The 112164-nt window shown below is 70.0% G+C and carries 105 protein-coding genes, 1 tRNA gene and 1 other RNA gene (1 of these 107 only partly in view); 43 read left to right on the top strand and 64 right to left on the bottom strand.

The features are described from left to right. The 4 genes in view from LRA98_RS06505 to LRA98_RS06490 are tightly spaced (at most 44 nt apart) and all read left to right on the top strand, a layout consistent with a single transcriptional unit that may run on beyond the window. Positions 1 to 1709, top strand: partial view of a tetratricopeptide repeat protein gene (locus LRA98_RS06505; RefSeq protein ID WP_238633097.1) — the 3' portion only. It extends 718 nt beyond the left edge of the window; 1709 of the gene's 2427 nt are visible here — the last part of the coding sequence; its start codon lies off the left edge, out of view; it ends in the stop codon at positions 1707 to 1709. Positions 1710 to 1753: 44 nt separating this feature from the next. Next, positions 1754 to 3451: a glycosyltransferase family 2 protein gene (locus tag LRA98_RS06500; RefSeq protein WP_238633096.1), complete on the top strand. Its 1698-nt coding sequence runs from the start codon at positions 1754 to 1756 to the stop codon at positions 3449 to 3451. Then, the gene (locus LRA98_RS06495; protein WP_238633095.1) at positions 3448 to 4503 is read left to right on the top strand and encodes a glycoside hydrolase family 26 protein; all 1056 of its coding nucleotides are present in this window, start codon (positions 3448 to 3450) and stop codon (positions 4501 to 4503) included. Before LRA98_RS06500 ends, LRA98_RS06495 begins: the two co-directional genes overlap by 4 nt. Continuing rightward, the gene (locus LRA98_RS06490; protein ID WP_238633094.1) at positions 4493 to 5350 is read left to right on the top strand and encodes a PilZ domain-containing protein; all 858 of its coding nucleotides are present in this window, start codon (positions 4493 to 4495) and stop codon (positions 5348 to 5350) included. The genes LRA98_RS06495 and LRA98_RS06490 overlap by 11 nt, the downstream gene beginning before the upstream one ends. Here LRA98_RS06490 and LRA98_RS06485 read toward each other — a convergent pair. Then, positions 5347 to 6375 carry a quinone-dependent dihydroorotate dehydrogenase gene (locus LRA98_RS06485; protein ID WP_238633093.1) on the bottom strand — a complete coding sequence of 343 codons (1029 nt, stop codon included), beginning with the start codon at positions 6373 to 6375 and terminating at the stop codon, positions 5347 to 5349. The two genes, LRA98_RS06490 and LRA98_RS06485, sit on opposite strands and share 4 nt — an antisense overlap. A gap of 99 nt (positions 6376 to 6474) precedes the next feature. Between LRA98_RS06485 and LRA98_RS06480 the strand changes: the two genes are divergently transcribed. Then, a complete protein-coding gene (locus LRA98_RS06480) occupies positions 6475 to 7662 on the top strand; it encodes a lytic murein transglycosylase (RefSeq protein ID WP_201167935.1) in 1188 nt (395 codons plus the stop codon). Positions 7663 to 7669: 7 nt separating this feature from the next. Here the strand turns inward: LRA98_RS06480 and LRA98_RS06475 are convergent, their stop codons facing one another. Continuing rightward, the gene (locus tag LRA98_RS06475) at positions 7670 to 8026 is read right to left on the bottom strand and encodes a glutaredoxin family protein (protein WP_201167938.1); all 357 of its coding nucleotides are present in this window, start codon (positions 8024 to 8026) and stop codon (positions 7670 to 7672) included. A gap of 95 nt (positions 8027 to 8121) precedes the next feature. On the opposite strand from LRA98_RS06475, the gene ppk1 reads away from it, so the two are divergent. Beyond that, on the top strand, positions 8122 to 10209 hold the full coding sequence (ppk1, locus tag LRA98_RS06470) for a polyphosphate kinase 1 (RefSeq protein WP_201167941.1): 2088 nt from the start codon (positions 8122 to 8124) through the stop codon (positions 10207 to 10209). A 25-nt stretch (positions 10210 to 10234) separates the two neighbouring features. Here ppk1 and LRA98_RS06465 read toward each other — a convergent pair whose 3' ends face one another. Genes LRA98_RS06465 through ppsR form a run of 5 tightly spaced genes read right to left on the bottom strand, consistent with a single transcriptional unit; the run spans position 10235 to position 14156 of the window. Then, a complete protein-coding gene (locus tag LRA98_RS06465; RefSeq protein ID WP_238633092.1) occupies positions 10235 to 11764 on the bottom strand; it encodes a Ppx/GppA phosphatase family protein in 1530 nt (509 codons plus the stop codon). Then, on the bottom strand, positions 11764 to 12276 hold the full coding sequence (locus tag LRA98_RS06460; RefSeq protein WP_238633091.1) for a SixA phosphatase family protein: 513 nt from the start codon (positions 12274 to 12276) through the stop codon (positions 11764 to 11766). Before LRA98_RS06460 ends, LRA98_RS06465 begins: the two co-directional genes overlap by 1 nt. A gap of 17 nt (positions 12277 to 12293) precedes the next feature. Beyond that, a complete protein-coding gene (locus LRA98_RS06455; RefSeq protein ID WP_201167950.1) occupies positions 12294 to 12770 on the bottom strand; it encodes an Rrf2 family transcriptional regulator in 477 nt (158 codons plus the stop codon). A 59-nt stretch (positions 12771 to 12829) separates the two neighbouring features. Beyond that, positions 12830 to 13303 (bottom strand): DUF1249 domain-containing protein, encoded by a 474-nt coding sequence (locus LRA98_RS06450; RefSeq protein ID WP_201167952.1) that lies wholly within the window; start codon positions 13301 to 13303, stop codon positions 12830 to 12832. Positions 13304 to 13334: 31 nt separating this feature from the next. Beyond that, positions 13335 to 14156, bottom strand: coding sequence for a posphoenolpyruvate synthetase regulatory kinase/phosphorylase PpsR (gene ppsR, locus LRA98_RS06445; protein ID WP_201167954.1), 822 nt, complete (start codon positions 14154 to 14156; stop codon positions 13335 to 13337). Positions 14157 to 14272: 116 nt separating this feature from the next. Between ppsR and ppsA the strand changes: the two genes are divergently transcribed. Next, the gene (ppsA, locus tag LRA98_RS06440) at positions 14273 to 16645 is read left to right on the top strand and encodes a phosphoenolpyruvate synthase (RefSeq protein ID WP_238633090.1); all 2373 of its coding nucleotides are present in this window, start codon (positions 14273 to 14275) and stop codon (positions 16643 to 16645) included. A gap of 73 nt (positions 16646 to 16718) precedes the next feature. On the opposite strand, the gene LRA98_RS06435 is transcribed toward ppsA, so the two are convergent. The 4 genes from LRA98_RS06435 to motA are packed head-to-tail and all read right to left on the bottom strand — an operon-like array spanning position 16719 to position 20104. Next, positions 16719 to 17537, bottom strand: a complete 819-nt coding sequence (locus LRA98_RS06435) for a sulfurtransferase (RefSeq protein WP_238633089.1) — start codon at positions 17535 to 17537, stop codon at positions 16719 to 16721. A gap of 18 nt (positions 17538 to 17555) precedes the next feature. Next, positions 17556 to 18107, bottom strand: coding sequence for an oligoribonuclease (gene orn, locus LRA98_RS06430; RefSeq protein WP_201242885.1), 552 nt, complete (start codon positions 18105 to 18107; stop codon positions 17556 to 17558). Positions 18108 to 18166: 59 nt separating this feature from the next. After that, positions 18167 to 19216: a flagellar motor protein MotB gene (locus LRA98_RS06425; RefSeq protein WP_238633088.1), complete on the bottom strand. Its 1050-nt coding sequence runs from the start codon at positions 19214 to 19216 to the stop codon at positions 18167 to 18169. Between the two features lie 15 nt (positions 19217 to 19231). Then, on the bottom strand, positions 19232 to 20104 hold the full coding sequence (motA, locus tag LRA98_RS06420) for a flagellar motor stator protein MotA (RefSeq protein ID WP_201242883.1): 873 nt from the start codon (positions 20102 to 20104) through the stop codon (positions 19232 to 19234). 126 nt (positions 20105 to 20230) lie between these two features. On the opposite strand from motA, the gene LRA98_RS06415 reads away from it, so the two are divergent. Continuing rightward, positions 20231 to 21733, top strand: coding sequence for an HDOD domain-containing protein (locus tag LRA98_RS06415; protein WP_238633087.1), 1503 nt, complete (start codon positions 20231 to 20233; stop codon positions 21731 to 21733). Positions 21734 to 21762: 29 nt separating this feature from the next. Here the strand turns inward: LRA98_RS06415 and LRA98_RS06410 are convergent, their stop codons facing one another. The 6 genes from LRA98_RS06410 to LRA98_RS06385 form a co-directional block, all read right to left on the bottom strand. Beyond that, positions 21763 to 22107, bottom strand: coding sequence for a histidine triad nucleotide-binding protein (locus LRA98_RS06410; protein ID WP_238633086.1), 345 nt, complete (start codon positions 22105 to 22107; stop codon positions 21763 to 21765). A gap of 25 nt (positions 22108 to 22132) precedes the next feature. Beyond that, positions 22133 to 22738 (bottom strand): recombination mediator RecR, encoded by a 606-nt coding sequence (gene recR, locus LRA98_RS06405; protein WP_238633085.1) that lies wholly within the window; start codon positions 22736 to 22738, stop codon positions 22133 to 22135. Positions 22739 to 22748: 10 nt separating this feature from the next. Continuing rightward, positions 22749 to 23072 carry a YbaB/EbfC family nucleoid-associated protein gene (locus tag LRA98_RS06400; protein ID WP_201167975.1) on the bottom strand — a complete coding sequence of 108 codons (324 nt, stop codon included), beginning with the start codon at positions 23070 to 23072 and terminating at the stop codon, positions 22749 to 22751. 24 nt (positions 23073 to 23096) lie between these two features. Then, complete coding sequence (dnaX, locus tag LRA98_RS06395; RefSeq protein ID WP_238633084.1) at positions 23097 to 24764, bottom strand: DNA polymerase III subunit gamma/tau; 1668 nt, start codon at positions 24762 to 24764, stop codon at positions 23097 to 23099. Positions 24765 to 24795: 31 nt separating this feature from the next. Beyond that, positions 24796 to 24893: signal recognition particle sRNA small type (gene ffs / locus LRA98_RS06390), an RNA gene on the bottom strand. A 14-nt stretch (positions 24894 to 24907) separates the two neighbouring features. Further along, positions 24908 to 24995: transfer RNA gene (locus LRA98_RS06385), tRNA-Ser, on the bottom strand. A gap of 316 nt (positions 24996 to 25311) precedes the next feature. Here LRA98_RS06385 and proV point away from each other — a divergent pair. From proV to LRA98_RS06355, 6 genes are all read left to right on the top strand, one after another. Then, complete coding sequence (gene proV / locus LRA98_RS06380; RefSeq protein ID WP_201167981.1) at positions 25312 to 26511, top strand: glycine betaine/L-proline ABC transporter ATP-binding protein ProV; 1200 nt, start codon at positions 25312 to 25314, stop codon at positions 26509 to 26511. Between the two features lie 9 nt (positions 26512 to 26520). Next, positions 26521 to 27645 carry an ABC transporter permease gene (locus tag LRA98_RS06375; protein WP_238633083.1) on the top strand — a complete coding sequence of 375 codons (1125 nt, stop codon included), beginning with the start codon at positions 26521 to 26523 and terminating at the stop codon, positions 27643 to 27645. A gap of 78 nt (positions 27646 to 27723) precedes the next feature. Continuing rightward, complete coding sequence (locus LRA98_RS06370) at positions 27724 to 28587, top strand: glycine betaine ABC transporter substrate-binding protein (RefSeq protein WP_238633082.1); 864 nt, start codon at positions 27724 to 27726, stop codon at positions 28585 to 28587. A gap of 105 nt (positions 28588 to 28692) precedes the next feature. After that, on the top strand, positions 28693 to 29865 hold the full coding sequence (locus tag LRA98_RS06365) for a hypothetical protein (RefSeq protein ID WP_238633081.1): 1173 nt from the start codon (positions 28693 to 28695) through the stop codon (positions 29863 to 29865). Positions 29866 to 30071: 206 nt separating this feature from the next. After that, on the top strand, positions 30072 to 31724 hold the full coding sequence (locus LRA98_RS06360) for a BCCT family transporter (protein ID WP_238633080.1): 1653 nt from the start codon (positions 30072 to 30074) through the stop codon (positions 31722 to 31724). Positions 31725 to 31853: 129 nt separating this feature from the next. Next, a complete protein-coding gene (locus LRA98_RS06355) occupies positions 31854 to 33095 on the top strand; it encodes a hypothetical protein (protein WP_238633079.1) in 1242 nt (413 codons plus the stop codon). A gap of 21 nt (positions 33096 to 33116) precedes the next feature. Here LRA98_RS06355 and LRA98_RS06350 read toward each other — a convergent pair whose 3' ends face one another. The 8 genes from LRA98_RS06350 to LRA98_RS06315 all read right to left on the bottom strand — a co-directional run bounded on the left by LRA98_RS06350 (position 33117) and on the right by LRA98_RS06315 (position 40099). Then, entirely contained in the window at positions 33117 to 33950 is an 834-nt protein-coding gene (locus LRA98_RS06350) for an ABC transporter permease (RefSeq protein ID WP_238633078.1), read from the bottom strand. Positions 33951 to 33953: 3 nt separating this feature from the next. Beyond that, complete coding sequence (locus LRA98_RS06345; RefSeq protein ID WP_238633077.1) at positions 33954 to 34886, bottom strand: ATP-binding cassette domain-containing protein; 933 nt, start codon at positions 34884 to 34886, stop codon at positions 33954 to 33956. A 72-nt stretch (positions 34887 to 34958) separates the two neighbouring features. Beyond that, entirely contained in the window at positions 34959 to 35573 is a 615-nt protein-coding gene (mobA, locus tag LRA98_RS06340) for a molybdenum cofactor guanylyltransferase MobA (RefSeq protein ID WP_238633076.1), read from the bottom strand. Positions 35574 to 35588: 15 nt separating this feature from the next. Beyond that, on the bottom strand, positions 35589 to 36854 hold the full coding sequence (gene moeA, locus LRA98_RS06335; protein WP_238633075.1) for a molybdopterin molybdotransferase MoeA: 1266 nt from the start codon (positions 36852 to 36854) through the stop codon (positions 35589 to 35591). 33 nt (positions 36855 to 36887) lie between these two features. Further along, the gene (locus LRA98_RS06330) at positions 36888 to 37922 is read right to left on the bottom strand and encodes a succinylglutamate desuccinylase/aspartoacylase family protein (protein WP_238633074.1); all 1035 of its coding nucleotides are present in this window, start codon (positions 37920 to 37922) and stop codon (positions 36888 to 36890) included. Beyond that, entirely contained in the window at positions 37922 to 38830 is a 909-nt protein-coding gene (gene rimK / locus LRA98_RS06325) for a 30S ribosomal protein S6--L-glutamate ligase (protein ID WP_238633073.1), read from the bottom strand. Before rimK ends, LRA98_RS06330 begins: the two co-directional genes overlap by 1 nt. A 17-nt stretch (positions 38831 to 38847) precedes the next feature. Then, positions 38848 to 39309, bottom strand: coding sequence for an ATP-dependent zinc protease family protein (locus LRA98_RS06320; RefSeq protein ID WP_238633072.1), 462 nt, complete (start codon positions 39307 to 39309; stop codon positions 38848 to 38850). Then, the gene (locus LRA98_RS06315; RefSeq protein ID WP_238633071.1) at positions 39302 to 40099 is read right to left on the bottom strand and encodes a DUF1295 domain-containing protein; all 798 of its coding nucleotides are present in this window, start codon (positions 40097 to 40099) and stop codon (positions 39302 to 39304) included. Before LRA98_RS06315 ends, LRA98_RS06320 begins: the two co-directional genes overlap by 8 nt. A gap of 165 nt (positions 40100 to 40264) precedes the next feature. On the opposite strand from LRA98_RS06315, the gene LRA98_RS06310 reads away from it, so the two are divergent. Beyond that, entirely contained in the window at positions 40265 to 40783 is a 519-nt protein-coding gene (locus LRA98_RS06310; RefSeq protein ID WP_201242858.1) for a hypothetical protein, read from the top strand. Here the strand turns inward: LRA98_RS06310 and LRA98_RS06305 are convergent. The 5 genes from LRA98_RS06305 to LRA98_RS06285 all read right to left on the bottom strand — a co-directional run bounded on the left by LRA98_RS06305 (position 40758) and on the right by LRA98_RS06285 (position 47954). Then, positions 40758 to 42113 carry a vWA domain-containing protein gene (locus tag LRA98_RS06305; RefSeq protein WP_238633070.1) on the bottom strand — a complete coding sequence of 452 codons (1356 nt, stop codon included), beginning with the start codon at positions 42111 to 42113 and terminating at the stop codon, positions 40758 to 40760. The genes LRA98_RS06310 and LRA98_RS06305 overlap by 26 nt on opposite strands. Further along, positions 42103 to 43206 carry an AAA family ATPase gene (locus LRA98_RS06300; protein ID WP_238633069.1) on the bottom strand — a complete coding sequence of 368 codons (1104 nt, stop codon included), beginning with the start codon at positions 43204 to 43206 and terminating at the stop codon, positions 42103 to 42105. The genes LRA98_RS06305 and LRA98_RS06300 overlap by 11 nt, the downstream gene beginning before the upstream one ends. Next, positions 43196 to 44164 carry a hypothetical protein gene (locus tag LRA98_RS06295; protein ID WP_238633068.1) on the bottom strand — a complete coding sequence of 323 codons (969 nt, stop codon included), beginning with the start codon at positions 44162 to 44164 and terminating at the stop codon, positions 43196 to 43198. The genes LRA98_RS06300 and LRA98_RS06295 overlap by 11 nt, the downstream gene beginning before the upstream one ends. 111 nt (positions 44165 to 44275) lie before the next feature. After that, positions 44276 to 45238, bottom strand: coding sequence for an SLAC1 anion channel family protein (locus tag LRA98_RS06290; RefSeq protein WP_238633067.1), 963 nt, complete (start codon positions 45236 to 45238; stop codon positions 44276 to 44278). A 67-nt stretch (positions 45239 to 45305) separates the two neighbouring features. Continuing rightward, complete coding sequence (locus tag LRA98_RS06285) at positions 45306 to 47954, bottom strand: bifunctional acetate--CoA ligase family protein/GNAT family N-acetyltransferase (RefSeq protein WP_238633066.1); 2649 nt, start codon at positions 47952 to 47954, stop codon at positions 45306 to 45308. Positions 47955 to 48082: 128 nt separating this feature from the next. Here LRA98_RS06285 and LRA98_RS06280 point away from each other — a divergent pair, with 128 nt between their 5' ends. Then, the gene (locus LRA98_RS06280; protein ID WP_201242846.1) at positions 48083 to 48343 is read left to right on the top strand and encodes a phosphopantetheine-binding protein; all 261 of its coding nucleotides are present in this window, start codon (positions 48083 to 48085) and stop codon (positions 48341 to 48343) included. Here LRA98_RS06280 and LRA98_RS06275 read toward each other — a convergent pair. Beyond that, entirely contained in the window at positions 48340 to 49095 is a 756-nt protein-coding gene (locus LRA98_RS06275) for a pseudouridine synthase (RefSeq protein ID WP_238633065.1), read from the bottom strand. The genes LRA98_RS06280 and LRA98_RS06275 overlap by 4 nt on opposite strands. Positions 49096 to 49181: 86 nt before the next feature. On the opposite strand from LRA98_RS06275, the gene LRA98_RS06270 reads away from it, so the two are divergent. After that, a complete protein-coding gene (locus LRA98_RS06270) occupies positions 49182 to 50528 on the top strand; it encodes an MFS transporter (protein WP_238633064.1) in 1347 nt (448 codons plus the stop codon). A 21-nt stretch (positions 50529 to 50549) separates the two neighbouring features. Here LRA98_RS06270 and nadA read toward each other — a convergent pair whose 3' ends face one another. The 7 genes from nadA to dnaQ are packed head-to-tail and all read right to left on the bottom strand — an operon-like array spanning position 50550 to position 59414. Continuing rightward, entirely contained in the window at positions 50550 to 51623 is a 1074-nt protein-coding gene (gene nadA, locus LRA98_RS06265; protein ID WP_238633063.1) for a quinolinate synthase NadA, read from the bottom strand. A 32-nt stretch (positions 51624 to 51655) separates the two neighbouring features. Next, on the bottom strand, positions 51656 to 52462 hold the full coding sequence (locus LRA98_RS06260; protein ID WP_201168048.1) for a competence/damage-inducible protein A: 807 nt from the start codon (positions 52460 to 52462) through the stop codon (positions 51656 to 51658). After that, a complete protein-coding gene (locus LRA98_RS06255) occupies positions 52459 to 55581 on the bottom strand; it encodes an efflux RND transporter permease subunit (protein ID WP_238633062.1) in 3123 nt (1040 codons plus the stop codon). Before LRA98_RS06255 ends, LRA98_RS06260 begins: the two co-directional genes overlap by 4 nt. Positions 55582 to 55584: 3 nt before the next feature. Next, positions 55585 to 56862, bottom strand: a complete 1278-nt coding sequence (locus tag LRA98_RS06250) for an HlyD family efflux transporter periplasmic adaptor subunit (RefSeq protein WP_238633061.1) — start codon at positions 56860 to 56862, stop codon at positions 55585 to 55587. Positions 56863 to 56913: 51 nt separating this feature from the next. Beyond that, on the bottom strand, positions 56914 to 57912 hold the full coding sequence (locus LRA98_RS06245) for a YbgA family protein (protein ID WP_238633060.1): 999 nt from the start codon (positions 57910 to 57912) through the stop codon (positions 56914 to 56916). Positions 57913 to 57948: 36 nt separating this feature from the next. Next, positions 57949 to 58686, bottom strand: a complete 738-nt coding sequence (locus LRA98_RS06240; protein WP_238633059.1) for an HAD family hydrolase — start codon at positions 58684 to 58686, stop codon at positions 57949 to 57951. Continuing rightward, complete coding sequence (dnaQ, locus tag LRA98_RS06235; protein ID WP_238633058.1) at positions 58683 to 59414, bottom strand: DNA polymerase III subunit epsilon; 732 nt, start codon at positions 59412 to 59414, stop codon at positions 58683 to 58685. Before dnaQ ends, LRA98_RS06240 begins: the two co-directional genes overlap by 4 nt. Positions 59415 to 59652: 238 nt before the next feature. Here dnaQ and nifE point away from each other — a divergent pair, with 238 nt between their 5' ends. The 5 genes from nifE to LRA98_RS06210 all read left to right on the top strand — a co-directional run bounded on the left by nifE (position 59653) and on the right by LRA98_RS06210 (position 64382). Further along, the gene (nifE, locus tag LRA98_RS06230; RefSeq protein WP_238633057.1) at positions 59653 to 61050 is read left to right on the top strand and encodes a nitrogenase iron-molybdenum cofactor biosynthesis protein NifE; all 1398 of its coding nucleotides are present in this window, start codon (positions 59653 to 59655) and stop codon (positions 61048 to 61050) included. Next, positions 61047 to 62414 (top strand): nitrogenase iron-molybdenum cofactor biosynthesis protein NifN, encoded by a 1368-nt coding sequence (gene nifN, locus LRA98_RS06225; RefSeq protein WP_201168055.1) that lies wholly within the window; start codon positions 61047 to 61049, stop codon positions 62412 to 62414. The genes nifE and nifN overlap by 4 nt, the downstream gene beginning before the upstream one ends. Positions 62415 to 62423: 9 nt before the next feature. Continuing rightward, positions 62424 to 62909, top strand: coding sequence for a NifB/NifX family molybdenum-iron cluster-binding protein (locus tag LRA98_RS06220; RefSeq protein WP_238633056.1), 486 nt, complete (start codon positions 62424 to 62426; stop codon positions 62907 to 62909). 30 nt (positions 62910 to 62939) lie between these two features. After that, positions 62940 to 63449, top strand: coding sequence for a NifX-associated nitrogen fixation protein (locus LRA98_RS06215; RefSeq protein ID WP_201168057.1), 510 nt, complete (start codon positions 62940 to 62942; stop codon positions 63447 to 63449). Positions 63450 to 63518: 69 nt separating this feature from the next. After that, positions 63519 to 64382, top strand: coding sequence for a glycine betaine ABC transporter substrate-binding protein (locus LRA98_RS06210; protein ID WP_201168058.1), 864 nt, complete (start codon positions 63519 to 63521; stop codon positions 64380 to 64382). A 58-nt stretch (positions 64383 to 64440) separates the two neighbouring features. On the opposite strand, the gene LRA98_RS06205 is transcribed toward LRA98_RS06210, so the two are convergent. Next, on the bottom strand, positions 64441 to 65325 hold the full coding sequence (locus tag LRA98_RS06205) for a universal stress protein (protein WP_238633055.1): 885 nt from the start codon (positions 65323 to 65325) through the stop codon (positions 64441 to 64443). A gap of 184 nt (positions 65326 to 65509) precedes the next feature. Here LRA98_RS06205 and LRA98_RS06200 point away from each other — a divergent pair, with 184 nt between their 5' ends. Beyond that, a complete protein-coding gene (locus LRA98_RS06200) occupies positions 65510 to 65875 on the top strand; it encodes a hypothetical protein (protein ID WP_238633054.1) in 366 nt (121 codons plus the stop codon). Positions 65876 to 65947: 72 nt separating this feature from the next. On the opposite strand, the gene LRA98_RS06195 is transcribed toward LRA98_RS06200, so the two are convergent. From LRA98_RS06195 to nifA, 13 genes are all read right to left on the bottom strand, one after another. Continuing rightward, the gene (locus LRA98_RS06195) at positions 65948 to 66232 is read right to left on the bottom strand and encodes a 2Fe-2S iron-sulfur cluster-binding protein (RefSeq protein ID WP_201168061.1); all 285 of its coding nucleotides are present in this window, start codon (positions 66230 to 66232) and stop codon (positions 65948 to 65950) included. Positions 66233 to 66293: 61 nt separating this feature from the next. Beyond that, positions 66294 to 66998 carry a dinitrogenase iron-molybdenum cofactor biosynthesis protein gene (locus LRA98_RS06190; protein WP_238633053.1) on the bottom strand — a complete coding sequence of 235 codons (705 nt, stop codon included), beginning with the start codon at positions 66996 to 66998 and terminating at the stop codon, positions 66294 to 66296. A gap of 14 nt (positions 66999 to 67012) precedes the next feature. Beyond that, entirely contained in the window at positions 67013 to 67213 is a 201-nt protein-coding gene (locus tag LRA98_RS06185; protein WP_201168064.1) for a 4Fe-4S binding protein, read from the bottom strand. 16 nt (positions 67214 to 67229) lie between these two features. Further along, positions 67230 to 68801, bottom strand: coding sequence for a nitrogenase molybdenum-iron protein subunit beta (nifK, locus tag LRA98_RS06180; RefSeq protein WP_238633052.1), 1572 nt, complete (start codon positions 68799 to 68801; stop codon positions 67230 to 67232). Between the two features lie 90 nt (positions 68802 to 68891). Beyond that, positions 68892 to 70358 carry a nitrogenase molybdenum-iron protein alpha chain gene (nifD, locus tag LRA98_RS06175; protein ID WP_201168069.1) on the bottom strand — a complete coding sequence of 489 codons (1467 nt, stop codon included), beginning with the start codon at positions 70356 to 70358 and terminating at the stop codon, positions 68892 to 68894. Between the two features lie 13 nt (positions 70359 to 70371). Further along, complete coding sequence (gene nifH / locus LRA98_RS06170; protein WP_201168071.1) at positions 70372 to 71247, bottom strand: nitrogenase iron protein; 876 nt, start codon at positions 71245 to 71247, stop codon at positions 70372 to 70374. 510 nt (positions 71248 to 71757) lie between these two features. Continuing rightward, positions 71758 to 72645, bottom strand: a complete 888-nt coding sequence (locus tag LRA98_RS06165) for an SIR2 family protein (protein ID WP_238633051.1) — start codon at positions 72643 to 72645, stop codon at positions 71758 to 71760. Further along, positions 72623 to 73588 (bottom strand): nitrogen fixation protein NifZ, encoded by a 966-nt coding sequence (locus LRA98_RS13145; protein WP_338018551.1) that lies wholly within the window; start codon positions 73586 to 73588, stop codon positions 72623 to 72625. The genes LRA98_RS06165 and LRA98_RS13145 overlap by 23 nt, the downstream gene beginning before the upstream one ends. Then, a complete protein-coding gene (nifW, locus tag LRA98_RS06150; protein WP_201168080.1) occupies positions 73588 to 73923 on the bottom strand; it encodes a nitrogenase-stabilizing/protective protein NifW in 336 nt (111 codons plus the stop codon). The genes LRA98_RS13145 and nifW overlap by 1 nt, the downstream gene beginning before the upstream one ends. Before the next feature lie 11 nt (positions 73924 to 73934). Further along, a complete protein-coding gene (nifV, locus tag LRA98_RS06145; protein WP_238633050.1) occupies positions 73935 to 75080 on the bottom strand; it encodes a homocitrate synthase in 1146 nt (381 codons plus the stop codon). Beyond that, positions 75080 to 75673, bottom strand: coding sequence for a nitrogen fixation protein NifQ (locus LRA98_RS06140; RefSeq protein WP_201168087.1), 594 nt, complete (start codon positions 75671 to 75673; stop codon positions 75080 to 75082). The genes nifV and LRA98_RS06140 overlap by 1 nt, the downstream gene beginning before the upstream one ends. Then, complete coding sequence (nifB, locus tag LRA98_RS06135) at positions 75670 to 76725, bottom strand: nitrogenase cofactor biosynthesis protein NifB (protein WP_201168090.1); 1056 nt, start codon at positions 76723 to 76725, stop codon at positions 75670 to 75672. The genes LRA98_RS06140 and nifB overlap by 4 nt, the downstream gene beginning before the upstream one ends. A gap of 187 nt (positions 76726 to 76912) precedes the next feature. Further along, entirely contained in the window at positions 76913 to 78490 is a 1578-nt protein-coding gene (gene nifA, locus LRA98_RS06130) for a nif-specific transcriptional activator NifA (protein WP_238633049.1), read from the bottom strand. A 333-nt stretch (positions 78491 to 78823) separates the two neighbouring features. On the opposite strand from nifA, the gene rsxA reads away from it, so the two are divergent. From rsxA to LRA98_RS06090, 8 genes are read left to right on the top strand one after another with little or no spacing between them, the layout of a single operon-like run. Next, positions 78824 to 79408 carry an electron transport complex subunit RsxA gene (gene rsxA, locus LRA98_RS06125; RefSeq protein WP_201168095.1) on the top strand — a complete coding sequence of 195 codons (585 nt, stop codon included), beginning with the start codon at positions 78824 to 78826 and terminating at the stop codon, positions 79406 to 79408. 4 nt (positions 79409 to 79412) lie between these two features. After that, entirely contained in the window at positions 79413 to 79958 is a 546-nt protein-coding gene (locus tag LRA98_RS06120; protein WP_238633048.1) for an RnfABCDGE type electron transport complex subunit B, read from the top strand. Beyond that, positions 79948 to 81468 carry an electron transport complex subunit RsxC gene (rsxC, locus tag LRA98_RS06115; protein WP_238633047.1) on the top strand — a complete coding sequence of 507 codons (1521 nt, stop codon included), beginning with the start codon at positions 79948 to 79950 and terminating at the stop codon, positions 81466 to 81468. The genes LRA98_RS06120 and rsxC overlap by 11 nt, the downstream gene beginning before the upstream one ends. Then, entirely contained in the window at positions 81465 to 82538 is a 1074-nt protein-coding gene (locus LRA98_RS06110) for an RnfABCDGE type electron transport complex subunit D (protein WP_201242815.1), read from the top strand. The genes rsxC and LRA98_RS06110 overlap by 4 nt, the downstream gene beginning before the upstream one ends. Further along, positions 82535 to 83206, top strand: a complete 672-nt coding sequence (locus LRA98_RS06105) for an RnfABCDGE type electron transport complex subunit G (RefSeq protein WP_238633046.1) — start codon at positions 82535 to 82537, stop codon at positions 83204 to 83206. The genes LRA98_RS06110 and LRA98_RS06105 overlap by 4 nt, the downstream gene beginning before the upstream one ends. Continuing rightward, positions 83199 to 83894, top strand: a complete 696-nt coding sequence (locus tag LRA98_RS06100) for an electron transport complex subunit E (protein ID WP_238633045.1) — start codon at positions 83199 to 83201, stop codon at positions 83892 to 83894. The genes LRA98_RS06105 and LRA98_RS06100 overlap by 8 nt, the downstream gene beginning before the upstream one ends. Then, positions 83891 to 84187, top strand: coding sequence for an RnfH family protein (locus tag LRA98_RS06095; protein ID WP_201168104.1), 297 nt, complete (start codon positions 83891 to 83893; stop codon positions 84185 to 84187). Before LRA98_RS06100 ends, LRA98_RS06095 begins: the two co-directional genes overlap by 4 nt. Next, positions 84184 to 84621 carry a SoxR reducing system RseC family protein gene (locus LRA98_RS06090; RefSeq protein WP_201168106.1) on the top strand — a complete coding sequence of 146 codons (438 nt, stop codon included), beginning with the start codon at positions 84184 to 84186 and terminating at the stop codon, positions 84619 to 84621. The genes LRA98_RS06095 and LRA98_RS06090 overlap by 4 nt, the downstream gene beginning before the upstream one ends. Here the strand turns inward: LRA98_RS06090 and LRA98_RS06085 are convergent. The 3 genes from LRA98_RS06085 to LRA98_RS06075 all read right to left on the bottom strand — a co-directional run bounded on the left by LRA98_RS06085 (position 84618) and on the right by LRA98_RS06075 (position 87017). Continuing rightward, the gene (locus LRA98_RS06085) at positions 84618 to 85358 is read right to left on the bottom strand and encodes an outer membrane beta-barrel protein (RefSeq protein WP_238633044.1); all 741 of its coding nucleotides are present in this window, start codon (positions 85356 to 85358) and stop codon (positions 84618 to 84620) included. The genes LRA98_RS06090 and LRA98_RS06085 overlap by 4 nt on opposite strands. Before the next feature lie 71 nt (positions 85359 to 85429). Then, positions 85430 to 86206 (bottom strand): MBL fold metallo-hydrolase, encoded by a 777-nt coding sequence (locus LRA98_RS06080; RefSeq protein WP_238633043.1) that lies wholly within the window; start codon positions 86204 to 86206, stop codon positions 85430 to 85432. A 49-nt stretch (positions 86207 to 86255) separates the two neighbouring features. Continuing rightward, positions 86256 to 87017 (bottom strand): class I SAM-dependent methyltransferase, encoded by a 762-nt coding sequence (locus LRA98_RS06075; RefSeq protein WP_238633042.1) that lies wholly within the window; start codon positions 87015 to 87017, stop codon positions 86256 to 86258. A 162-nt stretch (positions 87018 to 87179) separates the two neighbouring features. On the opposite strand from LRA98_RS06075, the gene LRA98_RS06070 reads away from it, so the two are divergent. The 8 genes from LRA98_RS06070 (at position 87180) to LRA98_RS06035 (ending at position 96379) form a co-directional block, all read left to right on the top strand. Further along, positions 87180 to 87374, top strand: coding sequence for a hypothetical protein (locus LRA98_RS06070; RefSeq protein WP_238633041.1), 195 nt, complete (start codon positions 87180 to 87182; stop codon positions 87372 to 87374). 43 nt (positions 87375 to 87417) lie between these two features. Next, the gene (locus LRA98_RS06065) at positions 87418 to 89034 is read left to right on the top strand and encodes an HD domain-containing phosphohydrolase (RefSeq protein WP_238633040.1); all 1617 of its coding nucleotides are present in this window, start codon (positions 87418 to 87420) and stop codon (positions 89032 to 89034) included. A gap of 2 nt (positions 89035 to 89036) precedes the next feature. Then, positions 89037 to 91091, top strand: coding sequence for a CHASE2 domain-containing protein (locus tag LRA98_RS06060; RefSeq protein WP_238633039.1), 2055 nt, complete (start codon positions 89037 to 89039; stop codon positions 91089 to 91091). Positions 91092 to 91147: 56 nt separating this feature from the next. Then, positions 91148 to 92716: a tetratricopeptide repeat protein gene (locus tag LRA98_RS06055; RefSeq protein WP_238633038.1), complete on the top strand. Its 1569-nt coding sequence runs from the start codon at positions 91148 to 91150 to the stop codon at positions 92714 to 92716. After that, positions 92706 to 94304, top strand: coding sequence for a FecR family protein (locus LRA98_RS06050; protein WP_238633037.1), 1599 nt, complete (start codon positions 92706 to 92708; stop codon positions 94302 to 94304). The genes LRA98_RS06055 and LRA98_RS06050 overlap by 11 nt, the downstream gene beginning before the upstream one ends. Positions 94305 to 94423: 119 nt before the next feature. After that, positions 94424 to 95176 carry a proteasome-type protease gene (locus tag LRA98_RS06045; protein ID WP_238633036.1) on the top strand — a complete coding sequence of 251 codons (753 nt, stop codon included), beginning with the start codon at positions 94424 to 94426 and terminating at the stop codon, positions 95174 to 95176. 122 nt (positions 95177 to 95298) lie between these two features. Then, positions 95299 to 95481 carry a hypothetical protein gene (locus LRA98_RS06040; RefSeq protein ID WP_238633035.1) on the top strand — a complete coding sequence of 61 codons (183 nt, stop codon included), beginning with the start codon at positions 95299 to 95301 and terminating at the stop codon, positions 95479 to 95481. Between the two features lie 25 nt (positions 95482 to 95506). Next, positions 95507 to 96379, top strand: coding sequence for a hypothetical protein (locus tag LRA98_RS06035; protein WP_238633034.1), 873 nt, complete (start codon positions 95507 to 95509; stop codon positions 96377 to 96379). 125 nt (positions 96380 to 96504) lie between these two features. Here LRA98_RS06035 and LRA98_RS06030 read toward each other — a convergent pair whose 3' ends face one another. The 4 genes from LRA98_RS06030 to LRA98_RS06015 all read right to left on the bottom strand — a co-directional run bounded on the left by LRA98_RS06030 (position 96505) and on the right by LRA98_RS06015 (position 101510). After that, positions 96505 to 97542 carry a zinc-binding metallopeptidase family protein gene (locus tag LRA98_RS06030; RefSeq protein ID WP_238633033.1) on the bottom strand — a complete coding sequence of 346 codons (1038 nt, stop codon included), beginning with the start codon at positions 97540 to 97542 and terminating at the stop codon, positions 96505 to 96507. Positions 97543 to 97545: 3 nt separating this feature from the next. Continuing rightward, on the bottom strand, positions 97546 to 98478 hold the full coding sequence (locus LRA98_RS06025; protein ID WP_238633032.1) for an alpha-E domain-containing protein: 933 nt from the start codon (positions 98476 to 98478) through the stop codon (positions 97546 to 97548). Then, entirely contained in the window at positions 98478 to 99944 is a 1467-nt protein-coding gene (locus LRA98_RS06020) for a circularly permuted type 2 ATP-grasp protein (RefSeq protein WP_238633031.1), read from the bottom strand. Before LRA98_RS06020 ends, LRA98_RS06025 begins: the two co-directional genes overlap by 1 nt. A 66-nt stretch (positions 99945 to 100010) precedes the next feature. Next, complete coding sequence (locus LRA98_RS06015; protein ID WP_238633030.1) at positions 100011 to 101510, bottom strand: protein adenylyltransferase SelO; 1500 nt, start codon at positions 101508 to 101510, stop codon at positions 100011 to 100013. A gap of 370 nt (positions 101511 to 101880) precedes the next feature. On the opposite strand from LRA98_RS06015, the gene LRA98_RS06010 reads away from it, so the two are divergent. Together LRA98_RS06010 and LRA98_RS06005 are read left to right on the top strand one after the other, a co-directional pair. Then, on the top strand, positions 101881 to 103287 hold the full coding sequence (locus tag LRA98_RS06010) for a sensor domain-containing diguanylate cyclase (protein WP_238633029.1): 1407 nt from the start codon (positions 101881 to 101883) through the stop codon (positions 103285 to 103287). Then, entirely contained in the window at positions 103259 to 104377 is a 1119-nt protein-coding gene (locus LRA98_RS06005) for a PilT/PilU family type 4a pilus ATPase (RefSeq protein WP_443134941.1), read from the top strand. Before LRA98_RS06010 ends, LRA98_RS06005 begins: the two co-directional genes overlap by 29 nt. Before the next feature lie 36 nt (positions 104378 to 104413). On the opposite strand, the gene LRA98_RS06000 is transcribed toward LRA98_RS06005, so the two are convergent. The 5 genes from LRA98_RS06000 to LRA98_RS05980 all read right to left on the bottom strand — a co-directional run bounded on the left by LRA98_RS06000 (position 104414) and on the right by LRA98_RS05980 (position 109619). After that, positions 104414 to 105808: a malonyl-CoA decarboxylase gene (locus tag LRA98_RS06000; protein ID WP_238633028.1), complete on the bottom strand. Its 1395-nt coding sequence runs from the start codon at positions 105806 to 105808 to the stop codon at positions 104414 to 104416. A 4-nt stretch (positions 105809 to 105812) separates the two neighbouring features. Then, on the bottom strand, positions 105813 to 107123 hold the full coding sequence (locus LRA98_RS05995; protein WP_201168135.1) for a TRAP transporter large permease: 1311 nt from the start codon (positions 107121 to 107123) through the stop codon (positions 105813 to 105815). Positions 107124 to 107153: 30 nt separating this feature from the next. Then, positions 107154 to 107681: a TRAP transporter small permease gene (locus tag LRA98_RS05990; protein ID WP_201168138.1), complete on the bottom strand. Its 528-nt coding sequence runs from the start codon at positions 107679 to 107681 to the stop codon at positions 107154 to 107156. Between the two features lie 92 nt (positions 107682 to 107773). After that, the gene (gene dctP / locus LRA98_RS05985; protein ID WP_201168141.1) at positions 107774 to 108799 is read right to left on the bottom strand and encodes a TRAP transporter substrate-binding protein DctP; all 1026 of its coding nucleotides are present in this window, start codon (positions 108797 to 108799) and stop codon (positions 107774 to 107776) included. Positions 108800 to 108962: 163 nt separating this feature from the next. Further along, entirely contained in the window at positions 108963 to 109619 is a 657-nt protein-coding gene (locus LRA98_RS05980; protein ID WP_201168143.1) for a GntR family transcriptional regulator, read from the bottom strand. 148 nt (positions 109620 to 109767) lie between these two features. On the opposite strand from LRA98_RS05980, the gene LRA98_RS05975 reads away from it, so the two are divergent. Beyond that, the gene (locus tag LRA98_RS05975) at positions 109768 to 111306 is read left to right on the top strand and encodes an AMP-binding protein (protein ID WP_238633027.1); all 1539 of its coding nucleotides are present in this window, start codon (positions 109768 to 109770) and stop codon (positions 111304 to 111306) included. Positions 111307 to 111465: 159 nt separating this feature from the next. Further along, positions 111466 to 112164: type IV pilus twitching motility protein PilT (locus LRA98_RS05970; protein WP_238633026.1), on the top strand; the 699-nt coding region annotated here is incomplete at its 3' end.

The following is a 112164-nucleotide window of genomic DNA, read 5'->3' as shown; positions in this document are numbered from 1 at the left end:
CCGAAGACACCGAACCAACGCCCTCGACTGCGGAACCGCCAGCGGATCCGCGCAGCGGCCGGGATTACCTCAAGGTCGCCGAACACGCCGCAGCCCGCGGCAAACGCGAGGCCGCCGAGGCAGCCGCGCGCCGGGCCCTGGCACTGGACCCAGAACTGACCCGGGCGAGCTACCTTCTTGCCGATCAGCTCATCGCCCGCGGCGCCCTGGCCGAGGCCGAGGAGCCCCTAGCCGCCATCCTGCAGCGCTTCCCCGATGCCACCCAGGCCGGCCTGACCCGGGCCCGGCTGGCGTCCTGGCAGGGCGACTACGAGCGCGCCCTGGAAATCTACGACACCCTCGCCGAGGCCAACCCGACGGATCCGACCTTCGCCGTAGAGGCCGCGCGCGTGGCGGGCTGGGCCGGGGATCGAAAGCAGTCCAAGGAGCGCTACGCCGCCTTGCTGAACCAACTACATAGCACCGCGGACGCCGAGGACGAGGCCTCGGCCCGTCCCGTGCTGATTACGCCCGCGCCCGAGAAGGCGCCGCTGCCAGCACCGGCCCACCCGGACTATCCGGCCCTCGCCGAGCACCGGGCCGTCCACCAGGAGGCCCACGCCAAGGCCCTGGTCCAGGACCGCCAGCCGCGGGCCGCCCTCGCCGTCCTCCAGCGTGCCGCACGCTTCCAGCCCCACAACCTGGAGACCGCCTTCGATCAGTCCGAGATCGAGTGCACCCTCGGCCTATGTGACGCCGAACGGGCCACCTACCGGCGCGTGCTCGAGATGGCACCGGGGCACGCCCAGGCCGGGCAGCGCCTGGCGCACCTGGAGCGCCGGCGCGGCCCGCGCGCCGGCGTCCACGCCGAGTACCGGGATGAATCCGGGCGCGACGCCGAACTGGAGATCCTCGGTCTCGGGGTTCATGGCAGCCTGCCAGTGGCCGCACGCGGGCGCGGCTACGTCTCGGTGGACCGGCTGCGGTACCGCTTTGATCCGGATGCCAACCCCGAACTCGAGCAGGTCCGGGGCAACCGGGTCCACGCCAGGCTACGCAACGTGGTCAGCGCGCATCTGAGCTGGCGCGCCGAACTGGCGCACACCCGCTTCGACGACGCCGACGTAGACGACGCCACCGAAGGCCGCGCCGAGGCCGAGTACCACCCCGGTGACCGGGTCCGCACCCGCGTCGCGGTCGCCCAGGAACGGGTCCTGCGCAACCCGGCCACCGCCCTGGAACGCCTCGACCGCCGCCTGGTCGAGACTGAGCTGGACTACTACGCTGATCGCCATGTCGATCTGACCGCCACCGCGCGCGCGGCCCGCTACACGGACAGCAACCGCGGTGTCCTGCTGCAGTTCCAGCCACGGGTACGCCTGACCGAGCACCCGCACCAGCTCACCGGTGGGGCGACCTTCCAGTACCGCGACACACGGAAGAACGAAGGGGATTACTGGACGCCCCAGGACTACCTCGCCGCCGGCCCGTTCCTGGAATGGCAACACGACCTGGCCGAAGTCTTCGGCTGCCGGGCGCTGAATCACGAGTACCGGATCCGCCTCTCCGGGCATCGGGACAGCGAGCAGGATTCCGGGACGCGCCTGGCCGGCGCCTACCTCTGGGACGCCGGTGAGCACCTGCAGCTGGCCACCGACGCCTTCATCGAGCGCTCCAGCGAGTGGGATGCCGAGGGCGTCCGCCTGAGCGCCACCTGGCATTTCCATTGACTACCGCCCCCGGGCGGCTCGCCACAGGCCGGAGTCGATAACCCATGGGTCCACGCCGCCGCTTCCTGAACCGAAGCCTGCTGATCACCCTCACCGGCGCTGCCATCCTCAGCGTCTTCACCTATCTGATCGGCCGCACGGCGCTGTTCCTCTTCGCCGACTACCTCTGGTACGAGAAGATCGCCGCGGCGCTGCTGCTCTTCGCCGAGGCGTTCATCATGCTCCACGCCCTTGGCTACTTCCTGAACATCTACCACGCCAACCGCACCCGGGCCGTGGAGCCGGCGGCTGCCGACACCGAGGGCCACATCCCGGCGGCCACGGCGCCGCGATTCACCTCAGATCAGGCACAGAAGGCGCTGGCCAGCGACGACCCGCCCGAGCTTGCGGTGATCGTCGCCGCCCACAACGAGCCCCTGTGGCTGATCGAAGAGACGCTGACCTGCTTCTACAACCTGACCTACCCCAACAAGCGGATCTTCCTGCTTGATGACACCCGGTACGCCCCGCCCGAACAGCGTACCGCGGAGATGATCGAGTATCGCCAGCAGATCGAGGCGCTGTGCCAGCGCATCGGTGTGCACCTCTTCCGCCGCCCCTGGCGGGGTGCCAAGGCGGGGATGATCAACGACTTTCTCGCCTTTCTGAACGACCAGCCACCGGCCGGCTTCGAGTTCACACGCAGCCCGCTGGACGACGCCCCCTTCGACGTCGACTACGTGGCCGTTTTCGACGCCGACATGAACCCGCTGCCCGAGTTCGCCGAGCCGCTGATCGCCCAGCTCGAGAGCGAACCGGATCTGGCCTTCATCCAGACCCCGCAGTACTACTCGAATTTCGAGGGCAACCGCGTGGCACGGGCCGCCGGCATGCAACAGGCGATCTTCTACGAGTACATCTGCGAGGGGAAAAGCACCCAGGACGCCATGTTCTGCTGCGGCACCAACGTCATCTTCCGCCGCGCGGCACTCGACGACGTCGGCGGCTTCGACGAAAGCTCAGTAACCGAGGACTTCGCCACCTCGCTGCGCTTCCACGCCCGCGGCTGGCGTTCGGCGTACATCAATCGGCTGAGCGCCTTCGGGCAGGGCCCGCAGGATCTGGGCGGTTATTTCAAACAGCAGTTTCGCTGGGCGTTGGGGACCGTAGGGCTGTTCCGCACCATCCTCGGAACCATGATCCGTGCACCGCGCCAGCTCTCCGCGGCCAAGTGGTGGGAGTACACCCTCTCCGGCACCCACTACTTCGTCGGCTGGGTGTTCCTGATCCTGGTCCTCAGCCCGGCGCTCTTCCTGCTACTCGGTGTGCCGAGCTTCCTCGCCCGGGCCGACCTCTATCTACTGTTCTTCTTCCCCTACATCGTGCTCACGGTGACCCTGTTCTCCTTTGCCATGAGCCAGCGCAAGTACCGGCTGCGGGAGCTGGTCGGCGGCATCGTACTCCAGGCCACCGCCTTCCCGGTCTACATGAAGGCCAGCCTGCTGGGCATCCTGGGGGTGCGCGGTTCGTTCACCATCACCCCGAAGACCGGCAGCAGCGCGATTGCGCTGCGCTCGCTGTGGCCGCATCTGGTGCTGATCACCCTGTGCACGGCGGCCATCACCTGGGGCGTGATGCGTGCGGTCTTCGAGCAGGATCCTCTGTGGGCGCTGACCATCAACACCCTCTGGTGCGGCTACCACCTGGCGCTGCTGCTCGCCGTCTTTTACTTCAATCACCAGCCCGAGGAGCTGACGGCATGATCCACCGCCGACTGATCCGCTGGGCCGGCGGCACCCTGCTCGGCGCCCACTGCCTGCTACCGGCGGCACTGCCCGCGGGTAGCGCGCCGCCGCCCGCACAGCCCGTAGGCTTCGGCGTGGCCCTGGACGGGGCCGCCACCGGTGAGCGGCTGGCCGAACTCGAAAAAGAACTGGCCCTGGGGCTCGATCTGGTGGTGATCTTCATCCAGTTCCCGCAGGACCCCGGATACGACAACTTCCCGGCGGAGCAGCTTGAGGCCATCCGCGAGGCCGGGGCGCGCCCGGCCCTGACCTGGGAGCCGATGTACATCCGCGATGGCGAGGAGCACGTCATCCCCGCCGAGGCCCTCACCGACGGCGGCTACGACGCCTACCTGCGCCGCTTCGCCCGGGGCATCCGGGAGTTCCCCGAGCCGGTGATCGTCCGCTTCGCCCACGAGATGAACCTCGAGCGCTACCACTGGGGCAGCGCCTCCGCCGAGGGCTTCGGCCCGTCGACACCGGCGCGCTACCGGGCCATGTTCCGGCATGTGGTGGAGGTCTTCCGTGACGAGGGGGCCGCGGACAACGCCCGCTTCGCCTTCAACCCCAACGCCGAGTCGGTCCCGTCGCCGGAACACGACCCGGACGCCGACTGGAACCGCCCCGAGGCGTACTACCCCGGGGACGACTACGTCGATCTGCTGGGGATGGACGGCTACAACTGGGGCACCACCCGCACCCGCGAGGAGCACGGCTGGGACAGCCGCTTCCTCCCCTTCGAGACGATCTTCGAGCCCCTTTACCAGACCCTGCGCGAACTCGCCCCGGGCAAGCCGATCTACGTCTTTGAGACCGCCAGCGTCACCGACGGCGGCGACAAGGCCGCCTGGATCGAGACGGCCGCCGCCACCGCCGTAGACTGGGAGCTGGCCGGGCTGGTCTGGTTCCACAACGACAAGGAGGAGGACTGGCGGCTCGATGCCGGGGTGCCACCCGAGGCCCTGGATCCGCTGCGACGGATGCGCAGCGAGCCCGCCGCCCTGTTGGAGGGACGATCCCATGGTGACTGAAAGCGCCCGAGCGGCCATGGACGCCCGGCGCGAACTGCGCCGCCCGGTCGAGTCTATCGCCCTGCCGTTCCTCGGCTCGCGCGGCGAGGCCCTACAGCCTTTCCAGTACCTGCTACAGGATGTCAGCAGCAGCGGGCTGGGGATCTTCCTCCCCGACTGGTTGGCGAGCCGGGAGCGGCTCCGGGAAGGGGATCGGATCTTCTTCCACGTCCCCTTTCGTTTCGGCGAGCGCATCCTCAACCGCGGCTACGTCGCCTGGCAGCGCTGGTCCGCCGAGGAGGGCGGCCAGTGGGCCGGGGCCACCCTGACCAGCGGCGCGCCGCTGCCCTATCCGCTCTACATCGCCCTGGACGCCCGCGAGATTCGCATCGACCTGGGCCGCTTCGAGACCTCCGAGGCGCTGGCCCAGCGGATCATCCACGACTCCGTGCTGCTCAAGCGCGGGGTCCTGATCTACCTGCGCCACCTTGAGGCCCTCTTCTCCCGGGTCAGTGAGCTGCGCGGTGACGACTACCGCCTTTTCCGCGAGCAGATCATAGGCGACGTCCGCGAGCGGATTCAGCGCAACCTCGCCTACCTGGAGCCGTTCGATCCGCAGGGCAACGGGGCGGCGCAGGCGAGCGAGACGATCATGGAGGACATCGACCTCGATGAGTTCCGCGCCGCCATGGAGCCGGAGCTACCGCTGGAGCTGTTCAACTACGCCCTCGGCGCCGAGAGCACGCGGCTTTACCTCGACTCCATCAAGAAGCTCGAGCACCGGCTCTATCTCAACCACAACGCCTACGTGATGCTCTACATCGCCGGCCTGCAGCCGCAGAGCGGTCGGCCCGACGACGCCCCCTAGCCGGGCTGACCGGCGTGCCGGGCGGCGGCACGTACGGCCTCCTGCACCAGACCCGGTCCGCGGTAGATCATGCCGGTATAAAGCTGGACCAGATCGGCGCCCAGATCCAGGCGCCGGCTCACGTCCTCGCCGGAGCAGATCCCCCCGGCGGCGATCAGGGCCGTACGCCGCTCGCGCCGGGCCGCCACCTGCTCAAGGACGCGCTCAGACTGCTCGCGCAACGGCGCCCCGCTGAGCCCGCCGCTCTCGCGGCCCCGGGGATCCCGGCCCACCCCGGGGCGCCCCAGCGTGGTATTGGTGGCCACGATGCCGTCCACCCGGCGCTCGAGCAGGATATCCAAGGTGGCATCCAGCTCCCCGGCATCCCAATCCGGGGCGATCTTGACCACCAGGGGCACCCGCTTGTCGTGGAATTCGGCCAGGCGCTTGCGCTCGGTCTGGAGGCGATCGAGGAGGTTGCGAAGCGCGCCCTCATGCTGCAGATCGCGCAGCCCCGGGGTGTTCGGCGAGCTGAGGTTGATTGCCACGTAGTCGGCCACCCCGTAGACCATTCCCAGCGCCAGGGCGTAGTCCTCTACGGCCCGCTCGGGGGGCGTATCCCGGTTCTTGCCGATATTGATACCGATCACACCACGGTGCTGCGAGACTTCGAGCCGGCGGGCGAGCGGCTCGGCGCCCTGATTATTGAAACCCATGCGGTTGATCAGGGCCTCGTGCTCGGGGATCCGGAAGACCCGGGGACGCGGATTGCCCGGCTGCGCGCGCGGGGTAACCGTCCCCAGCTCCAGGAAGCCAAAACCGAGCTTCTCGAGTACGTCCATGTACTCGCCGTCCTTGTCGAAGCCGGCGGCCAGACCGACCGGATTGGGGAAATCGATCCCCATCACCCGTCGGGGCACCGCGGGCAGGCCCCGCACCCCGGGCACAGCGGCGATACGCAGACCCAGGCGGGCGAGTCGCATGCTCACGCGGTGGGCTTGCTCGGGTTCGAGCCGGAATAGCAGACGGCGGATCAGGGCGTACATCGGACTCCTCGCAGCAGCGGTCGACCGGTTGGCGGCGCTATCTTACACTGCACGCAACGCCCTGTGAGGGGCCCCGTTCAGCCTGGAAGAATCGAGACCATGCCGCGCCCCCCCCGCTGGCCGATGCTCATGGCGGTGTGCCTGACCGCCCCCGTCCTCGCCGACGACTTCGAGCAGTGCGTCACCAACCTGCGCGCCGATCTCAAGGAGCAGGGCCGCGACGCCGCGGTGGTCGAGGAGACCTTCGCCGACGTCGAGCAGCTCGAGCGCATCCTCGAGCTCGACCGCGAGCAGCCGGAGTTCGTGCAGACCTTCCGCGAGTACCTGGACGCCCGGCTAACGGATCAGCGCATCGACCGCGGGGAGGCGATGATGGACGAGCACCGGGAACTGCTCTGGCGGATCCACGCCGACTTCGGCGTACCGCCGCGCTACCTCGTGGCGCTGTGGGGCATGGAGACCCACTACGGCAGCTACTTCGGTGAGGTGCCCATCATCGACGCCATGACCACCCTCGCCTGCGAGGGCCGCCGGGCGCGTTTCTTCTTCCACCAGCTCGACGCTACGCTGGCGCTCCTGGAGGATGGCAAGCTCGCGCGTGACGGCCTGCGCGGCTCCTGGGCCGGCGCCCTGGGGCACACGCAGTTCATGCCCACCACGCTGCGCGAGCACGCCGTGGACTACGACGGCTCCGGGCGCATCGATCTACGCGACAGCGTGGCCGATGCCCTCGCCTCCGGCGCCAACTACCTGCGGTCCATGGGCTGGCGCCCCGGCCTACGCTGGGGCCGCGAGGTCAGGCTGGCCGACGGCTTCGGCTTCGAGCACCTGGGCCTGGACGACCCCCAACCACTGGACGAATGGCAGCAGCTGGGCGTGCGTCGGGCCGACGGGTCCGACCTGCCGGAAAGCGACATCCCGGCCGCGCTGCTCCTGCCCATGGGGCGCAACGGCCCGGCGTTCCTGGTCTACGAGAACTTCCGCCGCATCATGGGCTGGAACGCCTCGGTCTCCTACGCCCTGTCTGTCGGCCTGCTCGCCGACCGGCTCGACGGCGCCCCGCCGCTGCGCGCGGACTTCCCCGATGAGCCGCCGCCGCGGCACAACGAACTGCGCCAGATCCAGGAAGTCCTCAACGAGCTGGGCTTCGACGCCGGCCCCGTCGACGGGCTCCTTGGCCCGCAGACCCGCGCGGCGCTGCGTGCCTATCAGCAGGATCGGGGGCTGCCGGCCGACGGCTACCCGGACCAGGCGATCCGCGACCGGCTCCTGGAAAAGGCGGATTGACCCCCGCTCACCCGTCGCGCCCGTCGGGGCCGAGCTCCTCGACCAGTGCGCGCAGGTAGGCGGCGATATCCCCCGACTCGTAAAGCCACTGTCCGTCGCCGCCGTCGGGGATGTAGAGGCAGGGCACCATGCGCTTGCCACCGTGCTCCTCGAGCTCGCGAGCGGCCTGGGGATCCTGGCCGATATCGCGGCGTTCCAGCTCGATGCCGAGGCTGCGCAGGGTCATGTTGACCCGCATGCAGAACGGGCACCATGACCGCTCATAGAGCACCAGCCCCGCCACCGCGCGGTCGATCCGACGCTGCAGGCGGCGCTGCTCGCCGGGGTCCTCGCTGGGGTCCGCTGCGGGGCGCTCGTCGCTCATGATCGTCGCTCCTCGATGGTTGTCGGGCTTCACATTCGCAGGATGTCATAGAATCGAAAAACCGCCCAGAGGCGGATTCTGCTAGCGTAGAAGGCATGCAAGAACCGACCGACCTCAAACAGCCCGAGCTCTACAACAACCGCCTGCTCAGCCTCCTCGAGTTCAACCGCCGGGTCCTGGAACAGGCCAGGGATCCGAGCGTACCGCTTCTCGAGCGGCTCAAGTTCCTGTGCATCCTCAGCACCAACATGGACGAGTTCTTCGAGATCCGCTTGGCCGGCGTCAAGCAGCGGGCGGAGCTCGGCTCGGTGCAGACCGAGGCCGACGGCCGCAGCCCCCAGGAGGTGCTGCGCGCCACCGGCTCAGTGGCCCACGAGATCGTCCACGAGCAGTACCGGGTGCTCAACGAGCAGCTGATCCCCGCGCTAGCCGAGCAGTCGATCCACTTCGTGCGCCGCCAGGACTGGAGCGAGGCACAGCGCGACTGGCTGCGCCACTACTTCGAGACCGAGCTGCTGCCCATCCTCAGCCCCCTCGGCCTGGACCCGGCGCATCCGTTCCCCAAGGTGCTCAACAAGAGCCTCAACTTCATCGTCTCGCTCGAGGGCAAGGACGCCTTCGGTCGCAACACCGGCTACGCCATCGTTCAGGCGCCCCGCGCCCTGCCCCGGATCATCCAGCTGCCGGCGGCGGAGATCGACGGCGGCGGCCCGAATGACTTCGTTTTCCTCTCCTCGGTCATCCACGCCTTCGTCAACGACCTGTTCCCGGGCATGACGGTGCGCGGCTGCTACCAGTTCCGCGTCACCCGCAACGGCGATCTCTTCGTCGACGAGGAGGAGGTCGACGACCTGATGCGCGCGCTGGAGGGCGAGCTGCCGCAGCGCCGTTACGGCCAGGGCGTGCGCCTGGAGGTGGCAGCCAACTGCCCGGACGCCATGGCCGACTTCCTCCTCGAGGAGTTCGAACTCGGCCGCGACGACCTCTACCAGGTGGACGGCCCGGTGAACCTCAACCGCTTGATGGCCGTCTACGACCTGGTCGACCGCACCGACCTCAAGTACCCATCGTTCACACCGGGGCTGCCCGCGGTGCTGAGCACCGGGACCGACCTGTTCAAGGCCATCCGGCAGCGGGACATCCTCCTCCACCACCCCTTCCAATCCTTCCTGCCGGTGGTCGACCTGGTCCGCCAGGCCGCCCAGGACCCCAACGTCCTGGCCATCAAACAGACGCTCTACCGAACCGGCCCCGATTCGGCCATCGTCGACAATCTGGTCCGCGCTGCCCGCGCCGGCAAGGAGGTCACGGTGGTGGTGGAGCTGCGCGCGCGTTTCGACGAGCAGGACAACATCCGCCTGGCCAACCGCCTCCAGGAGGCCGGCGCGCACGTGGTCTACGGAGTAGTGGGCTACAAGACCCACGGCAAGATGATGCTCATCGTCCGGCGCGAGGGCGGCCGCCTGTGCAACTACGTGCACCTCGGCACCGGCAACTACCACTCGCGCACCGCACGGCTCTACACCGACTACGGCCTGCTGACCGCCGACCGGCGCATCGGCGAGGACGTGCGCAGCGTCTTCCTGCAACTGACCAGCCTGGGTCGGTTCAAGGATCTGCACCGCCTGCTCCAGGCCCCGTTCACCCTGCACGACGGCGTGCTCGCCCGCATCGAGCGCGAAGCCGAGCACGCCGCCGCAGGTCGCGGCGGACGGATCATCGCCAAGCTCAATGCCCTGACCGAGCCGCGCGCCATCCAGGCCCTTTACCGGGCCTCGCAAGCCGGGGTGGAGATCGACCTGATCGTCCGCGGCATGTGCGTCCTGCGCCCCGGGCTGCCCGGGGTCTCGGAGAACATCCGCGTGCGCTCGATCGTCGGCCGCTTCCTCGAGCACACCCGGGTCTTCTACTTCGAGAACGCCGGAACCCCGGAGATGTACGGCGCCAGCGCCGACTGGATGGATCGCAACTTCTTCCGCCGGGTGGAGACCGCCTTCCCCATCGACGACCGGGAGGCGCGTGAGCGCATCGGCAAGGACCTGGCCTACTACCTGGCGGATACCCAGCAGGCGTGGCTGCTCCAGGCGGACGGCTCCTACGTGCGCGCCCGGCCGGAGGGCGATGAAGAGACCCCGTTCAGTGCCCAACAGGCCCTGCTCGCCCACCTCGCCGAGGACGCCTAAACCTGGCCCGCGCGCCGGCGCCGCCCTAGCCGGCCGACTCGGCCAGCTCCAGGGTCATGCCGGCGCGCTCCAGGTAGCGCTGCTCCTGGGCCAGATCGGCCTGCAGCAGAGGATTGTCGGCCAACCACCCCGCCGGGAACCACAGGCGCATGCCGTCGCCCAGCGGCTCGACCCGTGGCTCGAGCACGCTGCCGTCGGCCCGGCCGCGGTGAAGCAGCACGGCCAGGCGCAGCACCACCGCCAGCCGCTTGCCGGTATCCAACCACCGCTGCGGCAGGGCCTTCAGCTGCCCGCGGGCGAGCTTGCGGCGGTGGACCCGCACCAACAGGGCCAGCAGCTGCTGCTCCTGGCGGGAGAAGCCGGCCATGTCCGCATTGCGCAGGATGTAGGCGCCGTGCTTGTGGTACTGGGCGTGGGAGATGTCCAGGCCGATCTCGTGGAGCTGCGCGGCCCAGTCCAGGATGTCATGGTAGAAGCGATCGAGCAGCCCCCAGCTAGGCGCCACCTGCTCCAGCAGCGTGGCCGCCGTCGCCGCCACCCGGTCGGCCTGTCCCGACTCCACCGAGTAGCGCCGGCGCAGCGCCGCCACCGTGTTGGCCCGGGCGTCTTCGCTGTGCTGAAGCATGCCCAGCCGGCCCGCCAGGTCGTGCATCACCCCCTCGCGCATGGCGCCGTCGGCAACCTCCATGCGCTCGATGCCCAGCGCCTCGAAGACGGCGCACAGCGCCGCCAGCCCAGCCGGGAAGACCTGCCGGCGGTCGCCGGACAGGCCCAGCCACTCGCCCAGGACTTCCGCATCGCCGGCCTCCACCGCCAGCCGGCGCAGTCGGCCCAGCGCCTCGGCGGTGATCCACCCCGGCGGCGACCAGTCCCGGCTGGCGCAGGCGTCCGCCGCGGCGCGCACGGTCCCGGAGGCGCCTACCGCACCCTGCCAGGCCGGCGCCCGAAAGGCCCCCTCCACCGGCCCGAGTTCGAGGCGGGCCAGAACCCCCGCCTCCCGGAACCGCCGCTCGGTGATGCCACCGTCGGCGAAACAGCGCCCGGTCAGTGACACACAGCCGAGATGGACGCTCTCCATCTGCTCGGCCCGGGGACCGCGGCCCAGGATCAGCTCGGTGCTGCCCCCGCCGATGTCCACCACCAATCGGCGGTGCTCATCGAAACCGAGGCTGTGGGCCACCCCGAGGTAGATCAGGCGCGCCTCCTCGTAGCCCGAGACCACCTCGATGGGGTGGCCCAGGGCGTGCTCGGCCTCCTGCATGAAATCGGCGGCATCGCGCGCGCGGCGCAGGGTGTTGGTACCCACCGCCCGCACCTGCTGCGCCTGCAGGCGGCGCAGCCGGTCCCCGAAGCGGGCCAGACACGCCAGGGCACGCTCCCGGGCGGCCTCGCTCAGACGCTTCTGCCCCTGCTCCAGCCCGGAGCCCAGGCGAACCGTCTCGCGCAGCCGGTCGATGACGCGCAGGGTACGGGTGGCCGGATCGATGCGCGCGACCACCATGTGGAAGCTGTTCGAACCCAGATCAACCGCCGCGATCACCTGCTCATCGTGCATCACTGCGCCACCTCCGACAGGTCGCTGAGCACCCGGGGAGGATAGTGACCGATCAACCGCGCCGCACCGGGGGCCGCCCCCTCGGGGAAGTCAAGCAGACAGACGGACGCCTTGGGGAAGGCGAGGAAGGAGACCGGCGAGCCGAACAGGGCGTGCCCGACCCAGCAGCCGAGATCGGGCTCGTGGCCCACCAGGGCCACCGGCGTCTCATCGATCCCGGCCAGCCACTGGAAGATGGCCGCGGGATCCCCGCCGGGGGCCAGCGCTGCCAGCTCGCGCCGGGCAGTAGACTCGGGGAAGGCGGCATCCAGGATGGCTGCGGTCTGCACGGCACGGGTCAGGGGGCTGTGCGCCACCAGCGGCAGGTGTTCGACCACCCGCCGCAGCCCCAGCGCCGCCCGACGCATGACCCGCTGCCCCTGATCCGAGACGCGGCGGGTCCGATCCCTGCCGTCGGGGGCCTGGTCGCGGGGTTCGGCAATGGCATGCCGAACCACCAGGACCGGACCCATGGAGACTCCCGTACGACTCAGGCCACCGACGAGGAGCGGTCGCCGCGCCCCACGTCGCGATCACCGGAGCCGACGCGCTCCGCCACCTCGCGCACGCCGGCGTCGCGGGCCATTTGCTCGAGGGTGATGCCGTTGAGGAAGTCGTAGATCTGCCGGCTCAGGTCGACCCACAGGTCGTGGGTCAGGCAGCGGTCGTCGTCGGCGCCTCCCTCACCAACGCTCTGCCCCTGGGCCGTGCCTTCATCCACTGCGGTGATGATCTGCGCCACCGAGATCTCGCCCGCCGGACGCGCCAGGCGGTAGCCGCCGCCGGGGCCGCGCACCCCGACGACCAGCCCGTCGCGACGCATGCGCGCGAACAGCTGCTCCAGGTACGACAGCGAGATGCCCTGGGTGTGGGAGATTTCCGCGAGGGTCACCGGCCCCTTCTCGCTGTTGAGGGCCAGCTCCATCATCGCAGTGACCGCGTAACGCCCTTTCGTCGACAAGCGCATAGCCAATTCCTTAACAAGATGGGGGGTATCTCTGGTTATAGCGGCCGGATTGCGTCCGGTCAAGGTCGATCCGTCGAACTCCCGGACTGCAGGCGAAATCCGTGCCCCTCGCCCAGGCTGAACCGCAGCCAGCGACTCAGGAACCGATTGCTGACCCAGCGCTGTTCCAGGCTGCCGGCCGGATCGCGCACCGTACGCCCGCCGGTGGCCATCACCTCGGCCACCCGGGCGTCGTGGTAGACCCGCACGGTCAGCTCCGGCAGCGATTCGGCCCCGCAGCCGGATGCGAAGCGGTGGGTCAGGAGGACGGTGGTGGTGTAGCGACTGCGTTCGAGCACCTCGAGACGAAGCGCCACGCCGTCCCGCGAGAAGGAAATCTCGCGCTCGGCATCCGCCCGTTCCAGATCGGGCACCAGGCGGCGCATGTAGATGTAGTTCGTCTCGTAGAGCTCCATGAGCGCCGCGAAGGTGCGCGGTTTCGCCTCAAGGGCTCGGTGCGTGGCGGAGGCTTCCTGAACCATGCGCGCGAGCATAACATGCCCCGCCGCGCAGCAAACCCATGGCCTAGACGCGCCGGGTCAGCGCGTGCTGATGGATCACCGTCGAAGAGATCTCCTCGATGGACATGGTGGTGATGTCCAGATAGGGGATCCCCTCGCGGCGGAACATCGCCTCGGCGCGCGCCACCTCGTACTCGCACTGGCGCAGCTCGGCGTAGCGGCTGTTGGGGCGACGCTCACTGCGGATCTGGTGCAGCCGGTCCGGGTCGATGGTCAGCCCGAAGAGCTTCTCGCGGTGCGAGACCAGCGCCCGGGGCAGCCGAGTGGCGATCAGGTCGTCGTCGGTGAGCGGGTAGTTGGCGGCGTAGACGCCGAACTGCAGCGCCAAATAGAGCGATGCCGGGGTCTTCCCGCTGCGCGAGACCCCCACCAGGATGACGTCGGCGCGGCCGTAGTGCTGATGGGTGGCGCCGTCGTCATGGTGCAGTGCGAAATTCATGGCATCGATCCGCACATCGTACGTGCTATCATCCGCGATTCCGTGCGACCGGCCGATGACATGGTTCGACGGCACCTCCAGCTCGCGTTCGAGCGGCGCGATGAAGGTGTCGAAGAAATCGAAGAGGACAATGTGCTCGCTCCCGCGCAGGACGGCGAGCACCTCCGGGTCGATGATGGTGGAGAAGACAATGGGCGGATGGTCATCCTCGGTGGATGCCGCCGTGATCCGGCGTAACGCCGCCCGTGCCCGCTCCACCGTTTCGACGAAGGGGATCGTGGCCTGCTCGGTGGTGACCGAGAACTGGGTCATCAGCGAGTGGCCGAGGGCCTCGGCCGTGATCCCGGTACGATCGGAGACAAAGAAAACCCTGCGCACATCAGTCATCGGTGGGTCGGTCCCGTTGCGGCCATGTGTCGGCGGGCCATCTTAGACCAAGACCGCCGGCCGCGGCACGCAGCACCGCGAGCACGGCCATTGTGACGCTTCAGGGGAGCACAGCCTTGCAAGATTACGTAGTGGAGTTCGACGCCCTTGGCATGGGCGATGTTGACCAGGTAGGCGGCAAGAACGCCTCCCTCGGCGAGATGATCAGCAACCTCGCCAAGGCGGGCGTCCGTGTCCCGGGCGGGTTCGCCACCACGGCGAAGGCGTACTGGGAGTTCCTCGACGCCAACAACCTGCGCTCGGGGATCCGTAACGCGCTGGCGGGGCTGGATGTCGACGACGTCGAGCAGCTCGCCGCCACCGGCGCGAAGATCCGCCAGATGATCCTCGACGCGCCCCTGCCCGAGAGCCTCGACGCCGCCATCCGCGCCGGCTACGAGAAGCTCGAGTCGCAGCACCCGGGCGAGGCCTCCTTCGCCGTGCGCTCCTCGGCCACCGCCGAGGACCTGCCGGATGCCTCCTTCGCCGGTCAGCAGGAGACCTTCCTCAACGTCCGCGGCCTGGACGGCATCCGCGAGGCCATCCACCACGTCTTCGCCTCTCTATTCACCGACCGCGCCATCGCCTATCGCGTCCACCACGGCTTCGACCACGAGCAGGTGGCCCTTTCGGCGGGCATCCAGCGCATGGTGCGCTCCGATATCGGCGCCTCCGGCGTGATGTTCACCATGGACACCGAGTCCGGCTTCCGTGAGGCCGTCTTCGTCACCGCCTCCTGGGGCCTGGGCGAGACGGTGGTCCAGGGCGCGGTCAACCCCGACGAGTTCTACGTCTACAAGCCCAACCTCGAGCAGAACCGCCCGGCCATCCTGCGCCGCAACCTCGGCGGCAAGGCGATCAAGATGGTCTACTCGGGCAGCACCGAGCACGGCAAGACCGTCGAGACCGTCGACGTCCCCGAGTCCGACCGCATGCGCTTCTGCCTCAACGACGCCGACATCGAGGATCTCGCCCGCCAGGCGGTGATCATCGAGAAGCACTACGGCCGCCCCATGGACATCGAATGGGGCAAGGACGGCGAGGACGGGCAGCTCTACATCCTCCAGGCCCGCCCGGAGACGGTGAAAAGCCGGGACGGCGGCCAGGTGCTCGAGCGCTACCACCTCAAGGATCGCGGCCAGGTGCTGACCGAGGGTCGTGCCATCGGCCAGCGCATCGGCGCCGGCCCCACCCGCGTCGTCCAGGATGTCAGTGAGATCAACCGCGTCCAGGAAGGCGACGTGCTGGTCACCGACATGACCGACCCGGACTGGGAGCCGATCATGAAGCGCGCGGCGGCGATCGTCACCAACCGCGGTGGCCGCACCTGCCACGCCGCGATCATCGCCCGCGAGCTCGGCATCCCGGCAATCGTCGGCTGCGGCAATGCCACCGAGACCATTCCGGATAGCATCGACGCCACCGTCTCCTGCGCCGAGGGCGACACCGGCTACGTCTACGAGGGCAAGCAGGACTTCGAGGTCCGCGAGGTCTCCCTGTCCGACATGCCGGATCTGCCGTTCAAGATCATGATGAACGTCGGCAACCCGGACCGCGCCTTCGACTTCCAGTTCCTGCCCAACGAGGGCGTCGGCCTCGCCCGCGTGGAGTTCATCATCAACCGGATGATCGGCATCCACCCCCGGGCGCTGCTCGAGTTCGATCAGCAGGAGGAGTCGATCAAGCGGGTCATCCGCTCGCAGACGGCCGGCTACGAGAACCCCGAGGAGTTCTACGTGGACAAGCTCGCCGAGGGGGTCTCCATGCTCGGCGCCGCCTTCCACCCGAAGCCGGTGATCGTGCGCATGTCGGACTTCAAGTCCAACGAGTACGCCAACCTCATCGGTGGCGAGAAGTACGAGCCGCACGAAGAGAACCCGATGATCGGCTTCCGGGGCGCCTCGCGCTACATCAGCCCCGACTTCCAGGAGTGCTTCAAGCTCGAGTGCCGCGCCCTGCGCCGGGTCCGAGACGAGATGGGCCTGGACAACGTCTGGCTGATGGTGCCCTTCGTGCGCACCACCGCCGAGGCCGAGCAGGTCATCCGCCTGCTTGCCGAGAACGGCCTGGAGCGCGGCAAGGACGGCCTGAAGGTCATGATGATGTGCGAGCTGCCCTCCAACGCCGTGCTCGCCGACGAGTTCCTGGAGCACTTCGACGGCTTCTCGATCGGCTCCAACGACCTGACTCAGTTGACCCTTGGACTGGATCGTGACTCGGGTGTCATCGCCGATCAGTTCGACGAGCGCAACGAGGCGGTCAAGCGCATGCTCTCCATGGCCATCCAGGCCTGCCGCCGCCACGGCAAGTACGTCGGCATTTGCGGCCAGGGCCCGTCGGACTACCCCGACCTGGCCCGGTGGCTGATGGACGAGGGCATCGAGAGCGTCTCCCTGAACCCGGATACGGTCGTCGAGACCTGGCTGTATCTGGCGGGCAAGGAGCAGTAAGGCGCTGCTCCCACGGACCGGGGGGCCCCTCCCCGGTCCGCCCTTCCCCACGGTTACCCGCTGCGATGCACTGCTACGGGCCGCCCTCGCGGACCGGCAGCTCCGGATCGTTGCCCCACTCCGACCAGGAGCCGGCGTAGGCGCGCACCCGCTGGTAGCCCAGCGCGCGCAGCACCACGTAGGTCAGGGATGAGCGGTGGTGGGTCTGGCAGTGCACCACCAGCTCCTGCTGCGGGTCGTCGATGCCGCGCTCGTGCAGCAGCTGCTGCACCTGCGGCGCCGGGCGCAGTAGCGGCGGATCCTCGGGATCCATCAGCGCCTGCCAGTCCAGGTGCACCGCCCCCGGGATGTGACCACCCCGGCGGGCGCGGACGTCGGTACCGGTGTATTCCCCCCGGGACCGGGCGTCGATGAGCGTCACCGATGGGTCGTCCAGGTGCGCCAGCACCCAGTCGCGGTCGACCAGGCACTCGGGATGGCGAATCTGCGCCGGGTAGCTGCACGGCTGCGGTGCCACCGCGCCGCCTTCCACCGGCCCCTCCTCGGCGAGCCACCCCTGAAGACCACCGTTGAGCAACCCATGGCGGGGATGACCGAGTAGATCCAGCGTCCATAGCAGGCGGCTCGCCCGCCCCCCGCCGTCGGAGTCATAGGCAATGACCGTGACCGAGTCGTCAATCCCCACCGCGCCCAGGCGTTTGCCCAGGACCGCGGCGTCGGGGACCAGCCCCATCGCCGGCGGCTCGGCGCGCGTCAGGTGGCCGTAGGGCAGGTGCACCGCCCCCGGGATGTGCGTCTGCCGGTAGCGGCCGTCGTCGTCCCCGACATCCACCACGAGCACCGGTTCGCGCTCGCGCAGGGTCTGCAGATCGCCCGGATCGAGCAGCAGCATCCTCCCCTCCCGCCGGCGTCAGGCCGGCATGCGCAGGAACTCGCGCCGGTAGTGGCGCAGCTCGTTGATGGAGTCGCGTATATCGTCCAGGGCCAGGTGGTTGCCGGACTTGCGCACCCCGTCGGCCACCTCCGGCGCCCAGCGCCGGGCCAGTTCCTTGAGGGTGCTGACATCGATGTGGCGGTAGTGGAAGTAGGCCTCCAGATCCGGCATCCAGCGCGCCAGGAAACGGCGGTCCTGGCAGATGCTGTTACCGCACATCGGCGAGGTGCGCGGCGGCACGTGCTGCTTGAGGAATGCCAGCACCTGCGCCTCGGCCTCCGCCTCGGTCACCGTGCTGGCCCGCACCCGCTCGGTCAGCCCCGAGCGGCCGTGCTGTCGGGTGTTCCACTCGTCCATGCCATCGAGCAGGGATCGATCCTGGTGGATGGCCAGCACCGGCCCCTCGGCCAGCGTGTCGAGGTTGCTGTCGGTGACCACCACCGCGATCTCGATGATCCGGTCGCGACTCGGATCCAGACCGGTCATCTCAAGATCGATCCAGATCAGATTCCATTCAGAGAAACCCATACGTGTGCTCTCGCCTGCGCGTGAGTGGTTCAGTCTAGCATCGGCGCCGAGCCCGGGCGTCACCAGGTCTCCGGCTCGGCCGGGGGCTCCAGGTCGGGCATCTCCACCTCGGGGCCCGCCTCCTCCCCGTCGTCGTCCGGCGCCTCCTCGGCCTCGCCGTCGGCCTCCGCCGCCTCATCCTCATCGACCTCCGGGACCGTCTCCTCGACGTCGTCGAGCCCCTGCTCGATCCGCCGCTCCTCCGGGGTCAGCAGCTCCCGCGGCCGGCGCGGCAGGGCATCCAGGGCGTGCTCATCGGGGTCCATGCGCCGCTCGCGCTCGGCGATGCTCGCCACCGCCGCGCGGCTGAGCAGGACGACGGAGATGCGGCGGTTGATGTCGGCCCGGGGGTCGTCCGGGTCGGCGGGGATGGTATCGGCGTAGCCGACCACCTGGCCGATGCGCCCCGCGGGCAGCCCCCCGTCCACCAGCGTCTGCCGAGCGGAATGGGCCCGGTCGGTGGACAGCGACCAGTTGTCGTAGTCGTCCCGGGCAAACGGCCGGGCGTCGGTGTGACCGGAGAGCGAGACCGGATTGGGCACCTCCTCGAGCACACCGGCCAGGGCACGGAGGATCTCCTCGGTGTGGTCCTTGGGGTCGGCGCTGCCGAGTTCGAACATCGGCCGACCGTCGTGGTCGACCAGCTGGATGCGCAGACCGTCGTCGGTGATATCGAGCATGATCTGATCGGCGTACTCGGCCAGGTCCGGGTCGTCCATCACCGCATCCTGGAAGCGCTCGGCCAGATCCTGCATCTCCTCGGCCCGAATGAACCCGCCCTCGCCCAGGGGCATGCCCTCCAGGTCAATGGGCGCGCGGCGCTCGCCCTCGAAGTCGATCACGTCGCGGGCCGCCGGCGGATGGGCCGCCTGCGGATCCCGGAAGTACTGGCCGATGCCCTTGCGCTGATCATCGTCCAGGGCGAGCAGCAGCCAAAGGACCAGGAAGATGGCGAACATCGCCGTCATGAAGTCGGCGAAGGCGATCTTCCACGAGCCGCCGTGGTGCTCGTCGCCGTGCTTCGCCACCTTCTTGATGACGACCGGGCGGGTCTTGTTCTCCTCGACCATGCCCCGGGGCTGCCCTTAAGCGTCCTGACTGCGGGCGGCCTGCATCTTCACATGCTCCTCGAGCTCGAAGAAGGTCGGTCGCTCCGCCTCGAACATCGCCTTGCGGCCGAACTCCACCGCCACCACCGGCTTGTAGCCGTTGAGCACGGCCAAAAGGGTCAGCTTGATGGTCTCCAGGAACTTGGTCTGCTCCTGCGCCCGGTGCTCCATGGCCTGGCCCAGCGGGCCGACGAAGGCGTAACCGGCGAAGATGCCGGTGAAGGTGCCGACCAGCGCCGAGGCCACCAACCCGCCGATGGTCATCACGTCCTCGTCCAAAGAACCGAGGGCGATGACCACGCCGAGCAGCGCGGCGATGATGCCGAACCCGGGCATGGCGTCGGCCACCTTGTTCACCGCGGCCGCCGGGTGCGACGCCTCCTTGTGGTGGGACTCGATCTCCACGTCCATGAGGTTCTCCATCTCGAAGGGGTTCATGTTGCCCCCCACCATGAGACGGAGGTAGTCGCAGAGGAACTCCAGGGCCACGTGGTCGTTGAGGATGCGCGGGTAGGACTTGAACAACTCGCTCTCGTGGGGGTTGTCCACATCGTCCTCGATGGAGAGCAGCCCGTCGCGCTGGGCGCGCTGGAAGATCTCGTAGAGCAGCGCGAGCAGATCCATGTAGTGCTCGCGCCCGTAGGGCGCTCCGCCGGGGATCTTGGGGATGGTGCTCAACACCCGCTTGATGACCTTCAGCGGATTGGCGATCAGGAAGCCGCCGATGGCCGCGCCGAAGATGATCAGGAATTCGTACGGCTGCCAGAGGATGGCCAGCGGGCCGCCGTGGGCGGCGTAGCCGACGATCACCGAGAAGAATGCGATGGCAGCGCCAATGATAACCAGCATGTGTGCCTGCCTGCCCCCCTGTGGCTGCTGGCTGGAGGATCCGTGGCCGCCAGTCTAACCGATCAACCCTGTCGGGGCAGCGCCCTTTCCATTCCCGGAGCCGTTCAGGGGCCCTACAATGACGCCATGAACAAGGATCCCGAATCCCCGCAGCGGCGCCTGGAGGACTGGGTTGCGGCCATCGGCGAGCCGCGGCTGCCGCGCCTGCCCCGGCACACGCTGGACTATGAGCTGCCGCCGCGCGATCTGGCCGCGCAGATCTACGTGGACCCGGCCCTGGTCCTCGGGCTGATCCGCGACGTCAATACCCACGCCTCGCGCCACCTGGACTCCGGCGTGCACAGCATGGAAGAGGCCGTGCTCCTGCGCGGGGTGCGCAACGTCCGCGCTGTGGCCGACGGGCTGCCCCGCGCCGAATCGGCCCTGACCCGGGCCAACTACCGCGGTTACCTGTTCACCTGCGAGCGGGCCATCCACGCCGCCTGCCAGGCCCGGCGCTGGGCGTGGCAGCTCGCCGATCTGCTGCCCAACGAGGTCTACACCGCCGCGATGCTGCGCCACAGCGCCGAGCTGGTCATGTGGAGCCACGACGAGGGCCGGGTGATGCGCACCATCCACGAGATGGCCCCGGAGCCCGCCTACGCCTCCGAGGCGGAGTACGTCGCCCTGGGCTTCTCCCTGGGCGAACTCAACCTGGCCCTGGCCCAGCAGTGGCAGCTGCCCGCCCTGGTGGCCGAATCCAGCGAGGCGCTGGCCGCCGACACGCGCTCGCCGCGCAGCTGGGCGGTGGGCCTGGCCACCCGGCTGGCCGCCCTGGCCCGCCAGGGCTGGCACCACCCGGAGATGCCGCCGCTGCTCGACGCCCTCGCCGAGCTACTCGAACTCGACGACGAGGCCACCCGGGCGGAGATCTCCGCCGGCGCCGCCGAGGCCGCCGAGCTGCTGCCCTGGAAACCGGTGACCTTCGCCCCGCTGCTGGGCGAGACGGACGAGGACGAGCCGGAACAACCGGCTCGCGCGCCGATCAGCGAGACCTCCGACAACCCCTACCTCTCCGACGGCACCGCCAAGGGCGGCGTCTGCCTGGCGCCGCGTCGCGAGGTCTTCCAACGGGTGCGCCATGAACTGGAGAACCGCGACTACGCGCGCTCCGAGGCGCAGATGCGCCGCCGCCAGGGCCGCGTCTCGCCCCGCGACTGCATCCTCAACCTGGTCCTCACCGGGCTCTACGACGGCCTGGGGCTGAGCCGCGTGCTCTACGCCCAGATGCTCCCGGACGGCGAGACCCTGGCCGGACAGTACGTCCTCGGCGCCGCCGGCGACCCGAACTTCCACCGCTTTCGGGTGGACCTCGCCCGCCCCTCGCTCCTGCAGGAGCTAATGGCGAAGCCGTCGGCGGTGTGGCTGACGCCGCAGCGCTACGAGCGGATCCGGCACCGCGTGCCGCAGCCCCTGCACACCCTCGCCGACGGCCGTTCGGCCTTCCTCGCCGCGGTGTTCGCCAACGGCCGCCCGCAGGGGATGGTCTACGCCGACCGCCACCGCATCGACAACGCCCTCGACGAGCCGAGCTTCCAGGCGTTCCGGCGGCTCTGCGCCCTCGGCGGCCAGCGCCTCGGCGAGCTGTAGCCCACGACCCGCGGCGGCGGCCGCGGCGCTCAGCCCGGCGGCCAGGTCATCTGCCGGCCACCGAGCAGGTGCAGGTGCAGGTGGTGGATCTCCTGCCCGCCCTCGTCCTTGCAGTTGAAGACGGTGCGGTAACCGCGCTCGCTGAGGCCCTCCTGCTCGGCCAGGGTGCGGGCGGCGGTGAACATCTCGTTGAGCAGTTCGCCGTCGTCGGCGGTCAGATCGTGCAGCGTCGGCACGTGGCGCCGCGGGATGATCAGGATGTGGGTCGGCGCCTGGGGATGGAGATCCCGAAAGGCGATCACCTGCTCGCCGCTGTGGACGATATCCGCGGGGAGTTCCCCGGCGACGATCTTGCAGAAGATACAGTCGGTCATCGGTGCCTCCTTTTCCGGCCGATGCTCAGCCCTCGTAATCCCGCCGCCCCATGAAGGCGTGAGAGAGGGTCCCCTGGTCCACCTGCTCCAGCGCGCCGCCCATGGGCACCCCGTGGGCGATGCGCGTGGTGCGCACCCCGCGCTCGGCGGCCAGGCTCTGGACGTAGTGGGCGGTGGCCTCGCCCTCGATGGTGGGATTGGTGGCGAGGATGATCTCTTCGACCTCGCCGGCATCCAGCCGCTGCTGCAGCCGATCCAGCCCGAGCTCTTCCGGGCCGATGCCATCCAGCGGCGACAGCGCCCCGCCGAGGACGAAGTAGAGCCCCTGGAAATCCGTGGCCTGCTCGAGGGCATAGACGTCGGCGCTGCTCTCGACCACGCACAGCAGCGTACGACGGCGCTGCGGGCTGGCACAGAGCCCGCAGCGCTCTTCCTCGGTCAGCAGCCCGCAATCGGGGCAGTGGCCAACGCCCTCCACCGCCCCCTGCAGCGCAGCGGCAAGCTGCCGGGCACCGTCACGGTCGCGCTGGAGCAGATGCAGCGCCATGCGCTGCGCCGTCTTGGCGCCCACTCCGGGCAGACGGCGCAGCCCCTCGACCAGCTCGCGCAGCCGCGGCGAGTAGACGCTCATCGGCTGCCGATCAGAACGGCAGCTTCATCCCCGGGGGCAGGCCCATGCCCTCGGCCATGCCGGACATGCGCTCCTGGCTCTCGCGCTGGACCTTCTGCACGGCGTCGTTGACCGCCGCCGCCACCAGGTCCTCGACCATCTCGCGGTCGTCCTCGAACAGCGAGGGGTCGATCTCGACCTTGCGCACCTCGTTGCGCCCGGTCATGGTCACCTTGACCATACCGGCCCCAGCCTCGCCGCTGACCTCCATGGCAGCGATCTCCTCCTGGGCCTTCTGCATGTCCTCCTGCAGCTGCTGGGCCTGCTTCATGATATTGCCGAGTCCGCCCTTCATCGCCTTCTACCTCGATGCTCGTCTTTACGGATGATTGCTCTCGCCATCGGCCGGCCGCACGCCGTGGAGCTGGCCGTCGAAGGCCTCGCACAGCCCCTGCAGCCCGGGGTCCGCGGCCAGGGCCCGCTCCGCGTCGGCCTGGCGCTCGCGGGCCTGCTGCCGTTCGGCCATCGCCGGCGTCCACCGGGTCGGGCCGATGTCGATGCGCAGGGTGATCGCCTCGCCGAAAACCCGCCCCAGCGCCGTCTGCAGCCGCTCGCGCCGCTCGGCATTGTTCAGGTATTCGTGGCTTTCGTCCAGCCGCAGGATAACACGCTCCCCCTCGCGGCCGACCCACTCGCACTGTCCGGCAAGCATGCGCAGCGGCCCGTCGAGCTCGCCGACGATCCGCGTCCAGCGCGCCGCGCCCTCCTCGTCGTCGCTGGCCGGCTGCGGACCCGCCTCCGCGCCTTCAGCCGGGGGCGGCGCCGACGCCGGAGCCCCATCCCGGGGCGCGGCCGCACCCGACCCCGTTCCCGAGGGCGGCGCGTTCGCCAAAGACGGGCCGGCCCCACCGCCGGCCGCCGCCCCACCACTGCCCGCTGGTACGCTGACCCGCGGCGCCGTCTCGGCGGGGCGGAAGGCGTGCATGCGCAGCAGGGCCATCTCGAAGCCGGTGGCCGGGTCCGGTGCGTAGGGCAGATCGCGGCGGGCATTGACGCCGATCTGGTAGTAGAGCTGCAGATCCTCGGCATCGATGCGCTCGGCCAGCGCCAGCAGCCGATCGCGTTCGGGCTCGTCGTCGCCGATGGCCGAGGGCACCTGCTGCGCCAGGGCCAGGCTGTGCACCGTGGCCACCAGCTCGGCCAGGGCCTCGTCGAAGTCCGCCGCCGCCTCGGCCATCTGCCGGGCAGCACCGATCAGCGCCGCGCCATCGTCATCGGCCAGGGCGGTGAGCACCGCCAGCACGTGGTCGCGTTCGATGGCGCCGAGCATCGCCGCGACCTCGTCGTCCCGGGCCGCCCCCTCGCCGAAGGCCAGCGCCTGGTCGAGCAGGCTCAGGGCGTCGCGCAGGCTGCCGTCGGCGGCGCGGGCCAGGCGAGCGGCGGCGCCGGACTCCACCGTCACGCCCTCTTCTTCAGCCAGCCCCAGCAGCCGATCGCGGATCAGGGTGCTGGAGAGACGGCGCAGGTGGAACTGCAGGCAGCGCGAAAGGACGGTGACCGGCAGCTTCTGAGGATCCGTGGTTGCCAGCAGGAACTTCACGTGGTCCGGGGGCTCCTCCAGCGTCTTCAACAGCGCGTTGAAGCTGTGGCTGGAGAGCATGTGGACCTCGTCGATGAGGTAGATCTTGAACCGCCCGCGGGTGGGCGCGTACTGGACGTTGTCCAGAAGCTCGCGGGTATCTTCGACCTTGGTCCGCGAGGCGGCGTCCACTTCGATCAGGTCGACGAAGCGCCCGGCGTCCAGCTCGCGGCAGCTGTCACAGGTGCCGCAGGGCTCGGCGGTGATGCCCTGCTCGCAGTTCAGGCACTTGGCGAGGATGCGCGCCACGGTGGTCTTGCCGACCCCGCGGGTGCCGCTGAACAGGTAGGCGTGGTGGAGACGGCCATCGGCCAGGGCGTTGGCCAGCGCGCGCAGGACGTGCTCCTGGCCGGCCACCTCTTCGAAGCGGCGTGGCCGCCACTTGCGCGCAAGGGCTTGGTAGGTCATGCCGACGGCGGCTCCGGTTGGGTGGAGGCAGCCACACCAGCCACACCCCGGCGCCCGAGGATCGCTGCTGCCGCTGCTCCCTTCCGGGCCTGACGGGGTTCACAGCGACTCGTCGCGGGGGGACCGGTGCAGCCACCATCGCCTGGCGGAGAGGGAGGGATTCGAACCCTCGGTACCTTTCGGTACACGCGCTTTCCAGGCGCGCTCCTTCGACCGCTCGGACACCTCTCCTGAGTCGCCAATCGCCGTGACGATTGGAACGCGAAAGCATAAGGCATACGGCGGGTGGACGCAAACGCCGCGCCGCGGCCGCCCCCCGCTCCCGGACCCGAAAGAGGGCTTTTTAACATGCTGATCTTGCAACGGGTGCACCGGGCATGTTCTAGTTGAAAAGCATGACCAAGCAAAAAGGCAGCGCATACGCGCTCGCTTCACACCAGCCGTCGCCCGGCCCGGGCCTTGTTCAAGCTACTGATCCCCCAGTGGCCGCGGCACGCGCACCCCTAGCATTGATTGCACCACGCTCCATTCAAACCGACGGATCAGCATGACTGAAAAACTCGTCGTAGAAGACCTCTACAAGATTTTCGGCCCGAAACCCGAGCGGGCCATGGAGCTGCTCAAACAGGGCTACAACAAGGACGACATCTTCCAGCGCACCGGCAACACCGTCGGCGTGCGCGAAGCGAGCTTCACCATCCACGAGGGTGAAGTCTTCGTCATCATGGGGCTGTCGGGCTCCGGCAAGTCGACCATGGTGCGGATGTTCAACCGCCTGATCGACCCGACCTACGGCCACATCTATGTCGATGGCCACGACATCATGGCGATGAGCCAGCAGGAGCTCATCAACATGCGCCGACGCGACATGTCCATGGTGTTCCAGTCCTTCGCCCTGCTCCCGCACAAGACCGTCGCCGAGAATGCCGCCTTCGGCCTGGACGTCTCCGGGCACGGCACCGCGGAGCGACGCGAGAAGGCCCTGCAGGCCCTCGAGGCCGTCGGCCTGGCGGCCAACGCCGACAGCTACCCCGACGAACTCTCCGGCGGCATGAAGCAGCGCGTCGGCCTTGCCCGCGCCCTGGCCACCGACCCCTCCATCCTGCTCATGGACGAGGCCTTCTCGGCCCTCGACCCGCTGATCCGAACCGAGATGCAGGATGAGCTGATCCGTCTGCAGCAGGAGCAGAGCCGCACGGTCATCTTCATCTCCCACGATCTGGACGAGGCCATGCGCATCGGCGACCGCATCGCCATCATGGAGGGCGGTCAGGTGGTCCAGATCGGCACGCCGGAGGAGATCGTCTCCAACCCGGCCAACGAGTACGTGCGCTCCTTCTTCTACGGCGTGGACGTCAGCCAGGTCTACAACGCCGGCGACATCGCCGAGCGCCGCCGGGTCACCGTGATCCAGCGCCCCGGCGTGGACGTGCGCGCCGCGCTCGAGCGGCTCAAGCACTACGCCAGCGACATCGGCGTGGTCATCGACCGCAACCGCCGCTTCCAGGGGCTGGTCTCCGTCGACAGCCTTACCGACGCCATCCGCAGCGGCGGCAGCACCGAATACGGCGACGCCTTTCTCAGTGGCGTGCAGACCATCGCGGCCGACACGGCGATCTCCGACGTGCTCGGGCCGTCGGCCGAGAGCGAGTACCCGCTGGTGGTGGTGGATGACGACGGGCACTACGTCGGCACCCTCTCGCGCAGCCAGCTGCTGCTCACCCTGGATCGCACCCAACAGGCGTAAGGGACAGACATGCAAGATCAACCGGATATCGAGGAACACGAAACCATCGGCCCGATCGATCAGGCCGCCGAGTGGTTCAGCGACAACGTGCTGGACCGGATCACCATCGGCGACTGGATCGAAAACGGTGTCGACTGGATCAGCGACAACCTCGAGCCCCTGCTCGACGGCATCGAGGGGGCCATCCGCGCCCTGGTCGACGCCACCGAGTTCCTCCTCCTCTACCCGCTGTGGGTCGCCGCCTTCTTCCTGGTGGTCGGCGCCTGGCGGACGTGGGGCCGCAAGGCCGGCCTGATCGCCCTCGGCGTGGCCGTGGCGCTATTCGGCATGGGGCTGTTCTCCGAGGCCATCCAGGCGCTGCTCTGGTACCCGCCACCCTGGGTGCTGGCGCTGTTGGTGATCCTGGTCAGCTTCTGGCGCGTAGGCTGGCGCTTCGGCATCTTTGCCGTCATCGCCCTGGCGCTGATCTTCAGCATGGAGCTCTGGCCCGAGACCATCCGCACCCTGTCGCTGGTGGTGGCCTCCTCCATTGCCGCGCTGATCATCGGCCTGCCCATCGGTGTGGCCATGTCGCGCAGCGACCGGGTGGAGATGGTGGTCCGCCCCATCCTGGACCTGATGCAGACCATGCCGCCCTTCGTCTACCTGATCCCGGCGGCGATCTTCTTCGGTCTGGGCACGGTGCCGGGGGCCATCGCCACGCTGATCTTCGCCATGCCGCCGGCGGTGCGCCTGACCAACCTCGGCATCCGCCAGGTCAGCCAGGAGCACGTGGAAGCCGGCCAGGCCTTCGGCTGCACACCGCGACAGCTGCTGGTCAAGATCCAGCTGCCGCTGGCCATGCCGTCGATCATGCAGGGCATCAACCAGACGATCATGCTGGCCTTGTCCATGGTGGTCATCGCCTCCATGATCGGCGCCGGTGGCTTGGGTGGCACGGTGCTCACCGGCATCCAGCGCCTGCAGGTGGGGCTCGGCTTCGAGGGCGGCCTCGCCGTGGTCTTCCTGGCCATCCTGCTGGATCGCATCTCGCAGAGCTTCGGCGAGCGCCGGCACGGCCAGGGGCGCGATTACGGGGCGCTGCTGCGCTGGTTCTTCGGCAACCGGCAGCAGGGCCCGGCCGCCCAGGGCTGAACACGAACCCGGCCCCGTGGCTGGCCCTCCGGGGCCGGCGCGGGGCGGACTGAGGGAAAGCAGCAGAGGAGTGGTACCATGCGACGCAAGCTGACCACCGCGGCGGCCACCGCCGCCATCACCGCCGGCATGGCCTCCGCGGCCAACGCCGACGAGATCCGCATCGGCTGGACGGCCTGGGCCGACGCCGAGTTCATCACGCGGATGGCCGAGGATGTCATCACCAGCGAGTTCAACACCGACGTTGAGCTGGTGCAGACCGACATCGCGCCGCAGTACACCGGCCTCGCCCAGGGCGACATCGACCTGATGCTCATGTCCTGGCAGCCGATCACCCACGAGGACTACATCGAGGAGTTCGGCGACGACATCGTCGATCTGGGCGTCCTCTACGACGACGCCGCCCTGGGCTGGATCGTCCCGCAGTACCTCTACGACGAGGGCCTGACCTCCATCGAGGACCTCAAGGATCCGGAGTGGCAGGATCGCCTCGACGGGCAGATCCAGGGCATCGACCCGGGCGCCGGTCTCACCCGCCTCTCCCATGACGTGATCGAGGACTACGACCTGGACTACAACCTGGTCGAGGCCTCCGACTCCGCCATGACCGCCTCGCTGGCCCGTTCGGCCCGCCGTGACGAGGCCATCGTGGTCACCGGCTGGAGCCCGCACTGGAAGTTCGGCGCCTGGAACCTCGCCTACCTGGAGGATCCGGAGGGCAGCCTCGGCGGCGCGGAGCACATCAACGCCATGTCGCGTGAGGGCTTCCCCGAGGACCACCCCGAGGTGGCGGAGTTCGCTAGCTGCATCAACATCGACATCGATCTGCTCAACGAGTACATGTTCCTCGGCCGCGAGGAAGGCACCGAGACGGCCGTCGAGCAGTTCCTCGACGAGGAGGCCGATCTGGTCGACGAGTGGATCCGTTGCGCCCGCGACTGATCGGCCGGGCGTGACACGGGGCCCGGCCCTTGCCGGGCCCCCGCCGTTTCGGCGAAAGTATTCGGGCACCACGATTCAATAGAGAGCCAAAAAGAGGGAGCACCCATGAACAACAAGACCAAGAGCCTGGTCCTCTCCGGTGCGGCCGTGGCCCTGGCCACGCCGATGTCCTCGGCGCTAGCACTGGACGACGTCCTGAGCTTCGGCGCGTGGGTCAACTACACCTACAACGTGGATAACGACGCCAGCGAGGACCGCCTCGGCGACATCGACTACCCCGCCGGCATCATCTACGCCAACCACCAGCACGGGGACTGGTTCTTCGACTCCGAGCTGCGCTTCGGCTCCGGCAGCTTCCAGTCCTTCAGTGGCGACGACCGCGAGTGGGGCTTCAAGGAGCTGGCCATCGGCCGCCACTACGGCGAGGAGTGGACCATGACCGTCGGCAAGACCGAGGTCCCGTTCACCTACAGCCGCTTCAACTTCTGGCCCGGCGAGCGCCTGGCGCGCGGCTTCGGTGACCAGTACAACCCGGGCATCCGCTTCGACTTCGACCCGGCCAACAACCCGATGGACATGAGCTTCATGTTCATCAAGAGCCAGAACTGGGGTACCGACACCACCTCCCAGGATGACGGCGCCGACGTGGGTGCCATCGGCCAGCACTGGGGCAGCAACGAGACCTACCACAAGATCAACACGCTGGTTGCTGACCTTGGCTTCACCCAGGGCAACTTCCGCCACGGCGCCTCCTTCCAGGCCGGTCAGCTGGCCAACCAAAACTACGAAGACGACGACGACGAGATTACGGCAGCCGAAGAGATCGAGACCCACTGGGCCGCCGGTCTGTACACCGAGGGCAACATCGGCGCCTGGGACCTCGCCGGCCAGGTTGTCCACTACGACCAAGGCGACGCGGACACCTTTGAGAGCGCCTTTGAGGAAGAAGACATCGACACCGGCACGGGCGACGATCAACTTGACGTCCGCACGCAAGGCGCAGGCCAAGTCATGATGCTCAGCGCCGGGTTCAACGCGGGTGACTGGTACCACTACGGCGACCTCACCGGCCGCTCCCCGGACAGCGATTTTGACAACCTGGACGACACCTACGACCTGGTCCTCGGCAGCCGCTACAACTACGGCCCGGGCTGGATCTACGCCGAGCTGCAGCTGGAGAACATCACCGGCGAAGACGACGGCATCACCGGCGATGGCGACCCCGGCGACCGCGATTCCACCCAAGAGGTCCACCTGACCATGGACTACTACTTCTAAACCCATCCGGGGCTAGAAGCATGTAGCCACCTGCAAGGGCGCGGCCTCGGTCGCGCCTTTGCTGTTTGTGGGCTACTGCTTGGGCTGCCCAAAGATCCCCCGCGGTCTGAATTGACTCTCCGGGGAGCCTTTGCGAGGCTTTTGCCGTACCCCGCACTGCGACAACCCTGCGTGCGGGTCCTCGTCAGCCACAGGGAGCTTCACCCGTGACCGATCCCGAGAACACCAACCCCAAAGAGGTGAAGAAGGAGATCGAGGAGCTCGAACAGGCGTACGAGACCGACCACGAGATCGGCGAGCAGAACATCACCCCAGAGATCAAGCCCATCGGGCTGGCCCTGGATCTGCACAACCCGGTCTTCATCGTCAGCTCCGCGCTCATCTTCGTCTTCCTCATCGGCACCCTGATCTTCACCGCCCCCGCCCAGGAGGCCCTGGAGGGCGTCCGCGGCTGGGCCACCAGCAACTTCGACTGGTTCTTCCTCACCGCCGGCAACATCTTCGTCCTCTTCTGCCTGCTGCTGATCATCCTGCCGCTGGGCAGCATCCGCATCGGCGGACAGGACGCCAAGCCGGACTTCTCGCGACTGTCCTGGTTCGCCATGCTCTTTGCCGCCGGCATGGGCATCGGCCTGATGTTCTGGGCGGTGGCCGAGCCGGTGGGCTACTACACCGAGTGGTTCGGCTCGCCGTTCAACATCGAGGGCGGGACCGATGAGGCGGCGAAGGCGGCCATGGGTGCCACCATGTACCACTGGGGCCTGCACCCGTGGGCGATCTACGGCGTCATGGCGCTGGCCCTGGCCTTCTTCACCTACAACAAGGGGCTACCGCTGACCGTGCGCTCGGTCTTCTACCCCCTGCTCGGTGAGCGGGTGTGGGGGCCGCTGGGCCACATCATCGACACCGTGGCGGTGCTGGCCACCATCTTCGGCCTGGCCACCTCCCTGGGCTTCGGCGCCCAGCAGGCGGCCAGCGGCCTGAGCTACGTCTTCGAGGCCGTACCCGATACCCTGGCCACCCAGGTCGCCATCATCATCGGCGTTACGGTGGCGGCGCTGATCTCCGTGCTGCGCGGCATCGACGGCGGCATCAAGCTGCTCAGCAACCTGAACATCAGCCTGGCCGGGCTGCTGATGCTCTTCGTGATCATCGCCGGTGGCGCCATCGCCTTCGTCACCCAGCTCTGGCACACCACCGCCGCCTACGCCGGCGACTTCTTCGCCCTCTCCAACCCGGTCGGCCGCGAGGACGAGACCTTCCTCCAGGGCTGGACGGCGTTCTACTGGGCGTGGTGGATCAGCTGGTCGCCGTTCGTCGGCATGTTTATCGCCCGGGTCTCCCGCGGGCGCACCGTGCGCGAGTTCATGACCGCGGTGCTGATCGTGCCCACGGTGGTGACCGTCTTCTGGATGAGTGCCTTCGGCGGTGTGGGCCTGCAGCAGGCCATCGAGGGCATCGGCGCGCTGGCCGACGGCATCGGCGCCGACGAGTCCATGGCCCTGTTCCACATGCTCGAGCAGCTGCCCTGGACCCTGCTCACCGCCTCGGTGGCGGTCTTCCTGGTGCTGGTCTTCTTCGTGACCTCGTCGGACTCCGGTTCGCTGGTCATCGACAGCATCACCGCCGGCGGCAAGACCGACGCCCCGGACGCCCAGCGCGTCTACTGGGTGGTGCTCGAGGGCCTGATCGCCGGTGTGCTGCTGTTCGTCGGCGGTGACGCCGCCCTCAGCGCCCTGCAGGCAGGGGCCGTTTCGGCCGGACTGCCGTTCACCGTGATCCTGCTGCTCATCTGCCTGAGCCTGCTCATCGGGCTGCGCCACGAGCGCCGCCTGATCAAGCTCAGCCAGCAGGTCTAGAACCGGCGCCCCCGGGCGCCCGCAACCGCCCCCGGTACCCGGTCGGGTATCGGGGGTTTTTCGTCGCTCCGACCGCACCCGCCCCGGGTGCTAGAATCAGAGTCTCACTCACGCCCCGGCAACCGCTTCATGGCCCACTGGCGAACGCTCTCCGGACTCTTCGGCCCGCGCTGGCGTCACCCGGACCCGGCCACCCGTCGTCGCGCCGCTATGGACCTCGATCCCAACCAGCCGGAGACCGCCGAGGCCCTGGCCGCCCTGATCGACGACCCGGCCCCGCCGGTGCGCGAGGCCGCCGCCAAGCGCTGCAGCGACCTGGCCACCCTGCGCCGGCTTAGGCGCCACGACCCGGACGCCAGCGTCCGCACGGCCGCCACGGTCCGCTACCGCCAGCGGCTGGTGGGCGACGCCGCCCCGGAAGCGGTAACCGCCGAGCTACGCCACTGCGACGACCCCACGGTGGCCGCACACATCGCCCAGCAGGGCCGCACCCCGGCGGTGCGCCGCGCCGCCCTCGCCCAGTTGGACCAGGCGCCGGTGCTCCGGGAGGTGGCCCTCCACGACGACGACCCCGAGACCCGGCTGCACGCCGTCGAGCAGCTCTCCGATCCCAAAATCCTGCGCGACCTGGCCGAACGCGCGCGCAGTCTGGCCCCGGAGGTGGCCGAGGCCGCGGAGCGGCGCCTGAACCCGCCGGCACCGCCCACCACCGAGGGGCACACCGCCACCACAGAGACCGACGCGGCCCCCGCCGCCGACCACGACGATCCGGCACCGGCCACGGGCGCCGCCGCCTCGCTGGCCAACGCCATGACCGGCCTCGCCGAGGGCGGCTGGTGGCCCGGCTACCACACCCGCCGCCGGGCGCTGATGGCCCGCTGGCGGGAACTGGACGAGCCACGGCCGCCGGCACTCAGCGAACGCTTCCGCCAGGCCACCCAGGCCGCCCTGATGCAGCAGCCGCGCAACCACGGCGGCGACGCCACCCGCACCCGCCTGCAGCTGGAGCAGCTGCTCACCGAAATCGAGGGTCAGGAGGATCCGGCCCGCGCCGCCGGGCAGCGCTTGGAGGCGCTCAGCCGCAGTGTCGCCGAGCTCGCCGGCGACCACCCCGACGAGGCCCGCGCCCGCATCCTCCTGCAGCGCCTGGGCCGGCGGATCCCCCAGCTCCGCCCACGCCGCCCGGCGGGCGGCGCGGTGCGCCCGCCCCGTCGGGCCGGCGACCAGTGCGACCTGGCCGCCGTGGCCCGCAGCCTGGCCGAGGCCGAGGAGGCCATCGCCGGCGGGGACCTGCGGCGGGTCCGCCAGGCCCTGGCCGAGGCGCAGCGGCTGGTGGGGCCACCGCCCGGCGGCGAGCCGCCGCCGGGCTGAACCGACGGCGGCCTGGCCGGTTCAGCGGATCAGGCGGCGGCGGAAGAGGTACGAGGCCACCGTGAAGGCGGCCGCGATGTAGCCCAGCGGCACCAGCAGGTGGAGCAGCGCGCCCGGGGCCAGGCCCTCGCCCACCGCCAGCGGCCGGACCACCTCGACCATGTGCGCCAGCGGCAGCAGGTAGGCCAGCCCGGCGACCAGCGCCGGCAGCTGCTCGATGGGGAAGAAGACCCCGGAGAGGAGCAGCATCGGCGTCAGGACCAGCGTGAAGTAGTAGAGGAAGAAGTCGTAGCTCGGCGACAGCGCGGTGATGATCAGCGCCATGCTGGCGAAGGCCAGGGCGGCGAGGAAGACCACCGGCAGCGCCAACAGCATGCCGGGCAGACTGAGGATGCCCAGGGCCACGGCGACGATGCCGATGGCCCCGGCGCTGAGCAGCGACTTGCTCGCCGCCCACACCGCCTCGCCGAGGACGATGTCGTCCACCGACAGCGGCGCACCGAGCATCGCCGCCCAGGTCTGCTGGGTCTCCATGCGCGTGTAGGCGGAGTACAGCGCCTCGAAGCTGGAGGTGAACATGGCGCTGGAGCAGACGATGCCCGAGGCGATGAAGACGATGTACGGCATCCCGGAGTCGAGATCGCCGATCAGCGCCCCGAGCCCGTAGCCGAAGGCCAGCAGGTAGAGCACCGGCTCGCCGAAGTGGCCCAGCAGCGACGGCCAGATCAGCCGGCGCCAGACGCGGAAATTGCGGCGCCAGACCGGGATGAAGCGCAGGCTCGGGCGCGGCAGCCAACGGTCGCGCTCGGAGGGCGGATCCGCCTCCGCCGAGGCGATCTCCACGCGTTCGCTCATGGGTCACTCCCTCAGCTCGTGGCCGGTCAGATGCAGGAAGACGTCCTCGAGGTTGGTCGGGCGCTGCAGGTAGGTCAGCCCCTGCTCGTGCAGGGCGCCGGCCACCGGCGCCGGGTCGTCGGCGTAGAGCAGCACCGTCTCGCCCACCTCACGCACCCGCGCCGCACCGGAAAGCCCCGCCCGACCGAGCCAGGCCCGCGCCTCGTCGCCGCGCAGCTCCACCACGTAGCGCTCCAGGTGGCTGCGCGCCAGCGCCGCCGGGCTGTCGCAGTCGATGATCCGGCCGTGGTCCATGATCGCCAGCCGGTCACAGAGGCGCTCGGCCTCCTCCATGTAGTGGGTGGTGATCACCAGGGTCCGTCCCTGCTTCTGCAGCGCCCGCAGCTTCTGCCAGATGTTCTGCCGCGCCTGGGGGTCGAGCCCGGTGGAAGGCTCATCGAGGACCACCAGATCCGGGTCGTTGACCAGCGCCCGGGCCAGGGTCAGGCGGCGTTTCATGCCGCCGCTGAGTGAGGCGATGGGGGCATCCGCCTTGCCCTCCAGGGCGGCGAAGGCGAGCAGCTCGTCCACCCGGGGCCGCGCGGCCTCGCGGCCGAGGCCGTGGTAGCTGGCGTAGGTGAAGAGGTTCTCGCGGACGGTGAAGTCCGGATCGAGGTTGTCGATCTGCGGCACCACCCCCATGCGCGCGCGCATCGCCCGGGCGCGCGCCGGCACCGGCTCGCCGAGGACCTCCAGCGTGCCGCCATCCGGCGGCGTGACGCCGAGGATCATGCGCAGCGTGGTGGTCTTGCCGGCGCCGTTAGGTCCGAGCAGCCCGAAGCACTCGCCGCGGGGGACATGCAGATCGATGCCATCGACCACCGTCGTCCCGCCGTAGCGCTTGAGCAGCCCCTCGGCCCGGAGCGCCGGCCCGGAGGCGTCGGATTCGTTCACCATAGAGCCATCCCGCATCGCTGGAAGCCGACGATGGTACACGCTGCGGCGCCGCGCCGCAGCCCGCCGGCCCGGTCACTCCGCCGCCGCGTCCAGGCGCTGCGCCACCCGCGCCAGCGCCTCCGGGGTGTTGATGTTGACCAGTGCCGCCGCCTGATCGTCGAAGTCCGCCGCGGCCACCCGGTGGCGCGCCAGCCAGCCGTGGACGCGGCGCTCGCCGGCGGCCAGGGCGGCGTCGAGATCGGCGCACAGGCGGCGCTTGAGCAGCGCGAAGACTGGCTGCAACCGACCCTCCAGCCGGGCCACCGCCAGCTCGGCGTCGGCGGCCTCCAGGGCATCGGTGAGCCGCGCCGCCAGATCATGGGGCAACAACGGTGCATCGCAGGGGACCACCAGCACGCGCTCCGTCCGCGCGCAGGCCAGGGCGCTGGCCATACCCGCCAGCGGCCCCAGCCCGCCCGGGGGGCGGTCGCCGTCCACCGGTACCCCCAGGGCCCGGTAGCGCGCCGCGTGGCGGTTGGCGTTGATGCGCATGGCCGCCACCTGCGGGGCCAGTCGGGTCAGCACATGAGCGGCCAGCGGCCGTCCGGCCAGCGGCACCAGCCCCTTGTCGCGGCCGCCCATGCGCCGGCCGCTGCCCCCGGCCAGGACGACGCCGGTGATCCGGGCATCGGCAGCGGGCGGCGCCATCGCCAACAAGGCCGGCTAGCGCTGCAGCCCCTCAAGGGGCTGTACCTGCACGGTCTCCCCCGCCGCCACGTCGCCCCGCTCCGCCTCGAGGACGATCAGGCAATCGGCGTGGACCAGCGAGGTCAGCATCCCCGAACCCTGGGCCCCGGTGGAGCGCACCTGCACGGCACCGTCGGCGCCGGGCTCGAGGATGCCGCGCTGGAATTCGGTGCGCCCGGGGCGCTTGCGCAGGCGCTCGGCGGCGATCACCGGCAGCTGGACCGGCTGCAGGGTGCCGGCCTCGCCCATCAGCCGGCGCAGGGCCGGCTGGACCAGCTGGTAGAACGTGGCCGCCGCCGAGACCGGATTGCCCGGCAGGCCGAAGAAGACCGACTGGCCGACGCGGCCGAAGGCCAGGGGCCGCCCCGGCCGCACGGCCACCCGCCAGAAGGCCACGTCGCCGGCGCAGTCGACGGCATCCTTGACCGTATCCGCCTCGCCCACCGAGACCCCGCCGGTGGTGATCACCGTATCGGCGTAGCAGCCGAGTTCGCTCAGGGCCGCCTTGAGCGCCCCCACGTCGTCGCCGATGACGCCGGCGTCCAGGGCCTCGACACCGAGCCGGCGCAGCGCGGCGCCGATCAGGTGGCGGTTGCTGTCGTGGATCTGCCCCGGCCCCGGGGTCTGGCCCGGGGCGCAGAGCTCATCGCCGGTGGAGAGGAAGGCAACCACCGGACGCCGGTGGACCGCCACCTCGACACAGCCCAGGGAGCCGAGCACCCCCACCTCCTGCGGTCGCAGGCGCCGTCCGGCGCCGAGCGCCACGCTGCCGGCGGCCAGGTCCTCGCCGGCACGGCGGATGTTGGTGCCGGCGGCGACCGGTCCGGGCACGACAACCTCCGCCCCCTCCATGCGCTCGACCTGCTCCTGCATGACCACGGCGTCGGCGCCGGGTGGCACCGGCGCGCCGGTCATGATGCGCACGCACTCACCGGCGGCCAGCGGCTGCTGGCGCGCCTGCCCGGCTAGCACGCAGCCCACCTCGCGCAGGGGCACCGCCCCCTCGCCGGGCACATCGACGCTGCGCACCGCATAGCCGTCCATGGCGGCATTGTCGGCCCCGGGCACATCCAGCGGGGCGTGGATGTTCTCCGCCAGCACGCGCCCCAGGGCATTGCCCAGGGCGACCCGCTCCTGCCCGATCAGCGGGGCGACCTCGTCGAGGATGCGCCGCCGCGCCTCGGACAGGGGCAAGCCGCCAGCGTGGTGCCCCCCGGCCGCCGTCCCCTTCGCTTCACTCATCGAATCCGGTCTCCCTCCTGATGCCTGCACGCCTCACGACGGTTCATCCTCCTCGCCGTCCAGCTCGGCCAGCTCCTCGACCACCTCGGAGGCACGGGCCGGGTGCCGCACCCGCGCGACGTGAAAGAGCGCATCGCCCTCATGGACCAGCGGCAGATTGGTGCGGCCAATCACGATCCCGTCGAAGGCCGCCTCGGCCCGGGTCTCGCCGTCGCCGAAGGGATCGGAGATCAGCCCCAGCTGCTCGCCGCGGCGCACCCGCTGGCCCAGCTGCACCGTGGTGCGCAGGATGCCGCTGCTCTCCGTGCGCACCCAGCGCGTGTTCTCCACCTGCACCGGGCGGCGCGGCGGGTATTTGCGCTTGACCCGCGGCAGCATGCCCAGCTCGCGCATCACGCCGGTGATCCCGCGCACGCCCAGGCGGATGCAGTCCTCGTCGAAGCGCAGCGCCTCACCGGCCTCGTAGAGGAGCACCGGGATGCCGCGCTCGTCGGCGGCGTGGCGCAGCGAACCATCACGCAGGTCGGAGTTGATGATCACCGGCGCCGAGAAGGCCCGGGCCAGATCGAGGGTACCCGGGTCATCGAGGTTGGCGCGGATCTGCGGCAGGTTGGTGCGGTGGGCGGTACCGGTGTGCAGATCGATGGCGTGGGAGGCGCGCTCCAGGACCTGGCTCATGAACAGATGGGCCAGCCGCGCGGCCAGCGAGCCACCCGCGCTGCCCGGGAAGGAGCGGTTGAGATCGCGCCGGTCGGGCAGGTAGCGGGTCTGCGCCAGCACCCCGAAGACGTTGACGATGGGTACCGCCAACAGCGTACCGCGCATCCGGCGCAGCTGCGGCAGGGCCAGCACCCGGCGGATGATCTCGATGCCGTTGATCTCATCGCCGTGGATGGCCGCGCTCAGACACAGCGTGGGGCCGTCGCGGCGGCCGTGGACCACGTGCACCGGCATGCCCACCGGGGTGTGGGTGTAGAGCTGCGCCACGTCCAGCTGCACCGTGCGCCGCTCCCCCGGCGGCACGGCCTGCTCGTTAATGATAAAAGGCGCGCGCCGGCGTCGGGCCATCAGCCCCTCCGGCCCTTGGTCCCGGTCTTGCCCGGCTTGCGGTTGCGCTCGATGAACTCGATGATCATCCCGGCGACATCCTTGCCCGTGGCGGTCTCGATGCCCTCCAGACCCGGCGAGGAGTTGACCTCCATGATCACCGGACCGCTGTTGGCCCGCAGTATATCCACACCGCAGACGTTCAGGCCCAGGACCTTGGCGGCCTTCACGGCCGTGGCCCGCTCCTTGGGGGTGATGCGCACCAGCGTGGCGCTGCCGCCGCGGTGGAGATTGGAGCGGAACTCGCCCTCCTTGCCCTGGCGCTTCATGGCCGCGACCACCTTGCCGCCGACCACCAGGCAGCGGATATCGGCGCCGCCGGCCTCCTCGACGAACTCCTGGACCAGGAAGTGCGCCTTGAGCCCGCGCAGGGCCTGTATGACGCTGGAGGCGGCCTTGCGCGTCTCGGCCAGCACCACACCGATGCCCTGGGTCCCCTCGAGGAGCTTGATCACCACCGGCGAGCCGCCGACGAGCTGCATCAGGTCGTCGGTATCGTCCGGGGAGTGGGCGAACCCGGTCGCCGGCATCCCCACCCCCTCGCGGGAGAGCAGCTGCATGGAGCGCAGCTTGTCCCGCGAGCGGCTGATGCCCTGGGACTCGTTGAGCGGATAGGTGCCGAGCATCTCGAACTGCCGCAGGACCGCCGTGCCGTAGAAGGTGACCGAGGCCCCGATGCGCGGGATCACCGCATCGTAGGGCTCGAGCTTCTGCCCCTTGTAGTGGATCTCCGGGTTGCTGGTGGCGATGTTCATGTAGCAGCGCAGGGGATCGATCACGCGGATCTGATGCCCGCGGCTCTGCGCCGCCTCGATCAGCCGGCGCGTGGAGTAGAGCCGCGAGTTGCGCGAGAGCACGGCGATCTTCATACGGTTTCAGCGTCTCCTCATCGGGTCGCGGTGACACGGGGGCGGAGCGCGGCCCGCCCAGTCAGGTAGGAGGCTTCGGGGTCGACCACGAAACGGCCGGCCATGGCCGTTCGGCCGAGCAGCATGCGAAAGCGCATGGTGTCCCGATCGGTCAGGGTGAGTTCCGCCCGCCAGCGGATTCCACCCAGCTCGAGCAGGGTCGCGATTACCCAGCGCGACTCCCGGTGGCCGCCGGAGTCGGCCACCACCCGACGATCGACCACCGGGGCCTGGCACCAGAGCTCCGGCTCGCTGGAGCGCTGGCGGGGGTGGAGGCCGAAACCCACCCAGGTCTGTCCGTCGCGCTCGAAGGGCTCGATGGCGAAGGTGTGCAGCGCCGAGGTCCGCGCGCCGGTGTCCACCTTCGCCTTGAGCCGGCGGATATCCAGCTCCGGCAGCGCCACCCACTCGCGCCAGCCGATCCGTTGTCGTTCAGTCACGAGCGGACTCCCTGCCAGTCGGCCGCGGCGGTCCGGGGAGGATGGCGTTGCGCGCCGCCGCGTAGTCGGCGTAGCCGCCACGCGTCTGGCGCAGGTGCGCCTCGAGCAGCGGCACGCCGGAGACCCGCAGCAGCAGCCCGGTCATCAGCAGCGGGGCGAAGACCGTCCACCAGCCGCCGGCCGCTGCGGCCAGCCCCCACAGCCCCCAGGCCACCAGGATCTCGCCGAAGTAGTTGGGGTGGCGGCTGTAGCGCCACAGGCCACGGTCGCAGACGGCACCGGCGTTGCGAGGATCGGCCCGGAAGCGGGCCAGCTGGGCGTCGGCCACCGTCTCGTAGAGCCAGCCGATGAGAAAGACCAGCGCGGCGGCCACCCCGAGTGGCGACGTCCACGCCGCGGCATCGCCCCGGGCGATGGCGTGGAGCAGCGGCGCCGCCGCCAGCCACAGCACCACTGCCTGGAGGCCGAACACCGTCACCAGGCTGCGCCGGGCCCAGCCGGGCCCGCCGGATCGGCGCAGCGCGGCGTAACGGGCGTCCTCGCCCGCTCCCCAGCTGCGCCAGGTCAGATAAAGGCTGAGCCGCCCGCCCCACAGCGCCACCAGGGCGACGATCCACCAGCCGTGGGCCGGGAACCCGGCCAGCGCCTGGTAGAGCAGCGCCAGGAGCACGAAACCGGCACCCCAGAAACGGTCCACCAGACTGGCGTCGCCGGTTCGCAGGCTGTACGCCCACACGGCGGTCATCAGCAGCAGCACGGCGCCCAGACCGGTCACGGCACTGACGAGCATCGGCCCCCTCCCCGGGGTCACGGCGAGACACCCGCGTAACGTAACCTCAAAAGCTGGCGCCGCCAATGACGGGGCAGGTACCCTGAGCCGCCAGCGCTGGCGCGCTCTCTCGGCCGCGCCTCCGCTGTCGGCCGTCGCCACACCCGCGAGGAGGATCATCGACCCATGCGCATGCTGATCTCCGCCCTGGTGATGTTCGTCATCATCATGGTCGTACTGGCCTTCGCCCGCGAGCATCTGCGCCCGGCCCAGGAGGCGGATCTGCGCCTGACCGAACTCACCGCCGAGACGCCGCGCGAGGAGCTGGAGGACCGGCTGGAGAAGGTGGAATTCGAGTGCACCGATGACGAGACCGGCCTGGAGACCGGCGAGCGGGTCTGCTTCGCCCCGGTCAGTCGCGCCGACGATTACGCCGCCGACTACCTGGCGCTGTTCTTCGACAGCGACAACGCCCTGGCCGCAGTGAACGTCGTCCTCGACCCGGCCGAGCACGACGCCAACCACGAGCGCCTGCGCGAAGCTCTCGGCGAGCCGGACCGGCGGATCGAGGACGCCTTCACCTGGCTCGTCTGGGACCGCGACGAGCACCTGATCCTCACCCAGGAGGAGGTGCCGGACGCGGAGGCCCCCACCCTGATGTGGTTCCGCAACGCCGATTTCATGGAGCGGCTGCTGCCGCGCTAGGGCTGCCCGCGGGCACATCGGCCAGCACCAGCCGCTCGCCCCACGGCGGCTCGGCATCGGCCCAGGCCGGCGGCACCACCCACAGCAGCGGCCACGGCGGGCGGAACCGCACCGGCCCCTGGAGGTCGGTGAGCACCACCGCCTGATCCGGGGCGTGGCGGTCGGCCTCCTCGAGCAGCGGGGTGAAGTCCGTCCCACCCCCGCCGTGGAAGGTCAGCTCGGCCCGTGGCGAGTCGCCCGGGGCCAGGTGCACCACCCGGCGCACCCGGTCGTCGCCGACGATCACCACCAGCTGCGCCTCGCTGCGCCGGGTGATGGCCGTCAGCTCGCTGGCGAAGCGCTCCAGCAGGGCGTCGTCGATGGACCCGGAGGCGTCCACCACCAGCGCCAGCCGCGGCACCCGCCGCGCCGTGACCACCCCCGGCTCCCAGGGCATGCGCCGGCCGCCGGCGGTCCGGCCGCGGTTAGCCAGCCACGAGCGCGCCGGGCGCGACCAGGAGCGCTCCGGTAGCCGCGCCAGCCCGCGGGCCAGGCGGGTGCGCAGGATGTGCTCCCAGGGCGTACGCGGCGTCGGCCGATCGGCCAGCAGCCCGCGCAGCATGGAAAAGGCGCCGTCATCGGCGTGCGCCCGCAGCAACCGCTCGGACCAGGCGCGGGCCTGCTCTGCGGCCACCTCCGGCACCTCGCCCTCGGCAGGCAACAGGTCGGTCCCGGCGCCGGCGGCCAGCTGGCGCAGCCGCGCTGCCCGCGGGCCATCGCTGCGCCCGGTGCCCTCCTCGCGCCGGCCCGAGCTCGCCGCCCCGCCCTGCTGCCCGGCCCGGCCCCGGTCCTCGCTGCTGCCCCCGCGCCGATCGTCCACGGCGCGGTAGAGGCGCTCCACGTCCCACTCCAGCAGCGCGCGCTCGGGGGTGGCGGCGTCATCCGGCAGCACCTCGCTCAGCACCCGCTCCAGGGTCACCGCCCCGGCGGGCAGCTCCAGCCACTCCAGATGGCCGAGGGTGGTGTTCACCAGGGCGTCGGCGCAGTGGTTGAACAGCGCCGGATCGACATCGCCCAGGACCCCGGCCAGGGCCTCCCGGCGCTGCGCATGGCGCAGGGCGACGTGGAGCACCTCGTGGGCCACCCAGCCGACCTGCTGCGCCCGCGGCAGTCCGGCGAAGGCCGGCGCGTAGTAGAGGGTGCGGCCGTCGTTGACCACCGGCGCGCCCAGGTCGTCGGCCGCCACGTCCTGGTGATGGGCCCAGAGGGCCAGCCCGCCGGTGCCGGGGGCCTGCTCGACCATCACCCGGATCGCCGCCGTGCCGCGGTGGGTGTACGGCTCACTCGCCATCGGCCTGGCGCTCGGCCATGTAGCGCTGGTACGCCTCGCTGCGCAGGATCGCCCCCTCCAGGCCCCAGGCCAGGCCGCGCTGGAAGAGCAGCTCCATGGCCAGGGTCTGCGCCTCGCGCGCGGGCAGCGGCGTGCGCCCGCGCATCTCCGGGAACTGCTCGACGATCTCCAGGGCGCGGGTGAGCGTCGGCTCGTCGGTGACCGCCGCCACCAGGCCGTAGACCATGCCGTAGAGGCCATCCAGGCTCTCGGGCAGCAGCGCCGCGGTCTCCGGCCCGGGCCGCGCGGCCAGCAGCCGGGTGACGTCGGCGGCCGCCTGCAGCTCATCGAGCACCCCGAAGAACTCGGCGGCGTTGGCCGCGCCGATGCGCCCCTGCACGAACAGCCGCCGGGCGGTCTCACCCAGATCGGCGCGAAGGACCGCCGAGACATCCTCCCAGCCCCGCGGGCTGGCGCCGACCAGGTGGTCGTTGGCCAGCTGCGTGGCGGTGTCGTCGAGGCGGTCGGCGCGCACCCGCAGGAAGGCCATCACCTCCGGGGCCAGCTCGCGTTCGGCGGCGTAGTCGAGGAACGCCTCCAGGGCCGTCTGCACGTTGAAGTGGAACATGCGATCGGCCAGCGCCGTGCCCATGTCGTGGCTCACCGCCCCCTGGAAGCGGGCATTGCCCGCCGCCACCACCTGCCAGCCGTCGGGCAGCCGGTACGCCCCCACCTTGCGATCGAGGATCAGCGAGTAGGCAGAGATCTGCAGACGCTGATCGGCGGCGGTGAGCTCGTCGAGGAAGAGGATCCCCTCCGGCTGGTCGGCACCGGGGAGGAACTCCGGCGGGAACCACACCGTGCGCTGCTGCTGCTCATCGGCGTAGATCGCCCCGCGGATGTCCACCGGCTCAATGGTGGTCAGGCGCAGATCGACCAGGGGCACGCCGAAGTGTTCGGCCACCTGCGCCACCACCGACGACTTGCCCACACCGCGGGTCCCCCACAGCATGGTGGCCCGCCGGCGCAGGATGGGGTCGGCGAACTGCTCGATCAGCGCCTGCCGCACGGCGGCCACCGAGACCGCCGGGATGTTCATCGGATCAGCCGCCATCACTCCCTCCGTGCCAGGTGCTCGCCTCCAGGGGCCGGGGCAGCGGCGGCCGATCCACCAGCGGCACCTCGGTCCCGGAGAAGAGCAGCGCGCCAATGGCCAGCAGCGGCGGGACGCCGTGGAGCCACGGCGGCATCTCACCCTCGGGCAGGACCACGCCGAAGAGCGGCACCGCGGCGAGGACGAGGAAGAAGATGGTCATCGGCAGCAGCCGCCGGCCCACCACCGCCCAGCGCTGGCGCCGGAAGCGCCGGTGAAAGGCACCCGGGGGCTCGGCGAAGACCGCCGCCAGGTGGGCGATGAGCTGCTCGATCCGAGCCTCGACGGCCGCCCGCCGGCGCGGCTCCTCCCGGGGCAGCGCCCGGGTGCTGCGCCACGCCTTCTGCCGCCAGACCAGCGGCCGCCAGCCCCAGCCGAGGACGGCGATCAGGTCCTCGGGCAGCGACGGCTCGCCCTCGGGGTGGGGCGTGATCTCGATCTGCGCCGGCAGGCCGGCACCCGGGGTGGCGTCGAGCACCACGCGCCGCCCGGCCAGCCGCGCCTCGGCGCCCACAGCCCGCCACCGCGGGTCACCGGGGTCGGCCTCGGAGGCCTTCGCCCAGTAGCTGCGGCCGATACAGACACCGGCGATGCGGACGAACAGCCGGGGGCGCAGCTCCGTAGCCTGCAGGCCGGCGAGCAGGTCGGCGGGATCCCGGCCGTCCAGGGCCAGGCCAGCCCAGGTGCCATCGGCGGCGGTGTAGGTGGCACTGAGCCGATAGAGCCCGGGCTCCCGCTCGGCGAGGACCAGCTGCTCGGTGACCGGCCCCCCGGCGGCGTCCAGCCCCTCGTGGCTGCGCGGCTCGAAGGCGATCTCGCGGTGGGCCCGGTCGCTGGCGGCCAGATCCACGGCCCACCCGGCGGCGCTGAACGGCGCCACCCGGGTGAGGATCTCGTGGTGGGAAAGCGGCTTGACCAAGGCGGTCGTCCCCTGCGCGGGCTGCTCCGCAGTTCAGGGTACGCCCGGCCGGCGGCGCAATGAAGCCACTCGCCGCCGGGGTATCCCACCCGGGCCCTGGCTCGGCCCGCCCTATTCCGGGCGCAGCAGCTTGCCGCTGAGCAGCTTGATCACGGTGGCGACGAAGACCACGGCGATGACCAGCGTGGTCAGCACCACCAGCACCATCACGCCGCGACCGCCGCCGGTCTGGTAGGCCTGGACAAAGTGCTGACTGGCCAGGCAGAAGGCGGCCAGCGGGAAGGTGTACGCCCACCAGGAGGGGTAGTACGGCAGGCGGACGAGCCGCGGCACCTGGATGAGCAGCAGCAGGAAGGTGAACAGCGCCTTGTAGTAGAGCAGCCGACCGACCACCCCGGGATCACCGCCATCGAGCAGCGCCACCCAGGCCACGTAGCCCACCGCCGGCGGGGCCAGGAGCACGAAGAGGGTCGGCAGCAGGAACGCCGGCAGGTTGGGGGCGAAGATCAGCCGGTAGTAGACCAGCGTCATCAGGATCAACCAGAAGAACAGCCCGATGCTGAAGAAGAACCAGGCCACCTCCATGTAGCCGGCCTGCGCCGCCGGGATGGGCACCAGGATGTTGCCCACAGCAGGGATGAACCAGACCGGGTTCAGCGTGCCGAGTTCCAGCTGGCGCTGCATCCAGCTGGTGACGATGGCCAGCATCAGGATCAGGTGCAGCAGCGCCCCACTGCCCCACAGGGCCGTGGACAGCGGCTCCGTCTCGGTCACGATGCCGAGCAGGATCAGCGAGATGGAAACCGCCGGCAGGAAGTTGAGGCGCACCGGGTGGGTGATCTCGCCCCACGCCGCCGATGGGTGCAGGGCCGCCTTGAGGCCGTAACCCACCGCCATGGCGACGAAGCTGACCACCGCCAGCACCACCACGGCCTCGCCCACCCAGGCGGGCCACCCCCAGAGGCTATGGCTCTCGTTCCAGACCATGGCCAGGCCGGCCAGGCCCATGGTGGCGGCAAACAGCGGCAGCGGCAGGTGGGCCAGGCTGACCCGGGCGTTCTCTTCCTGACTCATGCGAGGCTCCTTCAGCTCGGGGTGGTCACCGCATGCCGGCATACATTACGGATCGGGCATATGCTTGTCACGCGCCGTCGCCGTCCAGGCGGAGGGTCACGTGCATCAGCCCCGGGTCGTCGCTGCTCGGCTCGATGCGAAAGCCCATGGCCTGATTGATCTTGAGCATCGGCTCGTTCTCGCGCAGCACCTCGCCGTAGATCTCGCGGATGCCACGGCGCCGGGCGTAGTCGACGATCCGGTGCATGAGCATCGGGCCCAGCCCCATGCCGGCCACCGAGGGGTCGAGCATGATGTCGTACTCCGCCTGCTCCAGGTCGGGATCGGCGCTGATGTGGACCATCCCCAGCAGCGGCGCCCGGCCGGCGATGCCGTCGCGGGTGATGACCAGCGCCATCTCGCGGTCGAAATCGATCTGCGTCAGCCGCGCGGCCATCTCCTGGGGCAGGCTCTTCAGCGCCTGGAAGAAGCGCATGCGCACCTGCTCCGGCGGCGTTCGCTCGACCATGGCGTTGAGCTGCGGGGCGTCCTCGGGCAGCACCGGGCGCAGGTTCAGGCACTGGCCGTCGGGCAGTTCGATGCGCTCGCTGAGCTCCTGGGGGTAGGGGCGGATGGACAGCGAGTCGGCCGGATCCCCGCGCTGGGGCTGGATGCCCACCCCGGCGTCCAGGGCCAGCACCCCGCGGCCGGTGGCCCAGAGCGGGTTGATGTCCAGCGACTGCACGGCGCCGAAATCGATGACCAGCTGCGAGAGCTTGACCAGGCTCAGCGCCACCGCATCCAAATCCGGCTTGCGCAGCCCGCTGTCCACCAGCAGCCCGTAGATCCGGGTGCGCTGCATGATCTCCCGGGCCAGGTGCATATTCAGCGGCGGCAGCCCGCAGGCCCAGTCGGCGATGGCCTCGGTCTCGGTACCGCCGTGGCCGAAGTAGAGCACCGGCCCGAAGGGCCCGCCGGGGCGCACGCCGAGCGTCAGCTCGAAGGCCCCGTCGCGACGGGTCATCGGCTGCACGGCAAAGCCGTCCACGGCTACGTCGTCGCCGCGAAGCTCGTGCAGGCGCGCCAGCATCGCCTCGGCCTCGGCGCGCACCGCCTCGGGGCTGCCCAGATCCAGGACGACGCCGCCGGCCTGGGACTTGAGCTGCACCTCCGGCGACATCAGTTTCAGCGCCACCGGCTGATCCAGCTCGGCGGCCACCGCGGCGGCGTCCTCCGGGTCGTTGGCGCGGCGGGTTTCCACGCAGGGGATGCAGTAGGCGCTGAGCAGCCGCGCCGTCTGGTACTCGTTGAGGTGGTCGCGGCCGGCGGTCAGCGCCGCCGACAGGATCAGCCGCGCCTGCTCGTAGTCCGGGGTGAAATCCTCGGGCAACGAGGGCGGCGTCTGCATCAGCAGGGTCTGGCTCCGCCGGTACTGAAGCAACCGGCTGTAGGCGCGCACCGCCTCCTCGGGGTAGGCGAAGGCCGGCACCGCCGCCGCGAGCCGCCGCAACCCGGCCTCTCCGGCGGAGGGGTCCCAGGCGGCGAGTACCGGCTTGCGCAGCCGCTTGGCGTGGCGGACCACCACCTCGGCCACGCCCTCGCCGTCGTCGCTGGCGCCCGGCGCCTTGAGTGCCAGGATACCGCTGATGCGCCGGTCCTTGCCGAGGATCTCCAGGGCCCGATCGTAGGCGTCGGCGTCGGCGTCGACGCCCATGTCCAGGGGATTGTGGCTGCTGGCGTTGCGCCGGGCCAGCTCCTGCAGGGCCTCATTGCTCTCCGCGGAGAGCTGCTGCGGACTGCTGTCGTAGCGGCGCAGGGCGTTGCTGGCCAGCAGCCCCATGCTGCGGCTGTTACCGAGGATCGCCAGCGGCCCGTCGCGGCCCGGCACCCGGCTGCTGTCGAGGATCTCGACAGCGCTGAACAGCTCCTCCAGATCGTCCACCCGCACCACGCCGGCACGGCGGAAGGCCGCGTCGTAGACGAAGTCGTCGATCTCCGCCTCGCCCACCTGCGGCGGCTTGAGGATGATCACCGGCTTCATGCGGGCCAGCCGCCGCAGGGCCGACATGAACTTGCGCGCCCGGCGCACCCGCTCGATATAGACGATCACCGCGCGGGCGCGGTGGTCGGTGGCCAGGTAGTCGAAGCTGTCGCCCAGGTCCACGTCGGTGGCGGCGCCGATGTGGATGATGTGCGACAGCCCCGAGTCGTTCTCGCGGCACCAGCGCAGGGCGGCCCCGGCCATGGCCGAGGATTTGGTGACCAGCGCCGCCTTGCCGCTGGCCAGTGTGATGGGCAGCGACGAGGCGTGCAGGCCCCGGTGGGGGACGCTGATGCAGCTGCTCCCCGGCCCGGCCACCCGGACCAGATGGGGGCGCGCCGCCTCGAGAATGGTGCGCTCGAGTTCCTCGCGCTGCTCCTGGGTGTAGTCCCGGGGGACCGCGCGCGTGACGATCACGGCACGGGTGCCCAGCTCGCCCAGGGCGGTGATCAGCCCCGGCACCACCTCCAGCGGGCGGGTGATGACGGCCAGATCCGGCACCGCCGGCAGGCGTTCAAGCGCGGGGAAGACCGGGACACCGCCCATGGAGTCGATCCCCGCCATGACCGGCATCACCGGCCCCTGGTAGGGCTCGCTGAGCAGGTTGCGCAGGATGCGGCGATCGGTGTCGCTGGCCTCGCCGATCAGGGCGATGGAGCGGGGCTGGAAGAGGCTTTCGAGATTGCGTACGGTCATCGGGCTCGGGATCTTTGCGGGCGCTGCAGTGCACCACGGGGCCAGTCTATCGGTCCCGGCAACAGGGAAGCCAGCCGGCAGGCCATCGCCGGGTGCAGCGCCCGTATCGGACGGCGGAGGAATCGGCAGTGGCGGAGGAGACCGAGGCGCGCATCGAGCGGGCCCTGCAGGAGGCGTTGGCGGAGATCGCGCCGGAGGCGGACGTGCGTCGGCTGGACGCCGAGCGCAGCCTGCACGCCCAGCTGGGGATCGACTCGGTGGACTTCCTGCGCTTCCAGGCAGCACTGGAGCGCACGGCCGGGGTGCCGATCCCCGGTGCGCACAGCTACCGCCTGTCCACCCCGGCGGGTTGCCGGCGCTACCTGCACGAGCGGCTCGGGACCGACTAGCCGCGCTCGCCGGCCGGGGCCGGGTCGGGGTCCGCCGCCAACCCGGCCTGCCGGATGATCGCCTGCAGCTCGGCGTCGGGTTCGGTGGTCAGACGCACCGTACGGCCATCCCCGGGATGGGGGACGGTGAGTTCGGTGGCGACGAGCATCAGCCGCCGGGCGCCGAAGTGCTCGCGGAAGAGCCGGTTGTTGGCGCCGTCGCCGTGGGTGGTGTCGCCGATGATCGGGTGGCTGAACGCCTTCATGTGCCGGCGCAGCTGATGCTGCCGCCCGGTCTGCGGCTGCAGTTCCAGGCGTGTGTAGCGCGCCGTGTCGTAGCGCGAGACCGGGATCGGCAGCTCCGTCCAGGCCAGCGGGATGTAGTCGGTGACCGCCGGCTGCGGTGCGCCCCCCTCGCCGCGGCGCCCGGCGCCCAGTGGGCGGTCGATGCGTCCTGGCGCCTCGACCCAGCCGCGCACCACCGCCTGGTAGCGCTTGCCGATGCGCTGCTCGCGGAAGGCGGCGGCGAGCACGGACGCGGCGTCGGGATCGAGGCCGAGGACCAGCACCCCGGCGGTGGCCCGATCGAGCCGGTGAACCGGGTAGACCCAGTGACCGCCGAGCTGATCGCGGACGCGCTGCAGGAGCACATCGCGGTCGCGGTCGATGTTGCTGCGGTGGACCAGCAGCCCGGCGGGCTTGTAGACGGCGATCAGCCGCTCGTCCCGGTAGAGCACGGCGAGGCTGCGATCGTCCCGGGTCGGGTTTTCCACGGTGGTGCGATCCTCGATTGCGGGCCTGTCGCGACGTTCCGGCGCAGGCGCTGGCACGCCGGCGGCACGCATCGTAGCGTATCGCCATGAGCGATCCCACACCCCGCAGCAGCGCCACCCCCTCGCCCCTGACGACGCTCGTCTACGCCCTGGCTGCCCTGCCGCTGGCAGCGAGCGTGCCGCCGTTCTTCCTGCAGATCGCTCCGCAACGACTGGAGGCACCGGAGGTGGCCGCCGTGGCGGTGATCGCGGTGCTCATCGCGCTGCGCCTGCTCGACGCTGTCGCGGTGCTGGTCGCCGGCGCCTGGAGCGACACCGTGCCCCTGGCGGCGCGGCGCCGGGGCGGCTGGTGGGCCGGCGCCGGGCTCACCCTGGCAGGACTGGCGCCGCTGCTGCTGCTCAAGCCCGGCACCAGTCTGCTGCCGCTGCTCCTCGGCGGCACCCTGACCACCCTGGGCTGGGTGCTCATGCGGGTCAGCCACCTGGCCTGGGGCGCCGAGCTGGCCGCCGGCTACCACGACCGCACTCGGCTGTTCACCGCGGCGCAGCTGGCCACCCTGCTCGGCATCGGGCTCGGGCTGGGCGCCCCGCTGCTCGCCGTGGAGGTGGGCGCGGCGCGCCTCGACGCGCTCGCGGCCCTCTACCTACTGCTCGTCGGCGTCACCGCCCTGGCGGCCCTGGCCATCCTCGCCCTGCCGGACCGGCAGCCGGCGGCCCCGCCCGGCGGGTTCGGCGTAATCGCCCGGCGCCTGGGCGGGCTGCGGGCGTGGCGCCGGCTGCTCGGCGCCCACACGGCCAACGTCGCCGCCAATACCCTCGCCGCCGCGCTGCTGCTGCCCATCGCCGCCGGCATCGTCGGCGACGCCAGCGCCGCCCCGACCGCCTTGGCGGCCTACCTCCTGGCGGCACTCATCGGCCTGCCTCTGGGTGCGGCGCTGGCCCTGCGTTACAGCAAGCACGCCATGTGGTGCGCCGCCCTGGTCCTCGCCGCCGCGGTACTGATCTGGATCCCGCTGCTCGGCCCGGGCCACACCCTGCCGCTGCTCATCCTCGCTGCCCTGCTTGGGCTCACCGGCGGCTTGGACTGGGCGCTCTCCGCCGCCATACAAGCCGATATCCCCGACGTCGAAGCCGCCCACACCGGCGCCCCGCGCACCGGACTGCACTTCGCCGTCTGGTCGCTGGCTGGCCGCGTCGGCTTCACCCTGGCCGGCGCTGCGGCGCTGCTGACCGTGGCCCTCGCCCCGCCCAACCCCGCCCCGGGCACGGGCGAGGTCAGCACCCTGCTGCTCGTCGCGGGGATCGCCCCGGCGGCGCTCAAGCTCGCGGCCATGGGGCTGATGTGGGACTTTCCGGTGGACGAGATCCGCCACGAGGCGCTGCAGCGACGCATCGCCGAGCGCCGCGCGGCGGACGACGCCACCGCGGGGTAGCCGCCGCGCCGGGCGTGCCGGTCAGGCGTCGCCGGTGCCGAGGACCTGCCGGGCCCGCTCGGCGGCGAAATCGAGCATACGGTTGAGCGAGCGCCGAGCCCCGGCTGCCACCTCGGAATCCACGGTAACCTGCGGCTCGCCGGCCTCGAGCGCCGCCGCCAGGCTGCGCAGCCCGTTCATGGCCATCCACGGGCAGTGAGCGCAGGAGCGGCAGGTGGCGCTGCGCCCGGCGGTGGGCGCCTCGATGAACGTCTTGTCCGGGGCAGCCTCGCGCATCTTGTGGAAGATGCCGGCGTCGGTGGCAACGATGAAGGTGTCGGCCTCCATCTCGGCCACGGCACGGATCAGCTGCGAGGTGGAGCCGACCACGTCGGCCTGCTCGACCACCGCCGCCGGCGACTCCGGGTGGACCAGCACCCGGGCCCCGGGGTGCGCCTGGCGCATATCGGCCAGCTCCAGGCCGCGGAACTCCTCGTGGACGATGCAGCTGCCATCCCAGAGCAGCATGTCCGCACCGGTCTGGCGCTGCACGTAGTCCCCCAAGTACTTGTCCGGCGCCCAGAGGATCTTCTCGCCGCGCTCGTGCAGGTGGGCCACCACGTCCACGGCGATGCTCGAGGTCACCACCCAGTCGGCGCGGGCCTTCACCGCCGCGGAGGTGTTGGCGTAGACCACCACGGTGCGATCCGGGTGCTGATCACAGAACGCCGCAAACTCGTCGGCCGGACAGCCGACATCCAGCGAGCAGGTGGCCTCGAGATCCGGCATGATCACCCGCTTGTCCGGGGTGAGGATCTTGGCCGTCTCGCCCATGAAGCGCACGCCGGCGACGGCCAGCATGGAGGCCGGATGTTCGGCGCCGAAGCGGGCCATCTCCAGCGAGTCGGCGACACAGCCGCCGGTCTCGTCGGCCAGCCGCTGCAGCTCGGCGTCGGTGTAGTAGTGGGCGACGAGCACCGCATCGCGCTCGCGCAGGAGCGCGCGGATGCGCTCGCGCAGCGCCTCGCGCTCATCGGCGCTGAGCGTCTCGTCGGCGGTGAACGCCTCGGGACGGAAATAGCGGGTGGACGGCTCGATGACGGAGGGATCCGACATGGGCTCAGGACCTCGATGGGTAACGCAGGGGATTATGGGGTTGGACCGTTGCCAGCGCCGGGAGTTGCGTCGGCTACCGGCTCCCAGCCGTAGCCAGCGGCCTCGAGTTCGCGGGTGAGCGCCTCCAGCGCCTCGGTGGCCCGCGGCGCCGGCCCGCGCACACCGAGCTCGACCTCGAAGCCGCGCTCGCGGCCGCCACCCGGCAGGCAGGAGATGCGCAGATCCGGGTACGCGGCGGTGAAGCGCTCAAGGAGCGGGATCATCGCCCCCTCGCGCGCCCCGGGGACACGCACCGCGCGCTGCAGCGTGCGCCCCGGCGCCTGCAGGTGGGCGTAGTGGGTGTCCAGCACCCACTCCACCATGGGCCAGGCCATGCGCGGGAAGCCGGGGACGAAGTGGTGGTCGCCCCAGGAGAAGCCCGCCACCCGGTTGACCGGGTTGGGGATCATCCAGGCGCCGGCGGGAAACTCCACCATGCGCAGGCGCTGCTCGGTGGTCTCGGCACCGAACTGCTCGCGCATGGCCGCCTCGGCCTCGGGGTGGCGCTCCAACGGCCGTCCCACCGCCTCGGCGCAGCACTGCCGGGTGCGGTCGTCGGGGGTGGCGCCGATGCCGCCGAAGCTGAAGACGATGTCGCCCCCGGCGAAGGTCTCGCCCAGGGTGCGGGTCAGCAGCTGCGGGTCGTCACCGATCAGCCGTGCCCAGGCGAGCTCCAGCCCGCGGGCGTCGAGCCGCTCGATCACCGCCTCCATGTGCCGATCACGGCGCCGGCCGGTGAGCAGCTCGTCGCCGATGATCAGGGCCCCGAACCGGGGCGTATGGTCCGCATGCTCGGTCATGGCGTTGTACCGTACCGCCACCGCGTCACCCCGGCAACCGCGTCTTCATAGATGCGCAGCAGCGCCGGCATCAGGAACAGCACGATACCCGTGGCCCCGGCCAGACCGAAGGCGATGGCCGCCGCCATGGGGATGAGGAACTGCGCCTGTACCGACTGCTCGGCGAGCAGCGGCAACAGCCCGCCGATGGTGGTCAGCGAGGTGAGGATCATCGCCCGCAGGCGCTGGCAGGAGGCCTCGGCCAAGGCCTCGACCACCGGTGTGCCGTCATTGCGGATCTGCTTGTAGAACAGCGTCAGGATGATGGCGTTGTTCACGGTGATGCCGGTCAGGCCGAAGAGGCCGAAGAGCGAGAGCAGGGTCAGGTCGAGCCCCATGACCCAGTGGCCGACCAGCGCCCCGACCAGCCCGAAGGGGATCACCGACATCACCAGCAGCGGCCAGCCGTAGGAGGCGAAGACCCACGCCAGGATCAGGTAGATCAGCCCCAGGGCGAAGAACAGCCCGCGCTGCATATCGGCCAGGGTCTCGTCCTGGAAGTCCGCCTGCCCGCCGAACTCGGCGGCCACGCCGTAACGCTCGGTGAGTTCCGGCAGGACATTCTCGCGCAGATCGGCGCGGATCTGCCCGGTGTTGGCCACCCGGTCGTCCACGTCGCCGGTCACACTCACGGCCAGCTCGCCGTTGTGGTGGCGCACCACCTCGAAGCCGCGGCGTGAGTCGATGGTGGCCACGCTCTCCAGCGGCACCAGGTCCCCGTCGGGCAGGCGGATCTGCAGGTCGGTGACCGCCGAGAGGTCACGGCGCTCGGCCAGCGGCTGGCGCACGCGCACCTCCACCTCATCCCGGCCCTGGTGGTAGACCTGGGCCAGCTCACCGGCGAAGGCGTCGCGCACCTGACGGCCGACCGCCTCGGTGGTCAGCCCCAGGGCCCGCCCCTCGGCGGTGAGCCGATAAACCCACTGCTCCTGCCCATAGGGCAGGTCGTCGTCGATGCTGCCCAGACCCGGATAGCGGTGCATGGCCTCGCGCAGTTCATCGGCGGCGGCGCGCAGGGTGCCCGGATCCCCCTGGGTCAGGCGGACGTCGATGTCCTCACCCGGCGGACCGGCGCTGCGCTCGCGGATCACCAGCCGCTCCAGCCCCGGGCGCTCGGTGATGCGCTCCTCCCAGGCGTTCATCAGATCGGTGTTGCGGACGTCGCGATCCTCCGGCGAGATCAGCTCCACGGCGATGCTGCCGTAGTGATCGCCACGGTTGGCGTCCTGGGCGTCGCGGGCCTGCATCTCGCCGTAGCGCACGGTGTGGGTGCGCACCAGCCGCTGTTCGGAGAGCGCCTCGTCGGCGGCATGGAGCTGGCGCTCCATATCCGCGAGGAAGGCCTCCACCCGCTCCGGCGGCGTGCCGGGGGCAAAGCCGACGTTGGCGTGGAGCACCGTCCCCTCGGGCTCGGGGAAGAAGGTGAACTCGATCCGACCACCAACCACCAGTCCCACCGCCGCCACCAGCAGCGCCACCGCCGACGAGACCGTGGTCCAGCGCCACTCCACCGCCCGGGTGATGCCGCGCCGGTAAGCCCCCTCGCGGAAACCGTGGAAGCCGCTGTCCACCCAGCGCCGGAAGCGGCTCGGCTCGCGCCCGCGCTGATCGCCCTCGAAGGAGCGGCGCAGGTGCCCGGGCAGGACGATGAAGGCCTCGATCAGTGAGGCGATGATCACGCAGATCACCACCAACGGGATGTCGAAGAGGATATTGCCCATCACCCCGCTGATCGCCATCAACGGGATGAACGCCGCCACCGTGGTCAGCGAAGAGGCCATCACCGGGGCGAGCATGTCCCGCGCGCCGCCGGCGGCGGCCTCCCCCGGCGATTCGCCGCGCTGGAAGCGGGCCACGCCGCGCTCTCCGACCACGATGGCGTCGTCGACGATGATCCCCAGGGTCATGATCAGCGCGAAGAGGCTCATCATGTTGATGCTGCCGCCCACGCCCCAGAGCACCACCAGCGCGGTGAGGAAGGCGGCGGGGATGCCCACCGTCACCCAGAACGCCACCCGGGCGGTGAGGAAGGTGAAGAGGATGGCCACCACCAGCAGCAGCCCGGCCAGGCCGTTGCTGACCAGCAGGCCGATGCGTTCGCTGATCAGCTCCCAGAATTCGTCGTAGACGGTGAGTTCGAGCCCCTCGGGCAGGGTCGGCGTGACATCGTCGTACCAGGCCTCGAGGATGGCCGCCGCCCCCAGGGCGTCCTCGCCCTCGGCGCGCTGGACGTAGAGTTCGATGGCGGTGTCCTCGCCCAGGCGGAAGTCCACCTGGCCGTCCCGGGCGCGGCGCTCGATCTGCGCCAGGTCGCTGAGCAGCAGCGGCTGGCCATCGCCGTCGGTGATCTGCAGATCGCGGAACTCCTGCACGCCGCGGCGCTGCTCGAGGCTGCGCAGCTGCCGGGCGATATCCGCCTCGCCGGCCTCGCCGCCGGGCAGATCGGTGCTCTCGGCGTCGATGGCAGCCCCCAGGTCGCCGAAGGTCAGCCCGGAGTCGAGCAGCACGCGCTGCTCGACCTCGATGGCCGTCTCCAGATCCGGCATGCCGGTGACCTCGACATTGGCCACCCCGCGGCGCAGCAGGTCGTCCTCGAGCTCACGCGCCCAGGCGCGCATGCTCGATGGCGGGGCATCGCCGCTGAGCACCACGCGGGCCACCGGGTCGAACTGGGTGATGCGCCGGATGGTCGGCTCCTCGGCCTCCTCCGGGAGGTTGCGCACGGCGGCGACGCGGTCCTTGACGTCCTCCACCGTGTCGGCCATGTCGGTGCCCTGGAAGAACTCAAGGCTGATGTTGCTGACGCCGTCCGCCGAGCGCGACTGCATCTCACGCAGCCCCTGGACGTCGCGCACGGCGTCCTCCAGGGGGGTGGTGACCGAGTCGGCGACGTCCTCGGCGGTGGAGCCCGGCCACTGCACCTGCACGGTGACCACGTCGAGCTCGAAGCTGGGGAAGAACTGGGTGTTGAGCTGGCTGACGGCGTAGAAGCCGCTGATGAACATCAGCGCCAGCACCAGGTTGGCCGCTACCGGGTGCTCCGCCAACCAGCGCAGCGCGTCTCGCCGCTGCTCGACCATCGCCTAGCGGCTCTCCGCTTCGACGCGCACGCGCAGCCCATCCGTGGCCTGCGGGATCTGGGTGGTAACGATCTGCGTGCCGGCATCGATCTCCGGGGCGCGAACCAGCGCCCCCCGGCCCCCGTCGGGGCGCCGCGCCTCGCCCAGGCGCTGCACCTCGATGCCGCGTAGGCGCTTGGCCTCCTCGTCCTCCTCGATGACGTAGAGCCGCTCGGTGCCGTAGAGCGCCTCGTAGGGCACCACCAGCGTGCCCGGCTCCGGGGGCAGCTCCAGCATCACCTCGGCAAAGCGATCCAGGGCGACCTCGTCGTGGCGCTCCTCGACGGCGAAGATCGCCTCGACCCCGCCGCGCTCCCGGGGGGTGTGCCCGGCCAGCCGATCCAGCTCCAGGCCCAGCTCGCGGCCATCGACCCGGGCCTCGCCGAGCACCCCGGTGTCGGCGGCACGCGCCCGGTAGAGGGCGCCGATACGGGTGGTGGGGATCTGCACCCGGACCTCCAGCTCGCCGGTGTCGTAGAGACCGACGAGTTCGTTGCCCGGGCTCACCCGATCGCCCCGGCCCACCGGCACCGCGCTGATGCGACCATCAAAGGGGGCACGCACCTCGGTGCGGCGCACATCACGCTCGGCCTGATCCCGGGCCGCCTCGGCGCTGTCGCGCCGCGCCTCGGCCACAGCCAGCCGCTCCTCGGCATCATCCACGGACTGCCGGGCGCGGATCACCGCCTGACGTTGGCGCTCGCGCGCCTCCTGGGCATCGTCGAGCTCCGAGGGGGAGGCCGCGTTGTCGGCCACGAGCTCCTCGAGCCGCGCCACCCGCCGCTCATCGATGGCCAGCAGCGCCTTCTCGGCTTCGAGATCCTCGCGGTCCGCCGCAACGGCGCGGCGCTCCTGGCGCAGTGCGGCCTCCTGCTCGTCGAGATCGGCCTGACGCTGGCGCAGGGTGTCCCGCAGTTCACCGTCGTCCAGGCGCACCAGCAGCTCGCCGGCCTCCACCACGCGGCCGTCGCGCGCCCGAACCTCGGCGACGTCGGCCTCCACCGCGGACTTGACGGTGACATCCGAGGGCGACTCGATATAGCCGAACAGGCGCAGCAGCGGCTGGTGGACGCCGGGCTCGGCGCGCTCGGTGGCGACCACCCACGAGGGTTCGGTGGGCTCCTCGGCAGGCGGATCGGGGCGGGTCCAGACCAGCGCCGCCAGCACCAGCACGGCCGCCAGCAGCACCACCACGGGCGCAGCGACCCCCCAACCCTTGCGCAGCAACGAACGTAACGGCACGCAGCCCTTCCTTTTCGTCTCGAATGTCGTGGAGCGACCCCGGCCGCCCGGTCAGACCTGATTGAGCAGCGCCAGTTCCGGCGGGCTCCAGTAGAGATAGAACTGCCGCTCCACGTAGGGATCCGGCCAGTGGCGGAAGTGGTGGCGCAGCAGCGTCACCGGCACGATCAGCGGCACCATGCCGGTGCGGTACTGCTCGATGACGTCCACGACCTCCTGCTTGTCCGCCGGATTCAGCTCCCGCTTGAGGTAGCCGAGCAGGTGATAGAGCACGTTGGCGTGCCGCCCCCGGGTGGCCGGCCGGGCCAGCGCCGCCATGAACGCCTCGATGTAGGCCTCGGCCACGGCCTCCAGCGGCCGCTCGCCCAGCGTCGAGACCAACCGCCCGAGCGCGCGCATGCGCTGGTCGTCGTGGGCCATGAGCAACAGCTTGTGCTCGGCGTGGAAGTCCACCAGGGCCTTGCGCGTCAGACCCGCCTCGACCAGGCGCTGCCAACGGTAGTAGCAGAAGACCCGACAGACAAAGCCCTCGCGCAGGGCCGGATCATTGAGCCGGCCCTCCTCCTCGACCGGCAGCAGCGGATTCGTCTCCATCAGTGTCCGCGCGTAGGCGCCACGGCTTGAGAACCCGGCCGGATGGCCGTCGGGCTTATACACCTTGACCCGCTCCATGCCGCAACTCGGCGACTTGGACTTGAGGATATAGCCGCTGAGCCAGTGCAGCTCACGCCCCTTCTCGCGGCCGTAGGCCTCCATGGCCTCGGTGACGTCGGTCTGCCGGTCACGCACACCACGCACCCGCACCCGCTCGTCCTCGGCCTGCTCCAGGCGGATGGGCGGCCGCGGGGTGGGCAGCCCGATGGCCACCTCGGGGCAGACGGGCACGTAGCGGAAGTAGCGCGAGAGCGCCTCGGTCACGAAGGGGTTGCGCTTGTGGCTGCCGTCGTAGCGCACCTCCTCGCCGAGCAGGCAGCTGCTCACGCCGACCGGTATGCGTGGCTCTGGCTCTTGGGCACCATCCTCCCGGTTCTGCTCGCTCTCCCGACTCATGATCTCCCTGGGTTTGTACATCTTTTGTACAGCATTCTAAACGTCCTGTGCCGGCCCCGCACCCACCCTGCGCTCAATGGCACGGCGCAGCGCCTCCATGTCCGGGACCATGAGGCAGTCGGGCACGCCGTCCGGCGGCTCCGGCGGGCCGTGACGGCACATCAGCGCCGCCTGCATACCCGCGGCCAGGGCGCCGGCGGCGTCGGTGTGCGGATCATCACCGACGTGCAGGACCTCCCCCGGCGGTACCCCGGCACGCTCACAGGCCAGGGCGAAGATCGCCGGCTCCGGCTTGGGGATGTCAATATCCACGCCGCGCACCACGAAGTCGACGCAGGGCCCCAGTGCCGTACGGTAGACATCGGCGTTGCCGTTGGTGATCACGCCGATCCGAAAGCGCGCCGAGAGCTCGCGCAGCGCCGGCAACACCTCGGGGAACGGGGCCACCCGGGCCTGCCGCGCCTCGAGAAAGACGGCAAAGGTCTGCTCCACAAAGCGCTCCGCGGCCGTCCCATCGATCCCGCAGCAGCGGGCGATCTCGGCCATGGTGGCACGGCGCAGGGTGGTCGCGTTGCGCGTCAGCTCAGGCCGCGCGGCGGCGAGTTCGCGGCGGAGCTGGCGCATGCGGTCGGGATCGAAGCGCTCGGCCACCACCGGGTAGGCTTCGCGCAGGTAGTCGTGCAGGGTCTGCTCAGCCGCCGCGAGCACGTCCTCGACGGACCACAGGGTGTCGTCGAGATCGAAGGTCAGCGCCCGCAGCGGTGCCCGGATCATGAGCCGGCCGCCTCTTCGCCGCCGCCCGCCCGGCGCCACAGCGCCGGGCCACCGCAGGTCGCCTCGATCCGCTGGAGCAACTGCTCGTGGGCCTCGCGCTCCAGCTCGCCCGATTCCGGGACGCGCAGTCGCGGCCGCTCCGGGGACAGCCGCTGGATCGGCTCGGCGCAGCCCGGCTCCAGGCCCTCGCCGTCCAGGGAGAGCTTGCCCTGGCCACCGGTCATGGCCAGGTAGACCTCGGCGAGCAGCTCGGAGTCGAGCAGCGCGCCGTGGAGTTCACGCCGCGAGCCGTCCACGCCGTAGCGCTTGCACAGCGCGTCGAGGCTGCAGCGCTGCCCCGGATGCATGCGCCGCGCCAGCTGCAGCGAATCGGTGACGGTGCAGTAGTCCTCGAGTTGCCCCCACGCCGGCCCCAGACGGGCCAACTCGGCGTCGATGAAGCCGACGTCGAAGGGGGCGTTGTGGATGATCAGCTCGGCATCCCGGACATAGTCGACGAAGCGCCGGGCGATGTCGGCGAAACGCGGCTTGTCCGCCAGGAAGCGGTTCGACAGGCCGTGAACGTTCTCCGCGCCCTCGTCCACCGCCCGATCGGGATTGAGGTACTCGTGGAAGTTGTTGCCGGTCAGCCGCCGGCGCTCGAGTTCCACGCAGCCGACCTCGATGATGCGGTGCCCCTCGGCGGGGTCCATGCCAGTGGTCTCGGTGTCGAGCAGGATCTGCCGCATGGCTCGGGTCCCGGGTACTTTGCAACGATTCCAAATAGTCTGCGGTGCGCCCTATCCCGGGTCAACGCAGGTTGTGCGAAAGGGCACACGATAACGCCCGCCCGTCGGATTTGCGACACGCGCGCGCCGCTCGCCGCCCGGCCACCGCCCGGCACAGGGCGGCGGCGACCGCCGACCGGGCGTGGCACGCGCCTTGCTGCACTGCGGGCAAGCCACCCACGACCGGAGCTGCCCGCCCATGCGCAACCAGGAGATCGCCGCTCTGCTCGACGAGCCGGGCTGCGCCCACAACCAGGGGTCGAAGTCCGGCTGCGCACGTCCCACCCCCGGGGCCGCCGCCGGCGGCTGCGCCTTCGACGGCGCCCAGATCACCCTGCTGCCGGTGGCCGATGCCGCCCACATCGTCCACGGCCCCATCGGCTGCGCCGGCAGTTCCTGGGATAACCGCGGCACCCGCTCCACCGGGCCCACCCTGTGGCGCATCGGTATGACCACCGACCTCAGCGAGCAGGACGTGATCATGGGCCGGGGCGAGGCGCGGCTGTTCCACGCCATCAAGCAGGCCGTGGACGAACACGCCCCGGCGGCGGTGTTCGTCTACAACACCTGCGTACCGGCACTCACCGGCGACGACCTCGAGGCAGTATGCGGCAGCGCCGAGCGCCGCTGGGGCACGCCAGTCATCCCGGTGGACTGCGCCGGATTCTACGGCAGCAAAAACCTGGGCAACCGCATCGCCGGCGAGGCGGTGGTCCGGCACATCGTCGGCACCCGCGAGCCGGAACCGGTGCCGGCAGAGGACCAACCGGCGGACCACCAGATACACGACGTGGGCCTGATCGGCGAGTTCAACATCGCCGGCGAATTCTGGAACGTCCTGCCGCTGCTCGACGAGCTCGGCCTGCGCCTGCTCGGCAGCCTATCCGGCGACGCCCGCTACCGCGAGCTGCAGACCCTCCACCGGGCCGAGGCCAACATGCTGGTCTGCTCCAAGGCTTTGCTGAATGTGGCGCGCACCCTGGAGGAGCGCTACGGCATCCCGTATTTCGAGGGCAGCTTCTACGGCGTCGCCGACACCTCCGCCGCCCTGCGCGGCTTCGCCCGGCTGATCGACGACCCGGCACTGACCGAGCGCACCGAGCAGGTCATCGCCCGCGAAGAGGCCCGCGCCGATGCCGCGCTGGAGCCCTACCGCGAGCGCCTGCGCGGGCGCCGCGCCCTGCTCTATACCGGCGGCGTGAAGAGCTGGTCGGTGGTCTCGGCGCTGCAGGATCTGGGCATGGAGGTGGTCGCCACCGGAACGCGCAAATCCACCGAGGCGGACAAGGCGCGTATCCGCGAGCTGATGGGCGAGCAGGCGCAGATGCTCGATAGCGGCGCGCCGCGGACGCTGATCGACACCGTCCGCGCCCACGAGGCCGACGTGCTCATCGCCGGCGGACGGAACATGTACACCGCGCTGAAGGCGCGCATCCCGTTTCTGGACATCAACCAGGAGCGCCCCCACGCCTACGCCGGCTACACCGGCATGGTGGAGCTGGCCCGCCAGCTGTGCCGCAGCATCGAGAGCCCCATCTGGCCCCAGGTGCGTGAACCGGCGCCCTGGGAACGGCAGGAAGGGAGGACCGGGCCATGACCCGCATCGAACGATCCACCAGCCCGCTGAGCGTCAACCCGCTGAAGGCCAGCCAACCGGTGGGTGGCACCCTCGCCACCCTCGGCTTCCGCGGCGCCGTGCCGCTGCTCCACGGGGCCCAGGGCTGCACGGCCTTCGGCAAGGTCTACTTCGTGCGCCACTTCAACGAGCCGATCCCGTTGCAGACCACGGCCATCGACCCGATCAGCGCGGTGCTCGGCGCCGACGATAACGTCCTCGGCGCCCTGGATACCCTGTGCAGCAAGTCCGCGCCGGCGCTGATCACGCTGCTGACCACCGGGCTCTCGGAGGCCGAGGGTACGGACATCGAACGACTGGTGCGCACCTTCCGCAGCGAGCACCCGGAGCACGCCACCACCGCCGTGGTGCCGGTGAACACGCCGGATTTCGTCGGCAGCCTGGCCAGTGGCTACGCGGCCACGGTGGAGGCGGTCATCGAACACCTGGTCCCCGCCGAGGGCACCCGCCCCGGCCGGGCACCGCGGCGGGTCAACCTGCTGCTCTCCGACGCCGTCTCGCCCGGGGATGCCGAGGCGCTGTGCGAGTTGCTCGAGGCCTTCGGCCTGGAGCCGGTGGCCATCCCCGACCTGGGGGCCTCCATGGACGGCCACCTAGACGACGACGATTTCAGCCCCATCACCACCGACGGGACGCCGCTGGAGGCGCTGCGTGGCTGCGGCGACGCCGCCGCCACGGTGGTCGTGGGCGCCTCGCTGAACCGCGCGGCGGACCGGCTGCGCGAGCGCACCGGGGTCCCCGACTACCGCTTCGAGCACCTGATGGGCCTGCACGCCACGGACCGGCTGGTCATGGTCCTGTGCGCCATCGCCGACCGCACCGCCCCGCCACCACGCATCCAGCGCCAGCGTCGGCAGCTGCAGGACGCCCTGCTCGACACCCACTCGGTGCTCGGCACCACGCCGGTGGGCGTGGCCACCGAGGCGGACCTGCTCGCCGGGCTGACCACCCTGCTCCACGACGCCGGCGCCGAGGTGACCACCGCCGTGGCCCCGGAGCGCTCGCCGGTGCTCGACGCCATACCGGCGCGCCGGGTGCATATCGGCGACCTGGAGGCGCTGGAGCACCACGGCCGCGAGGACGGCGTGGAGCTGATCCTCGGCAGCGGCCACGCCGCCGCCACCGCCGGCCGGCTGGGGGTGCCCATCGTGCAGTGCGGCTACCCCATCTGGGAGCGGGTCGGGCTGCACACCCGCCCCCGGGTGGGCTACCGCGGCAGCCGCGACACCCTCTTCGAGCTGGCCAACACCCTCCTCGAGCATCGCGAGGTGCACGGCGACGTGCGCCCCTACCGCTCGATCTACCGCAGCGCCGATATCGCCTGAGGAGCCGTGATGACTGTCCGTCACTTAAGGATCGCCGACGGGGAGGGGCTGGAACCCGCCCACCAGGGCTCGGTGCGCATCGCCTTCGCCACCGCCGACCGGCACACCGTGGACCAGCACTTCGGGCTGGCCAGCGGCTTCGCCATCTACCAGGTGGGGTGTTCGGGCACCCGGCTGCTGGAGGTGGCCGACATCGAGGAGCCGGCCGACGCAGCGCCGGACTGCGACCGCCTGGGACCGCGCCTGCAGGTCGTCGAGGGCTGCGCCGCGCTCTACTGCAACGCCATCGGCGCCCCGGCCGTGCGACGGCTGCTCACACAGGGGTGCCAGCCGCGCAAGGTCTCCCACGGCACCGCCATCGACACCCTGCTGGGCACCCTGATCGCGCAGTTGCGCGAGCGCCCGCCGGCCTGGCTGAGCCGGGCCCTGCGCGGCGAACCGGCCGGCGAGGCCCGTTTCGACGCCATGGAGGCCACCGGCTGGTGGGCCGACTGACCAGCTGCAGCCAACCAGGGAGGAACCCCCATGTGGACCTGGAACCCGCAGGACGAGCAACCCGAAACCACCGCCACCGCGCAGGTCCTGGACGACCAGGATCCCGCCCTCGAGACACCGTTCATCCGTGAGCTGCTCCGCCAGGTCCGTGCCACGGACACCTTCGGGGCGTGGGAACACTACAGCGATGCGGCGGTCATCGATCCGTTCATCCTCACCCCCGAGCGCAAGCGCGCCATCCCCGTGGTCGCCGACCCCGACGGCGAAACGGTCAACCGGGTGCGCACCTTCTACAACGCCGTGTCCGCGCGGATCGAGGCGCGCAGCGGGGTGATGGCGGTGCCGGTGATCAACCTCAGCCACGAAGGCTTCGGCCGCGCCTTCGTGCTTGCCGGCAAGCTGGTGGTCGTCGACAAGCCGCTGCGCGACGTCCACCGCTTCGGCTTCGCCAGCACCGAGAAGCTGGTCAGCCGCGGCGAGCGCCTGGTCGACGGGGCGGTGGCCCTGATCGAGCGCTTCCCGGAGGTGGCCCGAGCCTGAATCCGGCGCGGCCGGATCGACGGACTATACTCCGCTGGGGGGTTCGACCCCGTAATGGAGGATAGCCCGATGGCTCATTCATGGTTGCGCACCGCCGGTGCTGCGCTGCTCATTGCCCCGCTGGCGGCCACCGCCGGCCAAGAGATCCGCATCGGCTGGACGGCCTGGGCCGACGCGGAGTTCGTCACCCGGATCGCCGAACGGCTGCTCGAGGAGCGCTACGACGTCGACGTCGAACTGGTCCAGACCGACATCGCGCCGCAGTACACCGGCATCGCCCGCGGCGACCTGGACTTGATGCTGATGTCGTGGCAGCCGATCACCCACGAGGACTACATCGAGCGCTACAGTGACGACCTGCTCGACCTGGGCGTGCTCTACGGCGACGCCCGCCTGGGCTGGGTGGTGCCGCGCTGGCTGTACGAGGACGGACTGACCAGCATCGATCAGCTCAATGAGGAGCGCTGGCAGGACGCGCTCGACGGGACCATCCAGGGCATCGACCCGGGCGCCGGGCTGATGCGCCTGTCCCACGAGGCCATCGAGACCTACGGGCTGGATTATACGCTGATCGAGGCCAGCGACGCCGGCATGACGGCCTCGCTGGACCGGGCCGCGCGCCGCGACGAGCCCATCGTGGTCACCGGCTGGAGCCCGCACTGGAAGTTCGGCGCCTACCAGCTGGCGTTCCTCGACGATCCAAGGGGCGCGCTTGGCGGCGCGGAGACCATCCACGCCCTCGCCCGCCTCGGCTTCGACGAGGACCATCCGCAGATCGCCGCCTTCATCGGCTGCATGGACTACGACCTGGAGATGCTCAACGACTACCTGTTCATCGGTCGGGACGAGTCCACCGAGGCCGCCGTCGACCGCTTCTTCGAGCAGGAGACCGAGCTCATCAGCGCCTGGGCCGCCTGCGCCACCGAGCAGTAAACCCGCCCCACCGACCCTGCCCCTGCCGGATCCCTCCGGCAGGGCCCCGGAGCAGCGCTCAGTCCCCGTCCTCGAACCCGGGGGCGTCGTCGCGGACCAGCAGCAGATCCGTGGACACCTCCCGCAGCAGCCGTGCGGCAACGCTGCCGAGCAGCATGTTCGCCCAGCGGCCACGCCCGTGGTTGCCCATCACCACCACATCGGCGCCCAGCCCGCCCAGGGCCTCGAGCAGGATCGTGGCCGGATAGCCGGCGTGCACCTCCAGGTGCACCCCGTCGGCGCCCAGCCCCTCGTCCCGGGCGAACGATTCCAGGTCGGCCCGCGCCTCGTCCATCCAGCGCGTCTGCTGCTCCTGGATGTAGCTATCGCCGATGCCGGCAGCGCGCATGCGATCCAGCTCGGCGGTATCGACCACGTAGAGCAGGTGCAGCTCGGCCGCCGGGAAACAGCGCCGCGCGTACTGAAACGCCGCCCGCGAGCAATCCGAGAAATCGACGCCCACAGCAACGCGCCGATACGGCGCATCGGAGTCGCGCCGGACCACCAGCGTCGGCGTCCGTGCGTGGCAAACCAGCTGCTCGGCGGTAGTACCCAGGATCCAGTCGCGCACGTACTGCCGGCCGTGGGCACCGACGACCAGCAGGTCGGCGCCACCCTCGTCCGCGGCGTAGACCACCTCGCCGATCACATCCCCGATCAGGACCCGGGGCTGCGCGCGGTGGCCCGGGGTCCCGGACTGGAGCTGCTGCTCGGCGGCGGCCTGGAACACCCCTTCCCGATCCGGCGAGCCGCTGAGCGCGCGCAGCCCCGGCGCGTCGCTTTCGATGACGTGGACCGCCTCCAGCGTGGCGTCCCAGGCCTCGGCCAACTGTACGGCACGGCGCCCGGCCCGCCCGGCGCGTTCCGACAGGTCGCTGGCGAAGACGATTTTCTGCATGCTCATGACGGCTCCCTCGATCGCATCCGGCAGAATCCGGCCAAAGGTCCGGTGCAGCGGGCCTCGGCGCTTGCCCGCGCACCGGTCTCATCCTTAGATTGTGGCACCATGACACGCGAGTGCGGGAGCCACAGCGGGGCAACACGCCGCAGCTCCCGCGGAACCCGGTATCCGAGAGGAGCCTTTACCCATGCTTCAGAAGGAACACACGCGTCTCGAGCTCGTCACCTTCCTGGTGGCGGTGGCCACCGGCGTGCTCGGCGCCGTCGCGGCCTCGGCCGGCGCCTACTGGTTCGGCGGGATCCTGATGGCGATCATGGCCCTGGCCCTGTTCATTTTCGTCATCCCCGGCATCGCCGCCAAGCTGCCGCCGGCGGGGCAGGCCCTGCCCGCAGCCCTGCTGCTGATCCTCGGCCTGTGGATGATGGCGACGGTGGGTGAGGGGCTAAGCTTCCTCGGCTTCATCGCCATGGTGGTAGCCGTGGGCACCGTGCTCATGCCCTTCTACCTGATCGCCCTCGGCGGGCGGGCCTTCCACCTCAAGCAGCAGCGCTGAATGTCAACGACCCCGCGGGACGGCGTCCCCCCTGCCGCCGCCCCGCGGGGTATCCGACCCGCCCTGCGCGGATCAGGCCGGTTTCAGCGTGACATCCCCGAGGATCTGCGCCTGGCAGGCGATGCGCTGCTGCTTGCCCGCAAAGTGCTCGCGTAGCAGCTTCTGCTCCACCTCCGAGGGCGCGCTCAGGTTCTCTTCTCCGTCGAGCACCTTGCACAGACAGGTGCCGCAGTCCCCCTCGCGGCAGCCGTAGACAATCCCCGAGCCGACCTTCTCGGACAGCTCGATGATCCGGGTTCCCGCCGGCGCGCTGACGGTCAGATCGATATCCTTGAACGTTACCTGGGCTCTTGGCATCCCGTGAACTCCTTGTGGCTTATGGTTGGATTCTATTGCTGGCCCCGTCCGGTAACCGGCCTCACGGCGCGACCCGCGCCGCACCTTCTCCGGCCATCAGCCGGGCCAGCCACGGCGGCGGGCGCTCGGCCAGGGCGGCGCGAAGCTCGTCCATGTGCGCCGCGGCCGCTCCCCCGGCGTCGCGCCTCATGGGAAAGACCCCGGCGTTGACCACCTTGGCCGCCGCCGGGCCGCCGATCGAGCAGCAGTACAGCACGTGGCAGTCGGCGATCAGCGCCACCCGGGCCGCGATGCGGTCGTCGCGCCGGGTGCCGCTGCCAGTGACCGCCTCGGCCACCGGCCGAACCTCGGCAAGCCGGCAGCCGGCGGCACCGACTTCGTAGATGAGGAACCGGGCGCAGGCGCCGAAGTGACCATCCAGCTCACCGCCGCTGTTCGAGGCGCAGGCGACCCGGATGGTCCCCTCTGGCGACGGACCCGGCTCCGGCTCGGGGACCGGCTCTGGTGCCGCCTCTTCGCCATGCAGGGCCCGGCAGGCGGCCTCCAGCCGCTCCGCCGGGGCCTGCTGAACGGCCTCCAGGTGGTGGGCCCCGCCGGCGTCGCGCAGCCCCCGGGGGGTCACCCCGGCGAGCTTCTCGGCGCTCAACGGTGCCCCGAGCAGCCCGGTCAGCACCCGCACCAGCTGCGATACGTCGAGCTCCGGGAGCTCGCGCGCCGCCAGCCCGATGCGCAGGGCCAGTTCCGGTTGCAGTGACGCATCCTGCATGCCGTCTCCTCCCTTCAGTCGGCGGGGACGATGCACTCGTCCACCTCGCAGACCTCCTCGCAGCGGGGCATCTCGAAATGCCCCTCGCACTCGGTGCAGCGGTCCGCGATGATCTCGTAGAGGCCCATCTTGTTGCGCTTGATGGCCGCCTCCGGGCACTCCGGCTCGCAGTCGCCGCAGCTGGTGCACAGTTCCGGATCGATCTTCATGGCCATGCTCTTTCCTCCTCGATCACCGGACCAGGTCGTAGTTGAAGTCGGTGACCCCCATGTGACGGGTCTCCTCGTCGAGCCGGGCGAGCACCTCGTTGACGATGGTGGTGAGGATGTACATCGCCCCCTCGTAGCCCCAGATGCTGTTGCGGTGCAGGTGATGCCGGTCGAAGATCGGGAAGCCGAGGCGGATCAGCGGCACCTCGAACTCCTTGCCCTTGTAGAGGGTGTCGCGCTGGATGAACTTCCCGTAGGAGTTGCCGATCATGAAATCCGGCTTGTCGGTGAAGCACAGCGAGCGCATGTGCCAGAGATCCTTGCCGACGTAGACCTGGGCGCTCTCGCCGTACGGGGTCTGCTCGAGCATGGCGCGCATGGCCTTGCCCCAGCGCTTATTGGCGTTGTGGCAGAGCACGTGGCGCGGCTCGGCGCCGAGTTCGGTGAGGAACCGGGTCATGCCCATGACGAAGTCCGGATCCCCCCACAGGGCGAAGCGCTTGCCGTGCAGCCACTGGTGGGAGTCGGTCATCATATCCACCAGCCGCCCGCGCTCGAGCTCCAGGGACTCGGGGATCGGCTTGCCGGTGATCTGCGAGACCTTCATCAGGAAGTTGTCGGTTCCCTCGAGGCCGATGGGCACCTGAACCTCGGGGCAATCGTGCTTCCAGGTCTGCTTGATGTACTTCTTGGTCTTGGTCAGCATCCACGGCTGGAGCAGCAGGGTGTCCAGCGCATTGGGGGCGTCACGGACCTCGTCAATCGGCGTCCCACCGGCGTACATCCGGTATTCACCGTCGGCCGGGGTGTCGAGCACCTCGGTGGGATCGCAGAGCAGCGAGGCCTCCACGCCCATCTCGCCCAGGGCGCGCTTGAGCCAGCGGTAGCTGCCCAGGTAGGTCTCGAAGCCAGGCACCAGGTTGACCTTGCCGTTGCTGCCCGGCTGCTTGTCCTCCATCGCGTTGATGGTGAAGTAGCGGGCAATGCCCTCGAACATGCCGTCCCAGCCGGTGACGTGGCTGCCGACGAAGCTCGGCGTGTGCGCAAAAGGCGTGGGCACTTCCTGCGGCAGATACCCCTCGTCCTTGGCGTTGCCGATGAAGGCGTTGAGGTCGTCGCCGATGACCTCGGCCATGCAGGTGGTGGAGACGGCGATCACCTCGGGCTGGTAGATCTGGTAGGCGTTCTGCAGCCCCTGGTTCATGTTCTTGTGCCCGCCGAAGACCGCGGCATCCTCGGTCATGGAGTCGGAGACACAGGCCACCGGCTCCTTGAAGTGGCGGTTGAAGTAGGTCCGGAAGTAGGCCACACACCCCTGGGAACCGTGGACGTAGGGCAGCGTCTTCTCGAACCCCAGCGAGCAGAGCACCGCCCCGAGGGGCTGACAGACCTTACCCGGATCGACGGTCAGCGCCTCGCGCGAGAAGTTCAGCTGCTGGTACTCCTCGGTGGTGGTCCACTCGAAAGTCTCGTCGATCTTCGCCGCGTCGACGCCCTCCTCCTGCTCCCGGCGCTTGCGGCTGAGGACCTGTTGGTAGTCGTCATCCCGGAACAGCGGGTAGCACGGCTTGATGGCTTCGGTGTCTTCGTTCATTGCGCTTCCTCCAGCTGCGCCGCGCTGCGGGCACGGCGCCTTGCCCTGTTCGGGCGGGCCGGCTGAGCGGCCCGCCCCTGGCTGAGATGGTCAGGCCGCCTTGGAGGCCGGCTCGCCGGTGGCCTTCCACGGCGGGGTCATGCGGTCCCAGACCGGGTTGTTGAGGGTCATGTCCATATCCCGGGCAAAGATCGCGAAGCCGTCGTAGCCGTGATACGGCCCGGAGTAGTCCCAGGAGTGCATCTGCCTAAACGGCAGACCCATCTTCTGGAACACGTACTTCTCCTTGATCCCGGCGGCCACCAGGTCCGGCTGGACCCGCTCGATGAAGCGCTCCAGCTCGAAGGCGTTGGCGTCGTCGTAGACCAGCGTCCCCTCCTTGAGCTCGGGGTAGGTGCGGTCGTAGTCGTCGTCGTGGGCGAACTCGTAGCCGGTGCCGAGCACCTCCATGCCCAGGTCCTCGTAGGCGCCGATGACGTGGCGCGAGCGCAGACCGCCGACGTAGAGCATCACCTTCTTGCCCTCCAGCCGCGGCCGGTACTTGGCGATCACCGCGTCCATCATCGGCTGGTACTTGGCGATGACGGCCTCAGCGTTGGCCTGGATGGTCTCGTCGAACCGGGCAGCGATCTCGCGCAGGCTCTGGGCAATGCGCGTCGGACCGAAGAAGTTGAACTCCATCCACGGGATGCCGTGGGTCTTCTCCATGTGCTCGCAGATGTAGTTCATGGAGCGGTAGCAGTGCAGGAGGTTGAGCTGCACCTTGGGCGTGTTCTCCATCTCGGCCAGGGTGCCGTCGCCGGACCACTGGGCAACCACGTTCAGGCCCATCTCCTCGAGCAGGATGCGCGAGGCCCAGCAATCGCCGCCGATGTTGTAGTCACCGACGATGGCCACGTCGTAGGGCCCGGCCTGGTGGCCGTCGCCGTCGCGGTTCTCCAGGACGTGGTCGCGGATGGTGTCGTTGGCGATGTGGTGGCCGAGGGACTGCGAGACCCCGCGGAAGCCCTCACAGCGCACCGGGATAACCGGCTTGCCGAGGCGCTCGGTGGCCTGACGGCCCACCGAGTCGATGTCGTCGCCGATCAACCCGACGGGGCACTCCGACTGCACGGTGATGCCCTTGTTGAGCGGGAAGAGCATCTCGACTTCGTCGATGATCTTCTCGAGCTTCGGGTCACCGCCGAAGACGATGTCCCGCTCCTGGAAATCGGAGGTGAAGTTGATGGTGCCGAAGGTGTCCACGCCGGTGTGGCCGGTGTAGTAATTGCGACGGCCGGCCCGCGAGAGCTGGCCGCAGCCCACCGGGCCGTGGGAGATGTGCACCATGTCCTTGATCGGCCCCCAGACCACGCCCTTGGAGCCGGCGTAGGCGCAGCCGCGCTGGGTCATGACCCCGGGCACCGACTTGCGGTTGGAGGTCACGCACTTGCTCGGCTGCTGGTCGGCCCCGACGGCGGCCAGGTGCTTGGCGCGCTCCTCGCGGGTAGCCTCGGGATAGACCTCGAGGACCTCCTCGATCAGCGCCTGGGCCTCGTCCTGCGTCATGCTGCTCATTGGCTCTCCCCCTTTACGCCGAGGCGGTCTCGTCGGCCTTCTGCCCCACGATGGACTCGTCCTCCTCCTCGAGGATGCCGAACTCCATGAGCAGGTCCTCGAGGTCATCCATGCCCAGCGGCGTGGGCACGACCATTTGGGTGTTGTTGATGACGTTGTCCGCCAGTTCGCGGTAGACGTCGGCCTGCTTGCACTCCGGGTTGTACTCGATGACCGTCATACGCCGGATCTCGGCGTGCTGGACCATGTTGTCCCGCGGGATGAAGCCGATCATCTGGGTACCCAGCCGGCTGGCGAGGTTCTCGATGAGCTCGTCCTCGCGGTCGGTGTTGCGGGAGTTGCAGATCAGCCCGGCCATGCGCACGCCGCCGGAGCTGGCGTACTTCACGATGCCCTTGGCGATGTTGTTCGCCGCGTACATGGCCATCATCTCGCCGGAGACGACGATGTAGATCTCCTGGGCCTTGTTCTCGCGGATGGGCATGGCGAAGCCGCCGCAGACCACGTCGCCAAGGACGTCGTAGAAGACGAAGTCCAGGTCGTCCTCGTAGGCGCCCTCCTCCTCGAGGAAGTTGATGGCGGTGATCACGCCGCGGCCGGCGCAGCCGACCCCCGGCTCCGGGCCACCGGACTCGACGCACTTGGTGTCGCCGTAGCCGACCTGCAGGACGTCCTCGAGCTCAAGGTCTTCGACGCTGCCCGCCTCGGCGGCCAGGTGCATGACCGTGTTCTGCGCCTTGGCATGGAGCATCAGGCGGGTGGAGTCGGCCTTCGGATCGCAGCCGACGATCATCACCTTCTTGCCTTTCTCGGCGAGCGCCGCCACCAGGTTCTGCGTGGTGGTGGACTTGCCGATGCCGCCCTTGCCGTAGATTGCTGCCTGTCTCATGGGTTAATCCCTCCTGACCGATGGTTACGTTGGCCGCCTCAGCGGCTCGCACCCGGGTTTTGCAACCGGCGTGCCAGCAGGGGGCAACGACGGACCCGCTGCGCCGAAGGTGACCCGCCGCGTTTACGCAACCCGTTGATCCAAAAGACTTATAGGAAGACCAGGAACGATCAGCAAAGAAAGGGCGAACACCCCCGGGGGCCCGGCCCGACGATCCGGGACGGCCCGCAGGCCCGTGGCAAGTCCGACATGATCGGCCGGGGGTTGTCGGGGAGCGGACAAGGGGAAGAACCGCTCCCCGACCGACAGGAGGGATGCTTAGTGCTCGCTGAAGACGGTGGTGTGACCGCGGTCGCTGAAGGCGAGGACCTGGTAGGACTCATCCGGCTGGCCGGGGATCCACTTGCGTCGCATCGCCCCTGCTCCTCATCGACAGGTTGTGTGGCACCGGTCGTCATTATTGATCGAACGCAATCCGGATGCCACCCCCTCCGACGGGGCGAGCGACGCTCAGGCGCGTTGGGGTGACGAGGCGACGCCGACGGCCCGCGCCGCCAGTTCGCGGGCGCAGGCCTCGATCACGGTCACACCGTGGCGGGCCAGGTAGCGCCGCTCCTTGCCGGCCGTGGCGGGCAACAACGCCCAGCCCTTGGGCTCGCCGGCCTCCTGGGTGATCTCGGTGAAGAGCATGCGCTCGGTATCCCGGGTGAAGCGAACCCCGAGACTCAGGTAGCGCACGCCCCGGCGCCGCTCCTTGAGGAACCGCGGCAGGGCGAAGCCGCCCATCAGTTCGGTGAGGTAGTCCACAAAATCGGCGTCCGAGGCAACGAAGCTCGGCTCGGGCCGGGGCGACCCCAGGGGCTTGAAAAGGATCGGACCCGCCGGCGACGGCGGCGACTCGGCCGCCTCGTCGTGGAGCTCGTGGTAGCCGATGCTGTCGTGCCGGAAGACCCGATAGCGTCGCCCGCCAGTGACCCGTGCGACGCCCTGAACCAGCAGGTGCGGGGTGCCGGCCCAGGCGTCCTGGAGCTGGGTATCCCGGTTGAGATCCACCACCCAGGCCGGCCGCTGCTGCGCCAGCCAGTCGATCACCGGCGCCCGGGTCCAGGGGACCTCGCCGAAGCAGGTCCGCAGAAAACGCTCCAGATAGGGGCGTCCGTGATCCTGCTCGACCTTCATCGCCGCCCGCGAGAACTCGTGCATCAGCACCGGCGACATCGGCTTGCCCTGATTCAGCGCGAGGATCAGCCGCTCGTTGTCTGCCGGCATGGCATCGCCGGTCTCCGGGTGACACGCCCCGTCCAGCGCGCCCGGCCCGAGCACCGGGACGACGCTGCCGTCGGCGAAGCCGTGGGTCCAGCGGCGAATACGCTCGTCATCCAGTCCCGGATGGCTCATGGTTCTCCCCTCCCTGGCCGGCCCGCGCCCGATCCCGTTGGACCTGGCGGGCCCGCTTTTCCTGCAGGGCCCCGCGGATCCGCTCGCGCAGCTCGTCATCCAGCGGGGCAACGTCGGGCGGGTGCACGGTCTCGCAGAGGAGCACGTGCAGACCCATCGCCGTTTCCACCGGGCCGCGCACCTCGCCGGCGGCCATCTCGAACAGGGCCGCGTCCAGCTCCTCATGCAGCTGCCCCCGCGCCACCCGGCCCACCAGCCCGCCGTGCAGGGCGCTGGGGCACTCGGAGTGGCGCTCGGCGGCGGCGGCAAAGCCCCGCGGGTCGTCCGCCAGCTTCCCGGCCAGCTTCTCCGCCCGCGCCCAGGCCCGCTGCCGGGTATTCTCCGGGAACTCGTCGTTGATGGTGATCAGAAGATGGCGCACGGTGCGCGTCTCGTCCCGCTGGAAGCGCTCCGGATGCTCGCGGTAGAAGCGCTCCACGTCCTCGTCGGTGACCTCCGGCACCTCGGCGGCCAGCGGCGCCAGGGCGTGCTCCGGAACCTGCAGCGTACGCCCCGGGAAGCGGACCTGGTAGGCCGGCCCGGTGCGTGCATCGCGCATGACGCGGATGATCTCGCCCACCGCACCCGGCTCGGCCACCACCTCGCCATGGACGGCGAGCCGCCGCGTGGGCGTGACGCGGTCGCGAAACTCGAAGCGGGTCTCCACCCAGTGGCTGGCTGCATCCATGAGCTCCTCCTCGCGACAGCCGACCATGCGGTCCTGATCCAGAAAGAAGACGCTGTAGACGATCTGATCCTGCAGGAAGGTCCCCACATCACGGACGTAACCCACGCTCCCCCGGGGGACGAGCAGCTCACCGCGGGCCACGCCGGGGTAGGTGCCGTCGTTGCGGATGTTGCGCGCCACCCGCACCGCCGCGCCGATCCGGAACCGCGGCAGCATCAGCCGAATCCTCCACGGCCGATTCGCGCCACCGGGACCTCGCCGCTCGCCCCCCGGGCCACCTGCCGGTGGATGCGCAGCGCGGCCTGGCTGCGGGCGTCGGAGCCGACGAAGTCGTCGTGGGCGCGTTGCAGCAGTGCCCGGGCCTGCCCCTCGGCCTCATCGGGTGTCGCCGGCGGCTCGGCGCTGGCGTAGTCGTGGAAGCGCTGCAGGATATGCAAGCGGTAGACCCGCAGCAGCTGTGGATCGTAGGCCACGCCGAGGCCCTCGAACCACGCCTCCGCGCCCTCCAGGCCCTCCTCGTTTTCCGGTTCCAGTGGCTCCAACCACTTCATGGCAACCTCCTCTACACCTCGACGACATCCTCGGCGGCCGCGGCCGCCCCTTGCGCCACCAGCGCACGCAGCTCCGCGGCACTGGGGGCACGCTTGTGAGTGACACTCCAGCGGCGGATCAGCGGCAGCAGCGCCCGGGCCTGCTCGCGGTCCAGGCTCACCCCGGCCTCGCGGCACGCCGCCTGGACCCCGCGGGTGCCGGAGTGCTTGCCGAGGACGAGCTCGTGGCACCGCCCGACCTCGTCCGGATCCAGACCCTGGTAGTTGCGGGCGTCCTTGAGCAGCCCGTCCACGTGGATCCCGGCCTCGTGGCTAAAGACACCGGCGCCGACCACGCTCTTGCCCCAGGGCACCGGCCGGCCCGAGGCGGCCTCCACCAGTGCCGCGACACCGGTCAGGCCGGCGGCGTCGACCCCGGTGGTCCGGTCACAGAGCCGATGAAGCGCCAGGGTCACCTCCTCGAGCGCGGCGTTGCCGGCACGCTCGCCCAGTCCGCAGACGGTGGTGTTGACGTGGGTGGCGCCGCCGCGGACGGCGGCCAGGGTGTTGGCCGTGGCCAGACCGAAGTCGTCGTGGGCGTGCATCTCCAGCTCCAGGCCGGTGGCCGCGCGCAGGCGCTGGAAGAGCTCGTGGACCGCGAACGGCTCGGCGATGCCGACCGTATCCGCGATGCGCAGCCGGCGCGCCCCGGCCGCCTCCGCACAGTGCGCGACCTCGACGAGGAAATCGGGATCGGCGCGGGTGGCGTCCTCGCCGCCGACACTCACCGCCAGCCCTTCGGCCCGCGCCCGCCGCACCCATGCATCGATCCGACCCAGCACCCAGCGGCGGTCGCGGCCGAGCTTGTGCGCAATCTGCTGATCCGAGACCGGGATAGAGCCGTCCACCCCCCAGACCCCCAGCCCGACACACGCCCGCAGGTCCGCCTCGCGCATGCGCGCCCAAACCAGCAACCGCGCCGACAGCCCGGCGGACACCAGGGCCCGGATGTCGGCCCGCTCCTCGGGCCCCATGGCCGGGATGCCCACCTCCAGCTCGGGCACGCCGATCCCGTCGAGCGCCGCGGCGATGGCACACTTCTCCGCGCGGGTGAAGGCCACGCCGGCGGACTGTTCGCCGTCGCGCAAGGTCGTATCGTCGATCACCACCGCGCCCATCACTCCTCCGGCCCGAAGCACTCGGCGAAATCGCTGCAGGCGTCGCAGGACGGCGCCCGGCACGTATAGATTCCGGTCTCTTCACACAACCGCTTGTACAGGAACTTCTTCCACTTCATGTCGCGGTCGTTCAACGCACAGAGCGCGGGGAAGGCGTCTTCCATCAACGCCGTGAGCTCCCCACGGGAGCGCAACCCCAGGTCCTGCCAGAGATGATCCCGGCCCAGACAGCCGGCGGCGACGATGCGCGCCAGCCAGCGCTCCGAGCGATCGGCGCCGCGGCGGTAGCGAAGCAGCAGGTCGGCGACATCCGCCTGCTCGTCGGCCAGCGGTTGCGAGAGCGTCGTCGGCTCGGGGAACGGGGTCACCGCGCCCACACTGGGAAAGTGGCGGCCCATCATGGCCACGTACTCGCCCGGCTCCAGACCCATCCACGCCGGCAGGACGCTCTCGCCGCTGAGCCAGGCGGCCACCAGCCGGCCCAGCGCGCGATCATTGGGCAGGCCGGTGGCCTCGGCCAACAGCCCGCCGCAGGTGTAGGGGGCAAAGACCCGCCCATCGGGCTCGGGCGGCAGCGAATGGGTGCGGTTCATGGCGTACCCTCCTCTTCCCGCAGCTGCTCCTCCAGCTCCTGCCAGGTGGCCTGCTGGCGTCGGCGCACGGCCTCCGGATCCAGCGACCGGCCCGCTACCCGGGCCCGGCTGAACTCCGCCCCGCGGTCCTCGCCGATCAGCCCGGCGGCATCGGCACGGCACTGCTGGCAGTGGCTCATCACCGCGATATCACTGGCGCAGGCGGCCCGCAGGCCGAGCAGCTCGGCGTCGCTCGGACCGCGCTGGCCAATCTCGCCGAAGTAGGTGCCGTGGCTGGGGTCGGAGATCAGGGGCATGACGTTGTGCAGGAACGCCCCGCGCTGGCGGACCGCCCGGGAAACGACAGGTAGATGCTGATGGTTGATCCCGGGGATGGCCACCGAGTTGACCTTGACCAGCACGCCGCGGGCGGCCAGCGCCTCGATGCCGGCGAGCTGGCGCTGCACGAGGATCCGGGCGGCCTCCAGGCCACGCCGGCGCCGGTGCTCAAAGAGGATCGAGGGGTGGATGCGCGCGCCGATCTCCGGGTCGATGGCGTTGACCGTCACCGTGACGTGCTCCACCTCGAGGGCCACCAGATCGTCCACGTAGTCGGGCAGCGCCAGGCCGTTGGTGGACAGGCACAGGCGCAGCTGGGGAGCCACCTCGCGGATGCGCTCGAAGGTCTCGAAGGTGCGGCGCGGGTTGGCCAGGGCGTCGCCCGGTCCGGCGATGCCCACCACCGACAGCTGCGGGATTTCATGGGCCACCGCCAGGGTCTTGGCCGCGGCCTCCTCCGGAGTGAGCACCTCGGAAACCACGCCGGGGCGGGACTCGTTGGCGCAGTCGTACTTGCGATTGCAGTAGTTGCACGAGAGGTTGCACCCCGGGGCAACGGCCACGTGCAGCCGCGCGAAGTGGTGGTGGGCACGCTCGGAGTAGCAGGGGTGGTCCCGGACCTTGGCGCGCAGCGCCTCGGGCAGGTGCTCGAGCCCGTCGCCGGGCGCCCCCTCGCCACCGACGCCGGGGCAGCCGGCGGCGGGGTCGCAGGTGGTGGAGCCGGATGCGTCCATTGTCTCTCCCTCCGTCGGGACCGGAGCCGCGCTCCGGTCGGGCTTGCCCGCTCTTTTGCAAACCTCGTGCCGGATCACGAGAGCGGCCAACCGCCCGTCTCGCCGTGCCTCCCGCCGCGGCATTCGCCGCGCGTGTCGCAAACCCCACACAGCCGCGTGTCGCGTCCGCCACGCCCCCAGCAACGGCTCATAGGCTCTTGACCGGGATGTCGAGGGTCTTGATCCGGTAGGCGATCTGCCGCGGCGTCATGCCCAGCAACCGCGCCGCCTTGGCCTGCACCCAACCGGTGCGCTCCAGCGCGGCGATGACCCGCTCGCGCTCGTCCAGGTTTGGGTCGTTCGGGTCGGGGGCCGCCGGCCCGGCGGGTAGCACCCCGCTCTCGACGGCCGGCGAACCGTCCTCGGGGATCCCGGCCAGAATCACGGCCTCCTGGTCGATGCGGCCGTCCTCGCTCATGATCGCCGCCCGCTCCAGGGCGTTCTCCAGTTCGCGAACATTGCCCGGCCAGTGGTAGCGCATCAGCGTGCGGATGGCGTCGTCGGAGATCTCCAGCGCCCGCTCCTGGTTGCTGGCGATGCGCCCGACGAGGAACCGGACCAGCTCCGGGATGTCCTCGAGGCGCTCGCGCAGCGCCGGCATGGTGATGGTCATCACGTTGAGCCGGTAGTAAAGGTCCTCGCGGAACTCCCCGGCGGCCACCGCCGCCTCCAGATCGCGGTTGGTGGCGGCGAGCACGCGCACGTCCACCCGCCGGGTCCGGGTGCTGCCCACCCGCTCGAACTCCCCTTCCTGCAGGACCCGCAGCAGCTTCGCCTGGAAGGCCGGGGAGATCTCGCCCATCTCATCGAGGAAGATGGTGCCGCCGTCGGCCTGCTCGAAACGCCCCACCCGGCTCTGCACAGCGCCGGTGAAGGCGCCTTTCTCGTGGCCGAAGAGCTCGCTCTCGAGCAGGCTGTCGGGCAGCGCCGCGCAGTTGAGCTTGACAAAGGGCGCGTCGGCCCGGGGCGAGTTGTAGTGGATGGCGTTGGCCAACAGCTCCTTGCCGGTGCCGGACTCACCGCGCAGCAGCACCGTAGTGCTCCACTGCGCCACCCGGCGCACCTGCTCGAAGACCCGGCGGATAGCCGGGGTCCGGCCGATGACGTTCTCGAAGCCGTAGCTCTCCTGCACCTCCCGGCGCAGGCGGTCGCGCTCATCGACGATGGCCGCCTGCTCACGGTCAACCTCGGTGGCCAGGCGGACCGTCTGTGCGACCAGGTTGGCGACCATCTGCATGAACCGAGAGCGCTCGGCCAGCAGCGCGCCCTCGTCGGCGGCGGGCTGGGCGGCGAGTACGCCCACCGGCGGGTCCTGCTCGCCGGGGCCGTTGATGGGTACACCGATGAACGGCAGATCCGGATCGTAGAGGCCGAGCCGATCGAGGAAGCGCGGCTCCTCGGAGATGCGCCGCACGATCAGCGGCTCGGCGTGATTGAGGATCTCGCCAACGATCCCCTCGCCCGGCCGGTAGGCGACCTCATTGGCGGGGCTCTGCCCGTACAGCGCGCGGACGATGGTCTCGCGGCGGACGGGGTCGCGCAGGGCGACCATGCCGGAGTGCATATCGGCGTGCTCGTGGAGCACCTCCAGGACGGCCTGAAGGGTCTCGCGCAGGTCGAGACTGCGCGAGAGCACCCGGCTGACCTGGTACAGCGCCTCGAGCTGGGCCTCGACCAGTTCGGCCCGGGCGCGTTCTCGGGGGCCGACGGACGTGGGGTTCTCCATGAATACTCCCCTCCGCTAGGTGCATCGGTTTTGGCTGGCCCAGATGGGGTCAGGGGCCCCATCTGGGCCGGGCAAAACCGTTGCAACTCCCGTTCCAGACAGCCGGCGAACCGTCGACCCCCGTTTGTCGCGTTTCTCACAGTGATTCACGGAAGGTGATGCTTTTGTCGTCTGTGCCACATCGGTGCAACGGCACCTCTTTGGTGCAAATGGGCGAGGTTCGGACGGGATGACGCGGGGTTGCGGGACCGTGGTGCTCAAAGGGTACCGGCTGGCACGGCTGATGCTTGACCCGTAGCGAACGCCGCCGACGGGCCGGGAAAGGGAAAGAGGATGACGGAATACCTGCTACTGCTGCTCGGCGTCGCCCTGGTGAACAATGTGGTCCTGACCCAGTTCCTGGGGCTGTGCCCGTTCATGGGTGTGTCGAACCGACTGGATACCGCCCTGGGCATGGGCCTGGCCACCACCTTCGTACTCACGTTGGCGGCGGCGGCCGGGTGGGTGATCGAGCACGCCCTGCTCATCCCCCTGGACCTGGAGTTCCTGCGCATCCTCAGCTTCATCCTCGTCATCGCCGGGACCGTGCAGTTCACCGAGATGGCCGTCGCCCGGGTCAGCCCCGCCCTGCACCAGGTTCTGGGCGTCTTCCTGCCGCTGATCACCACCAACTGCGCCGTGCTCGGCGTGGCCCTGCTCAACATCCAGGAAGCGCACACCTTCGCCGAGAGCCTGGTCTTCGGCGTCGGAGCGGCGCTCGGTTTCACGCTGGTTCTGGTCCTGTTCGCCGGCCTGCGCGAGCGGCTGGCCACGGCAGCGGTTCCGGCCGCCTTTGCCGGTGCCCCCATCGGCTTCGTGGTCGCCGGGCTGCTGTCGCTGGCGTTCATGGGACTGACCGGACTGCCCGAAGGAGGGTGAGGCGATGTATGCAGCGATGCTGGTTCTGACCGGGATGGCGCTGGTGATCGGGTTCCTGCTGGCCGTGGCCGCGCAGTATCTAAAGCCGCCGCCGGACGAGACCGCCGAGGAGGTGGAGCGCGTCCTGCCCGGTACCAACTGCGGCCAGTGCGGGCTGGCCGGCTGCAGCATCGGCGCCCAGTCCGTGGCGGCCGGGGAGCTTCCGGTGAACTTCTGCCCGCCGGGTGGCCGGGCCGTGGCCGAGGAGATCGCCCGCATCACCGGACGTCCGCTGGTGCTGGACGATGGCGACGACGGCATCCGCCGGGTGGCGCGGGTCACCCGGGAAGACCGGTGCACCGGGTGCCTGAAGTGCATCAAGGCCTGCCCCACCGATGCCGTCATCGGCGCCCCGAAGCAGATCCACGGGGTGTTGCCGGAGGCGTGCTCCGGCTGCGAAGCGTGCATCGACGTCTGCGCCACCGGGGCGCTGGAGATGGTCCCCGAGCCGGTGACCCTGGCCAACTGGCGCTGGCCCCGCCCGATGGAGGCATTCGACCGTGCTACTTAGCAAGCCGAAGATCATTCGCGGCGGCGTGCGCACCGAGTCGCGCAAGCAACCCACCGCCGACGCCCCGCTGGAGCCGCTGCGCGCCCGACAGCGACTCTACGTCTCGCTGGCCCAGCACATCGGCGCCCCGGCGCTGCCGGCGGTGGCCCCAGGCGAGGCCGTCGCCAAGGGGCAGTGCATCGGCACGCCGGAGGCCGGCCTGTCGGCGGCGGTCCACGCCCCCACCTCGGGGCGAGTGGTCGCCGTTGACCGCCACCCGGCACCCCACCCTTCGGGCCTGACGGTGCCCACGGTGGTCATCGAACCCGATGGCGCCGAGCAGTGGTCCACGCAGCTGCCCCAACCCCTGACCGCAGCGGCTGCGGCCATCGAGCCGGCGACCATCGCCGAACGGGTGGCCGAGGCAGGCATCGTCGGCATGGGCGGCGCAGCCTTCCCGGCGGCGGTGAAGCTCGGCGGCGGGCAGCCGGTGGCCACGCTGATCCTCAACGGCGGTGAGTGCGAGCCGTACCTGACCTGCGACGACCGCCTGATGCGCGAGCGCGCCGCCGGGATCGTCGACGGCGCCCAGCTGATGGCCCGGGCCCTGGGGGCGGAGCGCACCGCCATCGGGGTGGAGGACAACAAGCCGGAGGCCATCCACGCCCTGCGCCGCGCCACCGACGCCCTGGGCGGCCCCGACGTGGTGCCGGTACCGAGCCTCTGGCCCCAGGGCTCGGAAAAACACCTGATCTACACGCTGACCGGCCGCGAGGTGCCCGCCGGGGCGCGGGCGGCGGATATCGGCGTGGTGGTGCACAACGTCGGCACCGCCTACGCCGTCCACCGCGCCGCCCGGCATGGCCGGCCGCTGATCAGCCGCCCGATTACCGTCGGCGGCGGGGCCGTCGCCGAGCCGGCCAACTTCGAAGCCCCCCTGGGCCTACCGCTGCAGGCCCTGCTCGAGGCGGCCGGGGGGCTGCGCGAGGCCCCGGCCCGGGTGCTCGCCGGCGGTCCCATGATGGGCCAGGTGGCCCCGCTGGAGGCCGGCGTGGCCAAGGGCACCAACGGCGTCATCGCCCTGACCGCAGCGGAGATCCGCGAGGCCGAGGGGCGCCCCTGCATCCGTTGCGGGCGCTGTGTCGATGCCTGCCCGATGGGGCTGATGCCCTTCGAGATCGCCAACCGCGCCGCCGCCGGCGACGTCGACGGCGCCGCGGCCAGCGGCCTGATGGACTGCCTGACCTGCGGTTCCTGCGCCTACGTCTGTCCCTCGGCGCGGCCGCTGGTCCAGCTCTTCCACCACGCCCGGGGTCAGCGCGCCGAGCAAGCCGCCGCCAAGGAGCGCAGCGAACTGCAGCGGCGCATGGCCGAGCAGCGGGCGGAGCGCCAGCGACGCGAGCAGGAACGCAAGAAGGCCGCCGCCGCGGCCCGCCGCCGCCAGCGGGCGCAGCAGAAGGCCGCCGGCGGCGATTCGGAAAGTCCAGCCCAGGAGCAGCCGCAAAACGAGGAGAAGGAGACTCAGACGTGAGCGAGCTGGTTGCCGGCCCCCACACCCGGGCCCCGCTGAGCCTGCCCACCCTGATGCGCCAGGTGCTGCTCGCCGCAGCACCCGCCACCGCCTTCGGCGTGTGGCTCTACGGCTGGCCGGCCCTCAATCTGCTGCTGATCACCCTGGTCACCGTGGTGGCCGCCGAGGCCGCCTGCCTGCGCGCGGCCGGGCGCCCGGTACGCAGCGGCGTGGGTGACAGCTCCGCGCTGGTCGCCGGTTGGATCCTGGCCATGAGCCTACCGCCCTGGGCGCCGTGGTGGATCGGTGTGATCGGCGGACTGCTGGCGGTAATCCTGGGCAAGGGGGTCTTCGGCGGCACCGGGCAGAACCTCTTCAATCCCGCCATGGTCGCCCGCGTCGCCCTGCTCATCGCCTTCCCGGTGGAAATGACCCGCTGGGTGGAGCCGGCCCCCCTGGGCTCGGCAACCGCCCCCGGCTTCCTGGAATCGCTCGGGATCACCTTCGCCGGCGCTGCTGACTGGGACGCAGTGACCGGCGCCACCACCCTCGACACGGCGCGCACCGCCGTCACCGAGGGGCAGAGCATCGAAACCGCCCTGCCCGAAGCCTACCAGCCGGCGCTGGCCCTGCTCGGCTACGCGCCGGGCAGCCTGGCGGAGGGCTCGGCACTGCTGCTCGCCCTGGGCGGGCTCTACCTGATCTACCGGCGGGTGATCGCCTGGGAGATCCCGGTGGTCATGCTCGCCACCCTGGCGCTGCTCGCCAGCGGCTTCCACCTGCTGGACCCGGATCGCTACGCCGATGCCGGCGTCCATATCCTGGCCGGTTCGACCCTGCTGGCGGCCTTTTTCATCGCCACCGACCCGACCACCTCGCCGGCCACCACCCTCGGCCGTGCGGTCTTCGCCGCCGGCTGTGCGCTGATCGTCTGGGTGGTGCGCACCTACGGCGGCTACCCGGAGGCCACCGCCTTCGCGGTGCTGCTGATGAACGCCTTCACCCCGCTGATCGACCACTGGATCCGCCCCCGGGTCTACGGCCGGACCCGGCTGGGCGCGCCGCTGAGCACGGACCGGGAGGGCCCATGAGCACGCCGGAGCGCCCCAGCTACCAGCAGCGCACCGCCTACCACGTCACCCTGCTCGGCATGGTGGCCCTGCTCAGCAGCGCCGCGCTGGTCATTGCCGACCTGCAGACCCGCGAGCCGATCGAGGCGGCCCGCGAGCGCCAGATCGGCGAGCGCATCGCCCAGGTCACGCCGGTACACAGCGCCGCCGACGCCCCGCTGGAGCGCACCGTCACCGTCGAGCACGACGGCCGCCGACACACCGGCTGGCAGCACGTGGAGGGCGATGCAGTAACGGCGGTGGCGCTGGAGAGTCAGGCCCAGGGCTACGGCGGCACCATCCGGGTGATCGTCGGCATCGACCGCGACGGCGAAATCCTGGCCGCACGCGTCACCGAGCACCGGGAGACCCCGGGGCTCGGCGACGACATCGAGGCCGAACGCTCCGACTGGATCGACGCCTTCGAGGGGCGCTCCCTCGGCGATCCCCCCGAAGAGGCTTGGGCCGTGGAGAAGGACGGCGGCGAGTTCGACCAGTTCACGGGTGCGACCATCACCCCGCGGGCGGTGGTCGAGGCCGTCCACGCCGCCCTGCACGCCTTCGAGGCCCACCAGGACCGGCTGCTCGACCCCCGCGCCGGCCGCCAGCGGACCGCCGATGGCGCAACCGAGGAGACCGACGATGGCTGACACCGATGCCGGACTCGCCGACCGGGAAGCACCCGCCCCCGAGGGTCGCTGGCGGCGCATCGCCCGTGAGGGGCTTTGGGACAACAACGTGGTCTTCGCTCAGCTGCTGGCCCTCTGCCCGCTGCTGGCGGTGACCTCTACCGCCACCAACGGTCTGGGGTTGGGTCTGGCGACGCTGTTCGTGATGGTGCTCGCAGCGGTGCTGGTCTCCACCCTGCGCGGGCTGATCACCGACCCGGTGCGCATCCCGGTGTTTATCCTGCTCATCGCCACCCTGGTCACCGTGGTGGATCTGTTCATGGAGGCCCACCTCAACCCCCTCTACCAAGCGCTGGGGCTGTTCATCCCGCTGATCGTGACCAACTGCGCCATCCTGGCCCGGGCCGAAGTCTTCGCCTCGCGCCATCCGCCCGCCGAGGCCGCCTTTGACGGACTGATGATGGGCCTGGGCTTCACCGCCATCCTGGTCGTTCTCGGCGGCGTGCGCGAGCTGCTCGGCGCCGGCACCCTGTTCGACCAGGCCGGGCTGATGCTCGGGGATGCCTTCGCTTTCCTGGAGATCACCGTCTTACCTGATTACCCCGGCTTCCTGCTCATGGTGCTGCCGCCGGGGGGCTTTATCGCGTTAGGATTTCTGATGGCCGGCAAGCGGCTGCTGGATCGACGCCGGGAGGCACAGACGACATGAGCGAGCACGAGGCGCAGAACGACCCCCTGCAGGTCTCGGTGGCCTACGTCGAGGGCAGTGAGCACTTCTGGCGCTGCCTGCAGGTGCCGGCGGGGACCACCGCCGCGCAGGCCGTGGCACAGAGCGGCCTGCAGCAGCGCTTCCCGCACCTGGAGCTGAGCGCGCTCAAGCTCGGCGTCTTCGCCAAGCCGGTCAAGGCTGATCGGGTTCTCGAGAACGGCGACCGCGTGGAGGTCTACCGGCCGATCACCGCCGACCCGGAGGCCCTGGCCGGCGAAGAGGCGGATTCATGAGCGGCTGCCTGGAGCGCGAGGCGGTGGTCATCGAGACCCGCGGCGATCAGGCCCGGGTCCACGCCGACCGGCCGGCGGCCTGTGGCGCCTGCAAGGCGCGCGGGGCCTGCGGCGCGCAGCTGCTGGACCGCCACCGCGGGGCGCGGGGCGTATGGGTGCGCAACGCCATCGGCGCCCACGCCGGCGAGGCGGTGGTGGTCTCGGTGCCTACCGGCGCCCTGCTCGGCGGCGCCCTGGCCGTTTACCTGCTGCCGCTGGCCGGCCTGCTCGGCGGCGCCCTGCTCGCCGACGCCGGACTCGGCGCCGGCACCCCGGGCACCGTGGCCAGCGCGGCGGCGGGTCTGGTGGCTGGACTACTGGCCGCACGGCGTCTGCTGCAGCGTCGCCGCAGCCCAACCGGGCAACTGAGCCTGCGCCGCCCCGGCAGCGCCTAGAAGCGCAGGCGGACGCCGACACGCCCGCCGCGATTGCGCGACTCCTCGTACTCGAAGACGCCGTCAAAGAGTCCCTCCACCAGCTCGACTCGGGCGCTCAGGGTCAGGCGACCATTGCCGATGCGCAGCAGACGCTCCTCGGGATCCTCCGGGTCGTCCATGCCCAGGTAGTAGGCATAGTGGGCGCCCACGCTCCAGCGCTCGGATAGCGGTCGCTGCACACCCAGCCCCACGGTGGCACCGGCCCGGCGGTCCTCCCGGCAGGCGTCGTCGTCGTCTTCCTCACACTTCTCGACGTTGCGCCGCTCGCGGGCGGCCGTGGCGTACACGTCCGTCCCGGCCACCACGTCGCTCCGATGCCAGCCCAGGCCGAAGGCGTAGTGCTCCAGGGCGGCGCGGGTATCTTCGGCGTCCCCGCCCCCCAGGCAGTCGCCGACGCAGGCATCCGTGCCCAGATAGTCGAAGTAAAGAAAACCGCCCGTGGCGGACTGCCAGGAGGCGCGCAGGTGGCCGCCGATGGCCCGGCGGTAGTCGATGGCCTCAGCGTCCGGATCCCCCTCCGGGCGGACGCTCAGCGAGCCGTCGAAGACGACCTGGGCAAAGGCCAGCTGGACGTAGCTCTGCGGTCGTTGCTCCTCGGCGGCGGCCGGCGCCACCCCGAGGACGAGGAGCAGCGCCCAGGCGATGCCTGCCCGAGCCCGGCTCGGGCGTGATTGCGGGTTGTCGCTTGCTCGCATCCGGGAACCGGCCCACGCGGCGGGGTGAGTACGGAACCTAACCGCTCGTCCGCGGCGATTCAACGCCTGCCTCAGCGGCCGATCTGCAGGACGTCTCCGCCACGCAGCAGTTCGCAGTGCACCCCGGCGGCAGCGGCCTGCTCGCGCAGCTCCTGCTCGATACGCGCCGCCGCACCGGGTTTGAGGTGCGTGACCCACACCCGCACGCCTGCGGGCCAGTGCCGCAGTTCGTCAACGAGCTGTGCTGGCGTGTAGTGGCCGACCTGGCGGGCCAGGGATTCCAGGGCATCGGGGAAGGCGCACTCGATGATCAACGCATCCGGCATCCCGATTTGCTCCAGTCGCGTCCGCAACTCCGGGCACGAACCGGTATCGCCGCTGAAGACAAGGCTGCCGCTGCCATCGTCGATGCGATAGCCCACGGACGGGATACTGTGCCGCGCCGGTAGCGGCGTGATCTGGAACGCACCAAGGGTCCGCGCCTGATCGGGGTCGAGCGGCTCGAAGACAAGCAACGGCTCCTGCGGGGTGGGGATGGCGGTGAAATCCGGCCACAGGACGCCGTTGAACAGGTGCTCGCGCAACACGTCGAGCGTCGGCGCAGGCGCATGGACCCGGATGGGCGGGGTGCCGTCACCGATACGGGCGTCCGCCATCAGCCCCAGGTAGGCGGTGTGATCCAGATGGGCGTGGGTCAGCAGCACATCGCGGATGCCGCCGAGCTCCGCGGCGGTCAGGTCGCCGACGCCGCTGCCGGCGTCGACGAGCAGCCAGCCGTCCACCAGAAAGGCGGTGGTGCGCAGCCCCTGGCCGATTCCGCCACTCGTGCCCAGCGCGCGCAGCTCCATCGCCCCTCCGGTGGTTTCGGGTCGCCGCCCGGGACGACCCGAGGGTCACTCAGCCCTTGCGGCGCAGGACCCAGATCTCCAACAGCGACCACTCCTCGCCAGGATAGTTCTCCTGCTCGAGCTGCGACATGCGCCGGTGGCGCGAGGCCATGCTGCCGACGAACTCGAAGCGCTCGAGGAGCATGCGTTTGGTGGCGTCGGCCTTCTCCAATGCGAAGGGGTTGAGGAAGTTGACCAGCATATACCCCTCCCCCTGCTTGCTGGCGAAGGCGTCGAGGATCTTCTCGATGGCCTCCGGCTCCAGGTAGACCAGCGCGGCGGTGGAGATGACCACGTCGGCCTCGGCCATGGTGCGCTCCACGGCCTGCTGCGTCTCGGCCGGCGGGGCGTTGAGGTCGGCCTCGATGGTCTCGTCGTAGATCCCCGCCTGCTTGCCGTAGGCGAGCGCATTGCCGGAGATATCGATCCCGGTGACCCGCGCGGGGAAGCGGCGCTCGGCCTCGATGTTCAAGGCGGCGTCACGATCACGCCAGTTGTGGCGGATGGCCTCGAAGTCCATGCCGTAGAGCGTGGCCATGGTGGTGTTGCCGAAGCAGGCGCACAGGTCCACGAAGTTCACCGGCTGGCCACCGGCGGTCTGCTTCTCGACCCAGGGCAGGATCAGGCGATCGAAGGTCTGGCGATTGAAGTTATCGGAGACGTAATCGAGGGCGTCGAGGATCTGTTCCTTGAAAGGAACCGGGGAGTCGGCGATGTAGATATCGTCGAAGTGCTGTTTCTTTTCGTCGGTCTTGACACCGGTATCGCTCATGCGGGCTTCTCCCTTTCGCTGATTTGCGGCGTATCCTCCCGCTGAGGCCCCCGCGGGTCAAGCCGGACACCGCCCGGCACGACACCGCGGACCATTGTGTTCAGGAGCCTGCGCGCGTACCTTTCCCACAGGGAGAGTCCGACAGAATGCTCAGGAGGGACGATGGAATTCGACACGCTCGGTGGCAAGCTGGCGCTGGTTGGCCTGACCGGTGTGGCCTTCGCCATTCTCTACATGCTGTTCATCGCGATCGCCGTCGATCCGCGGCTGATCTCCATGGACTGGCTGTTGGTCTCCGTTCTGGCGGGTGCCGGATGCAGCTACCTGATCTACCAGTACAAAGGCATCATCAAATAGAGCGCACCGGGGCCGTCCGGATCGACTGCGCCGGAGAGTTGCCGTGAGCGATGCGTACGAGCCGCCGCTGACCGAGCAGCGCCTGGCGCAGCTCCTGGAAATCGGTGTAGCCCTGTCTGCAGAACAGGATACCGACCGACTGCTCGAGCGCATCCTCAGCGGTGCCCGGGCGCTCACCTCAGCCGACGCCGGAACCGTCTACCGGGTACGCGACGGGCAGCTTCACTTCAACACCGTCCACAACGACACCCTCGAACTCCACCTCGGCGGCACATCGGGACGCCCGATCGACTTTTCGCCCCTGGCGCTGTACCTCGAAGACGGCACCCCGAACACCCGCAACGTGGCGGCGTACGCCGCGGTCCACGGGCAGACCGTGCGCATCGACGACGCCTACGACGCGCAGGGGTTCGACTTCTCCGGCACCCGGGCGGTGGACGCACGCACCGGCTACCGGTCGCAGTCGTTCCTGACCGTACCGCTGCGGGACCACGAGCAGACCGTGATCGGCGTGCTGCAGCTCATCAACGCCGTGCGCGACGGCCAGACCGTGCCCTTCTCGCCGCGCGATGCGCGCATTGCCGAATCGCTGGCCTCCCAGGCCGCCATCGCCCTGACCAAGCAGGGTCTGATCGATGCCCAGCGCCAGCTGTTCGAATCGTTCACCGAAGTCCTGGCGCGGGCCATCGACCGCAAGAATCCGACCACCGGCCGCCACTGCGAGCGCGTCCCGCAGCTGACGCTGATGATCGCCGACGCCGCCTGCCGGACCGCGCAGGGCCCATTGGCGGATTACCGGCTCAGTGCCGAGGAGCACGAGGAGCTGCGCCTGGCCGCCTGGCTCCACGACTGCGGCAAGGTCACCACCCCCGAGGCGGTGGTGAACAAGGCGACCAAGCTTGAACGCCAGACGGACACCATCGAGGAGGTGGCCACCCGAGCCGCCGTCGTCCGCCAGGAAGCGGAGGCCACGCGGCTGCGCCGGCATCTAGGCGGCGATGAACTGGAAGCAGCCCGCGCCGACACCGATTACCGGACGCTCTGCCAGCGCCTGGACGACGACCTGACCTTCCTGCGCAGTGCCAACATCGGCGGCGAGGCCATGGACGACGCCGCGCGCGAGCGGGTGGCGGCCATCGCCGACGCCTACAGCTGGACGGACGCCGCAGGCCATCGACAGCCTCTGCTCACCGCCGGGGAGGTTGAACACCTGCAGATCCGTCGCGGCACGCTCAGTGACGCCGAGATGGAACAGATGCGCGACCACGTCCGCGTCAGCCGCGAGATGCTCGATCAGCTGACCTACCCGCGCCATTTGCAGCGGGTGCCGGAGATCGCCTCGCAGCACCACGAGCGCATGGATGGCGGCGGTTACCCCGACGGCATCACCGGGGCACAGATGAGCCGACGGGCCCGGATGATGGCGCTGGCCGACGTCTTCGAGGCCCTGACCGCCGCCGACCGCCCCTACAAGCCAGGCAAAAAGCTCAGCGAGGCGGTGCGCATCATGGGCTTCATGACCCAGGACGGCCACTTCGACCCGGAGCTCTTCGACGTGTTCATCCGCGAGGGCGTCTACCGCGACTACGCCCGGCACTTCATGCACCCCGAGGCCATCGACGAGGTCGACGAGGCCGCCATCCCCGGCTACCGGCCGTAGCCGTGCCGCACACCCTGCGCAGCCGCCTCGCCCCGCTGACGATCGGCGTGCTGTTCCTGGCCCTGGTGGTAGCCGCCACCCGCAGTGACTGGCCGCCGGTGCGCGCGAGCGTGGAGGCCGCCGAGCAGCTGATCTACGACCAACGGCTGATCTGGTCGCAACGGGCCGGGCTGGACGCCCGCGAGGAGGTCGAGATCGTTATCGTCGATATCGATGAGCGCAGCCTCGGGCGCGTTGGCCGCTGGCCGTGGCCGCGGAGCACCGTGGCCGAGCTGCTCGAGGCGCTTTGGGCCGCCGGGGCCGTGGTGGTCGCCTTCGACATCGTCTTTGCCGAACCCGAGCACAATCCGGCGGAGCAGGTGGCCCGCGGGGTGGACGACCCGGCGCTGCGTGAACGCGTCGGTGAACTCGCTCCGCGATTCGACGGCGATCGCCGCCTGGCCGAGCAGCTAGAGCGCGGCGACTCGGTGCTCGGCTTCTTCCTGCACCACGACGAGACCACCAGCCATACCGGAAGGCTCCCCGATCCGGCACCGGGGCTGGATCCGGCGACTGGCGACTCCACGGTCATCCACCGCTTCGACGCCTACACCGGCAACCGCCCCGCCCTCCAGCAGGCCGCCACAAGCGGCGGCGCCTTCAGCATTGTCCCCGACAGCGACGGTGTGGTGCGCCGGGCGCCACTGCTGCTCGGCCACGGCGAGAAGGCGTACCCGAGCCTCGCGCTGGAGACGGCACGGGTCTACCAGCTCCTGGACAGTCTGCGAGTCGAGACAACCCGTATCGGCGACTACAACGCCGTGGCGGCGGTGGGGCTCGGCGCTGCCCGCCTGCCCACGGATGCCCGGGGCCAGGCCCTGATCCCCTATCGCGGTCCGCAGGGCAGCTTCCCCTCGATCAGTGCCGCAGACCTGCTGACCGGCGATGTGGACGATGGAATCCTGGAGGGCGCCATCGTCCTGGTGGGTACCAGCGCCATGGGCCTCTACGACATGCGCGCCACCCCGATGCAGGCAGCCTTTCCGGGCGTCGAGATCCACGCCAACTTGCTCGCCGGCATCCTGACCGACGACCTGCCCCGGGAGCCGGCCTGGGTCAAGGGCGCCGACCTGCTGGCCACCCTGGTAGCCGGGCTACTCGCCGCCGGCCTGCTGCCCTTTCTCGGGCCGCTCGCCACGCTGGCGGTCACCGCCGCCCTGCTGGCCGCAATCCTGGGCGCGAACCTGTGGGCCTGGGCCCAGTGGGACCTGGCCCTGGGCGCCACCGCTCCGCTGGCTGCCGTGCTGCTCATCGGTGCCGGCAACCTCTCCTGGGGGTTCCTCTTCGAGTACCGGCGTCGTCAACAGCTGCGCCAGCGCTTCGGCGAGTACGTCCCGCCGGAGCTGGTCGCCCGCATGGCCGAAGCCCCGGGCTCCTATACCCAGACGGGCGAGACGCGGGAGATCACGGTGCTCTTCGCCGACATCCGCGGCTTCACCACGCTCTCCGAACAACTCAACGCCGCGGCGCTGCGCGAACTGCTCAACCGCTTCTTCACGCCCATGACCCGGGTCATCTTCGAGCACGGCGGGACCATCGACAAGTACGTGGGGGATCTCATCATGGCCTTCTGGGGCGCCCCGCTCGACGACCCGGAGCACCGCCGCAATGCGGTCGCCGCAGCGCTGGCCATGCAGCGCGAGGCGACCCGGCTGCGCGAGGAACTGGCCCGCGAGGGGCTGCCGGCCATCGAGATCGGCGTCGGCCTGAACTCCGGACCGGCGGCCGTCGGCGATATGGGCTCGGCCTACCGCCGGGCGTACACGGCCCTGGGCGATACGGTCAACCTGGCCTCCCGGGTGGAGGGGCAGACCAAGACATACGGCGTTGGCGTACTCGTCACCGAGCACACCCGCGCCGGGCTGGAGGCGGTGTACCGCTTTCGTGAGGTCGATCGGGTGCAGGTCAAGGGGCGCGAGGAGCCGGTCACCCTCTACGAGCCGATTGAAGCCCCCAACCACCTGCGAAAAACTGAAACTTTTTATTCTTCCAATTTCAGTCCGGCTCGCTTAGCTTAACCGTAAGGGCGCCAAGGTTAACCCCTTCCTCCAAGGCTGCGACGGGATGGCTGGGCATGATCAAACGCACCGGGCTCTGCGCCCTCTCCCTTCTGTTCGGTTCCAACCTCGTCCAGGCAGAGCCCGATCCCCCGGATACGGGGATCGAAATCGAGTCCGGGGATACCCTGTGGGACCTGGCCGCCGAACACCTCGGCAACCCACTGCTCTACCCGTGGATCTGGCAGGCCAACCCGACCATCGCGGATCCGGCCCGTATCCGCTCCGGCGACCGTCTCGCCCTGCCGCAATCGCCCCGGATCCCGCCCGCCCTGCGTCCCGAGACGCCGCATGCCGAGCCGCCCGCACCACCGACTCCGGCAACTGCGCCGCCGGCCCGCCAGGTGGCCCGGGATATACGGCTTGCCGTCGAGGCGGGAGACTACGAGCAGGCGGTCGCCCTGTCCCGGGACCACGAAGCGCTGACCGGGGTCCCGGTGTACGACTTCGAGGCCGGGCGGGCCTACCTGCGCAGCGGGGATATCGACGAGGCGGTGGTGCACTTCGACCGGGCCGTCATGGTGGCCCCGGATGCGCCACGCTACCGGCTGGAGTACGCCCGCGCCCTGTTCGCCGCGGAAGACCATGCGGCCTCGCAGCGCCAATTCAAGCGGGTCCTGGAGACCGAAGAGGTGCCCGAGCCGGTGGCGCAGAATATTCAACGGTTTCTTGAGGCCATCGATGCCCGCCTGACCTCGCGCCGTCCGGAGACCCGCGCGCAGGCGGCGATCGCGGCCGGCTACGACTCCAACCCACTCTACTCCGCCGACGACGAGTTCCTCTTTCTCGGCTTCTTCCCGGTCGACTTCGAGCGCGAGTCCGACACCTTCCTCGACACCCGGGCCCGGGTCGAGCACCGCCGGCCGCGGACCCGCACCAGCAGCTACCAGTACCTGGGCGAGATCGAACACCGCCACCACAGCGACGTCAGCGCCGCCGACCAGACCGAGGCACGATTGCGCGGTGGACTGGCGTTCGAGGGTTCCGAGGGCCGCTCCTATCGGGTGCCACTGGAACTGCGGCACACGAGGCTCGATGGCGACTCGTTCCGCACTCGACTCGCCTTCGCCCCCGAGGCCGTCCTGCCCCGGGGGCCGACCCGGCAGCTGCGGGTGCAGGGGCAGCTGGCCTACGCCGACTACGACAACGACGACCGCGATGCGCTCACCCTGGGCGCCTCGGCCACCTCGCTGCACGTGCTCGATCCGCAGAGCGCACTGCTGTTCTACGCCGGAGTCGCCACTTCGTACGATGCCGCCGACGAGGACGAGTTCACCAAGGCCCGTGCCGGCGGCTTTCTGGGCCTCCAGCGGGCCTTCTTCGAGGACACCACGGCCAGCGTGACCGCCACCGCCTCCCACGAGCGCGCCCGGGAGGCCCGCTCCACCCTGGCGGCCTTCCCCGACGAGGACAACGGCGCCGAACGCGCCACCACTTACGAACTGCGGGGCGCACTGGCCCACCCCCTGGGGGACTCCGGGTTCACCGCCTTCACCGAGGGCGCCGTGCGCGAGAAGCAGTCGAACATCGATCTGTTCGAGTTCACCCAGCGCGAGATCTTCGCCGGAGTGCGCTATGACTACTGAGCCGCACCGCCCCGCTCCTGCCTGGGCTCTCGCCGCACTCCTCAGCGGCACCGCGACGCTTGCACCGCTAACGGTTGCGGCCGAAGAGCGCATCGGCATCGTCCTCGCCAACCGCGGCGACCCGGTGCTGATCCGCGACGGCGAAGAACAATCCGTCGGACGCCGGGACGAGATCCGCGCCGGCGACCGGCTGCGGACCGACGAGCGCTCCCGACTGCAGATGCGCCTTGAGGACGGCCAGACCCTAAGCCTGACCGAAAACACCGAGCTGCACATCGAGGCCTATGCGTTCGACGAGGAGAGCGGCACCGGCGAAAGCCGCAAGAGCCTGATCGAGGGCGGACTGCGGGCCATCACCGGTCAGATCAGTGGCGAAGGCGACTACACCATCGAGACCGAAGTGGCGACCATCGGCATCCGCGGAACCATCTTCGAACTCGCCCACGGCGACGGCGGCACCGCCGGCGGCACGCCCCGCGGCCGGGGCTTCGCCGAGAACCGCGGAGACAGCCGCCAGCGGGTGAATACCGGGGACGACGCCCCCGTCGACTACTTCCGAGTCACCGACCCCGAACTGCCCCCGGAGGCCCTCAGCGAGCGCCCCGCCGAGTTGGACGCCCTGGATGAGCCCGCTGAAGCCCCGGCAGACGACGCCGAGGAAACGGAGGACGAAGCGGCCGCCGCGCCACCCGGGGATGAGGACACCGAGGAGACCGAGGACGGCGGCGCGCTGGCCGCGGCAGAAGACGAGTCAGAGGTCACCCCTGAGCCGACGAGCGACGCGGACCTATCTGCTACTGGCATTGATGCATCCGCCGGTACGGATACGGATGCGCTGTCCAGCCGCCAGGACCGGGATATCGACCAGACCACTACGGACGCCGAAGATGAGTTCCTAGTGGGCATTGAGCCGGGCGCCCCCTTCTTCTTCATTGAGGGCGATGCCGTGCCGGAGGATGATCCACGGTTGGAGGGGCTGACGCTCTCGACCGAGTCTGAACGCGACCGCGACTTTAGTAATGGCGACTTATCTGAGGTCGATGGCGCTATTTCTAATGGGGACCCCGTAGAGATTGAGCAAAATTCGCCAGCCACCGGGACTTGGGGAGATTGGATTGATGATGAAAGTGGCGAGCCCAGCGGGCCCGGGATTCGAGGAGAGGCCTACCTGGACACCGTTGACGAAGATCTGGACCTAACCGCCGTCGACGAACTTGGGCAGCAATTGCAAGTCGGTGTCTTTCTAGGTCCAGACCAAAGAGCGTGGCTGGATGGCTCTGTAGCCATCTCCGCCGAAGACCAGACCGTCACGCTGGAAACATTCCAAGTCCGTCAAATCACCTCCGACGGCACTTGGACCTGGCATACCGATGAGACGGAGACAAACCTCTTTGAGCTGGCTACCGGCATCGATGTCACTGGGGAGGTCACCCACTTCGAGGAAGAATCCGATGCTTTCACCGGCGACCTCGCCGCCATGCTCTCGGAGGCCGACGACATCATCGAGCTGCTCGGCGCTTTCGACTTCGAGGCCGATAACAACGACTGGGCCGTAGACGGTGTCTTCTTCCTGGAGCTGGACGAGTGATGATCGCCCGCTCGGACAACCGCGCCCCACCCGGCGATGCGGGCGCGGCGCGCCCGGATGAATCGACCTACACCGGACGCGTTGTGGTCCGCCGCCCCCGCTGCTACGGTCCGTAGGGTATGACCTACTGCCTCGCCATCGCGGTGGATGAGGGCCTGGTCTTCGCATCGGACAGCCGCACCCACGCCGGCGTCGACCAGGTCAGCACCTACAGCAAGATGTTCGCCTACGCCCGGCCGGGCGAGCGCAATCTTGTCGTGCTCTCCGCCGGCAACCTGGCCACCACCCAGGCGGTGGTCCGGCGGCTCAACCGCGACTGGCAGACCGGCGCGGAGGTATCCCTGGCCACGGCGCCCACACTTGAGGACGCCGCCGAGTACCTCGGCGAGGTCAGCGTCGAGCTGCAGCGGCGCACCGTGGAGCAGTCGGGCCAGCAGACCGGCCTGGCCGTGGAGGCAACCTTTCTGATCGGCGGTCAGATCCAGGGGCAGGCGCCGGGGATCTACATGGTCTATCCCCAGGGCAACTTCATCACCGCCTCACCGCTGCACCCGTTCCTGCAGATCGGCGAGACCAAGTACGGCAAGCCGATCCTCGACCGCATCGTCTCCGAACGGCTGGAACTGGACCGGGCGGCAACCTGTGCGCTGATCTCCATCGATTCGACCATGCGCAGCAACCTCTCCGTGGGCCCGCCCGTGGAGCTGCTCACCTACCGGCGGGACAGCCTCGACCCCGGCCACTACCGCGCCTTCCAGCCAGACGACCCCTACTTCGCGGGACTGCGCGAGGCCTGGCGCGACGGCCTGCAGCAGCTGTTCGATCAGCTCCCCGCCCCGCCGCTGGATCCGGCCGACTCCACCACCTGCTGAATGAAGCGCAGCTTCTCGGCCCAGCCTCGCCCACGCTCTCCAGTCGCATGCCAACAGCGTTGACAAGTCAACGGCCATCGCTAACGATGAGCGTGGCGTCCCCTGATCGAGGTACCATGGCTATGAACCCGGCAAAGCCCGAGATCTCGTTCCGTGAACTTGGCGAGCGGCAAGAGCAAGAGCGTCAGCGTCTTGAGGAACTGCTGCGCCACGGGTCACGGGAGGAGTTGCGTGCCGAAATGCAGCGGCGGCGTGCACAGATCGGCGCGGTAGCCTGGAACCCCGGCGGACGGTTCGCCCCCTGATTACCGCCCTCGCAGCTGCTGCAAGGTGGCAGACCTACGGAACTCCATCGCCGAAATCTACGCCGCCTACGAACAGGCCGGCGGCTCTACTGAGGACTTTATCCTGATCGGGGGAAATGCCGGTTTTCAGTGGTATTTTGCCCTCACCAACGCCGATCACTCGGCTGTTAACGAAAGCCATCCACTGGACACCGTAGACGTCGACCTCCAACTTCGAGGCGGCGAACCGGGCGAATTCAAGGCTCGCATCCAACGCCTTGCTGATGCTATTGGCGCCGAGATCGCTTGGCCCGGTTTCGACGACGCCACCCCGGAACTCGCCCGACTCCGCGTCCCCAATTATCATGGCCCCGGGCTGGATCTCACGATCGATCTTTTACACGGCCCACACGGACTCAAGGCCGCAGAGATCGAACGGCACGCCGAAAGACTGTTCCACCCGTACGGGGGCCGACAACCGCTGTCGTATCCCATACTCCATCCGGTCCACGTGGTCATCGCATTATGCGAAAACTTCATCGACCTGCCGAGCAAGCGCACTCTGCTCACACTAAACCGGATCCGGGCCCTCCTGCCCATTGTCCGCAAATACCTCGTCGCACAGGCAGCCTACGCTGCGGATCCCGGGAAGGGGGATGCGGATGCGCGCAAGCAGGTCCGCAAAGAGGCACGGTGGGGAATCCAGGAACTCATGAGACGCAGTGCGACGGCGCGCTATGCGCAACTGTACGTCGATGACGGCGTCGATATCACCGAGGGCGTGCCGCTTCGCGAGGAGGCCCCGCTCAACCCGGCGTTCTGGGAGTCCGAGATGCCGGCCTTGCGCGAGCGCATCGAAAACCGCCGGCAGCGGGTACGTAATCGAATCGCACAAAACCGACGATCGGTCCGCCGATAGCTACCTTCGGGCTATACTGATCAGCCGCGCCTCGACCCCGGCCACTACCGCGCCTTCCAGCCAGACGACCCCTACTTCGCGGGACTGCGCGAGGCCTGGCGCGACGGCCTGCAGCAGCTGTTCGATCAGCTCCCCGCCCCGCCGCTGGATCCGGCCGACTCCACCACCTGCTGAATGAAACGCAGCTTCTCGGCCACCGGCGCGGTGACCTTGAAGGGATAGGGGTCGCGCTGCCCCAGGCTGCGCGCCAGGGCGTTGAGCGCCTCGCTGAGTTCGTGCCAGCGCGCCAGCAGCCGGTCGATGTCCTCGCCCGGCTGCGGCAGACCGGTGAGCTGATAGACCCCGGCGGTCTCCAGGGCGTCGGTGATGTGCAGGTAGTGGGCCCAGCTCTCTGCCCAGTCCTCCCACGGGTGCGAGGCGGCGTAGGCACTGATATGGCGCACGGCCCAGTCCGCTCCCTGGGGACCGTGCTGGTAGTAGCGCTGCAGCGCTTGCTCGTAGGGCTCACGCTCGTCGCCGAATAGCTCGCGGAAGCGCTCCTGCCACGGCGAGCCCTCGATCAGCCGCATCCAGTAGTAGTGGCCGATCTCGTGGCGCATGTGCCCGAGCAGCGTACGGTAGGCCTCGCCGAGGGCGATGCGCGTACGCTCGCGGTGGATCTCGTCGGCCTCGGCGACGTTGATGGTGATCCGCCCGCCGGCGTGGCCGGTTATGATCTGCTGAGGCCCCTCGGGGGTGTCGGCATCGGCCAGGAACTGAAAGACCAGGCCGCGCTGCGGATCCTGCCAGCGATCGGCCAAAGGCAGGCCCAGGCGCAGCAGATCCGTGATCAGGTAGCGCTTGGCCGCCTCCAGCCGCCCCCAGTAAATGCGATTGAGCTCGTTATCCAGGTCGGGGATGGTATCCGTCAGGCGGCAGGCCAGGCACAGGGCGTCGCCGCTTTCCGCGGGCACCAGCCAGTCGCAGCTGGCAGCGGCCACGTTGGCGCAGTTGCGGTAGCGCTGCCGCCCGCCGCCGGCGGCCCGCCACAACCCGTCGGCGCCGGCATCCAGGGCAACCACGGCGCGGCGCCGCGGATCGAACCCCAGCGCCCGCTCGCAGCTCAGGCAGCGGGTATTGCCGAAGTGCAGCCGGTTGCCGCAGGCGCAGTGGAAGAGGCGCATGGCTCAGCCGTCCGAGAAGTAGGTCTCACCCAGGCTGTCATGGACCTGGCTCAGATCAACCTGCAGGGCGTCCAGCCGCCGGTGCAGCGCCCCGGCATCCAGCGGGACTTCCACCGGGGCGGTGGCGCGGCGCTCGGCGGCGGCGAGCAGCCGGCACGGGGCCTCGGGGTGCGGGAGTTCTTCCAGCGCCCGCTCCATGCGCTGGGTGCAGAAGCGCACCGAGCGCGGGAAGCGCTCGTCGCGCAACAGGAAGTCGACCACCGCCGGCCCCTGGATCCCCGGGCCGCGCTGCTGCCGGAACTGGCTGTAGCCGCCCAGGTAGCGGAGCATGTTCATCCACACCGCGTCGTCCCAGGTCGGCGGGTGGTCGTCCTCGTCCCGCGGCAGCGTCGCCGCCCGCACGTCGATGGTGCGGGTGGTCATGTCGGCCCGCTCCAGATGCCGGCCGAGCATCAGGAACTGGTAAGTCGGCCCGCGGGAGAGCGTACCCTCGATCACCCCGCTGATCCCCTGGGCGTACTCGATCACCCCGCGCAGGTAGTCGAAGCGGTGGGCTCGCTCCACCGCCGTACCGGCGCCACGGTGGGTGTGGAAATAGAGCTGGTTGATGCGCTCGCGCAGCTCGTCGGGCAGCAGATCGCGCACGGTGCGAGCGTTTTCGCGCACCCGGGCGATGGCCGCGTGGATGGAGCTCGGGTGCTCCGAGGCCGGGATGAGCTGCACCATGGCGGCCCGCTCCGGAGTGAGGTCCGGGTCACAGTGCGCGGCGGCCTCCGGACCACCGAGGACCTCGATCAGCGCCCGCCAGTCGATGCGCACCGCGTGGGGCTGATCCAGGGCCAGGTGGGTGCCGGTGCTGATCAGCCGTGCGGTGTTCTCGGCCCGCTCCAGGTAGCGGGCCATCCAGTAGACGTGCTCGGCCAGGCGCGAAAGCATCAGCCGCCCTCCTGCTCGTCGGACCTCACATCGACCACCCAGGTGTCCTTGCTGCTGCCGCCCTGGGAGGAGTTGACCACCAGCGAGTCGCGGGCGTTGGAGACACGGCTGAGTCCGCCGGTGGTCACGTGCTGCCGCGCCGCCTGGAGAACGAAGGGGCGCAGGTCGACGTGGCGCGGCTCCAGGTGTTCGCCGTTGAACGTGGGCACCGTGGACAGGCTGAGCGTCGGCTGCGCGATGAAGTTGGCCGGATCGCGGCAGATCTGCTCGGCGAAGGCCGTGCGCGTGGCGTCATCGGCGTGGGGACCGATGAGCATGCCGTAGCCGCCGGACTCGTTGGCCGGTTTGACCACCAGCTCGTCCAGGTGCTCGAGCACGTAAGCCCGCTCCTCTTCGAAGAGACAGCGCCAGGTGGGGACGTTGGCCAGCAACGGGGCCTCACCGAGGTAGTAGCGGATCAGCTCCGGCACGAAGGAGTAGACCGCCTTGTTATCCGCCACGCCAGCCCCCGGGGCATTGGCAATGGCCACCCGCCCCGCCCGCCAGGCCCGCATGAGCCCGCGCACCCCCAGGGCCGAGTCCGGGCGGAAGACCTCCGGGTCGAGGAAGTCGTCATCGATGCGCCGGTAGATCACGTGCACGCGCACCGGGCCGTAGATGGTGCGCATGTAGACGCAGTCGTCCTCGCCGACGAACAGATCCCGCCCCTCCACCAGCTCGATGCCCATCTGCTGCGCCAGGTAAGTGTGCTCGAAGTAGGCGGCGTTGTAGACGCCCGGGGTGAGCAGCACCACCTCGGGGTTGTCGGCGTCGGCCGGGGCCAGGCTGATCAGGGCGTCGAGTAGCTGTCCGGGGTAGTGGTCCAGCGGCCGGATGCCGGAGCCCTCGAACGGCTCGGGGAAGACCTGCTTCATCACCTCGCGGTTCTCCAGCATGTACGACACGCCGGAGGGGACGCGGAGGTTGTCCTCCAGGACGTAGAGGGTCCCGTCGCGGTCGCGCACCAAATCGGTGCCACAAATGTGGGCCCATGCACCATAAGGGAGCTTCAGGCCCTGGCACTGCGGCCGGAAGTTGCGGGACTGCTCGAGGATCTCGCGGGGCAGGATGCCGTCCCGGATCACCGCCTGCTCGTTGTAGAGATCCTCGATCAAGCGGTTGAGGGCGGTAAGCCGCTGCTTGAGCCCGGCCTCGATCCGCCCCCACTCGCGGGCGTCCACCACGCGGGGGATGACGTCCAGGGGCCAGGCGCGGTCTATGTTCTCGCCGTCGCTGTAGACGGTGAAAGTCACGCCCTTGTCGCGGATGAAGGCGTCCACCGCCCGCATGCGCTCGGCCAGGTCGTCCTCGCAGATCGAGCTCAGGTACTCGAACAGCAACCGCGCCGCCGGGCGCGGCCGGCCATCGGGCTGCAGCAGCTCGTCGTAACGCTGATCGGTGTCGAAGCCTTGGAATCGGGGTGCCATTGGGGAGCTCCTCTCTCGCCCTCCCTTAGCTAAGCACACACCGTGCCAGGCTTCCCACCCGGGCGTTCAAGTCCCGCAGAAGGTGCGCACCACCGCCTGCCCCATCTCCGGGGGCCGGGCCAGATCGGCGTGCTCCGGCTGATCCGAACACGGATCGGCGAGCACCCCGAGCAACCGTTCCATGGGGGCGAAGTCCAGTCGCTCGGTGGCGGCGTCCACGGCCCACTGCGCCAGGTGATTGCGCAGGACGAACGCCGGATTGACGGCGCGCATGGCCGCGCGGCGCTCGGCATCGCTGCGCCGCTCCGACATCAGCCGCGCCCGCCAGGCCGACAGCCACGCATCCGCCGCTTGCGGATCCCGGAACCCCTGCCGGAACCCATCATCCCCGCGCGCATCGGTCCCGTCCAACTCGCCGAGCCGGCGGAAGGTCAGGGTCCAGTCGGCCCCTTCCGCCGCCATACGCCGGAGCAGGTCGTGGACCAGATCATCGTCGCCGGGGCGCGCCTCGGCCAGACCGATCTTCGCCCGCAACCCGGCGCGGTGGACGGCCTCAAAGTGTGGCCGGTAGCCGCTCAGGGCCTCGCGGGCGCGATCCAGGGCGCTGTCCGGGTCGTCGTCGAGCAGCGGCAGCAGCGCCTCGGCCAGGCGCGCCAGATTCCACTCGCCGATGGCCGGCTGCTGATCGAAGGCGTAGCGCCCGAAGTGGTCGATGGAGCTGTAGACGGTCCCCGGGTCGAAGGCGTCGAGGAAGCCGAAGGGCCCGTAATCGATGGTCTCGCCGGCCACCGAGAGGTTGTCGGTGTTCATCACGCCGTGGATGAACCCGACGTGCATCCAGCCGGCAATCAGCTCCGCGGTGGCGGTGGCCACCGCCTCGAGCAGCGCCTGATAAGGCTGCGGTGCCCAAGTGCAGTGTGGATAGTGACGGACCAGGACGTAGTCGGCCAGCCGCCGCACGGCCGCCTGGTCACCGCGCCGGGCGAAGTACTCGAAGGTCCCCACGCGCACGTGGCTCGACGCCACCCGGGTGAGGACCCCGCCAGGCTCCGGGCTGTGGCGCCAGACGGTTTCGCCGGTGGCCACCGCCGCCAGGGTGCGGGTGGTGGGGATGCCGAGGGCGGCCATCGCCTCGCTGGCCAGGTACTCCCGCACCACCGGGCCGATGGGCGCGCGCCCGTCGCCGCCGCGGGAGAACGGCGTCGGTCCGGCGCCCTTGAGCTGGATATCGCGCCGCACGCCGTCGACATCGATCAACTCGCCGAGGAGCAGCGCCCGGCCGTCGCCGAGCTGCGGGACGAAGTGCCCGAACTGATGCCCCGCGTAGGCCTGGGCAACGGGATCCGCCCCGGCGGGCACCCGATTGCCGGCGAATACCGCCAGCCCCGCCTCGCCCGTCAGCGACTGGGGCTCGAGCCCGAGCTGCCGGGCCAGCGGGCGATTAAGCCGCACCCACTGCGGCCGCGCCACCGGGGTCGGCCCGAGCCGGGCATGGAAGCGATCGGGCAGCGCGGCGTAGGTCGCCTCCCAAGGCAGGCTGTCGATCTCGCTGAGCGGTGGACGCACGGCACCACCCCGCAATCCGCTGATTGGGATTCCATGATGCCGCGATGACGGCGCGCATTCGGCCCACCCGGCGTCCGGGAAAACCGGCCCCGCCGATGGAACCGCTCCGGCCCGCCGGCTCCGGGCTGCCCACGGCCGTTCCTTCGGCCGGCGCGCCGCACCGGCCAACCAACAAGGAAGCGAGTGGACATGGTATCTTGAATACCCAGAAGAAAAGGCAGGCTTTCGCGCCTGGGTGGTGACGGGGCCTCCCGCGGTGGACGCCGGGCCGGTGCTGGCTTACGGTAGATGCCACGGGCAACCCCCGGGACAGGCAGGGATTGCGCGCCCCCCAGCGCGGCTGCCGCGGGCTCAAGATCGGGTAGTTTGAATGGCGCCAGACGATAGCCGCGCAGACAAGGACGACGCCCAGCGACTGATCCGCCGCGCCCTGGAGGCGCTCCAGGGCGCGTTCACCGTTTCGCCGGTGCCAACCGGCGGCGATGAGGACCAGGCGCGCCTGGCCCTGCCGGCGCTGGTGCTGGCCACGGAGGCGGCGGCGATCGCCGTGCTCGACGAGCGCGGCGGGATCATCTTCGCCAACCCCAAGGCGCGGCAGCTCCTCGATCTCAACCACACCACCCCGCCCGGCGACGATCGGGCCCCGGATCCGCCGTCGGAACTGCTCGCCTTCCGCCTGGTGGCGATCACCGGCACGCCGCTGTTCGACGCCCGCTGCGAGATCCACACCGCCGAGCGCGGCCGCCACGTCCTCTCGGTCAATGCCGCGCCCCTCCCGGACAGCGGGAACGGGCCGCCGCTGGTGGCCCTGGCCATGACCGACCTCACGGGGCAGTACGACTACTACGAGCACGCCCTGCGCGAGAGCGAACAGCGCCTGAAATTGGCCACCGAGGCGGCCGGGCTCGGCGTCTGGGAGTACGACCTGAAAACCGATACCTACCACTGGGACGAGCGCATGATGGCCATCTACGGCCTGGACGAATCGCAACGGCCGGTCACCTACCAGGACTGGCTGGCCCTGCTGGTCCCGGAGCACCAGGACCGGCTGCATGCAGCGAGCAGCCCGGGCGCCGGGCGCGGCGAACGCCGCGAGATCGAGTTCCGCATCCGCCGTCCCGACGGTGAGCAGCGCCACATCCGCGCCGTCTGGCAGGGCATCGAGGATCCGCACGGACGGACCCAGCGGCTGGTGGGCACCAACGAGGACATCACCGAGCAGCGCGAGCTGCAGAGCGAGCTGGAGTACCGGGCCGCCCACGACCCGCTCACCGACCTGTTCAACCGAGCCAAGATCCAGCAACTGCTGCGCGCCGCCCAGGCCGCCTTCACCCGGCACGGTACGCCATTCGCCGTGCTGCTCTTCGATGTGGATCACTTCAAGCGCGTCAACGACCGCTACGGCCACGGCGCCGGCGACGCCGTCCTCTGGGAGATGGCCCGGCGCATCGAGAGCGTCCTGCGCGAGACCGACCACATGGGCCGCTGGGGCGGCGAGGAGTTCCTGGTCCTGGCCAGCCAGACCGACGAGGCAGGCGCCGAGACCCTGGCCGAGCGCATCCGCCGCCAGGTGGCCCAAACGCCCTTCGAGGGCGTGGGCACGGTCACGGTCAGCCTCGGGGTGGCCGCGGCCGAGGCCGGCACCTCCCTAGAGACCCTTGAGCAGCGCGCCGACCGCGCGCTCTACGCCGCCAAGCACAATGGCCGCAACCAGTCCGTCCGCTATTCCCGACTCCCGGAGACCGCCGATGATGGGCCTGCAGCCCCTGCTCGATGAGGCGGTCGCCCGCCGCGCCTCGGACCTGTTCCTGACCGTCGGGGCGCCGCCGGCGCTGAAGATCGACGGCACCGTCACCGCGCTTGAGGCCGACACGCTGGACTCCGCCGCAGTCCGCGAGCTGGTCGCCGAGACCCTCAGCGACACACAACAGGCGGAGCTGGCACAGACCCGCGAAGCCAATTTCGCCATCGTCACGGAGGCGGGCGCCCGCTTCCGGGTCAGCGCCTTCTACCAGCGCGGCGAGCCGGCACTGGTCATCCGACGCATCGAGACCGAAATCCCCACCCTGGACGACCTGGCCCTGCCCAAGGTGCTGCGTGAGCTGGCCACGCGCAAGCGCGGGCTGATCCTCTTCGTCGGGGGGACCGGCACGGGCAAGTCCACCTCCCTGGCCGCCATGATCAACGAGCGCAACGCCACCGCCTCGGGGCACATCCTCACCGTTGAGGATCCAGTGGAGTTCGTCCACCCGCACCGGCAGTGCCTGGTCACCCAGCGCGAGGTCGGGGTGGACACCGCGGACTTCGCGACGGCCCTGCGGAATGCCCTGCGCCAGGCCCCGGACGCCATCCTCATCGGCGAGGTGCGCTCCCGCGAGGTGATGGACTATGCCGTCGCCTTCGCCGAGACCGGCCACCTGACCCTGGCCACCCTGCACGCCAACAACGCCAACCAGGCGCTGGACCGGATCATCAACTTCTTCCCCGCCGACCGGCGCGAGCAGCTGCTCATGGACCTGTCGCTGAACCTGCAGGCGATCGTCGCCCAGCAGCTGATCCCCGCCGCCGACGGCGACGGCCGCGTCGCAGCGCTGGAGGTTCTGCTCAATACGCCCCTGGTCCAGGAGCGCATCCGCAACGGCGAGATCGACACCCTCAAGGCCACCATGGCGGCCTCCGAAGAGGCCGGCATGCAGACCTTCGACCATCACCTGTATCAGCTCTACGCCGAGGGCCGGATCCGCTACGAGGATGCCCTCGCCCACGCCGACTCGGCCAACGAGGTGCGGCTGCGGGTGAAGCTCGAGGGGGCGGAAGACGACAGCCCGCCGACCGGGGGTGGCGGCGGGCTGCGGTTGCGCAGCTGAGCCACCGCCCCGCCGCCGCCCCCGGCAGCGCCCGGGTTATCCCGAAGCGCGGTCGCGGCGCGCCCCCTCGATCTCCTTCTGCCGCTTCGCCAGGCGCCGGGCGAGGACCACCTCGCCGGTACGCACGAAGTGCTCGTGGTTGGCCTCCACGTCCTCGCGGATATAACGGTAGTTCACCATCAGGCCGTAGGACTCGCGCAGCCGCGCCGCCGAATCATCGGCGAAGGGATTGACCTGCTCCAGCCGGCCCCCGTTGCTCAGGTGGAAGCGGGCCACCGGATCGGCCACCGTGCCCCGGCGCTTGACCCGGGTCAGGTAGGCCCGGGCGACTCGCTCCAGGGGGGCGGCCAGCACCGCCTCGTGTCCGTGGGGTTCGGCCAGCAGCCGCCGGAAGGCCGCGACCGTATCGCCCTCGCCCGCAGCCTTGTGCAGACGGTCGCGGTCGTCCGCCAGCAGCTGTTCCAGCCAGGCACGATCGATCGCCGGCTCCGTACCGTCGCCCCCCTCCAGCGCCCGGGCGAGCCCGGGCACCGGCGAGAGCGTGACGAACCGCTCCACCTGCGGGAACTCCGCAGCCAGCTCCTCCATAACCTGCTTGAGCAGGAAGTTGCCGAAGGAGATGCCGCGCAGCCCGAACTGGCAATTGCTGATGGAGAAGAAGACCGCGGTGTCGGCCTGGGCGGGATCGGCAACCGGCTCCTCCGGCGAGAGCAGGGGCCCCGTGCGTTCCGGGATCCCCTGGACCAGCCCCACCTCGACGAAGATCAACGGCTCGCCGGGCAGGGCCGGATGGAAGAAGCCGAAGCAGCGCCGGTCGCCTGCCAGGCGCCGGCGCAGATCCTCCCAGCCCTGGATGGCGTGGACCGATTCGTACTTGATCAGCTTCTCGAGCAGCCGCGCCGAGCTGTCCCAGTCGATACGCTGCAGCTGCAGGAACCCCGGATTGAACCAGGAGCTGAGCAGATGCCGCAGGTCCTCATCCACCGGCCGCAGGCCCGGGTCCTCGCGGAGCCTCTCGAGCAGGTGCTCGCGCAGGGCCACCAGCACCCGCGTTCCATCGGGCGCCCGGTTCAGCCGGCGGAAGAGCTCCTGGCGCGGCGGCTCGGCCACGCGCTTGAGCGCATCGAGACCGTCCCGGCCGCCGCTCTGCCGGTAGCGTTCCGCCGCCTCGCGGACCTGATCGGCATCGCACTCGAACTCGTCGCGCAGCGCCTGCAGAAAGTTCCCGGTACCTTCCGGATCGAGGCGTTCCAGACCGCGGACCACCTCCCGGGCCAGCGCCGCGCCGCTGGCCTCGCCCCGGCTGGTTAGCAGCTCCCGGCAGTGATCCGCCAGTTGCCGACTGGTCTTCGCACCGCCCTTGACCCGCGAGAGCCGCAGCCCCCGATCGGCTACCGAATCCACCAGACGAGTCCACCAGGCTGTCTTCATGGCGTCACCCCATCAGTGCGTCGGGCAATCCCGTGGCAATGGCCGGGAAGATGGAAATGATCACGATGGCCAGGAGCATCAGCAGCATGAACGGCAATGCCCCGCGCAGGATCGCCCCAAGCCGCACGTCCGGTGCGATCCCCTTGAGCACGAAGAGGTTCAGCCCCACGGGCGGGGTGATCAGGCCGATCTCCAGGTTGATGGTCATGATGATCCCGAACCAGATCGGATCGAAGCCGGCCTCCAGGACCATCGGCAGCAGGATCGGGGCGGTCATCGGGATCACCGCCACCGGCGGCAGGAAGAGCCCGGCGATCAGCAGGAAGACATTGATCACTGCCATCAGCGTCCACGGATTGACGTCCAGGGCGGCCACGGCCGCCGCCGCGGCCTGCGGGACGTGGAGCGAGGAGAGCATGAAGCCGAACAAACCGGCGCAGCCGATGATCATCATGATCATCACCGAATCGCGCATGGCCGAATGGACGATGCCCCACCACGCCCGCGGCCGCCAGATCCGGTAGAGCACCACGACCATCAGGATCGCTGCCACGGCACCGACCCCGGCCGCCTCCGACGGGGTCGCCACCCCGCCGTAGAGCGCCCACATGATGAAGACGATGATCAGAAAGAACGGGATCAGCTTGGGCAGCTTGGCGAAGCGGTCCTTCCAGGAGTAGTGGATGTCGCTCTCCAGCCGGGCGAGCGTCCCGGAACGCCAGGCGACGAAGACCGCCCACATCGAGAAGAGGACGATCAGCAGGATCCCGGGCAGGATCCCGGCCAGGAAGAGGCGGCCGATGGAGGTCTCCGTCGCCACGCCGTAGATGATCATGGTGACACTCGGCGGGATCAGGATGCCCAGCGTCGAGCCGGCGCCGATGGCCCCGGTGGTCAACCCCTCGGGGTAACCGCGACGGCGCAGCTCCGGGATGCCCATCCGGCCGATGGCGGCACAGGTCGCCGGCGAAGACCCGTTCAGCGCGGAGAACAGGCCACAGGCCCCGATGTTCGAGACCACCAGCCCGCCCGGCACCTTATAGAGCCAACGGTGCAGCGCCTCGTAGACGTCGGCACCGGCCCGCGAGGACGCAATGGCCGCGCCCATCAGGATGAACATGGGGATGGCCACCAGCGTAAACTTGTCCATCGACCCGTAGAGCTGCTCGGCGAGCATTTCCACCGCCCCGACCCCCTCGAAGAAGATCAGGAACGCCGCAGCGGTCAGCCCCAGGGAGAAGGCCACCGGCGTACCGAGCAACAGAAAGACCAGCAACACGGCCAGGATGGCCAGTGCGATCCAGATGACAGTCATGCAGTTCTCCTCCTCGCGGCACTGCCCCGTTTATTGTTCTTTGAGCAGTTGCTCGGCTTCGCTGGGGAAGGGGCGCTCGCGGCCCGTGATGATGGCCGCGGTCTGGGCGATGTACTCCAGGCTCAGCAGCAGCATGCCCACCGGCATGGCCAGGTAGGGGATCCACAGCCGGGGCCCCCAGACGGACATGGAGCGCCACTGCGTCTCGTAGTACTCCAGCCACCAGATGAAGCCGGTCACGAGCAGCAGGACCACAAAGCCGAACCCGAGGGTGTTGGCGACGACCGCCAGGATCCGCTTGCCGCGTGATCCGAGCAGCATGGGCAGCAGATCCATGGTCACGTGGCCGCGCTGCTGCAGCACGTACGGGCTGCCCAGCAGGGTTGCGCCCACAAGCAGGAAGGTCACCAGCTCCGTCTGCCAGTACGTCGATTGATTCAGCCCGTAGCGGACGAAGACCATCTGGCAGACCACCAGAGCGGCCAAGACCAGCATCAGGGAGGCGAGCGTCGCGGCCCCCGCGTTGAGGCCCCGCACCACGCGCAGGAATAGATCCATGGCAGGTTCTCCCGTCACACGGTGGGAAGAGGGGGACGCGCGCACCGTGGCACCGATAGGTACGCGCGTCCCCGCGGCGGTCGGCTCCCGCGTCAGTCGACGCTCAGGGCCTTATCGAGCAGCTCCTGGCCGCGCGGGGTGCTCTCCACGAACTGCGGGAAGGCACTTTCCTCGGCGACGCTGCGCCAGGCCTCGAAGTCGCTGTCGTCCATGAAAGCCACCTCGACGCCCTGCTCGCGGAAGAGCTCGATCATCTCCTGATCCGATTCTTGCGCCGCCTCGTAGGCGAAGGCCTCGGCCTCCTCGCCTGCTTCCAGGAGGACTTGCTGCTGCGCCTCGGTCAGGTCGTTGAACGACGCCTTGGAGATCAGGATCGGCTCGTACATGAACCAGAGCGCGTAATCCCCCGGCGGGGTGACGCACTCGGTCTGCTCGTAGAGCCGGTAGGAGACCCAGCTCGCCGAGCTGGTCAGCGCCGAGTCGAGCACGCCGGTCTGCAGCGCGGTGTAGATCTCGGAGCTCGGCATTGAGTTGATCGACGCCCCCGCGGCCGAGAGCATCGTCTCGAACGACTGCCCGGCACCGCGGATCTGCGCGCCGTCGACGTCCTCCGGGGCCGTGATGCACTGCTCGTTGGACCCGAAACCGCCGGCCAGCCAGGTGTGGGCCAGGACCTTGACGCCGTTGTCCTCCATGACCTCGACGATCTCGTCCATGAATGCGGACTCATTGAGCCGCTGGGCGTGATCGTGATTCTTAACCAGCCCCGGCATCAGGGTCAGGTTGAACTCCGGATGCCGACCACCGGCGTAGGCCAGCGGTAGCGCGGTGATATCGAGACGGCCGCGCGCGATCGCCGGCCACTGCTCACGGGCCCCGTACAGGGACGAGTCGGGGTAGACGCGGATCTCCAGACCGGTATCGGACTCGGCGGCCCGATCCGCGAGGATCTGCACCATCTCATCCCGAAAATCCCCTTGGCCTCCCGGCCACTGGTGGGACGCGGTAAGCCGGACCTCGCTGGCGGCGAGGCTCGAAGAACCAGCCGCGAGGACCGCGGCGGCGGCAGCGGACACGCTCAGTTGCGCAATCCGGCGTTGCGGATGACTGTTTTTCATCGGGACTCCTCCCAAGCGGCATTGGATCGTCGGGATCCGACCGTCGCCGGTGCCCGGTGACCGGGTCTTGTTGTCCGCAGCGACGGCCGGATCGGGTCTCGCTTACTGCTCTCGAATGGCTGGATCCTCCCTTATTGGTGCCTGTCGGTTCGGGGTATCCGGTTCAGTGGCGTTGCCCGCCGCCCACCAGCGTGCGCCCCTGCTCGAGCAGGTGGCCCTTCATGCAGGCATCCGCCGCCTCGGGATCGCGATCGCGGAAGGCCTCCATCAGCTGCCGGTGCTCCCCGAGCGAGGCCTGCAGGCGACCCGGCGTGCGCAGCTGCCGGTGGCGGGCCAGGATCAGGATGCGGCGCAGCTCCGCCGCCACCCGCTGCAGATAGGGGTTGCCGCACAGCTCCTGCAGCCGGGTGTGGAAGCGGTAGTTGTGTTCGTAGTACCGGTCGATATCGCCGTCGGCCGCGGCGGCCTCCAGCTGCTCGTGCAGCTCGAAGAGCTCATCCACCGCCTGCTGATCGATGCGTTCCACACACTCGCGGGCGATGAGCCCCTCCAGCACGGCCATCACCGGGAACAGATGGGCCAGATCGTCCTGGGACAGCTCGCGCACACGGCAACCACGGTGCGGCTCGAGCGTGACCAGGCCGTCGGCGTCGAGGATCTTCAGCGCCTCGCGGACGGGCGTCCGGCTGACGCCGAGCTCCTCGGCCAGCGCAAGCTCATCGACCCGATCCCCCGGGCTGAGCTCCTGCCGGAAGATCCGTTCCCGCAACAGGTCTGCAACCTGGCTGTACATAGCTTTGGTGCGAAGCGAATTGGCCATGGCCTTGCGTGACTCCCTGGCGTTGGCGGTTTGTAATTATGAATGTAGAATCTATAATGCACGCCGTCAACATGGCGACGAATACGCCACGCAACCGGGGCTCCGGCCACGCCCGGCCCGCCCCGCAAGAAGAAGGCGAGGAGGAGCGATGACCCCGCAACCCACGAGCCATCCGGCCGCTCACAACCTCTACACCACCCTGGCGCAACGGGCCGCGGCGACTCCGTCCAAGCCCTTTTTGATCACGCCGGAGCGCGGAACCTGGACCTACGACGAGGCCTTCGGCCTGGCCGAGCACCTCTCCGCGGTCCTGGAGCAGATCGGGGTCCGGCGCGGCGACCGGGTGGCCGTGCAAGTCGACAAGAGCCCCGAGGCAGTCGCCCTCTACCTCGCCTGCCTGCACGCCGGCGCGGTCTTCCTGCCCCTGAACACCGCCTACAAGCGATCCGAGCTCGCCTTCTTCATCCAGGATGCGGAGCCCCGCCTCGTGGTGGGCGCCCCGGAGCGTGCCGAACTGCTGCGTGGGATCGTCGCCGAGCACCCGGCGACGCGCCTGGAGACCCTCGATGCCGCGGGCGGCGGAAGCCTGCTGGAAGAAGCGGCCGCCGGCATCGGACCGGCCCCCGCCACCGCCGCCGTCCATCCCGACGACCCGGCCAGCATCCTCTACACCTCGGGGACCACCGGCCGCCCCAAGGGCGCGGTGCTCTCCCACCGCAACCTGAGCGCCAACGCCCTGGCGCTGGAGGCCGCCTGGGGGTGGCGCCACGACGACGTGCTCATCCACGCCCTGCCGATCTTCCACGTCCACGGCCTGTTCGTGGCGCTCCACTGCGCCATGCTCGGGGCCTCGACCATCCACTTCCTGCCGCGCTTCGACGCCGGGCAGATCGTTGCCCTGTTGCCCGAAGCGACGGTGCTCATGGGCGTACCGACCTTCTACACCCGGCTCCTTCAGCACGAGGGGCTCACCGCCGAGCAGTGCCGAACCATGCGGCTGTTCGTCGCCGGCTCGGCACCGCTGCAGGAGCAGACCTTCGAGGCGTGGCGGGCACGCACCGGCCACGCGATCCTCGAGCGCTACGGGATGACCGAGACGGGGATGAACCTGTCGAACCCCCTCGACGGGGAGCGTCGGCCGGGTACGGTCGGACGCCCCCTGCCCGGCGTCCGGGCGCGGATCGTCGATGACACGGGCCACGAGGTGCCGCCGGGAACACCCGGCTCCCTGCAGATTCGGGGCCCGAACGTGTTCAACGGCTACTGGCGACTGCCGGAGAAGACCCGCGAGGAGTTCACCGATGATGGCTTCTTCATCACCGGCGACATGGCGCAGGTCAGCGAGGACGGCTACTACGCGATCATCGGCCGCGAGAAGGATCTGATCATCAGCGGCGGTTACAACGTCTACCCCAAGGAGGTGGAGAACGAGCTCGACGCTATGGATGAGGTGCAGGAGTCGGCGGTGGTGGGGCTGGACCACCCGGACCTTGGCGAGGCCGTGACCGCGTTCATCGTCCCCGCCGATGCCAACCGGCCGCCGGCCGGCGAGACCCTGATCCAGCGGCTCAAGGCCGAGCTGGCCGGCTACAAGGTGCCCAAGCAGGTCCACGTGGTCGACGAGCTGCCGCGCAACACCATGGGCAAGGTGCAGAAGAACGTCCTGCGCGAGCAGCACTCCGCCTAGGCCACCGCTGCCGGCTCAGGCGGCGGTGGCAACACCCCGTCCCTCCCCGCGGGAACACCCCGGCGCGCCATCGGCGCGTCGGGATGTCCGGCCCGTATTGTCCGCCCCACCCAGGGTTGATAATCTGCAAACACCGTTTACAAAATCCCGAGGGTGCATATGGACATCACGGACCTCCTCCGCTTTGCCGTCGAGCAGGGCGCTTCCGATCTGCACCTCTCGGCCGGGCAGCCGCCCATCATCCGCGTGGACGGCGACATCCGCCGCATCGACGCGCCGGCGTTCAGCCACAAGGAAGTTCAGCGGCGCGTCTACGACATCATGAACGACAGCCAGCGCCGCGAGCTTGAGGCGCGGATGGAGACCGACTTCTCCTTCGCCGCCCGCGGGCTGGGACGGTTTCGCGTCAACGCCTTCCAGCAGGACCGCGGCATGGGCGCGGCTTTCCGGACCATCCCGAGCGACATCCCCACGCTGGAGGGGTTACAGGCGCCGACGATCTTCCAGGACCTGTGCCGGCTGACACGGGGGCTGATTCTGGTCACCGGGCCCACCGGCTCCGGCAAGTCCACCACCCTGGCGGCGATGATCGACGAGAAGAACCGCCAGGACGCCGGCCATATCCTCACCATCGAGGATCCCATCGAGTTCGTCCACGAGCCGCAGCGCTCGCTGATCAACCAGCGCGAGATCCACCGCGATACGCAGAGCTTCGACGCCGCCTTGCGCTCGGCGTTGCGCGAGGATCCGGATGTGATCCTGGTCGGCGAGCTGCGCGACCTGGAGACCATCCGCCTCGCCCTGACCGCCGCCGAGACCGGTCACCTGGTCTTCGGCACCCTGCACACGTCCTCCGCG

This window comes from Halorhodospira sp. M38 (genome assembly GCF_022227985.1).
GTDB classification, from domain to species: Bacteria; Pseudomonadota; Gammaproteobacteria; order Nitrococcales; family Halorhodospiraceae; genus Halorhodospira; species Halorhodospira halophila_A.
Note: the sequence above shows the minus strand (reverse complement) of the source record. Positions and strands in the feature narration are given on the sequence as shown.

Bases quoted from the DNA above. Each gene is read 5' to 3' on its own strand.
- LRA98_RS06500 (WP_238633096.1), top strand. From the start codon at position 1,754: ATGGGTCCACGCCGCCGCTTCCTGAACCGAAGCCTGCTGATCACCCTC.
- LRA98_RS06495 (WP_238633095.1), top strand. From the start codon at position 3,448: ATGATCCACCGCCGACTGATCCGCTGGGCCGGCGGCACCCTGCTCGGC.
- LRA98_RS06490 (WP_238633094.1), top strand. From the start codon at position 4,493: ATGGTGACTGAAAGCGCCCGAGCGGCCATGGACGCCCGGCGCGAACTG.
- LRA98_RS06485 (WP_238633093.1), bottom strand. From the start codon at position 6,375: ATGTACGCCCTGATCCGCCGTCTGCTATTCCGGCTCGAACCCGAGCAA.
- LRA98_RS06480 (WP_201167935.1), top strand. From the start codon at position 6,475: ATGCCGCGCCCCCCCCGCTGGCCGATGCTCATGGCGGTGTGCCTGACC.
- LRA98_RS06475 (WP_201167938.1), bottom strand. From the start codon at position 8,026: ATGAGCGACGAGCGCCCCGCAGCGGACCCCAGCGAGGACCCCGGCGAG.
- ppk1 (WP_201167941.1), top strand. From the start codon at position 8,122: ATGCAAGAACCGACCGACCTCAAACAGCCCGAGCTCTACAACAACCGC.
- LRA98_RS06465 (WP_238633092.1), bottom strand. From the start codon at position 11,764: ATGCACGATGAGCAGGTGATCGCGGCGGTTGATCTGGGTTCGAACAGC.
- LRA98_RS06460 (WP_238633091.1), bottom strand. From the start codon at position 12,276: ATGGGTCCGGTCCTGGTGGTTCGGCATGCCATTGCCGAACCCCGCGAC.
- LRA98_RS06455 (WP_201167950.1), bottom strand. From the start codon at position 12,770: ATGCGCTTGTCGACGAAAGGGCGTTACGCGGTCACTGCGATGATGGAG.
- LRA98_RS06450 (WP_201167952.1), bottom strand. From the start codon at position 13,303: ATGCTCGCGCGCATGGTTCAGGAAGCCTCCGCCACGCACCGAGCCCTT.
- ppsR (WP_201167954.1), bottom strand. From the start codon at position 14,156: ATGACTGATGTGCGCAGGGTTTTCTTTGTCTCCGATCGTACCGGGATC.
- LRA98_RS06435 (WP_238633089.1), bottom strand. From the start codon at position 17,537: ATGCTGCTGCTCGATCCGGGCGATCTGCAGACCCTGCGCGAGCGCGAA.
- orn (WP_201242885.1), bottom strand. From the start codon at position 18,107: ATGGGTTTCTCTGAATGGAATCTGATCTGGATCGATCTTGAGATGACC.
- LRA98_RS06425 (WP_238633088.1), bottom strand. From the start codon at position 19,216: ATGGTCGAGGAGAACAAGACCCGCCCGGTCGTCATCAAGAAGGTGGCG.
- motA (WP_201242883.1), bottom strand. From the start codon at position 20,104: ATGCTGGTTATCATTGGCGCTGCCATCGCATTCTTCTCGGTGATCGTC.
- LRA98_RS06415 (WP_238633087.1), top strand. From the start codon at position 20,231: ATGAACAAGGATCCCGAATCCCCGCAGCGGCGCCTGGAGGACTGGGTT.
- LRA98_RS06410 (WP_238633086.1), bottom strand. From the start codon at position 22,107: ATGACCGACTGTATCTTCTGCAAGATCGTCGCCGGGGAACTCCCCGCG.
- recR (WP_238633085.1), bottom strand. From the start codon at position 22,738: ATGAGCGTCTACTCGCCGCGGCTGCGCGAGCTGGTCGAGGGGCTGCGC.
- LRA98_RS06400 (WP_201167975.1), bottom strand. From the start codon at position 23,072: ATGAAGGGCGGACTCGGCAATATCATGAAGCAGGCCCAGCAGCTGCAG.
- dnaX (WP_238633084.1), bottom strand. From the start codon at position 24,764: ATGACCTACCAAGCCCTTGCGCGCAAGTGGCGGCCACGCCGCTTCGAA.
- proV (WP_201167981.1), top strand. From the start codon at position 25,312: ATGACTGAAAAACTCGTCGTAGAAGACCTCTACAAGATTTTCGGCCCG.
- LRA98_RS06375 (WP_238633083.1), top strand. From the start codon at position 26,521: ATGCAAGATCAACCGGATATCGAGGAACACGAAACCATCGGCCCGATC.
- LRA98_RS06370 (WP_238633082.1), top strand. From the start codon at position 27,724: ATGCGACGCAAGCTGACCACCGCGGCGGCCACCGCCGCCATCACCGCC.
- LRA98_RS06365 (WP_238633081.1), top strand. From the start codon at position 28,693: ATGAACAACAAGACCAAGAGCCTGGTCCTCTCCGGTGCGGCCGTGGCC.
- LRA98_RS06355 (WP_238633079.1), top strand. From the start codon at position 31,854: ATGGCCCACTGGCGAACGCTCTCCGGACTCTTCGGCCCGCGCTGGCGT.
- LRA98_RS06350 (WP_238633078.1), bottom strand. From the start codon at position 33,950: ATGAGCGAACGCGTGGAGATCGCCTCGGCGGAGGCGGATCCGCCCTCC.
- LRA98_RS06345 (WP_238633077.1), bottom strand. From the start codon at position 34,886: ATGGTGAACGAATCCGACGCCTCCGGGCCGGCGCTCCGGGCCGAGGGG.
- mobA (WP_238633076.1), bottom strand. From the start codon at position 35,573: ATGGCGCCGCCCGCTGCCGATGCCCGGATCACCGGCGTCGTCCTGGCC.
- moeA (WP_238633075.1), bottom strand. From the start codon at position 36,854: ATGAGTGAAGCGAAGGGGACGGCGGCCGGGGGGCACCACGCTGGCGGC.
- LRA98_RS06330 (WP_238633074.1), bottom strand. From the start codon at position 37,922: ATGGCCCGACGCCGGCGCGCGCCTTTTATCATTAACGAGCAGGCCGTG.
- rimK (WP_238633073.1), bottom strand. From the start codon at position 38,830: ATGAAGATCGCCGTGCTCTCGCGCAACTCGCGGCTCTACTCCACGCGC.
- LRA98_RS06315 (WP_238633071.1), bottom strand. From the start codon at position 40,099: ATGCTCGTCAGTGCCGTGACCGGTCTGGGCGCCGTGCTGCTGCTGATG.
- LRA98_RS06310 (WP_201242858.1), top strand. From the start codon at position 40,265: ATGCGCATGCTGATCTCCGCCCTGGTGATGTTCGTCATCATCATGGTC.
- LRA98_RS06305 (WP_238633070.1), bottom strand. From the start codon at position 42,113: ATGGCGAGTGAGCCGTACACCCACCGCGGCACGGCGGCGATCCGGGTG.
- LRA98_RS06300 (WP_238633069.1), bottom strand. From the start codon at position 43,206: ATGGCGGCTGATCCGATGAACATCCCGGCGGTCTCGGTGGCCGCCGTG.
- LRA98_RS06290 (WP_238633067.1), bottom strand. From the start codon at position 45,238: ATGAGTCAGGAAGAGAACGCCCGGGTCAGCCTGGCCCACCTGCCGCTG.
- LRA98_RS06285 (WP_238633066.1), bottom strand. From the start codon at position 47,954: ATGACCGTACGCAATCTCGAAAGCCTCTTCCAGCCCCGCTCCATCGCC.
- LRA98_RS06270 (WP_238633064.1), top strand. From the start codon at position 49,182: ATGAGCGATCCCACACCCCGCAGCAGCGCCACCCCCTCGCCCCTGACG.
- nadA (WP_238633063.1), bottom strand. From the start codon at position 51,623: ATGTCGGATCCCTCCGTCATCGAGCCGTCCACCCGCTATTTCCGTCCC.
- LRA98_RS06260 (WP_201168048.1), bottom strand. From the start codon at position 52,462: ATGACCGAGCATGCGGACCATACGCCCCGGTTCGGGGCCCTGATCATC.
- LRA98_RS06255 (WP_238633062.1), bottom strand. From the start codon at position 55,581: ATGGTCGAGCAGCGGCGAGACGCGCTGCGCTGGTTGGCGGAGCACCCG.
- LRA98_RS06245 (WP_238633060.1), bottom strand. From the start codon at position 57,912: ATGAGTCGGGAGAGCGAGCAGAACCGGGAGGATGGTGCCCAAGAGCCA.
- LRA98_RS06240 (WP_238633059.1), bottom strand. From the start codon at position 58,686: ATGATCCGGGCACCGCTGCGGGCGCTGACCTTCGATCTCGACGACACC.
- dnaQ (WP_238633058.1), bottom strand. From the start codon at position 59,414: ATGCGGCAGATCCTGCTCGACACCGAGACCACTGGCATGGACCCCGCC.
- nifE (WP_238633057.1), top strand. From the start codon at position 59,653: ATGCGCAACCAGGAGATCGCCGCTCTGCTCGACGAGCCGGGCTGCGCC.
- nifN (WP_201168055.1), top strand. From the start codon at position 61,047: ATGACCCGCATCGAACGATCCACCAGCCCGCTGAGCGTCAACCCGCTG.
- LRA98_RS06220 (WP_238633056.1), top strand. From the start codon at position 62,424: ATGACTGTCCGTCACTTAAGGATCGCCGACGGGGAGGGGCTGGAACCC.
- LRA98_RS06215 (WP_201168057.1), top strand. From the start codon at position 62,940: ATGTGGACCTGGAACCCGCAGGACGAGCAACCCGAAACCACCGCCACC.
- LRA98_RS06210 (WP_201168058.1), top strand. From the start codon at position 63,519: ATGGCTCATTCATGGTTGCGCACCGCCGGTGCTGCGCTGCTCATTGCC.
- LRA98_RS06205 (WP_238633055.1), bottom strand. From the start codon at position 65,325: ATGAGCATGCAGAAAATCGTCTTCGCCAGCGACCTGTCGGAACGCGCC.
- LRA98_RS06200 (WP_238633054.1), top strand. From the start codon at position 65,510: ATGCTTCAGAAGGAACACACGCGTCTCGAGCTCGTCACCTTCCTGGTG.
- LRA98_RS06195 (WP_201168061.1), bottom strand. From the start codon at position 66,232: ATGCCAAGAGCCCAGGTAACGTTCAAGGATATCGATCTGACCGTCAGC.
- LRA98_RS06190 (WP_238633053.1), bottom strand. From the start codon at position 66,998: ATGCAGGATGCGTCACTGCAACCGGAACTGGCCCTGCGCATCGGGCTG.
- LRA98_RS06185 (WP_201168064.1), bottom strand. From the start codon at position 67,213: ATGGCCATGAAGATCGATCCGGAACTGTGCACCAGCTGCGGCGACTGC.
- nifK (WP_238633052.1), bottom strand. From the start codon at position 68,801: ATGAACGAAGACACCGAAGCCATCAAGCCGTGCTACCCGCTGTTCCGG.
- nifD (WP_201168069.1), bottom strand. From the start codon at position 70,358: ATGAGCAGCATGACGCAGGACGAGGCCCAGGCGCTGATCGAGGAGGTC.
- nifH (WP_201168071.1), bottom strand. From the start codon at position 71,247: ATGAGACAGGCAGCAATCTACGGCAAGGGCGGCATCGGCAAGTCCACC.
- LRA98_RS06165 (WP_238633051.1), bottom strand. From the start codon at position 72,645: ATGAGCCATCCGGGACTGGATGACGAGCGTATTCGCCGCTGGACCCAC.
- LRA98_RS13145 (WP_338018551.1), bottom strand. From the start codon at position 73,588: ATGCTGCCGCGGTTCCGGATCGGCGCGGCGGTGCGGGTGGCGCGCAAC.
- nifW (WP_201168080.1), bottom strand. From the start codon at position 73,923: ATGAAGTGGTTGGAGCCACTGGAACCGGAAAACGAGGAGGGCCTGGAG.
- nifV (WP_238633050.1), bottom strand. From the start codon at position 75,080: ATGGGCGCGGTGGTGATCGACGATACGACCTTGCGCGACGGCGAACAG.
- LRA98_RS06140 (WP_201168087.1), bottom strand. From the start codon at position 75,673: ATGAACCGCACCCATTCGCTGCCGCCCGAGCCCGATGGGCGGGTCTTT.
- nifB (WP_201168090.1), bottom strand. From the start codon at position 76,725: ATGGACGCATCCGGCTCCACCACCTGCGACCCCGCCGCCGGCTGCCCC.
- nifA (WP_238633049.1), bottom strand. From the start codon at position 78,490: ATGGAGAACCCCACGTCCGTCGGCCCCCGAGAACGCGCCCGGGCCGAA.
- rsxA (WP_201168095.1), top strand. From the start codon at position 78,824: ATGACGGAATACCTGCTACTGCTGCTCGGCGTCGCCCTGGTGAACAAT.
- LRA98_RS06120 (WP_238633048.1), top strand. From the start codon at position 79,413: ATGTATGCAGCGATGCTGGTTCTGACCGGGATGGCGCTGGTGATCGGG.
- LRA98_RS06105 (WP_238633046.1), top strand. From the start codon at position 82,535: ATGAGCACGCCGGAGCGCCCCAGCTACCAGCAGCGCACCGCCTACCAC.
- LRA98_RS06100 (WP_238633045.1), top strand. From the start codon at position 83,199: ATGGCTGACACCGATGCCGGACTCGCCGACCGGGAAGCACCCGCCCCC.
- LRA98_RS06095 (WP_201168104.1), top strand. From the start codon at position 83,891: ATGAGCGAGCACGAGGCGCAGAACGACCCCCTGCAGGTCTCGGTGGCC.
- LRA98_RS06090 (WP_201168106.1), top strand. From the start codon at position 84,184: ATGAGCGGCTGCCTGGAGCGCGAGGCGGTGGTCATCGAGACCCGCGGC.
- LRA98_RS06085 (WP_238633044.1), bottom strand. From the start codon at position 85,358: ATGCGAGCAAGCGACAACCCGCAATCACGCCCGAGCCGGGCTCGGGCA.
- LRA98_RS06080 (WP_238633043.1), bottom strand. From the start codon at position 86,206: ATGGAGCTGCGCGCGCTGGGCACGAGTGGCGGAATCGGCCAGGGGCTG.
- LRA98_RS06075 (WP_238633042.1), bottom strand. From the start codon at position 87,017: ATGAGCGATACCGGTGTCAAGACCGACGAAAAGAAACAGCACTTCGAC.
- LRA98_RS06070 (WP_238633041.1), top strand. From the start codon at position 87,180: ATGGAATTCGACACGCTCGGTGGCAAGCTGGCGCTGGTTGGCCTGACC.
- LRA98_RS06055 (WP_238633038.1), top strand. From the start codon at position 91,148: ATGATCAAACGCACCGGGCTCTGCGCCCTCTCCCTTCTGTTCGGTTCC.
- LRA98_RS06050 (WP_238633037.1), top strand. From the start codon at position 92,706: ATGACTACTGAGCCGCACCGCCCCGCTCCTGCCTGGGCTCTCGCCGCA.
- LRA98_RS06045 (WP_238633036.1), top strand. From the start codon at position 94,424: ATGACCTACTGCCTCGCCATCGCGGTGGATGAGGGCCTGGTCTTCGCA.
- LRA98_RS06040 (WP_238633035.1), top strand. From the start codon at position 95,299: ATGAACCCGGCAAAGCCCGAGATCTCGTTCCGTGAACTTGGCGAGCGG.
- LRA98_RS06030 (WP_238633033.1), bottom strand. From the start codon at position 97,542: ATGCGCCTCTTCCACTGCGCCTGCGGCAACCGGCTGCACTTCGGCAAT.
- LRA98_RS06025 (WP_238633032.1), bottom strand. From the start codon at position 98,478: ATGCTTTCGCGCCTGGCCGAGCACGTCTACTGGATGGCCCGCTACCTG.
- LRA98_RS06020 (WP_238633031.1), bottom strand. From the start codon at position 99,944: ATGGCACCCCGATTCCAAGGCTTCGACACCGATCAGCGTTACGACGAG.
- LRA98_RS06010 (WP_238633029.1), top strand. From the start codon at position 101,881: ATGGCGCCAGACGATAGCCGCGCAGACAAGGACGACGCCCAGCGACTG.
- LRA98_RS06005 (WP_443134941.1), top strand. From the start codon at position 103,259: ATGATGGGCCTGCAGCCCCTGCTCGATGAGGCGGTCGCCCGCCGCGCC.
- LRA98_RS06000 (WP_238633028.1), bottom strand. From the start codon at position 105,808: ATGAAGACAGCCTGGTGGACTCGTCTGGTGGATTCGGTAGCCGATCGG.
- LRA98_RS05995 (WP_201168135.1), bottom strand. From the start codon at position 107,123: ATGACTGTCATCTGGATCGCACTGGCCATCCTGGCCGTGTTGCTGGTC.
- LRA98_RS05990 (WP_201168138.1), bottom strand. From the start codon at position 107,681: ATGGATCTATTCCTGCGCGTGGTGCGGGGCCTCAACGCGGGGGCCGCG.
- dctP (WP_201168141.1), bottom strand. From the start codon at position 108,799: ATGAAAAACAGTCATCCGCAACGCCGGATTGCGCAACTGAGCGTGTCC.
- LRA98_RS05980 (WP_201168143.1), bottom strand. From the start codon at position 109,619: ATGGCCAATTCGCTTCGCACCAAAGCTATGTACAGCCAGGTTGCAGAC.
- LRA98_RS05975 (WP_238633027.1), top strand. From the start codon at position 109,768: ATGACCCCGCAACCCACGAGCCATCCGGCCGCTCACAACCTCTACACC.